Genomic DNA, 115,343 nt, shown 5'->3' with positions numbered 1-115,343 from the left:
TGCGCTGTATGCACTGTCACGTTTGTACAGCGGTATCGATTCCACCAGTCTGTCAAGATCATCATGAGTGATATAATCCTTGTTCCCGGGGGTGGTGACGGGTTCCTTTCCGAATACCAGAAAATCCAGTGGCGCATCAAGAACAGTTGCAATATTGGCAAGAGTATATATACTCATACTTTTATATCCGTGCTCAATCTCGTACACATAATGAGGAGACACTTTTATTTTCTCGGCAAGCTGTTCCTGAGTAAGATTATGAGCCTTTCGCACATTTCTTATCCGCAATCCCAAGTCAAAGATATCTATCACAATAACCTCCATCTTGCTGAAATAATATCTATCAGCTACATTTTATGCAAATAGTATCTGTCAATAACGGTATCGCCAGCCAGAAACTATCAGGTACAAAAATATGAAACTATAGCCGACAGCAACAAAAATAAAATTGTGTTACATTTATTGAAATGCATTTTTTACAGCATGGACTTTATCATATTTATCTTTTGTTTTTCCTGTGGAGACATGCCTTCGCTCAGCACATCCAGAACGATCTCGGACTCTGCTCTGCTGAAGGAGAGATCCCTTTTCTGCAGTTCTTTGTTGATCTCCATTAGCTGGGGGAGCATCTGTTCCGGTGTCATGGTTGACTGGGAGTTGGATAATCTGAGAAGAATTTCCCTTTTTAGCGGGTGCATGCTTTTAAGTCTTGGGTCATTTTGAAGATTCATGTTTAATATCCCTCCATATCATATTTTTCAAACAGGTCTTTGACGGAGCTGTATATATCCTGGGATGACTGGGATTCAGTGTTGTCGTAGTTTTCTTCGCCCTCGGTTTCAGAGGCAGTTCTGCTTTGATAGTGCCGGTACAGAGAATCCGTGGATTGCTGTGTATTCATGGCCTCCATGGTCTTCATCATATCCATGGCTTTTTTCATGCTGGCAAACTGGTCCCTGATATCGGGAAATCCACACCCGGCAAGGGATGACAGTATATCATCCTGATTGTTTATATCTTTGTGGAGTCCACAGGAGTTTACATAATTTGTATCGCGCAGGGCATTCAATATGGTCTGAAGTTCCATGATCTTTATGTACATTGCCAGAGGAGCTTTCATACGGTCATCCACAAATGGGAGAATGGCCTCCATCATGAACAGGCGATCATCTTTTATTAAGTTGTCCAGTGGATGATGGAAGTTGCCATTAAACATATGAAGCTCCGTTTCATGCAGTGATCACTTGGTAAGACAGCTATACTATATTCTATTGATTTTTAGTAAAAAAATACCAGCAGAATTGCTCCTGCTGGCCACTTTTTGCGGATATCGGACAGTCATTCTGCCCGATATCCCGTTTATAGATCGTGGTGAGTCCGCTTTTAGCAGCAGCCGCAATCATTGCCACCGCAGCCGCCGCAGCCACATCCGTTGTTATTGCCACAGCCACCGCAGCAGAATAAGAGAAGGATGATCCAGATGCAACTGTTGTCATTGCCACAACCGCCATTAAAACCGAAACCATCGCCGCCGCAGCCGCCACAGCAGAGGAGAAGGATGATGATCAGAGTGCAACTATTGCATCCGCAGGAACCTCCGCAAGAAAGTCCATTTCTGCCGCCACAGCCACAACCGCCACAGGCACACTGTGTTGCCGATAAATCACTCATGGTAAGCCTCCATTATTTTGTTCATGGTTTAACATATTCGCATAAACAGGATGTGTTACATATTTGCTCAAAAAATATTTTATTTTATGTAAGATATCTAAAATGTGTTATAAAGCCGCCATAAGACATCCAATTCGATGTTCTAAAAACAGACTTACTATGCTATAATAAGCGCAAGTACGCTGGGAGATAGCGTAGGAAGTTTGGAAGGAAAAACGATAAAAAAGGACAGGGGGAAGATAACTTGCTGTATCGTTGTGTAAATTGTGGGGGTAATGTAGTGTACGATCCTGCAAAGAAAAAGATGGTGTGCCTTAGTTGCGGGGGAAGCGACTGTCAGGAACTGGTTCCATCACAGGAGCCTGTAATATGTATAAACTGTGGTTCGCAGATACCTTACACTGAGTATCAGTCTGCGGGAAGATGTCCTTCATGTGGAACATATCTGCTCAGGGATGACAAAGTAAATTATCCGTATGGGGCTGATGTGATACTTCCATTTAAGATATCAAAGCATGAGGCTGAGGAGAAGCTGAGGAATGAATTTGGTAAAAAGCTATTTATACCGGGAACATTCCTCTCACAGAAGACGCTTGAGGCGCTTAAGGGAGTGTATGTCCCATTCTGGATGTACGATTATGATTCGGATGTGGCTTATGAGGCCATAGGAACAAAGGTCAGATCATGGACGTCTGGAGACAAGAGATATACAGAGACTTCATATTTTGATGTCGGAAGAAGACTGCATGTGAATTATGAGGGCATACCGGTTGATGCATCCATAGCCATGGAGGATGGAATCATGGATCTCATGGAGCCGTACAACTACAAAGAGCTCATGCAGCATGACAACAAGTACCTCTCGGGATTCGATGCGGAGACTTACAATATGCCGCCGAATGAGGTGGAGCCGAGGGCTCAGGCAAAGGCAGAGAAGGCAAACAGAGATTGGGTGAGAAGCACCACAACCGGATATTCATCACTTACAAATGAGAGATTCAGGAACAACAACAGACTCACGGGAACAAAGTTCGGACTCATGCCAGTGTGGGTATATGAGTACCGTTTCCAGGGCAAAAACTATAAGTTCTATGTCAACGGACAGACTGGAAAATGTGTCGGAACAGAGCCGAAGAGCATGAGTAAGGCAGTTGGACTTACCGCACTTTTGTTTGGCGCAGCATTTGTATTGCTTGATGGCTTGTCTATGTTATTGGGGGTGTTGTAAATGAATGCAGTAAAGAAATTTATCGTGGCAATGCTCGTGGTACTTGGACTTGGAATAGTGTTCTTTATAGGATACTTTGTGAAATCAAATGCCAATCTCAAGCATGACGCCAGAAATAATACAGAATGTAAGACAAATGAGAGAGTGTTTGACTATGCAGATAAGCTGTCTGATTCGGAGGAGGAGACTCTCCGCGGGGAGATAGCAGAACTGGAAGATAAAGTGGGTATGGACTTTGTTGTCGTTACCATGGATCAGTACACAGATCTGTCAGAATATGATGCCGATGCAGTTTCATATGACATAGAGTCTAACACAAAGGATATAGCAGAGAAGATCTGTGATTATTACAGATTCGGCTGGGAAGAGTGGCCTGCAGGAACATATCTTGACGGCAGGGATGCCAGCACAAGCGTAGTTATAGTTGCCAACTGGCAGGAGAACGATGGATATGTTTATCTGTGCACAGCCGGCAAGGCGAAGAAGAGAATAAGTGATTCCAAGGCGACATCCATAACGGAATACGGTGGAAAGATACTCAGATCGGATACTCTTGGAGCATTTGAGAGAATGATGTCAAGAACAGAGACGGCTATGAAGAGCAGCACAGGAGGATTAAAGTTCCTGTCACCATTTATATGCTTCCTTGTATCTCTTGGAGCAGCCATCGCATTCTGCATCGTGAATCTGTCGAAGAAAGCAGGAAAAGATACCACAACAGCTTCTACATACAGCGATGGAAATGCCAAGGAGCTTGACAGAAGAGATATATTTATACGTAAGGAAGTAACCAGCGTGACTATCCAGAGCAGCTCAGGAGGTTCTGGTGGATCAGGCGGTGGCGGTGGTCATGGCGGTGGCGGAAGCCATTTCTAAAAATCTGACCGTACGCGGGAAAGACATATTATGAAGAACAGGAAGTTTGAAAGTTATATTCTAAAAAACAGAATACCCGGGATCATTCTATCACTGATCATGGTGGGATGCATGATCATCATGGCGTGGCATTTCAGTCTGCCGGACAGGATAAGGAGCAGGACATACAGGAGCATAGCTGATATAGAGTCCAGAGCGAATCCAAACGACAGGGATGTGACGATAACCGTGGATCGGGCGGATTATATAGGATACGATTATTATGTGGATTCTGAGAGGCAGGGCAGGTACTACTACTGTCAGCAGGATGGCAGATATGCCATCCTGCTCATCAGGAGTAACGAAGATGTACTGCTGAATTATACGCTGAGAGGCAGAGTAGTCTCTGCGGATGATGTGTATACATCGATAGTTGATGGCCTTGCACAGGACATGGGGATACCATCAAAGCAGCTTGAGAGCAAGGTATATCCACTCATAATAAGTGAGGTGGATTTTCCGAGGATCTATTATAATATGATGCTGCTGGTTCTTGTGCTGACGGCTCTGTGGGCGTTATATAATATAGTCAGATGTATATACAGTGTGTGCTGTCCATGGAAGGTGTCAGGAATGCAGGTCGTATCGGGCGGAAAGGCAGACAGGAATACTGTCAGGGATATAGATGAACAGCTCAGATACAATCTCTACTATGATCAGGATGGTATAGCCATAACAGACAAATATCTGGTATATCACGGAACCTGGCATACGGATGTGGTGGAACTCAGCACCATAGAGACGTTCAAGAAGCTCAGAACATCGGCGAATATAGGGCCGGCAGACAAAAAGATATACAAACTACTCATGGTGGATGTGGACGGTGTGACATATGAGCAGGACTTCAAGACGGAGGCTGCCATAGATGAAGCATTGTCATATCTGAGAGATTCAGGGAAAAAATAAAACAGTATATGCGGTTCGTTATCAAACGGATCGCATATACTGTTTTTGTTTTGCCTATTATACTGTGCAGACTATACGTCAAGCTTGTCCTGATCGGAGAGCACTGATGGATCCTCAGATACATCTGAAAGTCCCATGTACTCATCGCCGATTACCTCTGAGGTCTCGGCGTCAGCGGCATTTGCAACGGCGCCGGTTGCCTCGGCGAGAACATCCTCAGCCTCAGCTACGGTCTCGGTTACGGCCTTTGCGGTTGTCTCATCCGGAATATCCGCTGTGGCTTCCGGGGTTACAGCATCCTCGGTTGCGGCTTCTTCGGATGTGGTTTCTTCTGCTCCGGTGGTGTCTTCGTGAAGTGTGAAATATTCACGGTCGCCATCTTCGGTGGAAGCAGCTTTTTCCTTAACCTTGTCCTTGAGCTTGTCATATGTGTCGGATACTGTATTCTTTGCTTTCTGGACTGTCTCGGAATCTTTTACTTTATTGTAGGTATCCTTGATCGTATCCTTTGCCTTCTGGACTGTCTCAGAGTCCTTTACCTTGTGGTATGTTTCAGAGTCCTTGATCTTTTTGACTGTCTCGGAGTCCTTTACTTTGTGGTAAGTATCTGTAGCTGTGGCTTTTGCCTTCTTTACAGTATCATTGTTCTCAACTGTCTGGTAAGCTTTCGTTGTCTTGATCTTGTCTTTGAATAAGTAGCAGACACTTCCTGCAGCGGCAAGAGTGAGCGCCATTTTTGTCAATTTGTTCATGATAAAAATCTCCTTCCCATAGAATATAACCTGTCCATTTATTTTAATATGTATTCGTGTCAAATGCAATAAGTGTGGTGGATTGATTCACAGGAATTAATATTTGCGAATGATATACCGTGTATGATATATTCATCTATAATGGAATGGATATATGGAGGTAAAATGGAACATGAATAATAGTGGACAGGATTACAACAAAGAAGAACAGGCGATAAAGGCACTTCAGAAGAACTATTTTCTATGTGCGGCACTCACACTGGCAGTGGGAGTTGGCATGCTCGCATTTACATCGTATAAGGTGATCGGAATAATATGCATCGTGTTGTGTGTGGTATTTGGGGTAATGGGTATCGTGCTCGTTGTCAAGCCGGACATGATAGATGTATCAGAGAACGGTGTGATGTCATATAAGAAGAAGGACAAGCCGGACAAAAAGTAAATATATTGTTTTTTATGAAAGGACGATAACATGAACGAATACAAGGACGAAAGGAACATTTTGGAGAAGGACATCAAGGCGCTTGAGGGGAAGTCTGCAACGTATTCAGGGGTTAGATTTGTGATGTTCCTTGCAGCTCTGGCAGGGCTGATAATAGGCATATATGACAACAGAGTGACAGTGCTGATCCTGGGAATAATGGCCGCTGTGGCATTTGTCGCAATGGTGTTTATCCATGGAAAGCTCAGTGAGGAGCTGGAATATAAGAAAGCCAAGTCGGAGGTGCTCAGGAGGTATATTGAGAGATTTGGCGACGGCTGGAAGAAGTTTGAGGATAACGGTGCGCAGTATCTCGGCGATGACGATCTGGTTGCAAGGGATATGGACCTTCTTGGACAGAGCTCTCTGTATCAGTTTATCTGTGTTGCGGGAACCGAGGAGGGAAAAAGGGCTCTCGCCGAGAGTATACGCGATCCGAAATACGATATAGCAGACATAGAGAAGCGCCAGGAGGCGATAAAAGAGCTCACTTCAAAGAGAGAGTTCTCGATGGATTTTGAGACCCTCGGCGTGAAGACCGGTATGGGCAAAAAGAAGAAATATACCGCGGATGAATTTGTGGCATACTGCAATGGCGATGACCATATACCTGCGGTGTTCAACATATTGAGATTTTTACTGCCGGCGATAACACTGGTGGCATTTATACTTGGAATAATGGGTGAGATAAACATAGGCTGGACGCTTGTCTCATTCTTTGTTGTGCTTTTGTTCTCCTGGCTTTTTGGCGGAGTTGCGGGTCAGGCTGTCATGCCGATGATCTCATTTGGCTATGTGATAGAGGACTATATAAGAATGTTCGAGCTGATCTCCGGGGAGAATTTCGACAGTGAACTTTTAAATGACATCAAGTCGCATCTGTCAAATGACTCTGGTGCCCTGGCGGCTATAAGAAAACTGAGGACGATAAGTGCTGCGTTCAATATCAGATACAATCCTATAGTTCATCAGATACTGTGTGGACTTATAATGTGGGACTTCCACATAGGCAGGATGATGGACAAATGGAAACAGAAGAATGGACAGAGCGTTGAGGGCTGGATAAAGGCTGTCTCTGATATGGAGGAACTCATGTCATTTGCTGTCCTTTCAAGAACGAGGGAAGTGAGCTATCCACAGGTCGGCGCAAATGCCAGAGTGCATGTCACCGCCAGGGATATGAGACATCCTCTGATAAGCCCTGATACAGTCGTGGCAAATGACGCGGACTTCAAGGGCGGTGCCACGATAATAACCGGAAGTAATATGTCTGGAAAGACGACTTTCCTCAGAACACTGGGTATAAATCTGGTGCTTGCATATGCGGGCGCTCCAGTGTGTGCGGGCTATATGGAGGCTGACAGGATGAAGATATTCACATCCATGAGGGTGACCGATGATGTCAGCAATGGAATATCAACGTTCTATGCAGAGATACTCAGGATAAAGACGATGGTTGAGTACAGAAAAGAGAACAGACCTATGCTCTGTCTTATAGATGAGATATTCAAGGGAACAAATTCTGCTGACAGAATAGTGGGAGCAACACAGGTCATCAGAAAGCTTGCTGGAGCGGGTTCAATGACACTGGTATCGACACACGATTTTGAGCTGTGTGATCTCAAGGCGGAGGACGGAACACCTGCTGCGAACTATCATTTCGAGGAATATTACGAGGGAGACCAGTTGAAATTCGACTATAAGAAGAAGGATGGCAGGTGTACCACGACAAATGCCATGGCGATACTTCACATGGCAGGACTCGACTGATGCTGAAATCTGGCATTATCTGGCATAACAGTAAAAATGCACAAAAAATGCGATTTTTTTAGTGCTATAATTTTTGGGTAATTATGCACAATGACAGTTATCAGTAATAACCAAAAACTTTGTTGAATGATTTTACCAAATATGTTATATTTGGAGTAGTGATTTGAGGGGAATAATACAAGAATATTCGTAAGCCAGACATACGAAAACAAAAGGAGGTAGACATATTATGTTACCAGCAAATATAGGACAGGCAGGGGATAACGCATTATCAATAGCGGCATCCAGTAATAAAGGAACACTTATTCGTTATCTGAATGATCAGGTTGAGGACGGATTCTATACATTGGTTATAGACAGCCTGAAGGATTCTAATTTTGATCTGTCGACCATGACAGTGGATGACGAGGTTCGTGCTCAGTGTACAAAGCTGTATGAGCTTGCAGAGTTTGTAGACTTTAATATAAAGGCGACCGGACACTATGCGATCGAAGAGTGGATAGAGCCTTTATTCAGATTTGTATATGGTGATATTGACCCTGCCGATATAGATGCGCCTGTATCAGCTACAGGTGTTTATCGTTACAGTGTATGGCTGCTGTATCTCTTACAGCTTGAGAAGATCCCAGAGTGCATGAGACTGATCGGGGATAAGATCGCTCCACTTCTCATCAACATTTCATACCAGATACTTGAGGATGATGACAGACCAAAGAACTTTGACAAGGCTCTGCTCGGATATCTGGATTTGATCAATGTGGTTATGGAGATGGATATCTCAGCCAAAGACATAGGATCTGATTCATATATCAACAACCTCGAGGTACTTTATGATTACGTCATTGAGGATGCACATGCACCTAACGATTACAAGATACAGTTATCTATCAACCTCTTCTCTATCTACATTGCGAACAAGCAGTATGAGAAGGCATTCCAGTTCTACGGACTGAACGCAGAGTACATACCTATAGATAACCTGTCAGTATACTCAAACTTCAAGGAGCTCATCAAGAATGTCACAAGCACAGAGGCAGCAAAGATCCTCAGCAGCAAGGTGGCTTCAGAGATCTCCAAGCAGGAGGTATACAACAAGAGGATCGATTCACTGCTGAATGAGACATGCGCATTTACCAAGAAGGTATATCAGGCTATCGAGAATGAGCCGGAGGTCAAGAAGGTACTTCAGACACTTGGTTCAGGAGCACAGCTCAGCGGACGTCAGAACATTCCTGAGGGAGCATATGAGTACAACAAGCTCTTCATAGAGTGCGGAATCAAGGCATATGTTAACTCTGATATAACACAGAAGTCATACGAGGAGAAGTATGAGAGTCTGGAGATCCTCTCCAAGGCACTCAACGTACTGTTTGAGGGATACAGCCTGTATGAGGTATCAAATAAGATCGAGGATCAGTACATAGAGCTCACATGGTGCTGCAACTTCCTGAACGCTAACCCTTCAATGCTGAAGGCATTCTTCAGTGTAAAGGAGAAGGTAAAGGTATTTGATGTCAGAAAGAAGTCAATTGTTGAGAAGAACAACAAGAACAGAGAGGTTTACTCAATGCTTGACAACAGACAGAAGATCCTTCTGTTCATGGCTGCTGAGGATATGGTCGTTAACGGACTCAACAGTACCAAGAAGATGGTTCTTGCATCAAGCTACGATATCAACACAGCCAAGAAGTACCTGCACGATACATATGTCAGAACAGCCCTTCCTGAGAAGTATAAGGAGGACAATGAGCAGGGTGGCGGTGGTCTCTTCGGTAAGAAGCAGCAGGCTATGCCGGCTGATCTGGTATCACTGTGTAAGGTAGCTATTGTTGAGGAGATGCTGTGCAAGTCAGAGTACCTGTACCATCAGCACACTCTCAAGGGAATAGACAAGCCATCAAACGAGGAGATGACATACTCTGTAGCATGTCTGATCAAGTGTATCAACCATATGATCAACAAGAAGAGCAAGGCTGCTGCAGCTCCTAACAAGAAGGTCATCATAACCAAGACAGGTAAGGTTATAGAGCTCAACGATGAGTCAGGACAGGCACCGGAGAAGCAGGAGTCAGGAATCATCGAGGCTATAGACAATATAGTTGTCCAGCTCAAGGATAAGAGTGAGAGCAACGTCAAGTATGTAAAGGATTACATTGAGGATCTTATGAATACACTCATGAAGTACAACTGGGATATGAATGTACAGCTTGATGAATTCTCAGGTGAGGAACTCAGAAACAAGGCCTTCCTTGTTATCAAGAAGCTCAACTATGATCTTCTCAAGTAATCTGATATTACAGGACAATTAAAAATATCAATATATTATGTGAAAAGCACCGGAACAAACTACAAGTTTGTTCCGGTGTTCTTTTTAAGGGTGGAAAAATATAGTTGTATATGCTAGAATAGGTTGGATTTAATAAAGATGTAAGATCAGGAGGATTAGAAATGGCAAAATTCATCAAGACACCGGTAAAAGGTATGTGTGATCAGCTTCCGGCTGATATGAGGCTTAGAGAGCATGTGCTTTCAATGATCAAGACAAGTTATTCCAGATTTGGATTTACACAGATAGAGACTCCTGTTATGGAACATATAGAGAATCTTACAAGCAAGCAGGGTGGTGACAATGAGAAGCTTATCTTCAAGGTGATGAAGAGAGGCGCAGACCTTGCGAGAGCCATCGATGCAGGTAAGGGAGAGCTGGCAGACAGCGGACTCAGATATGATCTGACACTTCCACTCTCAAGATATTATGCGAACAACAAGGAACAGCTTCCAAGCCCGTTCAAGGCACTCCAGATCGGACCTGTATTCCGTGCGGATCAGCCCCAGAAGGGACGATTCAGAATGTTCACCCAGTGCGATATAGATATACTTGGTGACAATACAAACCTTGCGGAGATAGAGCTTGTGGCAGCCACATCCGATATGCTCTCAAGAATATTCTCTGAGGTGGGAATAACAGATTTTACTATCCACATCAACGACAGACAGATACTTCGTGGTGCTGCGAAGAATGCGGGATTTGCAGAGGAAGACATTGCTTCCATACTCATCAGCCTTGACAAGTATGACAAGATAGGTCTGGATGGCATAAGAGCAGAGCTCACAGAGAACGGATACGACGCAGAGATGGTGGACAAGTATCTTGAGATATACCAGAACCTTGGAGATATGAGCTGCGCTGAGTTCTGTAAGGACATAGACGCTGAGTGCCTTGATCCAAAGGTTATAACCAATATGGACGAGATCATATCAAGTGCAAAGACCATGGTTGCAGATGGCGTAAAGATCGTATTTGACCCTACTCTTGTGAGAGGTATGGGATATTACACAGGACCTATTTTTGAGGTTACAATAGATGACTACAACTTCTCCATCGCCGGCGGCGGAAGATATGACAAGATGGTTGGAAACTTCTGTGGACAGGATGTTCCTGCAACAGGATTTTCAATAGGTTTTGAGAGAATAATCACCATCCTCAAGGACAAGCTTGAGAATGGATACAAGATAGATTCTGACAACGTGGCTATCCTCATTCACAAGGATGTGACACTGGACAAGAAGCTTGAGATCTTCAAGGAGGCAAAGGAACTTCGCCAGGCAGGTAAGACAGTGACTATCCAGATGATGAGAAAGAACATGAAGCAGCAGATAAACATGCTGGAGTCAGAGGGATACACAGAGTTCAAGAAGGTGTACAACGACTAACATACGTTTTGTGGATCACACAGATGTGTAACATCATGACAGAACGTATATGTTACTGAGATATTTAATAAAAGGCTGTATTCACATATCAGGCAGATATGTGAATACGGCCTTTTGTGTTGCGTTATGAATAACAGAAATTATCTTACCATGCCATGCTTTTTCCTGAAGTAGAAAATAAACGGCTTTTCAATGATCCTCTTGAGGGTGATCTGTATCTCCTCGTGGCTTGTGTCTATAGGCTTGACAAGGATAGTGTGTATGCCAAGGCTGGCACTTCCGATGATGTCAGTGTAGATCTGGTCGCCCACGGCAATCGTGTTGTCTATGTTGCAGCCTATCTCGTTCATGGCACGGATGTAGCCCTTTTTCGATGGTTTGCCGGCTTTGAATATGTAATTCACCTTCATCTTTTTGTTGAAAGCGGCAACCCTTGGCTCCTTGTTGTTGGATACCAGACATACCTTGAAGCCCATGGCCTTGAGCTGTTCCATGAGCTGGATCGCTCTGGATGTGGCCGGCTCATTATGTCTCACAAGAGTGTTGTCTATGTCGAACAGTATACCTCTGTATCCCATGTCGTAATACTTTTTGAAATCTATCTTGTATGTGGATGAATAGTATTCATCCGGCAAAAATCTGATCATAGATATCCTCCCAGTTTGTTGTCGATTCATTATACCACAGGTGGACAGACAGTTGTATAAACACTTAATAAAATAATAAAATACCATATCCCGTCACTTTTATGTTTTTAATTTGTGGCAAAACATGTATAATGAAAATGATTAAGTTCAGATATAAGTAAAAATGATGATGGGCATATCAGATATGTATGCCGGTTTGCATATTGGATTAAGAACTTATATAGAATGAGGTGTGGGATATTGCACAGGGCGTATGTTCTAAGAAAAGAAAATAATAAATATATGCTGGATGTTATCAGTTCGTATGAAGCACTGTACAGTTCTGTATTTGGGGTGCAGGCGGATACGCTGTCCTATTCACAGGATGGTATGTGCAGGCGGATGTTCGATGAACTCATAGACAAACTGAATTACAGGGAGAAGATAGTGATAGATAAGCTCTATGGCTACAGACATGACAGATGCAGTGTGCCGGAACTTGCCTGTGAGTTGGAGACCGATGAGGAAGGTGTGAACAGTCTGAAGAACAGTGCGCTGGACAGACTGAGGGATCCGGATAATTACAAATATCTGGAGAAACGGTGGTATTCAGGAACGGATATAACCAACACTGAGTACGAGCTTGATTTCAGGAGAAAGCTCAGAGCGGAGCTTCAGAGATATCTGGCCGGTCAGAAGTCAGATATTGACATTTTAAGTGCGATAATGAGGAGAAATAAGATCTCTGTACAAAGGATATACAGGAATGTGCAGGCGGCAGCTACGGATCAGGGACGGTTTGAGACCTCTATATCAGGGAAGAAGAGCATAGATGATGCTGTAAATGCGCTGAAGGCGTTCAAGATAGCTGCACGTCCTGTTGAGAGCATCAGGAAGAAAAAGTCTGTAAGGGGAAATGTAGAGACCGTGCTCATAACAAATGATGGGATTGAGCAGGCGTATAAATACAGCGGACTCAGCGATGAGGATATAGCGGAGTGCGTGTGTCATGTACTGACGGACAGTGACGAGGGACATGGCTGTATACTTGACTTCAATATGTCAGATGGACTTATGGGACTCCTGTTGCTGAAGGGCTATCTGTATCTCGACAGTCTCATGGAGGACAGAGACAGGATATTGGCGGAGCTTCAGAGTGGAGGCTTTCAGACTCAGGCGGAGGAATTTGCAAAATTTGCGGACAAGGCGGAGATATACATAGCGGATAAGACGCACACGTCCATGACGTTTATTGTTGTGCCGGAGGCTGTTGCGCTTCGAATATATGAGGATAGGCCGGTGGATTACCATGAACTGCTGTCCTGCGCAGAGGAGACGGACAGGGAGTTTGCGGTCATGCTCATAAGAAATGAGAAGAAGGAATTTGCTGACTTTTCGGGACTTACGGTCACCGATGCTGCAAAACAAAGGCTCAGCGTATTGCAGAAAGACAATGAACATGCAGATGCGGTGTGATATATATTGACTTTAGGAGGAAAAACGATGGGATTGATAGCGGTCAATATCATAGGCTTGATAATGTTCATACTGGCAATAGTGATGTTTGTGCTGGCTGACAGTATGGTGGGAATAGCTATGGGTGTTGCGATCAGTGTAGTGTGGCTGACATTCACCATAACAGCAAATGTACATATACTCAAGGGAAGACGCTCGACGGAGAAGCTCAAGGACAGTGCCAGGGGACATTTGTTTGATGCACAGATAGAGAGACTCAACAGACAGTATGAGAGCATAATGTCCAGGGAGGAATACTTCCAGGAGAATGTGGAGGAGGGCAGTGGTGTCCGCAATCTGTACGAGGATATAAAGCAGCAGGCACAGAGCAACATGGACAGTGCCATAGGCTTTATACAGACATACGATTATTACACTAGACCCCAGCCGGTATACCTCGACAATCTGTGCAGACAGGGCGACGAGCTGGTGAGAAAGTTCAATATTCTGGTGGAGAAGATGGTTGATATTGACACCAACCTGAGCTCGCTGGATATGAAATATGTGGATGATGTCATAGAGTGCATGAATGGCATGAGGCAGGATGTCCACAGTCAGGGAATGTAAAAGGAGGAAGAAATGGATAAGAGGACAAAAGGATTAGTGGTAGTCGGAGTGCTGGTGATAATTGCGATGATCGCGGTCATTATCGGAATAGTCGGCAGGAAGGTTATCAACATAGCAGGCAGTGGAAATGGAGGATCATCAAGATCGGATATGACTCTTGATGAGTTATATGCAGATCTCGATGTAAATGAAGCGACCCCTGTAAAGGGTACGGTCACTCTGGACACTCCGGATCTGTATGCGGAGCTGCCTGAGATAGACAAATATCCACTGGCAGTTGAGGGTAATGGAGACATAGATATAGAGATATTTACATCAGGTGAGAAGGCGGGAAAGGACAACGACTCATGGCTTATAGATGTTGCAAATTCCTTCAACGGTTCTGGTGTGAAGACAGCGGACGGCAAGTCGGTATCGATGAGCGTGAGATCAGTGCCATCCGGTACAGCCGCTGACTATATCATTTCTGGCAAATATCTCCCGGATCTGTACACCCCGAGCAACACCCTGTTCGGAGAGTATGCGATGTCGAACAGTGGCAGCCTTGAGCTTTACGCGGACAGGCTGGTTGGAAATACAGCGGGAATCCTTGTGAAGAAGGACAGCGGTTACACTACTGCTGCCGATGCCATAAAGGCCGTTCAGGATAACAAGATCACCATGGGATACACGAACCCACAGACAAGTGCCACAGGACTTAACCTCCTGCTCACGCTGCTTCAGGACGGAGAGGATAACTTTACAAAGTTTAACTCAAACATACCATACGTTGCATATACAACACAGCAGATGAGAGATAGTGCATCAAACGGAACACTCGATGCTATGCTGTCAGAGTATCAGGCATATATCAATGACAGCAATCTCGTGTCAATGTATGATTTCATTGCATTTGGCGTGAGACATGACAATCCTGTATACATATGTAACAAGTCGGGAAAGTCTGCATCAGAGCTTGAGGCCATACAGCTCGTTGTGGATTACTGCAAGAGTGATGATATGCAGACGATCGCGACAAAGAAGGGCTTCAATGCCAACGATGATTATACTGCGGCGGAAGAATTCTCCGGTGCACAGGTCACACAGGGACTCAAGACATACAAGAAGACAAAGGATAACGGCAAGGACATCATCGCGGTGTTTGTTGCGGACTGCAGCGGTTCCATGGACGGAGATCCTATGAACCAGCTCAAGAACAGTCTGACAAACGGTGCGCAGTATATCAATGACAACAATTATGTTGGGCTTGTCAGCTACTCAAGCTCAGTTACAGTGGAGGTTCCGATCGCCCAGTTTGACCTGAACCAGAGATCATATTTCCAGGGATCGGTCAACAATCTGATGGCTTCAGGAGGAACGGCTTCGTATGATGCCGTTGTGGTTGCGATGAAGATGATAACCGATGCAAAGGCAGAGCACCCGGATGCAAAGTGTATGCTGTTCCTTCTCAGCGATGGATATGCCAATGTGGGATATTCCATGGATGAGATAACAAGTGCGCTCAGACAGTCGAACATACCTGTATACACGATAGGTTACGGCGGAGATGCTGACACGGATGAGCTTGCAAAGCTCTCAGGAATAAATGAGGCGGCATCTATAAATGCGGACAGTGATGATATTATCTACAAGATAAAGAGCCTGTTCAATTCACAGCTTTAAAATTAATCGGTAAAATACATCATAAAAAACAGTTGCATTCCGTTGGCATATGGAATACAATATAGTCGTTTTTAAGAGACAACTGCATATGATGATAGATCTTCGGGGGTGAGTGCAATTCTCCACCGACGGTGTTAGGGAAACCTTAAGTCCGTGAGCCATGAGGCATGATCCGGTGTGATTCCGGGACCGACAGTATAGTCTGGATGAGAGAAGTATTATATATTCAGAACAGGGTATCTGATGGAAGTCCGTTGTGATGGATTTCGGTGATGGATACCTGAACAAGAGAAAACCCCGAAGTTATCTTCGGGGTTTTCTCTTGTGTTTCGAACAGATACTTCGGAGGCTTGAATGAGCAATATCCGATAGTCTGTCTGTAAAGGTATTAAGTAGGATGGTGGTCATATGGAAAAATATGATATAGATGATGGATTTGATCCGTCATATATGAGACGTGCCATAGAGCTTGCAAGGCGCGGCACTGGAGCAGTGAATCCAAATCCGCTTGTAGGTGCTGTCATAGTGAAGGATGGCAGGATCATAGGAGAGGGATATCATGTGAGATATGGAGAGCTCCACGCTGAGCGCGCAGCATTTGCCAGTCTTAAGGATCAGGCGGATGCCGAGGGCGCAGTCATGTATGTGACGCTTGAGCCGTGCTGCCATTTTGGCAAGCAGCCTCCATGTGTGGACGCGATCATAGAGCACAAGATTAGAAAGGTCTACTGTGGTTCCGATGATCCGAATGCTATGGTGGCAGGAAAAGGTTTTAAGAGACTGCGTGATGCCGGGATAGAGGTGTACACACACTGCCTCAAAGCCGAGTGCGATGCCATAAACGGCATTTTCTTTAAGTATATAGTAAATAAACAGCCGTATGTGACCATGAAATATGCCATGACCATGGACGGCAGGATCGCTACCCACACAGGGGCCAGCAAGTGGATAACCGGTGAGGCATCAAGGGCGTATGTCATGGAACTCAGAAACAGACATAAGGGTATTATGGCGGGCATAGGAACAGTGCTTGCGGATGATCCGATGCTGACATGCAGAATAGAGAAAAGCACGGACAGGGATACTGATAATGTCAGAAATCCGATCAGGATAGTTTGTGACAGCAAGCTCAGGATTCCGGAGGATTCACAGATCGTACAGACAGCCGGGGAGATAGAGACCATAGTTGCCACGACGGCAGCGGGAGCTTCAGACTCAGCAAAGTGTGAGAGACTCAAGGATAAAGGTGTAAGCATCATAGAGATTGAAGATGTGGATGGACAGGTGGATCTAAGGCAGCTCATGACGATCCTCGGCGGGAAAGGCATAGATGGAATACTGCTTGAGGGCGGCGGCGAGCTCAACTACAGCATGGTGTCTGAAGGTCTTGTGGATGAGGCATGTGTATTCATTGCCCCGAAGATATTTGGCGGCGAGGGCAAGTACAGTCCGGTATCCGGAACGGGTGTTGATGTGCCTGCGGATGCACATATGTTTGGACTTGACGAGGTCAGAAGATTTGATGAAGATGTGATGCTCAGATACAAAAAGGTTTAAGAACTTATAGAAAAGAGGTCATACATGTTCACAGGAATAGTAGAAGAGATAGGAACTATAAGAAAGATAGATAAAGGCGTAAGCTCCTGCAGCATCACGGTGCAGGCAGACAAGGTTCTCCATGGAAGCCAGGTTGGAGACAGTATAGCGGTAAACGGTGTGTGTCTTACTGCAACCGGCATATCGGGGAATATCTTTACTGCGGATGTCATGCCTGAGACTTTGAGACGAAGCGGACTTGGACAGCTTACCGGTGGCAGCAGGGTGAACCTTGAGCGTGCCATGGCGGCCGGAGGAAGATTTGGCGGACATATAGTGTCAGGACATATAGATGGAACCGGAACGATCAGAGAGCTCAAAAGGGAGGACAATGCAGTGTGGGTGACAATAGATTGTTCTCCGAAGATACTCAGATACATCATTGAGAAGGGCTCAATAGCCATAGACGGTATAAGCCTTACGGTTGCGTATGTCGATGATACATGCTTTAAGGTGTCGATCATTCCGCACACGGCGGGAGAGACGACGCTGCTGGATGGCAAGCCGGGCAAGGTGGTCAACCTTGAAAATGATGTGGTTGGAAAGTATGTTGAGAAACTGCTTATGCCATACAAAGGTGATGATACAGATGAAAAGCTTTCAAATGGAAATGCTTCAGATAGATCAGGACTTGATATGAGGTTTCTGGCAGAAAATGGATTTATGTAGACAGATATTTTAAGGAGGTAGAGTGATGAGTTTTGAATTCAACTCGATAGAGGAGATCGCTGCAGATCTTGCGGCGGGAAAGCCGGTTGTCATGCTCGACAACGAGGACAGAGAGAATGAAGGAGATGTAATCTGTGCAGCAGAATTTGCTACAACGGAGAATGTCAACTTCATGGCAAAGTGGGCGAGAGGTCTCATATGCATGCCTATGGATGCGTCATATGCGGATAAGCTGAATCTCCCACAGATGTGTATAACCAATACAGATAACCACTGCACAGCATTTTCAGTATCAGTGGATCATGTGGATACAACCACAGGAATCTCAGCCGAGGAGAGAGGCTACACAGCCAGAAAATTTGTGGATGAGAATGCAAAGCCTGATGACTTCAGAAGACCGGGACATATGTTCCCACTTCAGGCAGTTGCAGGCGGAGTCATAGAGAGAAACGGCCACACAGAGGCTACAGTTGATCTTATGAAGGTTGCAGGACTTAAGCCTTGCGGACTGTGCTGTGAGATCATGAAGGATGACGGAACCATGGCGAGAAAGGATGACCTTGTGGAATTTGCAAAGGTTCATGACCTTAAGATATCGACCATAGAGAAGCTTGTGCAGTACAGAAAAGAGCATGAAGTATTCGTTGAGTGCGTAGCCAAGGCAAAGCTTCCAACAAAGTATGGTGAGTTTACGATCTGTGGATATATCAACAAGCTGAACGGTGAACATCACGTGGCACTCACAATGGGTGATATAGCTGACGGCAAGCCTGTTCTCTGCCGTGTGCACAGCGAGTGCCTCACAGGCGATTGCTTCGGCTCACAGAAGTGTGACTGCGGACAGCAGCTCGATGCGGCCATGAAGGCCATTGCCAAGGAAGGCAGAGGCGTGCTCCTGTACATGAGACAGGAGGGCAGAGGAATCGGCCTTATCAACAAGATCAGGGCATATGCGCTTCAGGATCAGGGGCTTGACACCGTTGAGGCAAACCTCAAGCTTGGTTTCCCTGATGATGCAAGGGATTACACCATAGGAACACAGATACTTGTGGATCTCGGAATCAGACAGATCAGACTCCTCACCAACAACCCACTCAAGGTATACGGCCTTGCAGGCTACAATCTTGAGATCGTGGAGAGAGTTCCTATAGAGATAGAGCCAACCAAGTTTGACGCATTTTATCTCAAGACAAAAAAAGAGAAAATGGGTCATATGTTACACGAAGTCTAATATTTCATAAGAAGGGGCTGGGTAAGCTCCGATATAGAATAAGGAGGATAAATCAGATGAATAAGGTAGAAGGAAAGTTAGTAGCAAATGGAGCAAAGATAGGTATAGTAGCAGCGAGATTCAATGAGTTCATAGTTTCAAAGCTCGTCAGCGGTGCAGAGGATGCGCTTCTCCGTCATGATGTGAATGCAGACGACATCACAGTTGCATGGGTTCCGGGTGCATTTGAGATCCCTGTAATCGCAAAGAAGATGGCTGCAAGCGGCAAGTATGACGCTGTTATCTGTCTTGGTGCTGTTATCCGTGGTGCGACAAGCCACTATGATTATGTGTGCAACGAGGTTTCAAAGGGCGTTGCTTCAGTATCACTTGAGACAGGTGTACCTGTAATGTTCGGAGTTGTTACAACAGAGAATATCGAGCAGGCCATCGAGCGTGCAGGAACAAAGGCCGGCAACAAGGGTTATGACTGCGCTATGGGAGCTCTTGAGATGATCGACCTCATGAAGCAGTTGTAATGCAGACTGCAGAAAATGCGATATAATGAAGCATGCTGATGCATGCGCAGGTTATCAAGTGAAAATATAATGCGTACAGAAGATACAGGCACGTGTAGTTATAATACATGTGCCTGTAAATATATGACAGGATGGATATAATATATGAAAAGCACAGACAGGAAGATATTGTTCTTTGATATAGACGGAACGCTTATAACCGAGGACGGAAGGAGATACTTCCCGGACAGCGCAAGGCGTGCGCTGGCGCAGGCGAGAGCCAACGGACATCTGGTGTTCATCAACACTGGCAGGGTTTACTGTAATGTCACTGATGAGATCAAGGATGCGGGTTTTGACGGCTTTGTGTGTGGCTGCGGAACATCCATTTACTATGACGGCAAAGAGCTGTTCCACAATGATGTCAGCAGGGATGTGTGCAGGGATATAGCTTATGCATGCCGCAGATATGACATGTTTGGAATGTATGAGCACAGAGACAAGGTGTACGTGGACGGTCAGAACATGGGAAATGAACTCCTTGCAGAGATGGTCAGATACTTCCGGGCAAATGGAATATTTGTTGGGGAGGATGTGGACTCGGATGACTTTGAATTCGACAAGTTCTGCTGCTGGTTCGCGGATGACAATAAAAATGTTCCTGAGTTCCGCGAGTATGTATCACAGCATTTTGACTATATCGACAGAGGTTCAAATTTCTGCGAGATAGTTCCCAAGGGATTCAGTAAGGCGACAGGTATACAGTATCTTCTGGATTATTTTGATATTCCGCTTGAAAATGCATATGCATTTGGTGATGGCAACAATGACGCACCTATGTTATTATATTGTCCGAACAGCATAATCATGGAGAAGGGGCCGGAGGAGCTCAAAAGACAGGTTATGATGGTCACAGACGATGCGGAGAATGATGGAATATATAAGGCTATGGTGAAGCTTGGGATCATAGAGCCGATGGAATAGCTGGTTCATTTTGCCGGTCAATAATTATTAGAGTTGGAGATTTATATGGAAGAACAGGAAGAGAACAAGAAGGTGACGCTGCTCGATCAGTTGTCGATAGCGGTCAGCAGTCCGAAGAATTACAAACAACTGGTCAAGCTGAAGACGGGACGCCTTGTGTGGTTTGTGGTGATCATATCCTTTTTGCTGGCATTTATAGAGTTTGGAATAGACGCCATATTCTGGGTCGGCAAGGTCGGAGGTCTGAGAAATCTCATAACAAATAAGATCCCGGCATTCACATATCATGACAATAAGCTCGACATGGAACACGATATGCAGCTTGAGATAGGAAATGCTACTCTGTACATCAACACGGAGAATGCGTCAGTGGACCTTGACTCCATGGAAACGGATGGAGTGTACATCGCCATAGGAAGTGAGAATATAGTCATGGGAATGGTCTCAGATGGCAAGGGCTATGAGTACATGGTGACACCGCTCAAATACATGTTCCTGCCGGATGGCTTCAACAATAGCAAGCTGGCGGCACTGACACCGGTATTTTATATGTACATGGTGATCATGTTCATTTCGGTGATGGCGGCATCGGCGGGCAGACAGCTTCTCCTTGCGCTGATATTCAGTATAGCGGGCAATGGACTTGCAAGAAATCTCAACACGGGACTGTCCTACGGCAAGGTATTTACGATATGTGTCTATGCACAGACTCTGTCGGTGTTCATAATATCGGTCAACACTGCTCTTGGATATCTGTTATCATCGTTTGTTGTATGGATCATTGCACTTGTCGTGTCCATGATATTTATGAACAAAGCTATAGGAAGCTATGTGAGTGGAGATATACCGCCGGGAGATGTGTTCTGATAAGGCGGTCATTTGGTTTGAATAGGTGGAGGCATATATGGAGATAGAGAGAAAATACCTTGTACATGAGATACCTGTCGATCTGACGAAATATCAGGTGAAGCACATGGAACAGATGTATGTGTCCGTGAAGCCGGTCATAAGGATCAGGAGAACGGACGACAGACGTGTGCTCACGGTCAAATCCAAGGGACTGCTCATCAGGCAGGAATTCGAGATGGATCTGGACGAGGATGAATACAGGAATCTCAGATGTAAGGCAGACGGCAATATAATAGAGAAGGACCGGTATATAATACCGCTTTCCGATACAGACGGAACCTGTGGTGACAGTGAGGTGGACAGGAAACTGAAGATCGAGCTGGACGTGTTCGACGGGATATTTGGCGGACTCACCTATGCTGAGGTTGAATTCCCGGAGGAGAAATTTGCAAATACATTTGTGCCGCCGACTTGGTTTGGCAGGGATGTGACTGAGGACGGTATCTATCAGAACAGCGCCCTGAGCGGCATGGACAGACGTGATATAGACAGTTTTGTAAAGAGTGCGAATAAGGAGGAAAAGCGATGAAGGCAAGAGTTTTATTTGCAACAGGTTATGAAGAGGTAGAGGCTCTCACGGTGGTGGATCTCTTGAGGAGAGCCGGAGTTGAGTGCCTGATGGTGTCGGCTGACGATCAGGATACAGTGACAGGAGCGCGCGGCATGGAGGTCACGATGGATGAGAAGTTATCAGAGATCGATGACCAGTGCGATCTTGTAGTTCTTCCTGGAGGTATTCCGGGGGTTCCGAACCTCAAGGCAAATTCAAAGGTTCAGGCCATGGTCAAGGCACAGAATGACAGAGGCGGTTATGTGGCTGCTATCTGTGCGGGACCTACAGCACTTGGCGCATTTGGCGTGCTTGCGGACAAGAATGCAACATGTTATCCGGGATGTGAGGATCAGCTCATGGCGAAGCGCCACAGTACGGAGCCGGTAGTGGTGGACGGAAATGTGATCACCAGCAGAGGAGTGGGAACAGCCATAGAATTTGCACTTAAGCTGGTTGAGATACTCATAGACAGACAGACTGCGGACGATCTCGCAGAGAAGATAGTATATAAGAGATAATGAATATAAAAATATCAGTTAGGAGCCTGGTGGAATTCATCTTCCGCAGTGGCGATATAAGTGATAGCAGTAGTGGGACTCTGTCCAGAGAAGCGATGAATGCGGGTAGCAGGATTCACAGGAAGCTTCAGAAAAGGGCAGGGTCTCATTATAATTCAGAGGTGCCGCTCCGGTATACAGAGGAGCTTGGCGGACATCTGATAACTGTGGAGGGCCGGGCTGATGGAATCATAGACAGATGCGGTGGCGAACAGGAAGAGCCCGGGGATATTGACGACGGCTTTGACATGGCAGAGGGGTATGCTGTGGACTTCCATGACAGCGATGTGCTTATAGATGAGATAAAGGGCATATACAGGAACCTCGATGACATGGAGAGCCCGCAGCGCGTCCACGTGGCCCAGGCGATGTGCTATGCGTATATATATTCAAAAGAGAATAATTATAGCTGGATAGATGTAAGGATAAGTTATGTAAACCTTGACAGCGAGAAGGAGAAGTTCTTCAGGCGGAGATATTCATTTGGCTATCTGGAGAAATGGTTCAGCTCAATGATGGCGGAGCTTTGCAAATGGATTGATCTGGTGGAGAAGCATCAGCTTATGAGGAATCAGTCCATCTCGGACATGGAGTTCCCATTTGAGTACAGGAAGGGCCAGAAGGAGATGGCTCTGTATGTGTACAGGGCTATTGAGCAGGAAAAACATCTGTATGTCCAGGCACCAACTGGAATCGGAAAGACCATGGCGGCGGTGTACCCGTCCATAAAATCCATGGTTCAGGGACACGTGTCGAAAATATTCTATCTGACAGCCAAGACCATAGCCCACACTGTGTCGAGAAATGCGGTGGAGCTGCTGGAGGACAGAGGGCTAAAGCTCAAGACTGTTATACTCACGGCAAAAGAGAAGATATGTTGTCAGGAACAGGTGGATTGCAATCCTGCGGTATGTCCGTATGCCGAGAGGCATTTTGACAGGGTAAATGATGCGCTGTACGACGTGGTATTACATGAGACGGTGGTTGACAGAGATGTGGTAATACGGTACGCACAGGCTCACAGGGTGTGTCCGTTTGAGTTGAGCCTTGACGTGAGTCTGTTTGCTGACATGGTGATATGTGACTATAACTATGTCTTTGATCCGAGAGCGAGCCTCAAGAGGTTCTTTGCGGCAGAGGGCGGTAAGCCGGGAGATTATGTATTCCTTGTGGATGAGGCGCACAACCTTGTGGACAGGGCTTCGTCCATGTACAGTGCGGAGATCGTGAAGGAGGACTTTCTGGAGCTCAAGAAGCTCACAGCCCAGTATGGCGGCCGTATGGCAAGACATATAGGAAGCTGCAACAGAGAGCTGCTTACGATGAAGAAGGAGGTTCCTGAGGAGGGATACAGGGTGCTCTCGAGCATAGCACCTCTTCACCTGAAATTGCTCAGCCTCCATGAAGCAATACAGCTCTTTCTGGAGGAGCACAGGCAGATCCCGGAGAGAAAGGAAGTCCTGAACTTTTATTTTAATCTCACCTCATTTCTGAACATTGCGGAGATGATGGATGAGAATTATGTCGTGTATGACGAGATAAGGGATGACGGAAGATTTGTGGTGAGACTGTACTGCGTCAAGCCTGCAGTTAACATAAGAAACTGCTTGGACAAAGGGCTTGCCACGGTGTTTTTCTCGGCTACGATACTTCCTGTCAGATATTATATGGAGATGCTGTCGGACTGCCCGGAGGACAGGGCAATATACATCCCGTCTCCATTTTCTGCGGAGAACAGGAAGATAATGATAGCAAATGATGTCACGACCAGATACACGAACCGTAATGAGGCGATGTACAGGAACATTTACAGCTATATAGAGCGCGTGATAAGTGCGAGACCGGGCAACTATATGGTGTTCTTTCCATCGTATGCCATGCTGGAGAAGGTGCATGTGCTCACTGAAGAGCTTCCAGAGTCTCTTGGGGTGGAAGTTATAGCCCAGGAACAATACATGACGGAGAGCGATAGAGAGAGCTTTCTGAGGGCATTTGAGGAGAAGGACAATGTGCTGGCACTGTGTATCATGGGCGGAATATTCTCCGAGGGAATCGATCTGACTGGTGACAGGCTGATAGGAGCGATAATAGTCGGACCCGGTCTTCCCCAGGTGTGCACGGAGAGAAAGCTGATGATGGATTACTTCGACAGCAGAACCGCGGCGGACGAAAAAGAGGCTGCATCCGACAGGAATGGATTCAGATATGCGTACCAGTACCCGGGAATAAACAAGGTATTTCAGGCTGCCGGAAGAGTCATAAGGACGGAGACGGATCAGGGGATAATACTTCTGATAGACGAGAGATTTGCCACCAGGCGTTACACGGAGCTGTTTCCTGTGGAATGGAATGACAGCGTGATATGCAACATGCAAAATGTGGACGGGATCCTTGAACAGTTCTGGGATTATAAAAGTAAAGAGATTTAAATATACAAAAGCATAATACAGTGCTATAATGGACACCTGATGAAGCCGGAGCGGCGGTAAAGCCCGGTTGTATATATTTTATCAATATGAAAAAAGGGGATAGTGATGGTAGATATAACAGTAAAAAATATTCTGGAAGCTACAGGAGGCGTACTCCTCTGCGGAGATGAGAACACTGTTCTCACTGACATCTGTATAAACTCTAAGGAGGCCAAGGAGGGCGATCTGTTCGTGCCGATCATAGGAACAAGAACCGACGGACACAGATTTATAGAATCAGCACTTCAGACTGCAGCAGCCACACTCACATCGGAGCATGACAATGTTGTGGTGTCGGACAAGGCGTATATCAGGGTGGATGATACTGTTAAGGCATTGCAGGCCATTGGAAAGTATATAAGGAACAGATACGATATGCCTGTTGTGGCGGTTACAGGAAGCGTGGGCAAGACCACGACAAGAGAGATGATCACAGCGGCTGTCAGTGCTGGAATGAAGTGCTTCCACACAGAGGGCAATTATAATTCGGTGTACGGCGAGCCTATCACGGTGTCAAGGATGACAGACGAGTACGATGCGGCTGTTCTTGAGCTTGGAATCGGCGAGCCGGGTGAGATGGACATCCTCACTGATATAGCTCAGCCGGATATATGCGTTATAACGATCATAGGCGTTGCACATATAGAATATATGGGTTCACTGGAGAACACCCGCAAGGAGAAGCTCAGCATTATCAAGGGCATGGGCGAGAATGGAACACTGTATATCAACGGTGATGATCCTATGCTGTATGCGGTCAAGGATGAGATACCATGTAAGGTATACACATATGGTTGCGGCGAGGGCATGGACTTCAGAGCGACTAACATCCGCATGGAGGATGGATATTCTGTATACGATATGGTACATGGGGATGACGTTGTAACTGTCAAGGTAGGAGTGATGGGACTGCACAACGTGCGCAATTCATTGGTGGCCATGGCTGTGTCGCATCAGCTTGGAGTTCCATATGAGAAGTCGTCGAAGGCATTTGAGAATTTCAGAGGTCTCAGACAGAAGGTCATCAAGCTTCCTGGCAAATACACGATCATAGACGATACATACAATGCAAGCCCTGATTCCATGAAGGCCAGCACCGATGTCCTCTGTGACATGAAGTGCGAGGGCAAGAAGTATATCGTGCTCGGCGATATGCTTGAGCTCGGAGAGAAGAGCGATGAGTACCACTATGAAGTCGGAGAGTATCTCAGAGATAAGAAGATAGATGAGGTCATAGTCATCGGAGAGCATGCCCAGAAGATCAAGGAAGCTCTGGATGCCTGTGATACGAAGTATGCCAAGACTGTGTCATTCACTGACACGGAGGAGATCGCGATATACCTTATGGCGCTCATGAAGCCTGAGGATATAGTGCTTTTGAAGGGATCAAACGGAATGAAATTGAGTGAAGTGGTTAATATTCTCACGAATTAGTGTGTGTATTTGTACAAAATGACAAAAGCGGTCACGGATTTACAACGATCTGTGACCGCCTTTTTGTGTAAAGTGTTGCCATTTATTGTAAATCAATTCCCAAAACGATACAAAAGGGAGAAAAGAATTTGGTTATATTGAAAAAATATAAAAAATGGAGTAATATCAACCTAGCTTGAAAATAAATACATAAGATTACATAGATACTTTTTATTTGGGAGGAAAGAATCATGGCTACAGCAAAGAAGGCAGATGAGACAAAGAAGGTAACAAAGGCAACACCTGCAGCAGCACTTGCTAAGGTTGAGGCAGTTAAGAAAGAGGAAGCTGCAAAGAAGACAGCAGCTACAGAGACAAAGGCAGCACCTGCAAAGAAGGTAGCTCCAGTTAAGGAAGAGCCAAAGGTAGCACCTGCAAAGAAAACAGCACCAGCTAAGAAGGAAGAGACAAAGGCAGCAGCACCTGCAAAGAAGGCTCCAGCAAAGAAGGCAGCTCCAGCTAAGACAACAGAGAATGTATTTGTTGAGTTCGCTGGCGGTCAGATCGAGATGGCAACAATCGTTGCTAAGGTGAAGGAAGTTATTGGCAATAAGACAGTTAAGGAATTGAACGTATACTACCAGCCAGAAACAGGCATGGTATATTATACAGCTGATGGAGAATCAGGTTCTTACAGTCTTTAATCTATAGATGTTTGTTTTGAGACGAAGCCCGGTCGTATGATCGGGCTTCTTTTTTGTGGGATAATTACTGGAATTGGTGTTGTATACCGGCAGCCTTTTGTGGTAATATGCTGTTAGTTAGGAGAGCCTAACAAATGATTTTACAGGAGGCAGATTATATGACTATACATGAGTATGGAGACAGGAAGAATCCGCATATACTGCTTATACACGGAATGTGGATGTGTCATGAGATGATGCTTCCATATGTAGAGAAAATGCGCAGTGAGTATCATATAATTGCGCCGGATCTCACCGGGCATGGTATTGACATGGGGAGCTTTGAGGGCGCAGAGCATGAAGCTGTACAGATTGGCAAATGGCTTGCAGATCATGATATAAAGACTCTGGATCTCATGTTTTCTGCATCATTGGGCTGCGTTGTAGCCATGTATCTTGTGGCTGACAGTCCGTGGCTTACAGTGAAGTGTTCAGTGTTTGAAGGAGCTGCGCTCACGAGAATGAGGGGCGTTGAATGGATGTTCCGCGGGATGATGGGAGGCATGCAGAAGCATCCGGAGGCTGCATCAAAGATGTATGCGGCGGCAGATATTGCTTCTGACGTAATGAAAAAGCTTTCCGATTCCATGGGCAGGACAGATAAGAAAGCGCTTGCATGTATGGTGCATACCTGCAACAGCTTCAAATACGAGCAGAGTATGCTTCCTGCAGATGTGCAGAGAAGATTATTTTTTGAATTCGGCAGCAGGGATTCACACATTGTGTGCCGCAAGCTGATAAAGAAATATTATCCTGAGGCGACGATAACGGTCAGAAAGGGTTATGGCCATTGCGTATATATGTTTAAGCATCAGGAAGAGTACAGTAATATATTGAAGGACTACATGAGGAAGAACATGTAAGAAAAGGAGCATGCAGCCCGGCAGGACATAAATCGTAATTAGAGAAAGCTGTGTATGTGAATATATTAAAAAGCCTGTGATATGAACTTTGATTCATACCACAGGCTTTTTGCTTGCAGATAATACTATATATTATGAATTATTTTGTTGTCAGGAAATCTGCGTATGCTGTAGGAAGACCATGCTCTGTAGGATCAAGTCCCTTGATCTCTTCCTCCTCAGATACTCTAAGTCCCATAGTCTTCTTGATGATCAGGAATACGATGGTGATCGTAACTGCTGTCCATGCTGCAACTGCTGCAAATCCAAGTAACTGGATGAGAAGTGGATGAATGCCACCGCCGTAGAACAGACCGTTTAATGTATCATTTCCAGGAACAGTTGTTGTGGAGAAGAGACCTACAGCGATTGTTCCCCAGATACCATTTACACCATGTACGGCTACGGCACCGACAGGATCGTCAACATGTAATGCGTGGTCACAGAGCCATACTCCGAATACTACGAGAAGTCCGGCAACGATACCGATGATAGCTGCGCCGAAAGCATCGACTGTATCACAAGGAGCTGTGATGGCAACAAGACCAGCGAGTGAAGCGTTGAGACACATTGACACATCAGGCTTGCCATATTTGAGCCATGTAAATATCATACATGAAACTGTTGCAAGTGCAGGTGCGATAGTAGTAGTGAGGAAGATAGAACCTAACTGATCAACAGATGTTGCGGCTGCACCATTGAATCCGTACCAGCCGAACCACAGGATGAATACACCGAGTGCGCCGAGTGGAAGGTTATGACCAGGAAAGGTGTGAACCTTTACTACTTTGCCATTCTCATCCTTATTGAACTTTCCGATACGAGGTCCAAGTAATGCGGCACCAATCAGTGCTGAGATTCCACCTACCATATGGATGGCACATGAACCGGCAAAATCATGGAAGCCAAGTTTTACAAGCCAGCCACCTGGATTCCAGATCCAGTGAGCCTCAATAGGATATATCAGCAGTGAGATGATAGCTGAGTATACACAATATGCAGAGAACTTTGTTCTCTCTGCCATAGCTCCTGACACGATGGTTGCTGCTGTTGCACAGAACACAAGGTTGAATACGAAGCTTGACCAGTCATAGTTTTCAAAGTGAAGGAACAAATCCCATGATGGTTTTCCGATGAAACCTCCGAGTGCCCAGTCACTGCTGCCGAGCAGAAGTGATGAACCGAGGATCATGAATGAGACTGTACCGAGACAGAAATCCATGAGATTCTTCATTATAATGTTTCCGGCATTCTTGGCTCTTGTGAAACCGGCCTCAACCATTGCAAATCCGGCCTGCATCCAGAATACCAGTGCGGCTCCGACAAGGAACCATACTCCAAATACAATTGTGCTTACGTCTTCCATAATCATTCCTCCTTTTAATACATTGTAGTTGTGGAAGTGATCAGATAATAAAAAAAGATGCGTCCCGCCAGGTATGCTCCTGACAAAACACATCTTTGTGCACATTATATCTGATCGTACGTCACTGAGATATGACTGATAATAAGTATCTCAGTGCCACACCTCAATTACTAACTTGGGTTGAGTATAGTATTGAGATATGGTAAAATATTGAAAAAATCGGACATGGAACGATAAACCTTATTATATTTTGCACGGGCTTAATATAATAAAGCAAAGATACGGTAAAGATAAATAAAGTTATGCGGAGATGGCGTATGGATAGTCAGATTTTATTGAATGTTAATTTTTGCAGTGAAGTACATACTAATTTGATAGAAAAGAATGAGAAGTCTGTGTATGTGAGAGCTGGTTACAGCTTGGGTGGGCTGAGAATAGTGCCACAGGAGAATGCTGGGATATGTGTGATATGTACGGATGGACACATCAAAAGGGTGTATCCGGGTGAACTGGAGGCGGCTGTTTGCATTGAGGAGAGCTGCAGCTTCATATCTGTGGAGCAGGATCTTGGATTTGGCAGGGAGACTCTGGATACCCAAGATATGCGTCTGCTTGAAAAACTGCTGACTGCTGATCATGCATTTACAGGAAATGGTGCAGAAGATCCGATAGAGAGTGCGACAGAGGAGATCACGGAGCATATAGAGAAATGCGGATCGTTGTGGCAGAGGAATGGCATGGCTGATTCGGACATCGTGAAACAGGCGGATGTCATATATGCGGCAAAAGGGAAGATAAGCATATCAGAGCTTGCTGAGCAGATGGGATGCACCGTTAGACATGTGCATAGGAGATTTGTGGAGGAGCTGGGGGTCAGCCCCAAGAGGTTTGCCCGCATCGTGAGGATCAGGGAGACTGTGAGAAAAATGCTGGAGCATCCGGGCGGACATGGCACGGATTATATGGATGACATGGGATATTCTGACCAGGCGCATTTCCAGAGAGAGTTTAAGTGGTATACAGGGATGACTCCGGGGAGTCTGCTGAAGATACTGGGAGACAGAGCTGAACGATAAAAAACAGGCAGTGGACAAATGCCACTGCCTGCCAATTTAGAAAAAGGAATGATATTGGATACCTGTGCTTATCAGAGCGCTGTCTCTCCACGCTCGCCTGTACGGATACGAACGACATCTGCCACATCATATACGAAGATCTTACCATCACCGATCTTACCTGTGGATATTCTCTCGCAAACCTTGAAAATGATCTTGTCCGCAACATCGTCTGCTGCGATGGTCTCGATCTTTACCTTTGGAATAAGGTTTACAACATATTCGCTTCCTCTGTAAGTTGTCTTATATCCCTTCTGATTACCGTAACCCATGATGTTTGATACCATGGCACCTGTTGATTCACACTCATCAAGTATTGACTTTACATCATCAAGCTTTTCTGAACGAACTACGATTTCAAGTTTCTTCATAATTACAGTCCTCCTTTTACCCGTTGGATTTATTTTTTATGATTATAGCATAGCGAAAAATCCAATTCCATAGCACTTCGCAAATGCCGAAATTTTAAAACGATTCGAAAGATGCCAGCGGTAAAATAATACAAAAAACAGACAAATGACTTAATAATATTAAGGACAGAAGCAGGGCGGCGCTGCGTGCCAGCGGTTAATTTACAGTAATTTCATATTTGCAGGTGTTGGTAAATGTGGTATATGTGTGTTATTATATTTCTGACTGAGATTATATGTATAATCAGGAAAGGAAAATGAGATATGGCAGAGAATTATGATGATATAGATAAGAAGACACCGGATACGGTGGATGCCGATGGACATGCATCGGATGATAATGACAACGATGACGACTACGAGAAATACTGCTACCTGTGCAGTAGACCGGAGAGCGTGGCCGGCAAGCTGATACATATGCCTGGAGATATAAATATATGTGCGGACTGCATGCAGAGATCATTTGACAGCTTCAACAATTCCGGGTTTGGCAACATGCCGGGGCTTGGCAATATGCAGTTCATAGATCTGACAAATATGCCATTTGGCAATATAGATATGTCCAAGTTCAAGGCACAGAATGACGTGCCGAAGTCACAGAAGGTCAAGAAGAAGGCGCCAAAGGAAAAGAAGCAGGAGGAAGAGCTCACGCTTAAGACCATTCCGGCTCCTCATAAGATCAAGGCTATGCTGGACGAGTATGTTGTGGGACAGGAATATGCCAAGAAGGTTATATCCGTGGCTGTATACAATCATTATAAGAGGGTTCTCACAGATACCATGGATGATATAGAGATAGAGAAGTCCAACATGCTGATGGTGGGGCCTACAGGCTGTGGTAAGACATATATAGTCAAGACCATAGCAAGACTTCTCAAGGTGCCTCTTGCAATAACTGATGCGACAACTCTTACAGAGGCCGGTTATATAGGCGATGATGTTGAGAGCGTTCTGTCAAAGCTTCTCGCCGCCGCCGACAATGATGTGGAGAAGGCAGAGAGAGGAATCGTGTTCATAGATGAGATAGACAAGATCGCCAAGAAGCAGAACAGCAACAGCAGGGATGTGAGCGGTGAATCCGTACAGCAGGGACTGCTAAAGCTCCTCGAGGGTGCGGATGTTGAGGTACCTGTGGGATCGGGCAGCAAGAATGCTATGGTTCCTATGACGACCATCAATACAAGAAATATACTGTTTATATGTGGTGGAGCATTCCCTGATATAGAGGAGATCATTAAGCAGAGGATCAGCAAGCAGGCGTCCATGGGATTCAAGGCTGAACTCAAGGACAAATATGACGATGATCCGAATCTGCTGAGACAGGTTACAACCGAGGATCTCCGTGAGTTTGGCATGATACCTGAGTTCCTTGGAAGACTTCCGGTACTCTTCACACTTGATGCGTTGGACAAGGATATGTACGTGAGCATACTCAAGGAGCCTAAGAATGCGATATTAAAGCAGTATAAGAAGCTCCTTGCACTGGATGAGGTGGATCTTAGATTTGACGATTCGGCATACGAGGCGATAGCCGAGGAGGCGATCAAGAGGAAGACGGGAGCCAGAGCATTGCGTGCAATTATAGAGAAATTCATGCTGGATATCATGTACCAGATCCCAAGGGATGACACCATAGGAAGGGTGACCATCACAGGTGATTATATAAAGGGCAAGGGAAGCCCTATCATAGAACTGCGCGGAACACCGGCACTTGAGGAGGCAAGCGCAACTCAGATCTATAAGCAGGACTGAACAGATCTGTAATGACAATAATGCGATAACAGGAAAATGCTACTTGATAATATTTTATCAATATGCTAGAATATCACCGTTCATTAAGGGAGTAGTCAGCGCAGAGCTTGCGTTGTGATATCAACATAATGATTGGCAGCCATCGGTCGATGATGGCGTGAATCTGGTATTACTGTAGATGATGAGACTTTCTGGACAGCTTTTAGCTGCCCGGGAGGTCTCTTTTTATATGTGTCTGTGACTGCATCCGTCAAATCCATATCAAGGAGAAAAATTATGAGTATTGCAGAGTTATTCCTGTTGGCAGTTGGTCTTTCAATGGATGCATTTGCCGTGTCTATCTGTAAGGGGTTGTCCCTGCGCAACATCAAGGTGAAGCATATGCTTATCGCAGGTGCGTGGTTTGGAGGATTTCAGGCACTTATGCCGACGGTAGGATATGTCCTCGGAAGCTTTTTTGCAGATCTGGTAAGCAAATGGTCACACTGGATCGCATTTGTACTCCTCCTGTTCATCGGCGGAAGCATGATCAAGGAGTCGTTTGGCGGGGAAGAGGAAGTAGATGCAGATATGAGCTTTAAGGTCATGTTCCTTCTGGCGGTTGCAACCAGCATAGACGCACTGGCGGTTGGAGTGTCATTTGCATTCCTCAAGCTGTCCACTCTGTATATCATACTTGCGGTATTATTCATAGGATGTATCACATTCATATGTTCAGCGGTCGGAGTGAAGATCGGAAGTATATTCGGAACAAAGTACAAGTCAAAGGCTGAGCTTGCCGGAGGTATCATACTTATACTCATAGGAGTAAAGGTTGTTCTGGACGGACTCGGTATATTGTAACCTTAACATAAAATAAATGGACAATAGTATGGTTTATGGCATACAATGTGTAGATAGGTTATGTGAAGGGACAATATATTAAGTAAGGAGTAGATGTATGACCAGATTCAAAAAGAATATGAGAAGATTTGTCGTGGCTGCTGTTGTCGGAGCCATGGCCATGTCGATGACTGCATGTACTTCTCATATGTTTGATGAGAAGACTATCACAGGAACAATAAAGGATAATGCGGACAACTACACAAAGGTGCAGAAGGAGTTCGAGGAATATCTGCACGATGAGTATGTGGACAGTGTGACATCGGACACACTCTCGTACAACTATGAGATAAAGGATGGGGATGCCCTGGGTATTCCTGAGCCGGAGGTATCTCTGGGCGATTCGGATATGAGCGATGAGGGAATCAAAAAACGTAAGGCTGAGTTTGATGAGTCCTTTGACAAGCTCAAGTCATTTGACAGGGACGATCTCACGGAGAGCCAGCAGCTCACATATGATATACTTAATCAGTATCTGGAGACGGAGTCAGAGGGTTATCTGAACATATACCTCAGCGAGCCGTTCTCACCTATGAAGGGACTGCAGTCGAATATATCCACATATTTCACAGACTACCGTTTTGACGACAAGGGTGATGTGGAGAGATATCTCCAGGTGCTTGGAATGGTAAGGGATTATTTTGATGACAATCTAGAGTTTGAGAAGACAAAGTCCGAGAAGGGATATTTTATGAGTGATGCCGTGTGCGATAAGGTCATCGAGCAGTGCGAAGACTTCATCAAGGACAAGGACAATCACTTCATGATACAGGTGTTCAACGATAACATCGAGGCGCTGGACTTCCTGACTGCGGACGAGATAGCCGATTTTGAGGAACAGAATAAGAAGGCCGTTGCGGAAAGTCTTATACCTGCATATGAGGATGTTATAGATGTGCTGTCATCGCTCAAGGGAACCGGTAAGAACCAGGGCGGTGTGTGTGGCTATGAAGGTGGTAAAGAGTATTACGCTTACCTTTTGAAGGACGCTGCGGGAACTGATAAGACACCTGAGGAAGTGGCACAGATGCTGGATGACAACCTGTCAGATCTCATGACAGATCTGTATTCCATAGCCATGACACAGTACGATTCATATGAATATTTTGTGGAGCACTACGATGACCTCTTTGGAGACAGTGACTCAAAGGAGCCTTCAGAAATAATAGATATACTCATGAATACAGCCACCGAGAACTACCCAGACTTTGGAGAGATAAAGTATCAGGCGAAGAAGCTTGATAAGAGCCTTGAGGATATTCAGGAGAATACGCTGGCATACTATATGTCACCTGCGATCGATGACCAGGACAACAACCTTATCAGGGTAAATGGCAAACATACGGATGGTATGTGGACCACACTTGCCCATGAGGGATATCCGGGACACATGCTGCAGAATGCATACTACATGTCAACAGATCCTGAACCGGTACGTACCATATTAAGCTTCCTTGGATACAAGGAGGGCTGGGCAATGTATGCGTGCTATGATGCCATAAACTATTACACATTTGATGGGGCATCTGATTCGGACACCGTTGCAAAACTGTACAGGTTAAACGATGAGATCAATTATCTTATAAGTGGAAGGATCGATATAGGAATCAACTATGAGGGCTGGTCACTGCAGGAAGCAAAAGATTACCTGAATGAAAAGGGATTCAACGGCGATGCCGCCGACGATCTGTATACTACCATGATAGGTGATCCTGCCGTATACCAGAGTTATTCAACAGGCTTCTATGAGATGCAGGAGATCAGGGATTATGCTGAGGAACAGCTTGGATCAAAGTTTGACCTGAAGGAGTTCAATACAGTCGTTCTCGAGACAGGTCCATGCCAGTTCAATATCCTGAAGCAGCAGGTTCAGAAGTATATTGATACAAAACAATAAAATAGAATATAGCCGGTACATATAATGTACAGATGGAGACATACCGCAGCCGGAGAAATTTCCGTGCTGCGGTATTTTTGTGTAAAGATTCGGAATTTGCTGCATATACTATATAGATTGCCCCTGGAGGAATGTGCGGTGATATCAGATGCTGCTTACTCAGAGGATTATGTGGAATATATAATAGAATACAACGGAGACAGGGAAGCTCTGATGGATCTGTATCAGCCATACGGGCTCAACATAATAGACGACAGATATGCGGTGGCATATCAGCCGTTTCCGGCCGGGTATATGGAGAGTTTTTCAAGGCTTGAGTACAATCTTTTCCCAAAAGTGTACGGCCTGATGGACGATGTGGGGGCTCTTGAGGCTATAGGGGTTATCAATATCCAGCAGGAAAATATACTCGGACTCACCGGAAAGGGGATACTGCTTGGCATCGTTGATACGGGGATCGATATATTTGGCAGTTCATTTGTGCGGGATGGGGGTAAGACAAAGATACTTGCGGCGTGGGATCAGACTGTGGAGGAGGCTGACAACGCATCATACGGCTACGGCAGGGAGTATAGCACGGAGGAGATACAGGCTGCTGTGGATGAGAGACAAAGGATATTGACGGATACCACCGGGCATGGAAGCTTCTGCGCGGGAACGGCTGTGAGTGTGGCTCCGTCGGCAGACCTGGTGGTGGTGAAGTTAAAGCAGGCAAAGGAGAATCTCCGCAGCTTTTATGGTATTCCATCGGATGCAAATGCGTACAGTGAGGTTGACATAATGACAGCGATAGCATATCTGCTTGAGCAGCAGAAAAAGCTGCGCATGCCTATGAGCATACTCGTGACGCTTGGGACCAACAGTGGAAGCCATACGGGGGCGGGAGCGCTGGACAAATATATAAACAACATAGGAGATCTTCAGGGGTTTGCGGTATCTGCTGCCGGTGGCAACGAGGGGAGAGCAGGACATCATTATTCCGGGATCGTCACAGGGGCATATGATGTCGTTGAGATCGATGTGGCAGATCACAACAGCTTTACACTTGAGATATGGGGTAAGTCCACCAATACCTACTCGGTGGCCATAGAGATTCCCGGCGGGGAATTTATAGAGAGGATATCGCCGAGGTATGACAGGAGCTCGATCATCCGTCCGATATTTGGAGGTGGGATGATATATGTCGACTATTTTCTCGTAGAGGATTCTGCTGGGCAGGAGCTCATCATGCTCAGATTTATAACCCCGGCAAATGGTATATGGCGGATAAGGGTGTACGGTGTTGGAACCACGGAGCTCAGCTTTAACGCGTGGCTGCCCATAAGCAGCTTTGTATCCCCGGGGACGAGATTTGTGTCAAGTGATCCGGGAGTGACCATAACGAGCCCGGCGGTGGCGGAGACTGCGATATGCACTTGCGCATATGATCACTCAAATGGTAATCTGTATATCGACAACAGCAGAGGCTATACGGCGGACGGCAGGGTGAAACCGGATCTTCTCGCTCCCGGAGTGAATATAAGGGGAGAAGGAGCCAGCGGGGAGACGGTTATAAGAAGCGGCACCTCAGTGGCGGCTTCGTACACTGCGGGCTGCAGTGCCATCATGCTTGAGTGGTCGTATGGGAGAAAGATGATAAGGAATATAAACGGCAACCAGATAAGGGGCTACCTGATAAGGGGAGCGGTGAGACCGGGAAGTTCGGGCGGGCTTTTGGAGATCAGGCAGTATCCGAATCCCGAGTGGGGATATGGCCTGCTGAACATTTACAATACATTTGAAAGTCTCAGGAATGTGTGAGGATAAGTTATGGGAAGAACATGCAGAGAAGAGCTGGCGAGCGGCGGTACGCTAATAATAAGTGAGAATGACTTCAGGATAGAGTATTTCTTCCCGGGGCCGGATGGACGCTATGGTGGAGTGAGGGTCAATATTCCGGGAAGGAAAGTTGAGACCTATATGAGGGCATGGCAGAAGAATTATGAAAGGTACGAAGAGCTTCAGAAGGCGGCGGGGGCAAGTGTGGTGAAGAGACCGGCTGCGATGAGAGGTGAGTGCGGAATGACGATACGGACCGGTTTCATGGACGGAGTATACCTGAAGGGAAGCCACATGAGAGTGACGGAAAGGGTGCAGCTCGACATGATAATTCGGGATTATGGATACGCTCTGGACAGATGGAAGAAGTCCGGGCAAATGCCTGAAAGTAGTGATTGTTAGTCTGCGTGATACTGTGCTATAATGCATTTGTGTGGTCAGAAACGGGAGGAGTATGACATGCATTAATTCACACTATTTATAAGAACGGAGGATAATATAATATGTATATAACATGTCTTGATTTAGAGGGAGTACTGGTGCCTGAGATTTGGATCGCATTTGCGGAGGCAAGCGGAATACCTGAGCTTAAGAGAACAACAAGGGATGAGCCTGACTACGATAAGCTCATGAACTGGAGACTTGGTATACTTAAGGAGCACGGACTTGGACTCAAGGAGATACAGGAGACTATAGCAAAGATAGATCCTATCCCTGGAGCAAAGGAGTTTCTGGATGAGCTGAGATCCATAGGACAGGTGATAATCATAAGCGATACATTTTCACAGTTTGCAGGCCCTCTCATGAAGAAGCTCGGTTACCCTACAATATTCTGTAATGAGCTGATCGTTGCAGATGACGGTGAGATCACAGGCTTCAAGATGAGATGCCCACAGTCGAAGCTCACAACAGTCAAGGCTCTGCAGTCAATCGGCTACGACACTATAGCAAGCGGTGATAGCCACAACGATCTGGGAATGATCTATGCGAGCAAGGCAGGCTTCCTGTTCAAGAGCACAGATCAGATCAAGGCGGACAATCCTGATCTTGAGGCATTTGAGACATACGATGAGCTTCTTGCGGCCATCAAGAAGGCAATGGACTAGTTGGAGATACAGATATGAAGTACAAGAGTGTAGATGAGATCGAGACGCTCTCTTTCAGGGATGCGACTCTGATCAGATGCATATATTCGGAGAAGCAGGGAATCCTGGAATTTGAATTTGACGGCGCGGTAGTCAGAGAGGACAACTCTGCAAATGAGCTCTATACTGACAGATATGCCAGTGATATGCAAGTCAGATTCACTGAGCCTGAGATCGAGGCACTTCTGCTCGAGGGTCATAAGTATTACGATGCGAACGATGTCCTCCAGGAGTCAGTACCGGATAAGCCTGTGGACAGGGCGGACTATGAGGATGTGCTGAAGAGCTTTGAGGGCAAGGTTGTATTTTATTCGGGTTAGCCAAAGGAGATGCTCAAGTCTTCGGAGAATGCTGACAGAAAATGCTATCAGATGATAATAGATGTGGATGAGGAATCCTATGTTCTGAGTTTTTACTATGATAAGGTGATCGCACAGTGGGAGCACTTTATGAACAAGGTGATGAACTAGCCTGACGGTTCAGCAGGGATCAGGAAAGGAAGATGCGGCAGATGGCAAAGAGGATACACCGGTATATAGCATATATTGATGAGCTTTTAAAGAGGAATGATGTGGACTTTGCACGGGAGGCAGAGAGACATCTCACGCAGGTAGGATTTTTCATGCATGAGAGACTTATCCACCTCATAGTGCTGGTATTGTTTGCCGTATTGACGGTTGCAACATGTATAACATTTGTCGTGACGGCCAATATATCGCTGCTGATACTTGCACTTGCATTCATGGTGCTGCTTGTTCCATACATAATGCACTATCATCTTCTTGAGAACAGTGTCCAGTATATGTATGAGCAATACGACAGAATGCTCGAGAAGGCGGGCATAGATGCGTTTGTAAACAGATGATTGGTGAAAGGCGGTAAAGCATATATGTTCAATTTCGTTATGGGTATCGTGATGATCGGAATAGGCGCAATAAGTGTGGCTCATGCATTTTTTTCAAAAAATATGGCGGGCTTCATATTCTTCGGCATACTGATGATCGGATTCGGAATAGTGGAGCTGGTCAGATCCAGGGGCGTAAAGGCCAGAAAGAAGGCTGCCAGAGACAGAGAGTTTGACATGTACAATCTCATTGCGTCGGAGATGGGAGTCAAGATCAATCCGCTCACAGGAGAGATGCTGAGCTCAGACAAGAAGGGTGAAGACGAACAAGTGACTGTTACTGAAGCTGATGATGCAGCGGATGTGGCAGAATAAGAACATAGAATAAAGCGGCATGGAGGTTTTCAGATACCTCCGTGCCGCTTGTTTTTTCATGCGGGATATTTCATCTATTTATAATCAGAGAAATCATACTCTGCAAATGTCTTCCCGTGCTCATCGGATCTGTACACCTTGCCATCGCTGGAGTCGATATAGAAATCACCGACCTTGGTGTCGCCCTCTTTATTGTTGTCGTGGAGCTCGATGTGGTAGCCTGTTTTTCCACCGGAAAATTCTGTGAGATCCTTGTCACTGTTGGCAACCTCGAATCTTCCGTCACCTGCGGGAAGCTGATCCATGAACCAGTCCTGGGCATCATCGAATGAACCGAAGATGCCTGACACGGTGTTTCCCACGCCGTCAGCGACATCCTTTACACCGTCGGCCACGCCGTCAGCGACATCCTTTACAGCGTCGGCTGCTCCGCCTACAACGCCTTTGTCAGATGAGTCGGTGCTGTTTCCCTCAGAGCTGTTACCATTCTGAGGCTCAGATGTTGTCTGGGTGCTGGCTGCTGAAGATGAGCCAGTGCTTGAAGCACCGTTTGAATTGCCACAACCACAGAAGAGGATCATGGTGAGTGTCATACACGTCACAAGTAAAAAGTATTTTTTCATTGTACATGTTCTCCTTTTTTTAATATTTGCTATTTATATTCTCCGTATATCTGAGAAATATTCATGGCATAAAAAATAGACACATAATTAAAAATATAAAATAATATAATAGAAAAAATGCTATAGGCGGCGAGGATCATTTGAAAAAAATTGACAATGTGCAGGAGGTGACTGACAGATGGCAGTATATTATGCTGGCGGTTGCCATATTTCTTGCCATAATTTTCTGTTGTTATTACATAATCAGCCAGTCGAGGTGGGGCTTTTATACTGCCGGAGGGCCGGTCAGGCAGCAGGCAAATGTCCTGGGGGCGGATGAGAGCACACCATCGGAGGTGGATGGGGCAAATGATACCGGGGAGATGCAGCCGGAGAAGGACGAAACGGAGTCTGATGCGGAGCCGGAGATAACGAAGAGGGCGTATCTCACATTTGACGATGGGCCATCCGGGAACACAGTGGAGATACTGGATATCCTTGATAAATACGATGTGAAGGCAACATTTTTTGTCGTGGGGCGCGACAAGAGCTATTATGATGCCTACCGGGATATAGTGGATAGGGGACATACACTGGGGCTTCATTCGTACACCCATGATTACGATAAAATATATGGAAGCCTTGCTGATTTCTCCGAAGATATTGAGGAATTGCGAAATTTATTGTATGATGTAACAGGTGTAAATTGTGTATATTACAGATTCCCGGGCGGCAGTTCAAATACGGTATCCAGAGTGGATATGAACACCCTGATAGACTATGTGAATGCCGAGGGGCTTATATATTATGATTGGAATGCGCTGAACAATGATGCCGTGTGTGGCAGCTACACGCCGGAGCAGCTTGTCGACAATATCATGAAGGATGCACTGCAGCACGACGATGTGGTCATATTGATGCATGATCTTGAGTCGAGGCACACCACGGTGGAATCACTGCCGATGCTCATTGAAAGACTCCGGGATGATGGGTATGAGCTGCTGCCTATAGATGAGAATGCACCACTTATCAGGCACAGATGAGAAGGGACGGATATATGCCATGACTTATGAAGAGGCAAGAAGTTATATAGAATATACGGACACCATGGGAAGCGTTCTGGGGCTTGACAGTATAAAGGAGCTGCTGAGAAGGCTGGGCGATCCGCAGGACGCAGTCCCGGTTATACATATAGCAGGAACAAATGGCAAAGGTTCGATATGCGCATTTCTGGACGAGATACTTGAGAGTGCAGGATACAGTGTGGGAAGATATATATCTCCTACGATATTTACATATCTTGAGAGATTTCAGATAGATAAGGAATATATGTCTGAGGAGGATTTTGCCATATATCTTGAGACGGTGAAAGATGCAGCGGATGACATGGTGTCGGACGGCTGGGGAAGGCCCACATCGTTTGAGACGGAGACAGCGGTGGCGTTCTGTTATTTCTGCGACAAAAAGGTCGATTTCCTGTTGCTTGAGACCGGAATGGGAGGCCTGGAGGATGCCACAAATGTGTGTAGCCACCCGGTCTGTACGATAATAGCAAGTATAAGCATGGATCACATGCATTTCCTCGGGAATACCCTGAGGGATATATACAGACAGAAGCTTGGAATATTGAAAAAGAACTGCCCATGTGTGGCGTACCCGCTTGCCTCAGAGCTTGAGGATATGTGGGATATGGCATGTGAGCAGAATAATATATCGGACTTGGCGGTACTTATCAGGGAGAAGGATATAGAGATATGCAGAGAGTCAGTAGGTGGAAGTGAATATATATATGACGGACAGAGATACGAACTTCAGGTTCCGGGCATATATCAGATATATAACAGTGCCACAGCGGCTGCGACCGCACATGTTCTCATGAGGCTTGGATATGAGCTGACTGAGGATGACATAAGGAGAGGACTTAAAGCGACGTTCTGGAAGGGAAGATTCCAGAAGCTTATGGACAAACCTCTCGTGTATGTGGATGGCGCACACAATCCGGGAGGCTGGAGAGCACTTAGACAGAACATAGATGAGTATTTTGCCGGAAGAGACCTCATATATATATGTGGGGTGTTCAAGGACAAAGACTATGAGCAGATGCTCAGGATCATGATGCCGGGGGCTTCTGCGTTCATAGCAGTTGAGCCGGATAACCCGAGAGCACTTTCAAGGCATGAGCTGAAAAGGCTGGCAGGGACATATATAGATGAAGTCTATGAGCAGGAAGATGTGGACGATGCTGTGAGGCTGACGATGACGCTGGCTGATGACAGGCAGGATCCGGTGGTGATGGTATTTGGCTCGCTGTCATTTATTGGGCCGATCATAGACCGTGCGGAACATGGAGGATATATAGAAAGCTGATGCAGACAGAGATGGACAGAGTGGACAGGATCATATACAACGATGAATACAGACGTCTCATGGAGACTGTGCGGAACAAGGAGACCGACAGGATATTCTGCCGGCATGGACTTGAGCACTGCCTGGATGTTGCCAGGATAGCGTATATAATGAATATCGAACAGGGATATGCGATAGACAGGGAGATCATATATGCCGCGGCACTTCTTCACGATGTGGGACGGGCAGATCCTGATGACACCGGCAGGAAGCATCATGAGCTGAGTGTTGAGTATGCGGGCAGGATACTGGAGCAGTGCGGATTTTCCACGCAGGAGAATGAGCAGATATGTGATGCCATAGGCTCACACAATACAGACGGTGCTGAGCGGGAAGGACTGGCATATGTGTTGTATAATGCGGATAAGCTGTCTCGAAACTGTTTTGACTGCAAGGCATCAGACCAGTGTTACTGGCTGGAGAGTGCACGCAATACAGGGATAAAATATTAAGGGAAGTACCAAGGGCTCGCACGTCATGTGCGGATATTTTATATCTGGAGGATAAAAGGATGATAATAGGAAACAAGACATTTGAGAGTGGAAAAGAACCTTATGTGATGGGGATACTGAATGTGACCCCGGATTCATTTTCGGATGGAGGACAGCATAACACCATGGACACAGCTCTGTTTACCACAGAGAAGATGATAGCTGAGGGGGCTGTGATAATAGATGTTGGCGGTGAGTCCACAAGACCTGGATATACAAAGATATCGGATGAGGAGGAGATAGAGAGGACCGCACCGATCATAGAGGCGATAAAGAGAGATTTCGACGTGGCAGTATCACTCGACACATACAAGTCTGCGGTGGCTGAGGCGGGTATACATGCAGGTGCAGATCTCATAAACGATATATGGGGACTGAAGTACGATGAGAAGATGGCGGCTGTCATAGCGAAGTACGACAAGGCGTGCTGTCTTATGCACAACAGGGAGAACACAGATTACACAGACTATCTGGCTGATGTTGTATCAGATCTGGATGAGTCGGTTAACATGGCTCTGGCAGCAGGCATAGACAGGGACAAGATCATGGTGGATCCGGGAATAGGATTTGCAAAGGATCTGCATCAGAATCTGCTCCTCATGAACAATCTGGAGCTGCTCCACAAATGGGATCTCCCGATACTCCTCGGAACGTCGAGAAAGTCGATGATAGGACTTACACTTGATCTTCCGGTGACCGAGCGCGAGGAGGGAACAGTTGCCACATCAGTGCTTGGGCTTGTGAAGGGCTGCGATTTCTTCAGAGTACACGATGTGAAGAGTAACTACAGAGCACTCAAGATGACGCATGCGATGCTGAGTGCCAGATAACATATAGCGGAGGTGCGGTATGGACAGTATCAATATAAAAGGACTTGAGGTATTTGCACATCACGGAGTGTACAGGGAGGAGAATGTCCTTGGACAGAAGTTCGTGGTGGACGTATCCATGCAGGTGTCGACCCAGGAGGCCGGCAGAAGTGATGATATAAGAAAATCTGTGAACTATGGCAGCGTGTGCGATGGCATACAGAAGGTCATGAAGAACAGAAATTATAAATTGATAGAGACTGTGGCTGAGGAGATAGCAGACATGATACTTCTCACTTACGATGATGTGAGAGGGGTAAATGTGACGGTGAAGAAGCCGTGGGCTCCGGTCATGGTACATGTAGATACAGTGTCCGTGTCCATAAGCAGAAAAAAGCACACAGCATATCTTGGACTTGGGTCAAATATCGGCGACAGGGAATCATATCTGGACATGGCCATAGATGAGCTGAACAAGGATAAATACACCAAGGTGACAAGAGTATCAGATTTTATAGAGACCGAGCCGTATGGCGGCGTTGAGCAGGACGATTTCCTGAACGGCTGTCTGGAGATAGAGACGCTCAGGACTCCTGAGGAACTGCTGAGACTGGTGAATGGAATAGAGAAAGCGGCGGGAAGAGAGAGGCTGATCCACTGGGGACCGAGAACTCTGGATATCGATATCCTGCTTTATGATGATGTCGTGTATGACAGTGAGGATCTTCACATACCACACGTGGAGATGCACAAGAGAGAGTTTGTACTTGAACCATTGTCCACGATAGCGGGATACAAGAGGCACCCGCTGCTTGGCAAGACAATATCCGAGCTTCGTGCCGGGCTGGACAAACAGTGACAAAATTGACACTTCAAGTGGAAGGATAGATAGAATGAATACATTGGAAGAGATAAACAGTCTGGAGGAGCAGATACAGCAGCTTATCACCAGAAAGAATGAGCTTATCGACAGAGCGTGTGTTGAGGGCAGAGATGTTGCGCTGGCACATATAAGCTCTGATGTGGTGAGCGGGTTTGTGCCCGTGGATCATCTGAAGGTCGATAAAGACACGGTGGTTGTATACCAGGGTGTTCCGGGGGCTTACAGTCATCAGGCTATGCATGACTATTTTGGCAAGGATATAAAGAATGTAAATGTTGCAAAATTTGAGGATGTCATAGAGACGGTGAAGAGAGGCAAGGCTGATTACGGAGTCCTGCCCATAGAGAATTCCTCTGCCGGATTTGTGAGTGGTATATATGATATGGTTGGTAGCAGCGGCCTGACCATCGTGGGCGGAGACGAGGTCAAGGTAGCACATATGCTCATGGGAGTTCCGGGCTCAAAGCTTTCTGATATACAGACTGTATATTCCCATCCGCAAGGGCTTCTGCAGTGCAGTGAATTCCTAAACAGAGCCGGATACGCACAGTGCCCGGTTGCGAACACTGCAGTGGGTGCGGTGAAGGTCAGGGATGAAGGTGATATTACCCAGGCTGCCATAGCGAGCGCTCTTGCCGCAGATATATACGGACTTGAGATACTCAAGGACGATATAGTCAACAATGAGAACAACACAACGAGATTTATCATACTGTCAAAGAAAAAGGAGTATGTGAAGAGTGCGGGAAATATATCCGTATGCTTTGCACTGCCACATGAGAGTGGAACCCTTTACAGTATACTTGGACATATAAAACATAACGGGCTCAATATGACAAGCATTGAGTCGAGGCCTCTCAGGGGAAGAAAATGGGAATATTCATTCTTCATAACTCTTGAGGGAAGTCTCATGGATCCGGCGACGATAGATGCGCTGGACCATATAAATAAGGATTCTATGGATTTCAAGATAATTGGAACATACTGATAAGTAACATGAAAGGTGGGGTAGATATGGCAAGTAAGGTATTTGCAGCCATCGATGTAGGTTCTAACGAGCTGTCAATGAAGGTGTATGAGATAACTCCCAAAAAAGGGGCGAGGGAGATCGATTACGTCAACAGCACAGTTGAGCTCGGAAGTGATACCTACAACAGTGGCAGGATAACCGAGGATTCCATAATGAAGGTATGTGAGATCCTCAACAAATTCCGCAGGAAGATGAGGGAATACGATGTGCGTGAATACAAGGCGTATGCATCGTCCGCTGTGCGTGAGGCGGAGAATTCAGTCATGGTCCTTGAGAGGATAAAGCAGCACACAGGCATCGACGTCTCAGTGCTCAGCAACTCGGAGCAGAGATTCATGAACTACAAGGCGTATGCGGCAAAGTCGAAGTTTGAGGATGCCGACACGAAGAACAGGGCGCTTCTGGACATAGGAGCGGGAAGTCTTCAGATATCTATATTTGACAAGCAGAATCTGATCCAGACACAGAACCTTCCTATAGGAGCCGTGAGAATAAGGGATTATCTGGCAAAATACGGCGCAGACACGGTGGCTCTGGAGAATATCATGGAGGAGTTCGTATCGAACTTCATAGAGGAGTTCAGGAACCTCTTTATAAACGATAAGGACATCAAGAGCATAATAGCTATAGGAGACGGAATCGCAAATCTGAAGAAGGTCGGACCGGAGCTGAATATCACAGACAAGATCACAAGAGATCAGTTCCGCGTGCTTTATCACAAGGTAGTTGAGACCACCCCGGAGGTCCTTTCAGAAAAATACGGTGTGCCATACGAGAGGGCGACACTGATGCTTCCGATGGCGATCATTTACCAGTCATTCCTCGACAACTCAAGGGCGGAGGATATCATCACGCCGGATGTTACGTTCTGTGACGGAATAGTTGCCGATTATATGGATAAGAACGGAACGCTTCTGCTGAATAAGAATTTCGACGAGGATATCATTGCATCGGCAAACAGCATAGCCAAGAAGTATAAGGTCAACAGGAAGCACACACAGAATGTGACGCAGAACGCACTGGATATATTTGATTCCTTCAAGAGCGTCCACGGACTCGGAAGGAGAGAGAGACTGCAGCTCCAGATCGCAGCCATGCTCCACAGCTGTGGCAAATTTGTAAATATGAACGAGGGCACCATGATGTCCTATCACATAATCATGTCCACGGAGATACTTGGACTGTCCCACAAGGAGAGGGAGGAGATTGCAAATATTGTGAAGTTCAACGAGTATTATCTCCCTTCACAGACAAAGGCACAGGTATCGCTGATGACTGCGGATTACATGAAGGTCGCCAAGCTGGCATCCATACTGAGACTTGCGGATGTCCTTGACAAGAGCCACAGGCAGAAGATAAGTGATATGAAGTTCAGCTTCAAGGACTACGTGCTCACGATGACGGTAGATACACTGAATGACATTACGCTTGAGGCAGGGGTGTTCAAGACCAAGACTGAACTGTTCAGAAAGGTCTTTGGAGTGAAGCCTGTGTTAAAACAGAAAAGGGGGTTGTAAAGGATGGCAGATAAGAATCCGATATTTTATAACAGAGAGCTCAGTTGGCTTGAATTTGACAAGAGATGTCTGTCCGAGGCAAAGGACAGGACCATTCCTCTGTTTGAGAGAATAAAGTTCCTGAGTATAACGGCATCCAATCTGGATGAGTTCTTCATGGTAAGAATAGCATCACTCACGGATATGGTGCATGCCGGATACACCAAGAAGGATATAGCCGGAATGACGGCGCGGGAGCAGCTTGACGCACTCCATGCCAGCACCAAAGAGTTCATGAAGAACCAGTATCAGACACTGAACAGATCCCTCATCCCTCAGCTTGCCCAGAACGGATTGAAGCTTGTGAGACACCATGAGGATCTCACTCCAAAGCAGGCAAAGTACGTGGACAAATACTTTGAGAAGGATGTATACCCGGTACTCACACCTATGGCGGTGGACTCGTCCAGACCATTCCCGCTGGTGCGCAATAAATCACTGAATATAGGTGCACTCATATACGATAAGAAAAAGGACGTGACGGATATAGCGACCGTTCAGGTTCCATCTGTACTTCCAAGGATCGTGAGACTTCCTTCTGAGGAGAAGGGCGTTACCGAGATAATTCTTCTGGAGGAGGTTATCGAGAAGAACCTTGACAAGCTGTTCCTGAACTACGACATAGTGTGTGCATATCCATACCGTATCATGAGAAATGCAGACTTCTCCATAGATGAGGAGGAGACCGCAGATCTGCTGAAGGAGATCGAGAAGCAGCTCAAGCAGAGACAGTGGGGCGAGGTCATAAGACTTGAGGTGGACGAGGCCATGGACAAGAAGCTCCTTAAGGAGCTCAAGAAGCATCTCGGAGTCGATGACGAGGTCGTATACAAGATCAACGGACCTCTTGATCTCACATTCCTCATGAAGGTGAACGGCATAGATGGTTTTGACCATTTGAAGTATCCTAAGTACAAACCGCAGCCTGTACCTGGAATGGGCGATTACAGCCATATATTTGACAGGATAAAGAAGGGAGACATCCTTCTGTTCCATCCATATTATGAGTTCACTCCAGTCATAGAGTTCATAAAACAGGCGGCAAATGATCCTGATGTCCTGGCGATCAAGCAGACACTTTACCGTGTCAGCGGCAATTCACCTATCATCGCGGCACTTGCACAGGCTGCCGAAAATGGCAAGCAGGTAACTGTTCTCGTCGAGCTCAAGGCAAGATTTGACGAGGAGAACAATATAGCGTGGGCCAAGAAGCTGGAGCAGGCGGGCTGTCATGTTATCTATGGCCTTGTGGGTCTTAAGACACATTCCAAGATCGCACTGGTTGTCAGACGCGAGGAGGACGGAATCAGAAGATATGTGCATCTGGGAACAGGAAATTACAATGATCAGACCGCAAAGCTTTACACTGACATGGGACTTCTCACCTGCAGCGATGCCATAGGAGAGGACGCGACGGCGGTGTTCAACATGCTGTCAGGATATTCAGAGCCGAAGAAGTGGAACAAGCTTGCAGTTGCCCCGATCTGGCTGAAGGACAAATTCCTCATGCTGATAGGCCGTGAGGCAGAGAATGCGAGACAGGGCAAAAAGGCAAGGATAGTTGCCAAGATGAATAGTCTCTGTGATCCGGTGATCATGAATGCGCTCTACGATGCCTCAAAGGCAGGCGTAAAGATCGAACTCATCGTCAGGGGAATATGCTGTATCAAGGCAGGAGTTCCGGGACTTTCAGATAATATATCAGTAAGATCCATAGTTGGAAATTATCTTGAGCACTCGAGAATATTCTATTTCTATAATGACGGATTTGAGGATATATACATGGGAAGTGCGGACTGGATGCCTAGAAATCTGGACAAGCGAGTTGAGATAACGTTCCCTGTAGAGGATCCGGAGCTTAAGAAGAAGATAAAGAATATCCTTAAGATACAGCTTGAGGATACACTCAAGGCTCACATCATGCAGCCTGACGGCTCATATGCGAAGCAGGATCTCAGGGGCAAGGCAAAGCTTGATTCACAGATGTATTTTGTGAAGCTTGCGCAGGAGAGTCAGAAGCCGGTGAAGGAAGAGGACAATGACAGGGTGTTCATCCCGGTTGAATCCCACGGCGATAATGAGTGATATAAAGGCAGCACAGAGGCATATCGACAAAAGAAAAATAACAGTTGACACACGGCTGGCGATGTGGTATTCTACCATTGCTGTGTGAAACAGTGAACATAGAAGCAGAGTATCCACTCTCACCTCAGCATGGTCTGACATGACTCGGGTTAATATTTAGCTTAGAAGATTTACAGGGTTTTCCTGAGTTTGAATATGCTTTGTATTAAGAAAGTGGATAGATGGTTCTATCCACTTTTCTTATGTCAGAGAATTGAATTTTAAAAGTGTGGAGGTAGAGAGTCATTAGCGATTTAATGATCAACGAACAGATTAGAGACAGAGAGGTACGACTCATCGGAGAGGATGGTCAGCTTGTTGGAATAATGTCATCCAGGGATGCATACAAGATGGCCCAGGATGCAGGACTTGATCTTGTGAAGATAGCACCTAAGGCACAGCCACCGGTGTGCAAGATAGTTGACTATGGTAAGTATCGTTATGAGCAGGCCAGAAAAGAGAAAGAGGCCAAGAAGAAGCAGAAGACCATGGAAGTCAAGGAAGTCAGACTTTCACCGAACATCGATGCGAATGACCTTAATACCAAGATCAATCAGGCAAGAAAGTTCCTTGAGCATGGCGATAAGGTTAAGGTTACACTGCGATTCAGGGGAAGAGAGCTTGCGCATGTAGAGCAGTCAAAGGTTATTCTTGACAACTTTGCTGAGAAGCTTGCAGAGATAGCAGTTATCGATAAGCCTGCTAAGTTTGAAGGAAGAAGCATGATAATGTTTTTAACACAAAAGCGTTAAATTATTATAGACATATAATTCAAGGAGGAAGTAAGTAAAATGGCTAAATTAAAGACAAAAAGAGCAGCAGCTAAGCGTTTCAAGAAAACAGCTAACGGCGGTTTAAAGAGATCTAAAGCTTATAAGAGTCATATCTTAACAAAGAAGACCACTAAGAGAAAGAGAAATCTTAGAAAGGCTACAATGACAGACGCAACAAACGAGAAGGTAATGAAGAAGATATTACCTTATATCTAATAGATCAGGAGGAAGAAAACCAATGGCAAGAGTTAAAGGCGGAATGAACGCAAAGCAGAAGCACAATAAGGTATTAAAGCTTGCAAAGGGCTACAGAGGAGCAAGAAGCAAGCAGTATAGAGTAGCAAAGCAGTCAGTTATGAGAGCACTTACATCTTCATACGCTGGCAGAAAGCAGAGAAAGAGACAGTTCAGACAGCTCTGGATCGCTCGTATCAACGCAGCAGCAAGAATGAACGATATCTCATACAGCAAGCTTATGCATGGTCTTAAGCTGGCAGGTGTTGACATCAACAGAAAGATGCTCTCAGAGATGGCTATCAGCGATGCTGAGGGATTTGCAAAGCTTGTTGAGGTTGCAAAGGCACAGTTATCATAATATAGAATATAGAATCTTCTATATATAAGTAAAAAGAACCGGATGTGGTATAAACTTACACATCCGGTTCTTTTGTTGCGCGAAAAGGTTTTATAATTCGGAGGCGTATGCTATAATTATAGAGGTTAAGGGGATGACCAATGAGAGTAAAGACACAGAGTAGGAGGCACATATGTTCGTAGAGAGAATAACAAAGGATCAGATGAAGATGTTTCTTGAGACTTTTGCTTGCTGTAGTGAGCAGAAGAACCTCGTTATGAGACTTAACTATGCAGGAAAGGAACCGTATCTGGATGTGACCAGGTTCAGCAATGGTCTGGTATATACTGATTCATATTATGATTTTGACAGTACATACTGCAGTAATCTTTGGAATAAGTTTCTGTATACACAGTTCACACATGAGTATTACACAGCGTTCAAGGAGTACCTTATGAAGGATGTGGACAGAAAGCTCACTAATATGATAAAAATCTGAAAAAAGTTGTTGACTTTGTATTCGATAGATGGTATTATCTTATTCGTTGGTGACGAGCACAGAAGTCGACATCACATAAATATGCGGGAGTGCTGGAATTGGCAGACAGGCTAGACTAAGGATCTAGTGCTGGAAACGGCGTGTGGGTTCAAGTCCCATCTCCCGCATTTTTATTTTGAAAGTCCTATGGAATTTCGGATGTGAGAGAATGGGCGGTTATCAATTACATATAGAATATGCGGGAGTGCTGGAATTGGCAGACAGGCTAGACTAAGGATCTAGTGCTGGAAACGGCGTGTGGGTTCAAGTCCCATCTCCCGCATTTTTTATTTCGAGAGAAAGCTTAAAACATAAGCTTTCTCTTTTTTTTTAACTAATATTAACTCCCGGGAGATTTCCTTGATATATGGGCTGACAGGGGGTAGAATCAAATATATTCATAAAAACAGGAGGAATATAGCGTGTCAAAAGCGATATTCAATAAGAAGGTTCTGGCGGCAGCGATTGCCGGTCTGATGTCCGTGTCGCTGGTTGGCTGCGGAGGCAGTACCGGTGGACAGACAGGAAGTTCCAGAATAAATATAGAGCCGTATAGCAAGGTGGAATTCAATACGGATCAGGTTAAGAGCGGAGATATCCAGTCCTCATTGACATTGGAGCTCAAGCCTGATGGTTACAGCAGCAAAGATTATTCGATACAGCAGTCTGACTACAAGGTTCAGGAGGTCAAGGTAAAAGAGGGCGATAAGGTGGCCAAAGGCGATGTGATGATCCAGTTTGAGGCCAAGGATATCCAGAAGACCATAGATCAGTATACGGATCAGAAGGAGCGGGATCAGCTTCTTATAGACCATTACAACAGGCTGGCGAGCATAGACAGCAGCCAGGATTACTCCAGTGACATATCCGCGGCGAAGGAGGATATGGATCTGGCGGATACATACATCAAAGAGCAGAACGAGAGAATGAAGGACTATCAGGTCATTGCAGACAAGGACGGAACAGTGACTTATGTCAACTCAGATCTGCAGTATGGATATGTCACAGCGGGTGATACGCTCATAACGGTGGATTCGGGTTCGTCTGATTATGTATCAGAGACTGCGGATTCATACGAATTCAAGGAGGGGCAGACCTACGATGCTGATTTTCAGGAGGCAACATTTACACTGAAGCTCACGAAGTGTGAGAAGTATACAAGCTCTGCCACCGGAGAGGAGATGCAGAAACTTACATTTCAGCCTGTCAGTGATATGACCGGAGTGACCGAAGCGGATACCCTCAAGATGGTCATAGATAAGCCGGTTGTAAAGAACGTTGTATATGTGAATAAAAAGGCTGTGTTTGACGGCTCGGATGAGAAGAAGTATGTGTACACTGTAAATGAGGACGGATACAGGAATGCGGTAGAAGTTACCGTTGGAGATACGGTGGATGATTATACAGTTATCAAATCAGGACTGAAGGCCGGAGAGCAGGTGGTGATAAATTGATGAGACAGAATATTATGCATAAAGGCAGCACACGGACAAAAAAGAATATGACCGCCAGAATAGCATGCCTTGTAATGTCATTTGTCATGGCAGGAGGAATGGCGGGCTGTGGCAAGGAGAACAGCGAGAAGGTTCCTGAGCTCGTTGAACCTGTAAGTACAAACGAGGCATATAGACCGGTTACATATGGAGATATAGGCAAAAAGGTCATCAAGACCGGAACGATAGTCCCAACTGACTATTGTTATTACTATGACACATCTGTGACTCTGTCAAAGGTGTATGTGAATGTGGGCGATGAGGTCAAGAAGGACACGGTTCTTGCAGAGACCGACAGCAATGCATCCACAGCATCGGGAGACGATGGCAGTGGTACAGATTCAGGCTCAATAGTGGATGATTCTTCAACATCGATGGATGGGGATGACAGCTCGGGAGCTGATTCCCAGGATGTGAAGAAGTATTCACATGAGATCAAGCAGAAGATATATGAGCAGAATCAGGCTGAGCTGGACTGGAAGATAAAGGCGTGCGAAGAGATCGGTGATTCAAAGGGCGCTGCAGAGGCCAGAACAGAAAAAGCCATAAATGAGGAGAACAACAGGTACGATAATCTTTTATATGAGTATGAGCAGAAAAAGCTCACACAGCAGGACGAGGATGAGGACAAGGTCAAGCAGAGCGGAACGCTCAAGGCAGACCGTCCGGGCACGGTAACATACGCCAAGAAGATAAGCGGCAGTGAGAATACTGTCGGCGGCGGTGAGAACGTGGTCGTGGTTTCAGATTACAGTGATCCATATATAGAGATAACCGGTGAGAGCTTCAAGAAGAATACATACAGCATGTATAAGAACATGTACACTGTGATAAATGGAAAGCAGTATGACATAGTGCCATACAACTACACCAATCAGGAGATAGCTGTGGCACAGAGCAAGTCAAGTCTTCCATACACAAGATTTAAGCTCAAGGGTGTGAAGGATGCAGATAAGATCCTCAGCGTGGGCAACACGGTGTCACTGTATTTCAGTACATCCGATGCAAAGGACGTACTCACAGTGGGAAATGATTCCATATACGAGGAGAACAACCAGAAATTTGTATATGTCAAGACAGATTCCAGTGAGAAGGAGCGCAGGGATATAGAGACCGGTGCCAGCGACAATAACTACACAGAGGTAGTCAGCGGACTCAGGGAAGGCGATCTTGTCTACTACGCTTCAGATGCGGTCATGCCTAGTGATTACACAGAATACACGGTGGCACTCGATTCATATACGAAGACAGCAACGGTGAAGAGCGATTCGTTCTCGGTGGAGGACCTCAACAGTGTCAGCTACACTGCACCATGCGATGGACGCTTCACGTCACTCAACGTCAAGAAGGGCCAGAAGGTTAAGAAGGGGGATGTGCTGTTTGTCATTGACAGTGGCGGCGGAACAGCGGCGGTCAAGGATATAGATAACCAGATCAGCGAGGAGAACCAGACTTACAGTTCGGATCTCAAGGATTTTGATGATCAGATAAATGAGCTTACAAATGAGATCACGAGATACCAGAAGGGTAAGGTGGCAACGCCGACGGATGCAGAGAACACTCTCTACATGGCGGAGCAGCTCGTGTGTCAGAGAAATGTTGTTACATACAACAAGGATCTTAGGATATATACACACAATGCAACCATTAAGAGCTTAAACGCACAGAGAGAAAAGCTCAACAAGAACAATGATGGAAGCGGAAAGATAACTGTCTACGCTGACCAGGCGGGAACAGTCCTCTCGGTTGGCGCGAAGACTGATGTGGCTGTCAAGGAAGGTGCAAATGTACTCACAGTCGGAAGCAACGACAATGTGATCCTGGCGATATCCATATCAGAGGGAAAACTTGCTGTAAACCAGAAGGTTTCAATATCAAATAAGAACAACAGCGGTAAAAAGATAAGCGGAGTGTGTGTCGGAAGCACCGGAGACAGCTCCAAGTCATATATCAGTACTGATTCAGAGGGCGGGGTTCACGTAACCAAGTGTTCAGGCAGTGATGAACTGAAGTATTATATAAAGGTTGATGATGCAAGCTTTTACAAGAAGCCGAAGTCATATCAGGTCAGCTACCCGACAAAGTCCTATGAGAACGTAGTCATGATACCTAACAACATGATCTATCATGAGACGAGCAAGAACAATTCAAATGAGTATGACTATGTATGGCTCATCAAGGATGATGAGATCATAAAGCAGTATGTCACTCTCGGCGAGGCAGACAAGACCAAGACGGTTATACTGTCAGGTCTTTCAGAGGGCGATGTCATAGCTAAGGAATCAGGAGCAACATCCACCGGTGGCTCATCGAGTTCATCAGATGGTTCCGATAATTCAAAGTCAGGCGCAGACAGCCAGTCGGATGGCGGATCGGATTCATCTGGCGGAGATGCGACAACAGCAGAGTAGCAGAGAGGAGATATAATGTTTAAATTTTTATCACATAAATTATTGAACAAGAAGTGGTTAAATGCATGTCTCCTGCTTGGAATCATATTGCTGGTGGCTGTTGCATCGTGCAACCCAATGTTCAAAAACGGAGCGCTGGATATGCTCATGTCGTCCAAGTTTGACGCGGCGATGGTAGAGCAGAACAAGTATCCGGCAACTATCGGCAGATCAGGCTCATGCGCGGTAGACGATTATGCCGATGCCGATGCAGTGCTTGGCAGGATCGGCAAATATGAGGACATGTGGAACTACTACATGGAGATAGATGCTCTGCAGAAGCAGACCAGCCTGTCACTTCAGGCGGGTTACACCCAGAGCAACCTGAATCACAGGACCAGCTTCAACATGACATATATGCCACAGATAGAGGATCATGTGAACATAACATATGGGACGTCACTCGAGGATGCCAAGACAGAGGATGGTGTGTATCCTTGTATCATCTCACAGAGAAACCTTGACAAATACGGCCTTGTCGTTGGAGAGGTATTCAGCATAGATACCGGACTCAGCGATGCCGTTGACTCACAGGGCAATCCTATGAAGTATCAGATCGTAGGTGTATTTGAGGAGAAGGATTACTCAGACAGCTTCTGGTATGACCAGCTTGCAGATCTCGACAGCGAGGTATATGTGAAGAAGGATGACTTCAACGACATGATAGGCAAGTACGGCTTCCTCACAATATACTACGTGGATCACGTCATGCTTGACTACTCACAGATAACACACAAGAATGCCATGGACACGCTGTATTATCTCCAGTCATTTGAGAAGTCAGATAAATATTTTGAGCAGAATTTCAGCAGTGTGCTCATAGATTATAAAGGCGATGCAAGAACCATCGGTATAATCATATGGGTTCTGGAGCTCCCAATACTGGTTCTGCTTCTGGCATTCATTTACATGGTATCAAGTCAGATACTTGAGATGGAGGATGGAGAGATCGCCATGCTCAAGAGCCGTGGTACCAGCACGAAGCAGGTTCTCGGAATATACCTTGGACAGTCGGCGATACTGTCGGCGATAGCCATAGTGATAGGAATCCCTATAGGATATCTTCTGTGTAAGCTTGCGGCAAGCACGGATTCGTTCCTGCAGTTTGGATTTAAGGATACACATTTCTATGGAGTAGATCCGTGGATGATAGTATACAGTCTGGCTGCCGCTGTTATAGCTATATTATTTGTGACACTTCCGGTGTTCAAATACGCCAAGAACTCCATAGTAGAGCAGAAGAGCAGAACAGGAAAGGTAAATTACAAGCCATTCTGGGAGAAGTTCTTTGTGGACGTCATCCTTGTGGCACTTTCAATATACCTCCTGTACAATTACAACAAGCAGAAATCGACGATAGCACTCGATATACTTGCGGGTTCAAGACCTGATCCGGTCATCTTCCTGAACTCCTCACTCTTTATATTTGCAGTGGGACTTCTGGTGCTCAGACTCATCAAATACCTGATAAGACTGATATACAGGATCGGAAGAAAGAGATGGTCACCGGCTGTGTACGCATCATTCCTGCAGATCACACGTACGGTCAAGAAGCAGGGATTCATATCAGTGTTCCTTGTAATGACAATAGCCATGGGTATGTTCAACTCGAACATGGCAAGAACCATAAATAAGAACAAGACACAGCGAATAGATTACAATCTGGGAACGGATCTTGTGGTACAGGAGCAGTGGACCAGAGGAACATACATAGACAAAGACAAGAAGACCCACTGGTATTACACAGAGCAGGATTTTGAGAGATTTACAAAGCTCGAGGACAGCCTGTGCGACAAGGTGACAAGAGTCATATACGACGACAATACCGTCATAAAAGCGGGCGGCGAGGAGTTGGCGGGCAGCGTACTCATGGGTATCAACACCAAGGAGTTCGGTGAGACGGCCAGACTGCAGAGCGGACTCAACAAGGAGCACTGGTACAATTACCTGAATGATCTTGCAACAGTGTCGAATGGAGTCATCATTTCATCAAACCTTGCAAAGAAGTACAATATAAAGGTTGGAGATTCCATAAACTATGCGAGATACAGTCCTATTGCAAGCAAGGAGAAGGAGGAGATCGCATCTCCTAGCGGAACGGTATGTGCCATAGTGGATGCATTCCCAGGATTCCAACAGTATGTGTATGAGAAGGATTCCGAGGGAGAGATGCAGGAGGTGGAGAGATACCTCGTAGTTGCCAACTATGCATATGTTGTTGGTGCATTCAGTCAGACACCATACCAGGTATGGATGCATCTCAAGGATGGTGTGGACTACAAGGATGTACTTCAGGCACTCAGTGATGAGGATGTCAATATAGTGCAGTATGAGAGTGTGGATAAGGATGTGTCAGAGATGCAGGAGTCACCTCTGGTGCTCATAACAAATGGTCTGTTCTCACTGTCATTTATCATAGCGATCATACTTTGTACGGTGGGATTCCTGATATACTGGATAACATCCATCAAACAGAGAGAACTTCTGTTTGGTATCTACAGAGCTATGGGTATGAGCATGCGTGAAATCAACAAGATGCTCATAAATGAGCAGATATTCAGCTCGGTACTTGCCAGTCTGGCGGGATACGGAGTTGGTGCTGCGGCTACGGCGCTTTTCGTCAAGCTGGTTGCCGTGGTTTATCTGCCGGAATCACACAACATAGCGATATCGATAGCTGTGGATCCTTACGACATCATAAAGCTCACAGCGGTTGTTGTATTTATGTTTGTTGTATGTTTCGTAGTCATAAGAACTATATTGAAGAAGATGAATATAACACAGGCATTAAAGCTGGGGGAGGATTAATCTATGGATGAAATTATGATAGAGGCACATGGAATCAAACGCTGTTTCAGACTTGGAAGCGGAGAAGATTTCTATGCACTCAAGGGAATAGATATAACAGTCCCGGCTGGAAAGCTCACTATACTCAAAGGTCGTTCAGGATCGGGTAAGACGACACTGCTCAATATCCTGAGCGCGCTGGATGAGCCTACTGAGGGCGAAGTGATAGTCGGCGGCCACGTGTACAGCGAGATGAACGAGAAGGAAAAGGAGAAGCTGAGAAGATACAATATAGGATTTGTATTCCAGTCGGTTGCCCTGATCCCGATTATGAGTGCATATGAGAACGTCGATTTCGGACTCAGACTTGCGGAATATGAGGGCAACAGGGATGCCCGTATAAAAGAAGTGCTCGATCTGGTGGGTCTGTCATCCAGAATGACGCATTTTCCGAATCAGATGTCAGGTGGTGAGCAGCAGAGAGTTGCCATAGCCAGAGCGGTGGCTCATAAGCCAAAGGTAATATTTGCTGATGAGCCTACAGGAGCCCTTGATACGGCTTCGGGACTTGCGGTGATGAAGCTGTTCCAGGAGCTGGTGTACAAGGAAGGAATAACGATAGTCATGACGACACATGATCCGAAGCTTATGGAGCTCGGTGATGTAGTATATGAGATAGAGGATGGTGAGATAGTTGAGCGATAAGCATTTATTCAGAAAAAAGAAGAACGATGCTGTGGAGCCTGAAACTATAGCACCGGATGTGGAGACACAGGACATGGAGAACACGGATGGCCAGGAGGCGCAGGAGTTCGTGTACGGCATGGATCTTCAGGAAGACGAGGGCACTGACAGCGGGAAAGCCGTGGAAGCAGATCCTGAGGCTGGCACAGATAAAGAATCCGGCGGGGAGCGCCTTGGCTCGGAGGAGAATATCATAGAGTGTGACAGCCTTGTCAAGATATACAAGACTGACGATGTGGAGGTCATGGCTCTTCAGGGGCTGGAGCTCAACATCAAATACGGCGAGCTCATGGCGGTCATCGGAAAGTCGGGATCAGGAAAGTCCACACTCCTCAATATGATCGGAGGACTTGAGAGACCTACGGCCGGAAAGCTGTATGTCGACGGCAAGGATCTGTTTGCGATGACGGATAAGGAGCTTGTGGAGTACAGAAAGCACACTGTAGGATTTGTGTGGCAGAAAAACTCCAGAAACCTTTTGCCATATATGACAGCCATAGAGAATGTTCAGGTACCTATGTACTTCGACAAGAGCAACAAGGAAGACAAGTATGCAAGAGCCCATGATCTGCTCTGCAGAGTGGGACTTGAGGACAAGATAAATTCATATCCATCTCAGATGTCAGGTGGTGAGCAGCAGAGAGTTGCCATAGCCATAGCCCTGGCAAATAATCCGAAGATACTTCTTGCGGATGAGCCGACGGGAGCCGTGGACAGCAAGACATCCAACATGATACAGGATCTGTTCAGAAAGCTGAACGAAGAGCTCGGGATAACGATAATCATAGTTACACATGATATAAGTCTTGCAAATAAGGTGGGACGTGTGGTTATGATTGCGGACGGCAAGATTAGCACAGAGAAGATCATGAAGGAATCTTACAAGGACAGAATGAACGAGCTGACGACAGATGGCTTCTCATCTGATGATTCACATGAGGAGTTCTCGATACTCGATAAGGCAAATCGTGTACAGATAAGCCCTGATATGCTGGCTGCTGCCGGAATCGACAGCAATAAGGTCAAGGTTCAGGTTGTTGACGGCAAGGTCATCATCACAAAAGAGTGATAGCAGATGGTGTTGTGTCAGCGGGAAAAATATATTATAATTACTTCAATTAAGTAAGGAAAGGTTGGTATTTTATATGAGAAAAGCGGGTTACAAAAAAGCGGCGGCGCTGCTTTTGGTGACATCACTTGTGGCAGGAACTGCGCTCACAGGATGTGGCAAGAAGAAGGTGGATTACAACATGGGAGACGACGAGAACGGCGGTGGCGGCGGTAAGCTGGCATCAAGACTCGACGTACCGGAGTCATACAATGGCAAGCTTGAGGGTATCAATGCAGATACAGGTCTCACAGATGTATCCATAAATGCCACAGAGATAGAGGTGCCTGACACAGATAAGATGTCAGTGCTTTACTATGAGCGTAACAATGTAGACAATGACTATAAGAAGCGTGTGTGCGAGAATATATTTGACGTGAGCGCCGGTGTATATGTATATAACTGGGATAAGCCATACAAGGAGGATGTACAGAGAGAGATAGATTCACTTCAGGCTATGATGGATCAGGCAACATCGGATGATGACAAGAGCTATTATGAGGATTACATGAAGACCCTCAAGGATCAGCTCAAGACAGCGTCTGATACGAGAGAGGGTGCCGGAGATTACAGTGGAGACACATTCGTCGGATCTGTAGGGGACAACGAGTTCATTGTAACATTCTATGGAAGTGGCGATGACATGTCCACAGGCGGTGGATTCTCACTGGATTACTATCCATCGGATCAGCTTATACAGTACAGACCTAAGGATGGCGCAACAAGTGTATACTGCTACAGCAGTGAATATTCTGACGAGGAGGCTTCCGCAAACACAGCTTCTATCAGTGCGGCAGATGCTGAGCAGAAGGGAACAGATTTCCTTGCATCATGTGGAATCTCAGATGTCATAGAAACAAGTAATTTTGATCTGCTGTGGGATTACAGCGATGCATCAAACAGCACAGTTGCCGCAGAGAAGAATGGTTACATGGTAACATATAAGCGTTCTGTGGACGGTGTGGCTCCATATACACCTAATGTATACGGCCTTGACACACTCGCAACAAGTGATGAAACGTGGTATGACACCATGGATGAGACATTCCAGCTCGGCATTGATGACAATGGACTTATCTCAGCATATTGCCTTGATTCCTTCAGGGCAACAGGAGACAAGAAGGACAATGTTGATCTTATAAGCTGGGATGATGCACTCAAGAAGCTTCCGGAGGCTGTAAATAAGTATTACACAGACAACAAGACACAGTACAGCACCATTGAGTTCAACGATGTAAGACTTACATACTACAAGCTCAAGGATGGAGATAAGTACACATACAGCCCTGTATGGGTATTTGCACAGTGCGACAAGATGGAGGATGGAAGCCTCGATAAGGATTATCCAATACAGCTCATCATGTTAGATGCTACCACAGGAGATATGATAGATCTTAAGGATGTCCTGAACCAGCAGACATATGATTCATCTGTAGTTGATTCTGTTATTGACAGTGATTCAGATTTTGATATAAGTGACGACAGCCTCATTGATGAGACTGATATAACTGATACTGACGATGCAGACAGCAGTGATGAGTCAAGCGCAGATGCGATTGATATCGGAGATGCTGATATCGACATGGGCGATCAGGATACAACAGAGTAAATAAAACTCAGACATATAGGTTAAAGGAGAAAAACCCTCATAGACTGATAAAGTGGTATAAATATTGGTCTATGAGGATTTTTTATTGTTGACACATACCCCTAGGGGGTATATAATCCGTGGATGAAAAGAGAATTTAACAGCCGTAATGTGCAGATAATAAACAGATGGCATATATGCAGCGTCATTTGAAATGTGAACAGAAATGGCTGATGTACAAGGGATGTGTCAAGTTTTCTATGAAAACTTGACATGTAGCTCCAGCCATTTGCCGAAGGCAAATTTTGCATGGCTGGAGTTCAATAAGGCTGGAGGAAAGATATATGGAAGAACAGAAGAAATGCTGCTGTCATCATGGCGGAGAGATAAGCGATGTGGAAGCCAGGGTGAGGACAAGGACAGACGAGGAGTATAAGAAGCTTCTCAACAGACTGAACAGGATAGAGGGGCAGATAAGAGGCGTGAAGAGTATGCTGGAAAATGATGCATATTGCACAGACATCGTGCTCCAAGTGTCGGCGATCAATGCGGCACTCAACAGCTTCAACAGACAGCTCCTTGCCGAACATATCAGGACCTGTGTTGCAGACGATATAAGAAATGGCAAGGATGATACTATAGAGGATCTGGTAAATACGGTTACCAGACTTATGAAATAGATATGTCAGTTATTGGCAAGTGCAGTTACGAACTGACTGATGCTTGATAAAGGAAGGTGAAATATATGGACAAGTACAATGTGACAGGAATGACATGCAGTGCATGCAGTGCAAGAGTCGAGAAGGCCGTATCCAATGTTGAGGGAGTTACCTCGTGTCAGGTGAATCTCCTGACCAACTCCATGATGGTGGATGGAACAGCCGACAGCGGAACTATAGTGGCTGCAGTTGAGAAGGCAGGATACGGTGCGAGTCTGGCGGGTGGAAGATCCGCTGGTGGAAATACTTCACATTCAGGTGGGAAGAGCAGCGGTTCCGGTGAGAGTGAGGCGGACAAAGAATTTGGAAAAATGAAGAAGAGACTGGTGGCAGCAGTTATAATTCTTATTCCCCTCATGTATATATCAATGGGACATATGATGTGGAACTGGCCGCTGCCAAGCTTCTTTGACGGCAATCATGTGGCGATGGGACTCACGCAGATGCTGCTAACCATAATTGTGATGGTGATAAATCAGAGATTCTTTGTGAGTGGATTTAAGGGAGCTATACACGGCTCGCCTAATATGGATACACTTGTTGCCATGGGCTCAGGTGCCTCATTCATATACAGCGTGTACGTGCTCTATGCCATGACAGCGGCGCAGACAGCAGGTGACGGTGAGCGTGTCATGACGCTCATGCATGATTTTTATTTTGAATCTGCGGCCATGATACTGGCGCTTATAACAGTCGGCAAGACGCTTGAAGCATATTCAAAGGGAAGAACCACGGACGCACTCAAAGGTCTGATGGATCTTGCCCCGAAGACAGCCGTTCTCATCAGGGATGGTGAGGAGGTCACCGTGGATATAGACGAAGTTGCGGTTGGAGATATATTTGCCGTTAGACCGGGTGAGAGCGTCCCTGTGGACGGAGTAGTCCTTGAGGGGGATTCCGCTGTGGACGAGTCAGCTCTCTCGGGTGAGAGTATACCTGTGGATAAAACTGCAGGAAGCCGTGTGTCTGCGGCGACGATCAACCAGTCGGGTTATCTGAAATGTCGTGCTACACAGGTAGGTGCGGATACCGCACTGTCCAAGATAATAGATATGGTAAGTGATGCGGCGGCTACCAAAGCTCCAATAGCAAAGCTTGCTGATAAGGTTTCGGGAGTGTTTGTACCTGTTGTCATACTGATAGCATTTATCACGATGATAGTGTGGATAATAGTGGGTAAGGATGCCGGTTATGTGCTGGCGAGAGGAATATCGGTACTTGTTATAAGCTGCCCATGTGCACTTGGACTTGCCACACCTGTTGCGATCATGGTGGGAAATGGAATAGGTGCCAAGCATGGAATATTGTTCAAGACGGCGACCGCCCTTGAGGAGACAGGAAAGAGCAGCATAGTGGTCATGGACAAGACCGGAACGATCACAAAGGGAGAGCCTGTAGTGACGGATATACTGGCAGCCGAGAATGTCAGTGGTGACGAGCTGATGCAGAAGGCTGCGGCTCTGGAGAAGCTGTCAGAGCATCCTCTGGCAAGAGCTGTGGTTGGATACTACAGTGAGAATTACCAGACAGGTGATGCACAGAAGGATAAAAATTATGAGGTATCCGATTTCAAGGCTGTTGCGGGCAACGGTCTGATGGGAAGTTTGAACGGCAGAAAGATCATCGGCGGAAATATGGATTATATAAAGGGATATGCAGATGTACCTGAGACGATGAAGGACAGTGCGGAGAAGGTATCACAGCAGGGAAAGACACCTATGTTCTTTGCCGAGGAGGCTGACGGAGATTACAGAGTCCTTGGAATAATAGCCGTGGCGGATACTGTGAAGGAGGACAGCGCTGAGGCCATAAGCCAGCTTCAGTCAATGGGACTTTCAGTAGTTATGTTAACCGGTGATAATGAGAGAACCGCAAAAGCCATAGGAGAGCAGGTCGGCGTGGACAGAGTAATAGCGGGCGTGCGTCCGGACGGCAAGGAGAGCGTTGTGCGCGATCTCATGCAGAAGGGGCATGTGATCATGGTTGGTGATGGAATAAATGATGCCCCTGCACTCACAAGGGCAAATATAGGAATAGCCATAGGTGCAGGCACGGATATAGCCATAGATGCTGCGGATGTTGTTCTCATGAAGAGTGAGCTCACAGATGTTCCGGCGGCCATAAGACTCAGCAGGGCAACAGTTAAGAACATAAAAGAGAATCTTTTCTGGGCATTTATATATAATATAATTGGAATACCACTTGCCGCCGGCGTGTGGATCCCGATATTTGGCTGGACGCTCAATCCTATGTTCGGAGCGTTTGCCATGAGCCTGTCAAGTTTTTGTGTTGTTACAAATGCGCTGAGGTTGAATTTGACAGACATTTATGATAAAAATAAAAGATATAGAATCAAGGAGGACAAAGTTATGACAAAGACAATGAAGATCGAAGGTATGATGTGTGGACATTGTGAAGCCAGAGTCAAGAAGAGTCTTGAGGCCCTTGACCAGGTGCAGGAGGCTGTAGTCAGCCATGAGACAGGAACAGCGGTTGTCACTCTCAAGGCAGACGTTGATGACAGCGTGCTCAAGAAGACAGTAGAGGATCAGGATTATAAGGTGACATCAATTCAGTAAAGGCAGGAAATATATGAAGAAGATACTGAACAGATTGCTAAGCAGAATGGTAATAACGTGCTTTCTTGTGGTCGTCCAGTTGGCGATCATGATACTGGGGGTTGTTTTTCTTCAGGACAGATATATCTATATATCGGGTGCTCTCAAGCTGCTCAGCGTAATAGTTGTAATGTATCTTATAACAAAGGATACTAACCCTATGGTAAAGATGGCATGGATGGTGCCGATACTCATATTCCCGGTGCTGGGAGGTCTCATGTATGTGCTCTATGGACATGTGCTGATACCTAAAAAACTCAGGAAGAATTTTCTGAGGGTTCTCCAGCAGGAGGTATATGAGAACGTCAAGGGTGACAATTGGGTTCCGGCGGAGGAGTTAAAGTCGGAGCCTACATACAGGATATGTAATTATATGGAGAATGTGGCTGAGGCGCCTCTGTATAAGCACACCAGTGTGAAATATTATGCCATAGGCGATGATGTGATGGAGGATCTCATCAGAGACCTTGAGAGCGCGGAGAAGTATATATTCATGGAATATTTCATCGTGGACAAGGGATATATGTGGGATACCATACTGGAGATACTGAAGCGCAAGGCTGCAGAGGGACTTGATGTCAGGTTCATGTATGATGACATCGGATCTGTGTTCAATGTGCCGAAGTATTACTGGAAGGAACTTGAATCCTACGGTATCAAATGTATGGCGTTCAATCAGGTGGTTCCATTCTTTGCCACTATCTTCAATAACAGGGATCACAGGAAGATCACTGTTATTGATGGCAAGATAGCTCACACCGGCGGTTACAACATGGCTGACGAGTATATCAACAAGATAGAGAAGTATGGCAAATGGAAGGACAGTGGAGTGAGACTTGAGGGCGAGGGCGCCTGGAGCTTCACTGTTATGTTCCTTCAGATGTGGAACAGCTTCAGATATTCAGAGGGAAGCTACAACAACTATAGACCGGCGGAAATCGACTATAGTGGCGTAAGTGACGGATATGTTCAGCCGTACAAGTCCAGTCCTCTGAGCGGAGAGAATGTGGGTGAGAATCTGTACATGCAGATGATAAATGATGCAGAGGAGTACATTTATATATTTACCCCATATCTTATCGTGTGTAACGAGCTCATGATGGCACTGAAGCTGGCAGCCAAGAGGGGCGTGGATGTGCGTATTGTTACGCCGGCCATCCCGGACAAGAAATATATATACAAGATGACCCAGTTCAGCTACAAGGAGCTGCTTCTGGCGGGTGTGAAGATATATCAGTACACGCCTGGATTTATACATTCAAAGACTTTGCTCATGGATGGCAAGCTTGCATCTGTGGGATCCATCAATCTGGATAACAGGAGCTTCTATCACCACTTTGAGTGTGGAACTCTCCTGTATGACTGCAAGGCCATAGAAGATGTGAAGAAGGATATGATGGATACATTTGCCGAGTCGGAGGAGATAGATATTCCGTGGTGCAGAAATAACATAAGCAGGGTGAATATACTTGGTGCGATACTCAGATTATTGTCACCGCTTTTATAAAAGGAGTATAGCCGTATGGGCAGAAAAGACAACATTGCAGGAGACGGCAGGCGGGAACTTCAGAACGGAATAACCACATTATTTCTTATATATATGGGGGCTGCATATCCCCTGATAATGCATGACAAATATTTTGATATAACAGTAACCAAGTACAGGGCGTTCTATATTGCGCTGTGCATATATGCGGTGCTCATGGTGCTGGCGGTGCTGGTGGATGTGCTGGGACGGAATGTCAGCACAGGGCATGGGTCGCAGAGCTCAGGCGGGAATGTGGATGCTTCAGCAGGGGCGGCACATGGCAGCAGGTTTATTGGACGCCTGAGACATTTTATGGATATGCATAATATCATGGCCATGGATATATTCATGGCAGGATTTGTTCTGGCAAATGTTATGGCATTCTTTATGTCAGGGAATAAAGCAGCAGCATATACAGGCGAGGAGGGCAGAAGGTGCGGACTTCAGTTCGTGCTGCTGACCTTTTTCCTGTATGTGTGTATGGCGAGATATTGCAGGATAAGGCGGTATGTGGTGGTCATATTCATGCTTGCGGGCTCATTTGTGGGAATTGTCGGCATATGCCAGTTCATGGGATATGATTTCCTTGGACTCAGGGACGGACTGATGCAGAGCATTAGAAATGTATACATATCCACATTTGGAAATATCGACATATTTGCAAGCTTCCTGTGCGTGCTGGTTCCGGTGGCAGCCGGGGCGTATATCAGCTCGGCGGGAAAAGAGAGCATACTGATAAGGATAACAGCAGTTATCGCAGTGCTCACGGGAACGGGTGCGGTGATCATATCCAATGCAAACCTTGCATACGCAGGTGTGGGCGGTGCCATGATAGCTGCGTGGATATGGGCGTCATACCGTGGAAGGATAAGAGAATTTGCGGATGTGTGCTTGGTCATGGTGTGCGGAGTCCTGGCGATCAGTATTATGCTGGGACAGACAGACGGCGGATATTCGGAGCTTGACGGACTGAGCTGCTTTGTGAGTGACAGTCGGGTGGTGTGGATAGTGTCCGTGGTCGTTCTCGTTGTATGGGCGGCCATAAGGCTGGCTTCAAAGTGGACTGTAAAGTTCCGCGGAAAGGCAGCACTTGCTGTATCGGTCGGCGCATCGCTTGCAGGCATCGTGGCTGCAGTGATATATGCGGTGCACAACCACATGGGTATATTTTCATTTGAGGATTCCTGGGGGAATTACAGGGGGTTCGTGTGGAGAAGACTCATGGAGGCGTACAGGGATTTCAGTGTTCCACAGAAGCTGTTCGGTTATGGAAATGAATCGGTGAAGTCGATCATGACTGACAGATACTACGACGATATGATGAATGCGGTGGGTGTTATATATGATAATGCTCACAATGAGTATCTGCAGTATCTGATAACCACAGGAATATTCGGTGCAGTGAGTTACGTAGGACTGCTGGTTACCACAGGTGGTGCTCTTGTGAGAACTGCGGTATCAGGAGCTGTGATGAATGAGAATGAAAACGCAAGCGGACAATCTGCAGGAAAAAGATCGAAGGAGAAGAAGACATCGAGAGATTCAAGAACTGTAAGAGGTTCAAAGACAGGGACTGGCTTGGAGTGCCTGCTGGGATATGCTGAGGATGAGGGCGGTATGATAGCTGTGCTGTTCGGGATAATCGGGTATGCCGTTCAGGCATTTGTCAATCTGAACCAGTCACTTACAACGCCATACATATTCCTGCTCATAGCAATGGCAGGAGGTCTGTGCCGGAGATATATATGCCAATTTGCAGATGGCGGCAGAAAATGACGTGTGAAGGATGATTTATAAGAAAATAATACAGGGAATTGTGTGTATATACTTGCCACAGTGCATAGCAAAATGTTATAATATTTGCCTGTGTGGTGCTAGTGAACCGCACATTGAATAAATAAATACAGGAGGTCTAGAGGGACATGCAGATTTATGACGAGCTTGTAGCCAGAGGGCTTATAGCGCAGACAACAGATGAAGATGAAATTAGAGATTTGGTAAATAATGGTAAGGCAGTATTCTATATTGGCTTTGATCCGACTGCTGACAGCCTGCATGTAGGCCACTTCATGGCGCTCTGTCTGATGAAGAGACTTCAGATGGCAGGCAATAAGCCTATCGCGCTGATAGGTGGAGGTACAGCCATGATCGGTGATCCATCAGGCCGTACAGATATGAGACAGATGATGACAAAGGAGACTATCCAGCACAACGTTGACTGCTTCAAGAAGCAGATGAGCAAGTTCATAGACTTCTCAGAGGACAAGGCGCTTCTCGTCAACAACGCAGACTGGCTTCTCGACCTGAACTATGTAGATGTTCTCCGCGATGTTGGAGCATGCTTCTCAGTAAACAACATGCTCCGCGCAGAGTGCTACAAGCAGCGTATGGAGAAGGGGCTCAGTTTCCTTGAGTTCAACTACATGATCATGCAGAGCTACGATTTCTACGCACTGTACCAGAAGTACGGCTGCAACATGCAGTTCGGCGGTGATGACCAGTGGAGCAACATGCTTGGTGGTACAGAGCTCATCAGAAGAAAGCTTGGCAAGGATGCATACGCCATGACCATCACACTTCTCCTCAACTCAGAGGGCAAGAAGATGGGTAAGACACAGAAGGGTGCTGTATGGCTTGATCCTAACAAGACATCACCATTTGAGTTCTACCAGTACTGGAGAAATGTGGCAGATGCAGATGTTCTGAAGTGCATCCGTATGCTCACATTCCTTCCACTTGAGGAGATAGATAAGATGGATAGCTGGGAGGGCAGCCAGCTCAACCAGGCAAAGGAGATCCTTGCATATGAGCTTACAAAGCTTGTACACGGCGAGGAGGAGGCTGTGAAGGCTCAGGAGAGTGCAAGAGCACTGTTCTCCAAGGGTGTTGCAGCAGACATGCCATCAGTAACACTTGCAGCAGACGATTTCAAGGACGGCGCTATTGACATTGTGTCAGTCCTCGTCAAGTCAGGTCTTGTTACATCACGTAACGAGGGCAGACGTGCCGTAGAGCAGGGCGGTGTTGCTGTGGACGGCGAGAAGATCGCAGATGTCCAGATTACAATTCCAGAGGAGAAGTTCGACGGAGAGGGCGTTGTTGTGAGACGTGGTAAGAAGAACTTCAGGAAGGTTAGTAAGTAAGAGACGTTGACGCTTTGAGCGATATCAAGGCGAATGGCCAGTGGTTATTCAAAAAGGGAAGCGATGAGCTTCCCTTTTTTATAACTTCTGTTATTATATATGATAATAGTGAAGGAGTCAGAAATATTAAATATATGGAACAATATAACGAGAACAAAATCAGAGATAATTATCATAAGCTGACCAAACTTCTTATCTCCCGCCACCTAACCATAACCACCATGGAATCCGCCACCTCGGGGCAGATTGCATCCCTCATCACAGACACGGAAGGTTCATCTGCTGTGCTTAAGGGGGCATTTGTCACCTACTGCAATGAGGCAAAGATCATGCAGGGAGTTCCGGCGGAGATCATAGACAAGTACACAGTCTACTCAAAGGAAACTGCAGGTGCCATGGCGAAGGCGTGCAGGAAGGCATATAATGCGAATATAGGGATCGGCGTGACTGGAACAATGGGCAATGTTGATCCGGCGAATCCTAACGTTTCAGTTCCGGGACAGGTATACTTTGCCATAGACATAGATGGCGATGTGGAAGCTTATTATGTGGAGATTCCGGTTCAGCCGACAAGGCTTGCGTACAAGCTTGCTGTGGCGGAGGAGATTTATGAGGAACTTGTGAAGAGATTGGCATAATACTGAATTATTTGAAGGTTTCATTTGTCAAATATAGCGGTTATAATGATGGTGTATACAATCCAAATGCGTTGGTAAGTCTAATGCTTGAGGGTGATTTTCAGAGCTACTGGTCTGGAACGGCATCATACAGTGCCATAGGACCTCTTATAAATATGGATTTTGATGGGTTAAGGACTGCAAATAAAGACGATGTTCTTACTTATCTAATCCATCTGGCTTATCAGAGGAAGAGTAATTCTGCATTTGTGCCAAATGAGGAGATAAGGCAGGAACTTATAAGGTCGCAGTGTATACGGTGACCTTATTTAACTTTATTAAGCCTTTTTAAACCTTTTAAAAAAGGATGATTTACAGGTAGAAAAACTGATATATGGAGGCGGAGAAAGATGAAAAAATACGATCAGAAGATTCTAAAAACGGCAATACCGGCATTTGTGATATCAGCTATATGTTATGCGGCAATGTGGGGAATAATGACGAGAACGGAGAATACATTTTTGGCTGGATACATAGGCGGCGGAGGTGCAGTCAGCCAGATAAGGAACATTCTTATATGTATTCTTGTAGGGGCGATACTTTTTGTTTTGCCACTTGAGAAGATATGTGATAAGACATATGGCGCAGTGCGTTATTGTGGATCGCTTTTTACAGAAAAAAAGAAATTTAGAGATGCGGCGGCATTGTTTGTGCTTACGCTTCTGTATGCCGTTATCTGCTGGGCAAGTGTGACGTTTTCAATACATACCGACAGTGGACTCGATGATGGAGGACATTGGGGATTATTCGGTTCGGGAAGTGACGAAATATATGCTGTAGTGATAACGATACTCGCTTTTGTGGTTATGGTAAAGGGAATTGACCTTGTAAAGAAAAGTTGGAGTGGAGTTTTGTTCTGGTTTCTTATCGAACTTGCAAATGTTGTGAGTGTAAAACTTGTGACGGCCAAAGATGATCTCACATTTGCTATCGTATGCGCAGAAACGATTATGTTTATTGTATACATGGCTGTTCAGCACAGGTTGAATATTGTGACTTGTCTGTTATCACTGCTTTGTGGAGCTATACTTATATTTGCCGGATGTGATGATGTATTTACCAGTAAGAATAAGATTTCAGGTTCTTCGATTATGGATGCACTGGATCAGGCTGGAAGTATGCCAGACAGGATTTTTGGAGCAAGATATAATATTACGATAATTGAACATCAGGCTGGAATTGGTTTGTGTATATTGTGGTTCATATTGCTTGTGATTTTGTCAATTGCTGTCATTCTGTCTGCAGCAAAGCTTATGAAGGTATCTGCCAGACGTGGAACGTTTGTGCTTGGAATATATATGATAGAAGCATTTCTGATCATATATGCTAAATTGGCGGAACTGGGATTTATCAAGCCGGCAGTGACACTTTTGCTGCATATGAACGAGGTGGTTCCGGTTATGATATTGGGATTTAGAATGTTTTTTGTAGAAGATGGCAGCCGATAATGTTGAATTTGAAAATTCTAAGTGAAAGTTGATTTATATGTATAAATACGTACAATGGAACAGTAGAAAATGGAGAGAAATATAAAAATAGAGATAGCAACGAAACAAAGAAAAATAAAAAAATTAAAAATTATTTCTGTTATTGTGTATATGGGAGTTTTGATCATTCCTTTGGGATTCAGAATATTTAACAGAACAGATTATGAAAATACATATATATTAGGATTTTTTGCTGTTGCCTGTTTACCATGTGGATATTTGATAGGCAAGTATGCAGAAAATAAAAATAAAGAACTCAAAGAATTAATTGGGTGCGATATTGTAAAAGAGATATTAACCGAGCGGGTGCAGATAATAGATTATATACCAAATGGACATATAAACGAAACTTTTGTAAAAGACTGTAGTATACTCCCAAATTTTAATGTAATAAGTGGTTCAGATTATATAAATGGTATTTATAGAAATCTTAATTTTACTTTTTGTGATCTTGAGCTTTTGTCAGAGTATAGAGATATTAATCCAGATTCAAATTACTCTTTAGATACTGTGACTGAGTTTAAAGGGACTCTTATTACAATGAATATCCGGCAAAATATACAAGGATTTGTAGTGCTTAAGGAAAAAATGAGGTCAAATTGGGGAGAAAATAAAGGGTATTTTAACAAATCACTTAGTAGAAATGATTCAAAAAATACGTTAAGAACTGGAAATGAAATATTTGATAGTAGGTTTGATGTAGTAGCGTCAGATGATAAATTAGCATTCGCTATATTAACCCCAGCGGTTATTAATGCAATAATGAAAATGGAGGGGGAGGTAAACATCCAATTTTCTAACAATATGATAGTTATTGCATTGAATAATGGTAAGAATTTTTTTGAACTGGGTGATATTAACAAAGATGAAAATAAAATTGAAAACCATAGGCAAAAGTTCAGGGATGATTTATCTTATATATTAAGAATCCTTGATTATATGATTGAGGGGTGTTATTTCTTATTTTGATTTATAGGATTGGAATGTTAGTGAGATTGGCTTGATCTTGTTGATAGTTTTAAGATTCATGGATAGGCATCGATGGGCAAATCCAATTTTATGGTAAACCGTTTTTAGTTTTGTGTAAACATTAAAAGAAAAGGAGACGTGTGATAATTAACTTCCTAATTATCATACAAGGATATATGAATAAACAAGCAATTACTTATAAAAATGATGAAGATATGCTAGAAGCAATAAAAACAAAACAGCGGAATATTACTATTATTAAAATCCCCATGTATTTATCTATGGTCGGCTTGGTACTTCCTTTTGTGGGTGCAGTATTAAACATATATGATACAAAGATTCTTACTGTCCTTAGAGTGACTGCTGTTGCGTGTATACTGATTGGATTTTTACTTGCTATGTTGTGTAACAAAAAGATGAACGATCTTAGGGAGTTTATAGGGTATAATATTGTAGTGGGAATTCTTATGGAACAAATGCAGGTTATTGACTACATGCCGAGCAGATATGTAAGTGAATCATTTTTAAATAGTTGCGGTTTTCTTCCTGCTTATAATAGAGTATCTGGGTCAGATTATATTCATGGGATATATAGAAATACAGAATTTACGTACAGCAATCTCGTTTTAAAAACAGAAGACCAGGACTATACTGCAGGTGAGAATAATATGAGAACTACAATCACGGAGTTTTCGGGGCAATTTATAACAGTATCTTTAAACAAGACTGTAAATGGAATTGTACAGATAGAAGAAAAAAGTAGTTCAAGAAAAGAAGATAGGGATAAAAAGTCTTTACTTATTGGTGGATTTGATGTTAATGCGTCTGATGAGGCTATTGCATATTCTATATTAACTCCCCAGTTTATCTCAGGACTAAAGAAAATGGGAAGAAATACAAGTATCCAGATTTCAGGAAATATGGCTGTGATTGCCCGTAATAATAAGAAGAATTTGTTTGAACAAAAAAGACAAGTTAAAGATATTAATGATGTAGAATCATTCAGACAGGAGTTTAGAAAAGAGCTGTCTGATATTTTGACAGTTATTGATATAGTAATAGATAGTTTATAGGATAAAAAACATGGACGAAAGCAAAAACTAACTAGAACCGCAATAATATCATTCGTCATAGTTACGCTATGCTATACCATCATGTGGTTTATGATGAGGAGTGCAGAGAAAAAATCTTTGATGACTATTGGCAAGAAGGCGCGGCATGAGGCTGCTGTTTTGCTCTATACAATATTGGCTGAGCCCGGACTGATTGCACCGTCAGAGACTGGTATGCTCTTGTATATCAATACATACCGACAGTGGATTTGATGATGGAGGGCATTGGGGATCGTTCGGTTCGGGAAGTGACGAAATATATGCTGTGGTGATAACGATACTCGCTTTTGTGGTTATGGTAAAGTGAATTGACCTTGTAAAGAAAAGTTGGAGTGGAGTTTTGTTCTGATTTCTTATCGAACTTGCAAATGTTGTGAGTGTAAAATTTGTGACAGCCAAAGATGATCTCACATTTGCTATTGTATGTGCAGAAACGATTATGTTTATTGTATACATGGCTGTTCAGCAAAGGTTGAATATTGTGACTTGTCTGTTATCACTGCATTAATGAAAAAGCCAGCCACAATGAGAAAGCCAATGCAAATATATAAAACTGAGCGATAGAAAGATTGTCAAAGGAAGGGAAAATGTTATATCTCATATCTGACATCCACGGCGATGTCAAATCATTCAAAAAAATACTGGATAAGATAAATTTCGATCAGACAGAAGACCGCATGATAGTCATGGGAGACATATTCGACTGGAACGATGAGGGAATCCCTCTTCTTGAGTTTATGTCTGACTATCTTGTGGATGGTTCCATGCAGCTCATAAAGGGGAATCATGAGCTGTTTGCCCAGATGTACATAGATGGAAGCATGTCGGAGCGCCAGTGGATCATATTCGGCGGTGGTGGAACTGTAAGATACATCAAAAAGCTCAATGTGGATGATCAGATGAAGCTGCACGGGTATCTTGCACATCTGCCACATTGTATTGAGATCGAGTCGCCGAAGTATGGAAATTGTGTAGTCACACATTCGGGTATACATTGCGGATCGTATATAAGGAATGTGGATAGGTCGATCAATATCACGGAGTCCATAAAGAATGCTGTGAAAAGAGATGAATACAGATTTCTCATTTCACCTGATATACACAATGTTCCATTTGCGGACAAGAAGGCTTTTGACAGGTATGTGTTCTGTGGACATGTGACCACCAGCAGGCTTAATGAAGACCATTCTTACAACGTTTACAAGACGCCATACTATATGGATCTCGACTGTGGAAATGGTGAGAGATACAGGGGCGGAAAGCTGGCGTGTTACTGTGTGGACGATGACAGCATTTTTTATATTTGAAATTTTTTTTAATTAGGGGTTGATTTTTGAAAGAATATAGAGTATTTTATAGTCAACAATTAGATGATACGAAATGGACAAAGGTGTTCTCAAGAAGGAGGACACCTTTCTCTTTTTTTGAGGATACGTTAAGGATTCATTTTAATCAGGAAAAGGAGTAGTAATTATGATGAACAAAATTTCAGCCGTATTTGGCTCACACGTATTCTCAGATCAGGTCATGAGAGAGAGACTTCCAAAAGCAGTTTACAAGTCACTCAAGGCGACTATTGACAAGGGCGAGCCTCTCGATACATCAATCGCAGATTCAGTTGCAGCAGCCATGAAGGAATGGGCAATGGAGCTTGGTGCAACACATTATACACATTGGTTCCAGCCACTTACAGAGACAACAGCAGAGAAGCACGACTCATTCGTAAGCACAGTCGGTGATGGCGGTGTTATCCTCCAGTTCACAGGCAAGGAGCTCATTAAGTCAGAGCCGGATGCTTCATCATTCCCTTCAGGCGGTCTTCGTGAGACATGTGCTGCAAGAGGATATACAGCATGGGATTGTACATCACCAGCATTTGTAAAGACAACAGATGAGGGAACATGTATCCTCTGTATCCCGGCAGCATTCACATCATATACAGGAGAGTCACTTGACTACAAGACACCTCTTCTCCGGTCAATGGATGCCATCAGCAAGGAAGCCCTTAAGGCTCTTGCAATGTTCGGCAACACAACAGCCAAGAAGGTTACTTCATCAGTTGGTCCTGAGCAGGAGTACTTCCTGATAGATAAGAAGAAATTTGCAAAGAGAACAGATCTTAAGCTCTGCGGACGTACACTTTTCGGAGCAATGCCTCCAAAGGGACAGGAGCTTGATGATCAGTATTTCGCAGCGATCAAGGATAAGATCGCATCATACATGACAGAGTTGAACGAGGAGCTGTGGAAATACGGCATCCTTGCAAAGACACAGCACAATGAGGTTGCACCTGCACAGCATGAGCTTGCACCAATCTTCTCAACAACCAACATCGCCACAGATCAGAACCATCTGGTTATGGCAACCATGAAGAAGATCGCTGCAAAGCATGACCTTGAGTGTGTACTCCATGAGAAGCCATTTGCCGGTGTAAATGGTTCAGGTAAGCACAACAACTGGTCGATCTCAACAGACGAGGGCGAGAACCTCATCGATCCAGGCAAGCATCCTGAGACAAATCTTCAGTTCCAGTTCTTCCTGGCAGCAGTCCTGGCAGCAGTAGATAACAACGCTGAGCTTCTGAGACTTTCCGCTTCATCAGCAGGAAATGATCACAGACTTGGAGCTAACGAGGCACCTCCAGCAATCATCTCAGCATTCCTTGGAGAGCAGCTCCAGTCGATCGTTGAGCAGATCATCGAGAAGGGTGAGGCTACAGAGTCCCCAAAGGGCAAGACATATGTATCAGGTGCATCAACACTTCCTACATTTACAATGGATGCCACAGATAGAAACAGAACATCACCATTTGCATTCACAGGTAACAAGTTCGAGTTCAGAATGGTTGGTTCAACACAGTCCATCGCATTCCCAATGATGGTACTTAATACAATAGTTGCAGATCAGATCAAGAAGATGACAGATGAACTTGAGGGCGCTGACGATTTCGAGACAGCCTGCAAGGCACTCATCAGAAGAGAACTCACAGCACATCAGAGAATAATCTTCAATGGCAATGGTTACTCAGATGAGTGGGTTGAGGAGGCAGCAAAGCGTGGTCTTCCAAATATTAAGTGCATGGTTGATGCTGTTCCTTATCTTGCAGCAGATAAGAGCGTTAAGATCTTCGAGAACCTTGGAGTTATGGATAAGGCAGAGCTTGAGGCGAGAGCTGATGTAATGCTTGAGAACTATGCAAAGAAGATCAACATCGAGGCACTCACTATGATAGAGATGTCTAATGAGGAGATCATTCCTGCAGTTATGGAATATCAGGCAGAGCTTGCAAAGGGTGCAGCTGAGATCAAGGCTCTTGGAATTGATCCTACAGTTCAGGTATCACTTTTGAACACCATCTCAGAGAAGCTCACAGAGCTCAAGAGCGCTACAGTAGCCCTTGAGGAGCTGGTTGCAAAGGCAGCAGATTACGAGGGAGATACAGAGGCTTGGGCTAAGTACTTCCACAACACAGTATTTGCAGCATTTGACACAGTGAGAAAGCCAGCTGATGAGCTTGAGAAGGAACTTCCAAAGACAGCTTGGCCATTCCCAACATACGAGCAGCTGTTATTCGAGCAGTAAAACATAGATTGAGTTTGCTAATCCTACTAAATTCTATATAAAATAGCTTAGAGGCATCCTGTCTGCGTATGTCGCAGGTGGGGTGCTTTTGCGCGTTAAAATCCCGTCAAGCGCGCACATGCGGGAGCTTGCTCGCGGCATGTAGCGCATTTGACGGGATGACGCGACATGAACACGAAGACCGACAGGCCGGAGTGTGAATGCCGCGCAGAATTGCAGGAGCACGAAGTGCGGAGCAATTCTGGAATAACGCGCAATGCGTGTAGAGAAGCGCGCACATGCGAGAGCTTGCCCCTTACTTCAAATTCTGCTATTATATACAGATGTGTTGTGATGTATTTTTGCACCGGCCACGGCATAAACAGGATCATGTGTGTGGCGGATGCTGAAAGAATAGGAGCATAATTTGAAGAATTTATATATAGCAGAGAAGCCCAGCGTGGCGAGGCAGTTTGCCGACGTGCTGGGGGTGAAGGGCAATGCGGGAAATGGTTACCTGGAGTCGGATACAGCGGTTGTCACATGGTGTGTCGGACATCTGGTCACCATGAGCTACCCGGAGGTCTACGATCCGAATCTTAAGAAGTGGAGCCTTTCAACTATTCCATTTATTCCAACTGAATACAAATATGAAGTTCTTCCTGACACAAAGAAACAGTTCAATATCGTTGCGGGATTGCTTACCCGCGATGACATAGGCTGTATCTATGTGGCAACGGATTCAGGACGAGAGGGAGAATACATATACAGGCTTGTGGATTCCATGGCTCACGTAACCGGCAAGGAGAAACGCCGTGTGTGGATCGATTCACAGACCGAGGAGGAGATCCTCAGGGGAATCCGTGAGGCGGAGCCACTCTCAGAGTACGACAGTCTCAGCGACGCAGCGTACCTTAGGGCCCAGGAGGACTACCTTATGGGTATCAACTTTTCAAGGGCGCTGTCGCTGAAGTTTTCAAATGTAGTCCAGAGGTATCTCGGCATGGACAGATGTGTCATAGCCGTGGGCCGTGTCATGACCTGTGTCCTCGGTATAATAGTGAAGAGAGAGCGTGAGATCAGGGAGTTTGTAAAGACTCCGTTCTACAGACTCGTTGCAAATGTGGGCGAGGAAGGACAGACATTTGATGCAGAATGGAAGGCAGTGAAGGGCACAAAGTATTTCGAGTCGCCTCTTCTGTATAAGGAGAATGGATTTAAAGAGAGACCCGCAGCGGAGCAGCTTCTGGCGGAGCTGAAGGCAGGGGAGCCCGAGGCTGTGGTCCAGGCTGTGGAGCGCAAGAAAGAGAAGAAACAGCCTCCGATGCTGTACAATCTGGCGGAGCTTCAGAATGACTGTTCATCACTTTTCAAGATCAGTCCGTCCGATACCCTCAAGATAGTCCAGGAGCTCTACGAGAAGAAGCTGGTAACCTATCCGAGAACAGATGCCAGAGTGCTGTCAACGGCCGTGGCAAAGGAGATAGGACGGAACATATCGGGACTTAAGAATTTCCAGCCTGTGGCAGAATTTGCACAGGGGGCCATGGAGAGCGGCACATATAAGGGAATCGCAAAGACGAAATATGTGAACGATAAGCAGATCACCGACCACTACGCCATCATACCTACCGGACAGGGCTTTGGAGCACTTAGAAGTCTGGCACCTACAGCTCTCAAGGTATATGAGATCATATGCAGGAGATTCCTCAGCATATTTTACCCTGCTGCAGAGTACCAGAAGATTGCAATGACACTCTCCAAGAATGGAGAGAAGCTATTTGCCAACTTCAAATATTTGATAAACGATGGTTACCTCAAGGTGGCTGCCAACAGCTTTTCCAAGAAGAAGGATGATGTGAAGTACAGCCCTGAATTCATAGCAAGGCTTGCGAAAATAAAGAAAGGTGACAAGCTGAGCGTCCAGGGAATCGACATAAAGGAGGGCGAGACATCCCCGCCTAAGAGATACAACTCAGGATCACTGATCCTGACCATGGAGAATGCAGGACAGTTCATAGAGGATGAGGCACTCAGAGAGCAGATCAAGGGTGCCGGAATCGGAACAAGTGCCACAAGAGACGGGATCATCACCAAGCTGGAGAAGAACAAATATATATCACTGAACAAGAAGACTCAGATAGTGACTCCAACATTTCTTGGAGAGATAATATACGACATAGTGTATTATTCCATCAATGGTCTGTTGAGAGCAGACCTGACAGCGAGTTGGGAGAAGGGTCTTGAAGGTGTCGCTGAAGGTCAGATATCCAAGCAGGAATACACGGACAAGATGACCACATTTGTCACCAAATACACAAACCTTGTGAAGCAGATACAGAACCAGAATGGAATAACCGGTGTATTCGACAAAACGAAGGTGTTCTACGCCAAGGGCGGAGGTGCCCAGAAGAAGGATGCCAAGGCTCCCGCCAGAACAAGCTCAAGGTCTGAGAAGAATGCAGATACTCAGTGATTGAACATATGTATACAAAGGTGTATAACATAGTATGTATTATATGTGTATGTGATAGAAAAGGAGACTATTATTATGGAAGATATACAGTCAGTTGTAACAATAAAGGAGCTCTACAGCCTGGATCAGACCATGGCAAAGCCACTTCTTGAGAAGCTTACCTATCCATGGGAGGCACTTCCACTCATCAAGGATTTCGTGCTTGAGCTTGGAAAGAGCCTGGATAAAGATGAATACAAAGAGGTGGACGAGAATGTGTGGATCCATAAGAGCTGTAAGGTGTATGGAACAGCGACCATCCTTGGACCGACCATCATAGGTGCAGGCACAGAGGTCCGCCCGGGGGCATTCATCAGAGGAAGCGTACTGGTTGGAGAGAACTGTGTTATAGGTAATTCCACAGAGCTTAAGAATGTCATCATATTCAACAATGTTCAGGTCCCTCATTACAACTATGTTGGAGATTCAGTTCTCGGTTTCAAGTCACATATGGGGGCTGGAAGCATCACATCCAATGTGAAGTCGGACAAGACTCTGGTTCACGTTAAGGGAAAGGTGAATGGACAGAACTTTGACATAGCAACAGGACTTAAGAAGTTTGGCGCAATGCTCGGAGATAATGTTGAGGTTGGCTGCAACAGCGTCCTCAATCCTGGAACAGTTATAGGAAGATTCAGCAACATCTATCCTGTATCAAGAGTCAGGGGATATGTGCCTGGAGGCAGCATTTTCAAGGATAAGGACAACATAGTTGCAAAGCAGTAACGAACGGATAAAACGGTGAGATAAATAAAGGACATATGACAGTATATAATGCAAAATATATACGGTCATATGTCCTTTTGTTTTGGCGGAAAGCACCGTGACAGCTAGTTGATCACGGCATCCTTCAGGGCGTTTCGTATGGAATCTATGATAAGTCTGGTAGTGTATGTGCTGTCTCCGGAAGGTGTTATATCGTCCACGGAAGATATGTAGTGAAGCTGAGTATTGATATCCTCGAGTGCCGTTTCAAGAAGTGGGTACATGGTGGTCACAGTCTCATCCACCTGTTTGAATGACACATCTGTGATGTAGTCCTCATCCACAGTGACCATGACGGACAGAGTGTTTTCTCCCAGAACAAGGGAAGATGAGTATGTCCCCGGTGTGTAATGTATCTCGTCGAGCTTAGGAGACGGATCAGTCTGGGCTGAGGTTGCGATGCTCCTGGCTGAACCACTGGTGTCATCCGAATCTTTGCCGCGGAACATGGTGATAAGTATAATGACAAATACGATCACAAGTGCCAGCAGTATGGCGGTGTATATGAGTTCTTTTGATTTTAATACGATAAGTTTAGTTGATGACATTATTTGCTCTCCCTGTTTTTTATATATTTTATTCACAAGAGAGCGATTTTATGAGAAAATTATTAGCAGATGAAAAAACAGCATAGATAACAGTATATTGAGGTGTAAGGAGAATACAGATGGCAATACAGTTTGTACTGGGACCCGCCGGTTCAGGAAAAACAGAATATGTGATAAAGAAGCTGATAGAGGAGTCGATGGCTCACGGAGACCTGAATTATTTGTACGTGGTTCCAGAGCAGTTCTCCATGGAGGCGCAGAGGGATATAGTGACCATGCATCCGAGACATGGAACAATGAACATAGATGCCATAGGCTTCAACAGACTTGCGTACCGAGTATTCGATGAGCTGTCAGTGAATCCGGGAAGGGTTCTGGAGGACTTTGGCAAGAGCATGCTTATCAAGAAGATCCTTATGGAGTCACAGGACGAGCTCCTTGTGTATGGAAGCTATATCAACAAGATGGGCTTTATAGATGAGATGAAATCCATGATGTCTGAGCTGTTCCAGTATGCGGTTGACAGGGATTCGATAGACGCAGTCATGGACAAGCTGGATAAGGACAGTCTGGTATACAGAAAAATGCATGACATCAGGCTTATATATAAGAGATTTGAGGAGTACAACAGGGATGGCAGCTATATAGTTGCGGAGCAGCTCATTGAATTGCTGGCTGAATGCGTGGACAGGTCGGATATGCTGGCACACAGCCATCTGTATCTTGACGGATTCACAGGATTTACACCGGTACAGATGGATCTTATCAGGAAGCTCATGACACGCGTTGAGAGCATGATATTTGTATTTACGATAGATGCGTCGCAGATAGGCTTCACAAAGCCGAAGGAGTACGAGCTGTTCAGACTCACCAAGGAGACTGTGCAGGCGCTTGTGAGAATGGCGGGTGATGAGCAGGTGGACATACTGGATAATGTCGTTATGTGTCAGGATCGCAGACCGTACAGATTCGAGAAAAGCAAGGAGCTTGCCGGACTTGAGGCCAATCTGTTCAGATACCCCCATGGCAGAGTCACAGGCGATGACGGAGACATACATGTGGTCGCTGTGGACAGGGCGGCAGACGAGGCTGAGTATATAGCGGGAAGAATACGAGAGCTTGTCAGGGACAAGGGATACCGTTATAAGGATATAGCCGTGGTTGCGGGTGATCTGCAGGATGTGGCAAGGTATTACCGTCAGGCGATGGAGGAATACGATATCCCTGTGTTCATAGATGCAAATATATCTCTTAAGGGAGATCCGTGCTCAGACACCATAAGGGCTTTCCTCGGTGTAATGACGGACAACTTCTCATTTGACAGCGTGTTCAGGCTGTTAAAGTCAGGAATGACCGGTGTGGATCAGGACGACATTGAGAGGATGGAGAACTATGTGCTTCTCAGGAATCTCAGGGGTTACAGGAGCTGGACGAAGGAGATAACCGATGACAGGAATCCTGACTATGCGGCAGACATGGAGTCTATAAGAGCCCAGATCATGGAGCTTTTCCCGGACAAATGTATCGATGTGTGGAAGCCGGCAAGCCCTGGCTCCAAGAACACAGTGAGAACATATACGGAATCTCTTTACAGCTTCCTTGCGCAGCTTGATGTGTGCGGTAAGCTTGAGGCTCATAAGAAAGTGCTGTATGAGCAGGAGAGATGGGATGAGGGAGATGCATACGGAAGGATATTTGACAAGGTTGTTGCCCTGTTTGAGAAGATGGAGGCTATAATCGGCGATGAGAAGCTTACCGTAAAAGAATATGCGGGAATCCTGGATGCAGGCATAGCGGATATGGAGATCGGTATAGTGCCTCCGACTATAGACCGCGTGGTGGTCGGCGATATGACGAGATCAAGGCTCAACCATATAAAGGTGCTGTTCATGGCGGGAGTGAACGAAGGCATAATTCCGAAACCGGCCAAGAAGGGCAGGATACTTTCCGGTGCAGACCGCCAGAGCCTTGAGGACTACGGTATAGAGCTGGCTCCATCAGATAAGACAAATGCGTACATAGAACAGTTCTATATATACACCACGCTCACCAAGGCGTCGGATATGATCTATGTGCTGTGCCGAAAGATCGGAGAGGATCTCAAGTCCATGAAGCCGTCATACCTGATAGACAGGATAAAGAATATATTCCCGGATATACGGACGGAGGAGTATGATGTGGACGGTCAGATGCCGGAGACTGCGGCGGGAGCGCTCAGATACATCATCAGACATTCTGATGACGCTGAGGCCGGGGAGACGCTGGACGCTGTCAGAAAACTGCTTTCGAAGATGGGATATGGCAGACAGCTCAGATCGATTAACTTCGGGCAGAATTATGTTAACTCGTCAAAAAATCTGTCTCCAGATACTGTACGCCTTATATATGGAGAGAATCTGGTGGAGAGTGTGTCCAAGCTTGAGCGGTATGCTGAGTGCCAGTTCAAGTATTTCCTGACATACGGACTTTCGCTCAGAGAGAGGGAGACATACAGGATAGGCGCTGCAAATGTTGGTAATATACTTCACAGCACCATGGAGAAGATATTCTCATTTGTCAGGATGTTCAGGGACAACGACTGGGTACATCTGGACGAGGCGGAGTTGGAACAGAAGGCGGTGGAATTTGCAAATGAATCTGCGGAGGATGAAGCCGGGCCGTACTTTGAGGATTCTTCAAGAGCGGCATACATGAAAAAGCTTCTGGCGGATGTTGCGTCGAGGACAGCCAGGACGCTCCGCACATTTATCAGATGTGGGGAGATGGACCCGGAGAATTTTGAGCGGCGGTTCAACACATCGGAAAATGCAGACAACATAGACAGATATATATTCAATCTTCCAAATGGACTCACGATGAGCCTCAAGGGAGTTATAGACAGAATAGATGAATTTACGGATGACAGGGATGCTTATTTCAAGATCATAGATTACAAGTCATCTGATAAGAAGCTGGATATAGACAAGGTGCTCGGAGGACTCCAGATGCAGCTCGTGACATACGGCGCCATAGCCTGCGAGCTTGAAAAACGCAGGATGGCACAGCTTGGAAGATCTGGTGGTATACATGTGGGTGGACTTCTGTATTATACCTTTGACAATCCGGCATGTGACGTGACGGCAATGGGAGATAAGATCAGATACACCGATGACGGCATGGGATTTGCGGCCGATGACGAGGTGTTCGGGGGAGTGCTTGTGGACACCTTCGAGAAGAAGATACTTGAGGAGTCCAGATATTCAGGCCTGTACAATGGAGATAACAGGGCACTGAAGGTCATGGACAACAGCTCAGCGACACTCAAGAACGGACAGAGCCTTGAGGAGACTCTTATAACAGATCTCATGGAGGCGAACCGCAGGAACATAGAGAGGCTTGCCGGCAGTATAGCCGAGGGAAGCATCGAGATAAATCCGGTCAATGAGGGCAAGGCAAATGCGTGCAAATACTGCGATTTTAAGGGCATATGTGCATTTGACAGCAAGTATTCAGGCAATTCATACTCCAGGATCTATAGGGTCGAGGCGGAAAATTACAACCGCAAAGCTGAGGATATAAAGAATATCAGGACTGACTACAAGAAGGTCAGGGGGGATATGGAGAAGGCTGTTAAGGCATGTGACAGCGCCAAGAAAAAGTACGATGATGCACAGAAGAAGGTCGATGACCGCGGCGATAAGGCAACACAGAAGATGAGGGATACTCTCGAGAGCACCGGCAAGAAGCTTGCGGAGGAGAGGGCGCATCTTGAGGAGCTGAGGGAACTGTCTGAACAGATAGCGAAGAGAGCTGCAAAGTTTGATATAGAGATAAGTGAGGAATGATGGCATGGGAAAAGATATGAAGACTGACAATGGAATAAAGTGGACAGACCAGCAGGCACATGTCATCGACACAAGACAGGGCAATCTTCTTGTGTCTGCAGCGGCGGGCTCAGGTAAGACTGCGGTTCTCGTGGAGCGCATCATAGAGATGGTGGCCGGAAGGAATTCGCAAGGTGACAGAATAGAGGGTAGCGAGCCTGTGTCTGTGGATGAGCTCCTTGTGGTTACATTTACAAATGCGGCAGCGGCCCAGATGAAGGAGAAGATAGGACAGGCACTGCAGAAAAAGATAGATGAGATGATGGCGCAGGGAGACTATGACGAGCACCTTATAAAGCAGATGACGTTGATCAACCACGCTGACATCTGCACCATAGACAGCTTTTGTCTTAGGATAGTGAAGGAATACTTTGCGAGGGTGGAGCTCGACTGTGCATTTGGCATAGCGGACGACACGGAGATGAAGATCATAAAGCACGACGTGATGGATCAGGTCATGGAGATGTGCTATGAGGATGAATCGGTCGTGCCCGGTTTCGACAGGCTGATAAGGACATTTGCGAGAAATGAGAGCGACAGTGCCGTGCCGGATATAGTTGAGAGGATAATAAAGGTTATATCCAGCTATCCGGAGCCGAAGAAATGGCTTGCGCAGGCGGCGGATGCCATGAAATTTGCCGTGGACACATCATCCACTGAGGGGGAGAAAAGAAGAGCTGTCATGGAACTTCCGATGGTCAGAACATTTGCGGACAGGGTGTACATGATGCTCAGAACTGCGGATGATATGGTCAGGGAGTGCAAGAAATATGCAACTGAGGCATATGGCCTTGAGGCGTACGGCCTCCGTGTGGACAAGGATGCTGAGCTGATAACACACATGCTCAGAAGCTGTGGCGGGGAAGACGACCTGCACGTTGATCTGTTTGAACTCAGGGATATATACAGAACGTCGTTAAGACCGGAGGGACTCAAGATGGAGAAGGATGCCCAGGGCCGGAGTATATGCTATGCATTTGACAGATTTGTGAACCCGGGCGGTGGAGCTGACCCGGAGAAGAAGGAATTTGTCAAATCAAGGCGGGATGTGTATAAGTCGATCATAGACGACATAGTTTCGGTCGTCCTGGATGTGGATGACATTATGAGGCAGGCAGCCATGACTGAGCCAGTGATATCATCACTTTTGAAGCTCACTGGGCTTTACATGGATGAACTCATGAAGGTCAAGATGGACAAGAATATGTTCGAGTTCCACGACATAGAGGAGTTCGCGTTCAGGATACTTTGCGATGGAATAGAGGATGGCAGGGCTGTCCCTTCAGAGATTGGAAAGGAAGTCTCAAGGCGCTACAGGGAGATACTTATAGATGAGTATCAGGACAGTAACTTTCTGCAGGAATACATTCTGGCAAGTGTGTCGGGACACGGTGAGGATATCCACAACACATTCATGGTCGGCGATGTTAAGCAGAGCATATACAGATTCAGAATGGCGAGACCGGATCTGTTCATAGAGAAGTATGACAGCTACCGCAGGCTGGGTGATGCTGACATAGCGGACCCGGACATAGATGGCAACAGCATACTGCTGACCAGAAACTTCCGAAGTGAGATAAATGTGTTAAAGACGGTGAACTCAATATTTGCCCAGCTCATGAGGCGAGAGATAGGAGACATAGAGTACGATGAGGGCGCAAAGCTCAATTCCAGATTTGCCATAAGTGACGGAGAAGGGATGACGGAGCCGGATGACGTGGATCATGGCTCTGTATCAGAGTTCATACTCATAGACAACAATATGAGAGAAGCGGATGTATCTGAGGAGTATGGCAATCCTGAGGTTGAGGCGAATTATATCGCCGGTAAGATATGTGATATTGTTGACGGAAGTGAACCTCTGTATGTTGGAAGTGGTGCTGACAGGAGACCTGTCAGATATAAGGATATCGTCATACTGCTTAGAAGTGTGTCCACAGCATCCACCATATTTGACAGGGTATTTCAGGAGAAGGGCATACCTCTGTATATTGAGAGTGAGAGTGGCTACTTTGATGCTGCTGAGATACGGACACTGGTCAGCATGCTCTCCATAGTTGATAACAGCTACGTGGATTACGACCTGGCTGCTGTCTTAAGGTCGCCACTGGTGGGCCTTGATGAGGAGGAGCTTGCGGTTATAGTGGGTGAATACCGCAGCAGATACGAGAAGAACGGCACGGACTGGAACGCCAGACTTTATGACAAGGTCATAGATTATATGGACACCCATGTGGGCGAGAAAAAACACGCTGTGGACAGACTGTGGGAATTCCTTCACATGCTTGACTATCTCAAGAAGAATAAAAATTATATGTCCATAAGCGACATAATAAGATACGTGCTGGACACCACCGGATTTTACTGGTTTGTCGGTGCCAGACCGATGGGAAGAAGACGCCAGGCGAATATCGACATGCTCATCAAGAAGGCGGATGATTTCGAGGAGAACAGCAAGGGCGTGTTCAACTTCATCCGATATGTTGATGAGCTCAAGACAAATGATCTGGATTTTGCAGAGGCTGATGTGGTCAGTGAGAATGAGGACGTCGTCCGAGTCATGACCATGCACAAGAGCAAGGGACTGGAGTTCCCTGTTGTATTTGTGTCTGGGCTCGGCAAGGAGTTTAATCTGATGGACACCAGATCAAATGTGCTTGTCCACCAGGATCATTATCTGGCGTGCGACCAGGTCGACCTCAGAACAAGAGCCAGAAGAATGACATTTTTCAAGCGGATAATGAGTAAGAATATCGTTGCGGAGACCTATGCCGAGGAGATGAGAGTCCTGTATGTGGCGTTAACCAGGGCAAAGGAAAAGTTGTACATGACCGGGTGCGTGAAGGATGCAGATAAATTCAAGGCAGCCTGTGATATGTATATAATCGGAGACAGGATGAATTATGCATCTATCATGAAAGCAAATGGCTATGCCGCCTGGATATATACCGCGCTCAGATATGTGGGAGAGTGCGATCATGTGAAGAGCATCGAGGTGGAGGCCTACAGCTTTATGTCTCCTGAGACTGATCAGGATGAAGCAGAAAATATGACAGTGGAAGCCTCTGAAGCGAAGCTCGACAAAGAACTGTATGACCATGTGAAGAACGGACTGGAATTCAGGTATGGCTACAGACATTCGGGGCTTAAGAGCAAGATGTCCATAACCGAGATAAAAAGACTTCAGGCGCACGGTGAGGATGCCATTACACCGGATATCCTAACCAGCAGGGAGTACAGTGCCAGAAGTGAGGTCCCAATCCCAGCATTCATGAGTGAGGAGAGGATAGTCCATGGAAATGAGATAGGAAACATTTATCACAAGATCATGGAGCTTGCAGACTTCTCAGGGAAAACTGTTGCGGATGCGGAGAAGGATGTCGACAGAGTGTTTGAGCTTGGGTTATTTGATGAGGTGTACAGAGAGCGGATAAGACCAAAGAAGATATATAAGATGATACACAGTGAGATAGGACAGCGCATGGCGGCTGCGGACAAGTCGGACAGACTGTACCGTGAGAGACAGTTCTACATGATGATGGAGCCCGGAGAAATAATGAGCTCACTTAAGGACTGCGGAGACGAGACGATAGTTGTACAGGGAATCATAGATGCCTACTTCGAGGAGGATGGCGGCATAGTTCTTCTGGATTACAAGACAGACAGCGTGAAGGATGCGTCGGAGCTGGTTAAGAGATACCATGTCCAGCTCGACAAATACGCCGATGTGCTTGAACAGCTCACCGGCATGAAGGTTAAGGAGAAGGTCATATATTCATTCAGTCTTGATACAACGGTAAACTTGTAAACCGTACGCTGAATTGATATAATAAGACCGGGTATGCAAAAACGATATAGTGATGAAAGGACATGCGCATGATAATAGCGGAGAATCTTAAGAAGGTGTATGGCGGAGACATTGTATCAGTTGATGATCTCAGTTTCCATATACACAAGGGTGAGATAGTAGGATTTGTTGGACAGAATGGTGCGGGTAAGACAACTACCATCAAGATGCTGACAGGTATACTTATGCCGACGGAGGGCAGAGTAAAGATAAATGGTTTCGATATGAGAGAAAAGCCGATGGAGGCCAAGCAGTCCATGGGTTATATAGCCGACAATCCTGATATATTTCTCAGACTTACGGGACTTGAGTATGTCAATTTCATCGCTGATATATATGGAGTATCGACCACCGAGAGAAAGCAGAGGATAGAGCAGATGGCTGAACGCTTTGGTATGGAGGACAGCCTGAACAGACAGATGGTCAGCTATTCCCACGGTATGCGCCAGAAGATGATGGTCATAGCTGCGCTTGTGCACAATCCACCTGTATGGATACTCGACGAGCCTATGACGGGACTTGATCCGAATGCGGCATATGAGCTCAAGAAGATGATGCGTGAACATGCCGACGCAGGAAACTGTGTATTCTTTTCAACACATGTTCTCGAGGTTGCAGAGAAGCTCTGCGACAAGATAATCATGATAAGAAAGGGAAAGGATATATACCAGGGAACTCTGGATGAGCTTGAGACACAGCACAGGAACAAATCTCTTGAAGAGATATTTGTGGAGATGACGCATGAAGAATTTTAGGATATTGCTCAGTATGATAAGCAGGAATAATGATATGGAGATGCCGGAGCACGGGGACAAGGCAAAGGCATATAAGGTCATGGGAATCATCGCCATGTGCTGTATCATGATCCCGTGCTGTATCGTTGTGGGATTTATAGTTTACATAATGACTGCCGCACTCATGGAGGCGGGAGGCTGTACAGAGGGACTCAACCTCGTTATCCAGCTCATGTCGGTGTTCGGCGTTATATTCAGTATAATGGTCATATTCAATCTGCTTTATTTTTCATCTGATCTTGATCATTTACTGCCGCTGCCTGTGAAACCGGCAGAGCTTGTGGCCGCCAAGTTTACACACGCATATTTTGCCGAGAGCGTCATGGAGTTTATGGTTCTCTTCTGTGGATTTATCGGTTACTTTGTAGCCGCAGAGATAAAGCCGGTATCCGTGATAACCTCATTACTTGGCGTATTTTTACTTCCGGTTCTGCCGCTGGTGTACTGTGGTATATTTGCACTGATAGTCATGGCGTTTTTCAGCAGACTCAAACTGCTCAGAAATGTGGACTTCATGGTGGGACTTGCGGTTGTAGTGTTTGCAGGCCTTTTCATATGGTCATTTGCACAGATGGACTCTGTGAATATAAATAATTACATAGACAGCCTTAAAAATGGTGACAATATATTCATAAAGGTAATGAACAATATATTTTTCACGGTTCCGCTGTTCCTGAAGGCATTGGGCAGTAACAGCATCGTGTATATGTTGCTCTTTGTGCTTGTGAACGCTGGCTGTGTGGCACTTCTGTTTTTCCTTGGAAATCTGCTGTACCTCAGGGGCGTATACCTTGTGTCATCCACCGGAAGGTCAGGACGCCGCCAGAAGGAAGTTGTCGGGCTGCAGGACTTTGCCATAAAGACACCGTTCAGATCATATATGGCAAAGGAGATAAAGACACTGGTGAGGACTCCGGCATACAGGAAGTATTGCGTTGTGGTCAACCTGATATGGCCGATACTCGTTGTGGCATTGTTCAATATACCTGCAACTGCGGATTCGATCAGGGCATTCAGAGACACATTTGGAAGAGGGCTTTTCCTGGCTGACATGGTCATGCTGGTTGCGGTCATCGCCTTGGCATTCTTTGCAACAGCGATGAACAGTATCGCATCCACGGCGTTCACCAGAGAGGGAAGCCATATATCATTTATAAAGCACATCCCGATGACATATGATCTCCAGATCCGCGCAAAGGTCTGGGTTAGCATGCTGTTCAGCGGAGTGACGATCGCGGTTACCACGGTTATCCTCTGTATATATATGGAGTGTAGTGTTATAGACAGTGTGTATTATGTTGTGCTGGGAATCCTCGGCTCGGGCATTTGCACATACACAGGTGTGCTTCTCGATTCAACACATCCGAAGCTTGACTGGGAGGATGAATACGGTGCGCTCAGAGGCAATCTGAATGCATTCTTTAATATGGCTATTGCAATTGTTATAGCAATTGTTTTGTGTGTGGCAGGATATCTTGTTTTCAAGTTTACAATGATCCCGTCATATGCAGTATATATTATTTTCTTTATAATAATGGGAGCTATACTCGTTATCCTGCGCAGTATTACTATGCGCAGGAGTGCGTGGAATATAGACACTGATGTGTACAGTTATTAACAGGAGGCAATGAAAATGGCACAGAAAAATGCGTGGAACAAATACAAGAAGGATGAGATAAAGGAGCTGGAGAGCCTGTGTAAGGACTACAGGGAATTCCTTGACAATGGCAAGACAGAGAGAGAATGCGTTAAAGAGATCGTCAGACAGGCAGAGGATCACGGCTACAGAGATCTGAAGAAGATCATTAAGAACAAGGAGAGCCTTGCAGCTGGAGATAAAGTGTATGCCGTGTGGATGAACAAGACGGTCGCCATGTTCAATATAGGAAAGAAGAAGCTTGAGAAGGGCATGAACATACTCGGTGCACACATTGATTCCCCTCGAATGGATGTGAAGCAGAATCCGCTTTATGAGAAGGGCGGATTTGCATATCTCGACACTCACTATTACGGCGGAATCAAGAAGTATCAGTGGGTAACACTCCCACTTGCCATACACGGTGTTGTTGCAAAGACAAATGGTGACGTTATGACAGTGAACATAGGAGAGGACAAGAATGATCCGGTATTCTGTGTTACAGATCTTCTCATACATCTCTCTCAGGAGCAGCTCAAGAAGAGAGCGGATTCAGTGATAGAGGGAGAGCAGCTTGACATACTGTTTGCAAGCAGACCGCTTGAGGGCAAGGAGAAGGAGGCTGTAAAGGAAGCTGTACTTGCGCTACTTGAGAAGAAGTACGATATGAAGGAGGAGGATTTCCTATCAGCAGAGCTCGAGATCGTTCCTGCAGGAAAGGCAAGGAACTGCGGTATAGACGAGAGTATGATCATGGCATATGGCCAGGACGACAGAGTGTGTGCATACACATCCCTTGTCGCCATGCTTGAGGCTGACAATCCGGAGAAGACGACCTGCTGTCTGCTCACTGACAAGGAGGAGATAGGAAGTGTTGGAGCAACAGGAATGCAGTCACACTTCTTCGAGAATACTGTAGCTGAGATCATGAACGCCATGGGTGGCTTCTCAGAGATCTCACTCAGAAGATGTCTTGCATCGTCAAGGATGCTGTCATCGGATGTATCTGCGGGCTTTGATCCTACATTTGAGTCAGCATTTGACAAGAAGAATGCGGCTATCTTCGGTGAGGGAATGGTATTTAACAAGTTCACAGGATCAAGAGGAAAGTCAGGATCAAATGACGCAAATGCAGAATACATGGCGGCTATAAGAAAGATCATGGATGATGCGGAGATCACATACCAGACAGCCGAGCTCGGCAAGGTAGATGTCGGTGGCGGCGGAACCATCGCATATATACTTTCACTGTATGGTATGGAGGTAATAGACTGTGGCGTGGCTGTACTCAACATGCATGCACCATGGGAAGTGACATCTAAGGCAGATATATATGAGACCAAGAAAGGATATGTTGCATTCCTCAAAGAGGCGTAGGAGCGGACATATCTTCGGAGGAAAAAATGAGAGATCATCAAAAGAAACTTATCATATACGTGATAATACTTGCCGTGGCGACAGTGATGTGGCCACGGCTTAGTGTGTTTGCAGATGAGGATTTTACATCAAATTATAACCAGAGGACATTCTCCGATACCGATGGGTTTGACAGTGGAGAGGCAAATTGTGTGTGCCAGTCTGTGAGTGGATACATATGGATAGGTACGGACAACGGACTTTACAGGTATGACGGAAGTGAATTTACACTGTTCTCACTGGACGGTGACGAGGATGCCACGAAATATTCGATCAACTGCATTTATCTCACAAGTGATGAGAAGCTGTATGTTGGAACGGACAACTATGGACTCTACATGTATGATAACGGAACCTTTCAGAGAGTTTCCGAGATGTACAATCTGGGTGTGTCAACCATCAACGCCATGTACGAGGACGATAACAAGAATCTGTGGATAGCGGCCTCGTCGGGAATATTTCGTCTGTCATCTGACGGTGCGGAAGCTCTGGCTGATGATGTCGTGTCAGGACTCAGCGTGGGAAATATATCAGGACATGGGGACTATGTGTATGCAATAGCCAATAATGATATTTTGATAACCGTTGATCCTGAAAGACATGTCTCCATAACCAACAAGTCAGAGTACAGGGTCGACGATATAAACTCACTGTATGTTGACGAGAATGGCAACAGATATTATGGATCCGCCGGATACAGCATCCTTAAGATAGGAACAGACGGCAAGAATGAGATCATCAACACGGGCAGCCTTCACGGAATCAACAAGATATATTCGGATGGCGACAACATCTGGGCGCTTGCCGATGACGGTGTTGGATATATCTCATCAAAGGGTAATGTGACAGCCATCGGGGGACTGAGCTTTAACGAGTCGATGAGCGATATGATCATAGACTTTGAGGGCAATTACTGGTTTACGTCATACAGAAAAGGTATTCTTCAGTTGGAGAGGAGCAAGTTCCAGAATGTCACCATGAAGTACGGCATAGACAGCTCCATCGTGAACTGTGTGACGAGCTACAATGGCAACACGTTTATAGGAACTGATGAAGGTCTGTATATCGTAGATTCAAATGGCAAGCTTGTGATGAGTGCGGACAATGAGCTCGTATCAAAGCTCAGCGGTATAAGTATACGAGATCTGTATGTGGATTCGGACGATCATCTGTGGATAGCTACATATAAGATATATGGTGTAATAAAGGTGGGCCGAAACTGGCAGTACAAGAGCTACAGCCGTGGAGAGTCATCACTCATAAGCAATGCCGTGAACTGTATAACTGAGATAAAGCCGGGAACGGTGGCGGTTGGAACAGAGAACGGTATATCTGTGATAGAGGGCGATGATGTCGTAAAGAGCATATCGAGACTGGATGGACTTGATAACCCTGACATAATCAGCCTGTACGCAGACGAGACCGGCGAGCTGTATGCCGGTTCCAACGGCGCTGGCGTGTTTATAGTTGACACGGATTATACTGTCGGCAAGATGAAGCTGGATGATACCCAGAAGATGAGCGTTGTGTCAAGTATGGTCCGCGGAAGTAGCGGTTTGTGGATAGGAACGGACAACGGTCTGTATTATCAGGAGGGAACCATCAGACAGGTCACCACCGTGGATAACACCAACAGTATATACGATCTCATAATGGACGATCAGGGATACCTGTGGATGTTTGGTTCCAGAGGTTTATACAGATATTATGAGAAGGATATACTGAGCAATGCATCACCTGAATATATAAGCTTTACGAAGAACGACGGAATAATATCCAACATAACAGAGAAATCAACCAACTATGTGTCAAAGACAGGCGTTGTGTATGTGTGCTGCGATGAAGGTCTGTGCAGGATAAATCTCAATTCAGAGTATGTGAACGAGGTAGCTCCTAGGGTTCGTATTGCCTCCATAGAGGTGGATGGAACTGAGCCTCAGTTCTCAGATCTGGACGGACAGATAGATGTGCCGAAGAACACCAACAGAATAACTATCAAGTTCTCAGTCCTTAGTTATGTAAACCGTGCTGACATATCAGTGGAGTATTACCTTGAGGGCTTTGAGAGCGAGAAGAGAACGCTCACGGGAACTGACAAGATGGAGGTCGAGTACACCAATCTTGAGGGAGGTACTTACCGTTTTATGTTAACTGCAAAAAATGCGGACGGCGTGGAGTGTGAACAGCCGCTTACATTTGTCATAGACAAGGAACTTGGTTTTTTCGAGACGAATCTGGCAAAGATGCTCCTTGTGATATTTATAGTTCTTCTTATCTTAGTGGGAATAGCTGTTGCGAGAAGTATCTTCAAGCTTCTCAGAAGACAGAACGAGCAGGTGGAAGAGCTCAGCAAGAAGAGTGAGGAGGCGGAGAAGTCCAATCAGGCAAAGAATGATTATGTAAACTATCTTAATCATGAGATAAGGACTCCACTCAATAACATAATCGCCATCTCAGAGCTTGCCATGAGAAACTGTCAGGATACCCAGAGTGATGAGTATGCACAGTACGGTGCCATGTATGCTGCGGGAAGAGAGATACTCGATATGTCCGATGGAATATCGAAGCTTTCAAACCTCAAGGACGACATCATAGAGCCGGAGTACAAGCAGTATTTTGCCTCGGATCTCATAGATGAGCTCTCCGACGAATTCAAGTCCATGGTGAACAGTGATCTCATCGATCTCAAGGTCAGCATTGAGGACAAGATACCGAACGGACTCATAGGAGATATGACGGCGGTGAGAGAGATTCTTGAGAACATATTTGCATGGTCCGCAAATACTACAAAAGAGGGCTATATAAGCATAGACATTGACTGGCGTATAGCCAGAAGAGCTGACGAGGATGTAGATGAGGCGGAGGCCGAGGATTACACAGTCAGTGAATTCTCGGAGCTCATAGAGGAACCGGAGACTGAGATATCCCGAATATTTGACAGGGATCACGATGAGATATATCTGGACTTCAAGATATCGGATACAGGACTTGGAGTTAAGGAAGAGAGACTTGGAACATTGTTTGAGCTGGATGATTCCTATGAGAGATCAGATATAGGAATGTTCAGAGTCAGTCTTGGCCTTGCCATAGCCAAGGAGCTTGTGCGTATGCTGGATGGAAGCATCAGCGCAGAGAGCATATATGGCGCAGGAACGACCATACGCTTCAGCATCAAGCAGTCAGTGTTTGATTATAGTTATGTCAACTACAATGAGAGAAAGCGCAAGGAGATGGCGAGAAGAAATGCCAATTCACATCTGTGGCTGCCGGATGCCCGCATACTTATAGTGGACGACTCAGAGCTTGCATTACAGGTGGAGAAGACCATATTTGATACATATGGTCTGGCGTGCGACACAGCCACATCGGGATTTGATGCACTTGATAAGGTCATGGTGGAGAATTACGATATGGTATTTATCGACACCGTTATGCCTGTCATGGATGGACTGGATACCGTCAGGGAGATGAGAAATCTTGACGGTGAGGAGTACAAGAAGATGCCTATCATTGCGCTGTCCGCCAACACGGTCGAGACATCCAGAGAGGAGATACTCACATCGGGCTTCAACGATGTCATAGTTAAGCCGATAGAGCTCGATCAGGCAGAATCCATGCTGAGGACTTATATATCGGAGGACAAGATAAAGGAGAGAGACACAGAGCTTTCCCAGTCCGATGATGACATCAACTATATGGAGGATGCAGTCCTGCTTGGAAGATTTGTGTCCGTGGAAGATTCCGTCAAAGCCATGGGTGGAAGCTTCAGAACCTTTAACACATTTGTCAGAAATTACAGGGATGAGTACCGGGAAGAGGTACAGCAGCTCAGAAAATATATAGACGACGATGTGAGAAAGTACAAAAATATAATCCATGACATCAAGAGCAGCAGTGCAAATATCGGGGCTTACGGAATCGAGCGCAAGGCGGCCAACCTGGAGTCTGCGATAAATATCGGAAACCAGCAGTATGCCCGCGATAATACCCGCGATTTTATAGCTATGATGAACGACTTCTTCAAGCAGATAGACAAGTACATGTCAAAGATAAATCATGGGGAGGAGCCTGCTGAGAAGGAAGTCCGGGATGGAATAAACAAGAGCAAGCTCAAGGAGCTCAGGGCATTCTTGAGAGCGGGGGACCGCGAACCTGTGGAGGGCCTTATACGTGATATTGACAGGTACTCCTACGGAGATATAGACACAGAGTTCTTCACTGCACTTAAGGAGTATGTGGGAACCGGAGATTACCAGACCTCCAGTGAGATGATAGACCAGTATCTCAACAGTATCTAACATTATATAAAGTGCGCAGGCAAAATAAGCCTGCGCTGCAATATAAATAAACAAGAAAAGAGGAAATGAAAAATGAGAGTAGCAATTATCATGGGATCAACAAGTGATCTGCCAAAGGTTGAGCCGGCAGTATCAATTCTTAAGAATTACGGTGTGGAGGTCGATGTGAGATGCCTTTCAGCACACAGAGCACACGCAGGACTTTCAGAATTCATCGAGGAAGCTAACAATAACGGAACAGAGGTCATAATCGCGGCTGCAGGAATGGCGGCAGCACTCCCTGGAGTTGTGGCATCACAGACAGTTCTCCCTGTTATTGGAGTACCTCTCTCAGGCGCAACTCTTGATGGAATGGATGCACTTCTTTCTATCGTTCAGATGCCTTCAGGAATCCCTGTTGCAACAGTTGCGATAAACGGAAGCAAGAATGCTGCATATCTTGCCCTTCAGATAATCGGTGTCAACAACGAGGCAGTCAGATTAAAGCTTCAGGATGAGCGTAGAGACATGGAAAAGGCTGCCATGAAAGCTAACGAAGAAGTAATAGAAAAGTTTAAGTACTAACTTTACAATTAAAAAGTGGAATGTTAGTATGTTGGATGGATGGTATTCGAAAGAAGCTGTACCTGAATCATGCTTCCACAGGAAGCGCATACACGGATACTGACAACAGATTTAAGCAGGTGATTGTATGAGGATTGGATTTATTGGAGCTGGAAAAGTCGGATTCACATTTGGCAGGTATATCGCAGAGAAGAGAGAGCTTGTCAGAGAGAAAACGGATGGAGCATTGTGCCTGGATGTTGGTGGATATTTTAGCGCCAGCAGACAGAGTGCGGAGCTTGCAGCAGAGTTTACCGAGACCTGTGTGTACGACAGCCTGGAGCAGCTGTGTGAGTATAGTGAAATTATTTTTCTCACTGTTCCTGACGGACAGATAGGAGAGGTGTGGAAGAGTATAAAGGATCTTGACATTCGTGGCAGGATCATTTGTCACGCCAGTGGGGCGATGACATCAGATATTTTCTCAGGTATAACAGAGGCGGGAGCCTTTGGTTATTCGATTCATCCTATGTATGCAATAAGTTCAAAGTACGAATCCTATAAAGAACTGGACAATTCATTTTTTACAGTTGAGGGAGATGACAGACATGTCGATAAGGTATGTTCTGTCATAAGAGCCCTCGGCAATAGCTGTGTGCGCATTGATGGTACCGACAAGGTGAAGTATCACGGCGCTGCGGTGTTTGCAAGCAATCTGGTAACAGGGCTGCTGGCGGTTTCACAGGAGCTTCTGACACAGTGCGGCTTCTCGGCGGAGGAGGCACAGAGGGCTATAGTGCCTTTGTTCCTCGGCAATGCGAAAGCTGCGGCTGACAGGGGACCGGTTGACAGCCTGACAGGGCCTGTTGAGAGATGCGATACAGAAACTGTGAGAAAGCATCTGAATGCATTGAGCGGAGATGAACGGAGCGCATATGCTGCGGTGTCCAGATGTCTTGTGCCGGTGGCAGAGAGAAAGCACCCGGACAGAGATTATAGCGGTTTGATACGTCTACTGAACGGAATAGGAGAATTTAATTATGAAGAACACGACGGCAACACTCAGGCAGATGAAGGGAACGGACAAGAAGATATCCATGATCACAGCGTATGATTACACCATGGCGAAGATCGTGGATGAGTCAGGAGTCAACACTATTCTTGTTGGAGATTCCCTGGGCAACACTATCCTCGGATATGAGGACACGATCTCTGTAACTGTTGATGATATGATACATCACAGTGCAGCGGTGGCAAGGGGCGCAAAGAATGCTCTTGTTATCACAGATATGCCATTTATGTCCTATCAGACAAGCGTGTATGACGCGGTTGTCAATGCCGGAAGGATCATGAAGGAAGGACGTGCCGGAGCGGTGAAGCTTGAGGGCGGTCAGGACATGTGTCCGCAGATAAGCGCCATAGTCAAGGCGAGCATACCTGTATGTGCACATCTTGGACTCACACCACAGTCCATCAACGCATTTGGCGGATTCAAGGTGCAGGGCAAGACAGAGGCTGCAGCCAAGAAGCTCATAGAGGATGCAAAGGCTGTTGAGGAGGCAGGCGCATTCATGCTCGTAATGGAGTGCGTACCGGAGAAGCTTGCGAAGATAGTCACAGAGACAGTAAGCATCCCTACCATAGGAATAGGCGCAGGCCGTTACTGCGATGGACAGGTGCTTGTAAATCAGGATATGTTTGGCATGTATTCAGACTTTGTTCCAAAGTTCGTAAAGCAGTTTGCAAATGTGGGCGATGTTATGAGAGGTGCGGTTAAGGCTTATATCGATGAGATAAATGCCGGAACATTCCCGGGCCCTGAGCACACATACAAGATAGACGATGAAGTAATAGAGAAGTTATACTAAAGGAGAAAATGATCATGGTAATTTTAAAGAAGATAGATGAGGTAAGAGCGCAGGTTAAAGAGTGGAAGAAGCAGGGGCTTACAGTTGGTCTTGTTCCTACAATGGGTTATCTTCACGAGGGACATCAGAGTCTTATCAAGAAGTCAGTGGAGCAGAACGACAGAACAGTTGTAAGCGTATTTGTAAATCCTATACAGTTTGGACCAAACGAGGATCTTGAGAGCTATCCAAGAGATCTTGAGGCTGATGCAAAGCTCTGTGAGAGCACAGGTGCAGACATCATATTCAATCCGGAGCCTGAGGAGATGTACGCAGACGGCTTCGTGTCATTCATCAATATGACAGGACTTCCAAATGCACTCTGCGGACTTACACGTCCAATACATTTCAAGGGTGTATGTACAGTTGTAGGAAAGCTCTTCAATATAGTTACACCTGACAGAGCATACTTTGGACAGAAGGATGCCCAGCAGCTTGCCATCATCATGAGAATGGTCAAGGATCTGAACTTTGATATAGAGATAGTCGGCTGTCCAATCATAAGAGAGGCGGACGGACTGGCAAAGAGCTCAAGAAACATCTACCTCACACCAGAGGAGAGAAAGGCTGCAGTAGTTCTCAGCAAGGCCGTAAAGCTTGGTCAGGACATGATAGCTGACGGAGAGAGAGACGCAGCGAAGATCGTTGGTGAGATGAAGAAGCTCATCTCTGCTGAACCGCTTGCAACTATCGACTATGTAGAGATGGTCAACATGGATACCATGCAGTCCATAGAGAAGGCAGAAGGACATGTACTCTGTGCAATGGCAGTCAAGTTCGGCAAGGCGAGACTGATTGACAACTTTATAGCTGAGTTATAGAATACAGCCTTTGAAGAAAGGATAAAATACACAGTATGTTAAAAGGAAAGACAGTAGTTCTCGGAGTCACAGGAAGCATTGCGGCATATAAGATAGCCAATCTGGCAAGTATGCTGGTGAAAAAGCATGCGGATGTGCATGTCATCATGACGGAGAACGCAACAAACTTTATCAATCCGATCACATTTGAGACGCTCACAGGCAACAAATGCCTGGTCGATACATTTGACAGGAATTTCCAGTTCAACGTGGAGCACGTAGCACTGGCAAAGAGGGCGGATGTGTTCATGGTGGCACCTGCGTCGGCCAATATAATCGGCAAGATAGCGGGGGGAATAGCAGACGATATGCTCAGCACAACGATCATGCCGGCAAAATGTCCTAAGATCATAGCACCGGCCATGAATACCGGAATGATAGAGAATCCTATAGTACAGGACAATATAAAGAAGCTTGAGTCATATGGATATAAGATAGTGGAATCCGCAACTGGATACCTTGCATGTGGAGACACAGGCAAGGGCAAGCTCCCTGATGCGGAGGTTCTTCAGGATTATATCCTTAAGGCCATAGCGAAAGAAAAGGATATGGCCGGGGTGAGACTTCTGGTTACGGCAGGCCCTACCCGTGAGGCCATAGACCCGGTCAGATATATAACGAATCACTCCACAGGCAAGATGGGATATGCCATTGCCAGACAGGCCATGCTCAGAGGGGCGGACGTCACCCTGGTCACAGGCAAGGTGGAGATAGAACCGCCGAGATTTGTCAATGTGGTTGACATAACATCGGCTCAGGATATGTACGAGGCTGTCATGGACAGAAGTACAGAGCAGGACGTGATCATCAAGGCTGCTGCGGTGGCTGATTACAGGCCTGCAGAGGTGGCAGAACACAAGATCAAGAAGGCTGACGGAGACATGAGCATCAAGCTTTCGAGAACGAAGGATATTCTGCTTGCACTTGGAAATCAGAGAATTGAAAAGGGGATACAGGATCAGATCATCTGCGGATTCTCCATGGAGACGAGGGATCTCATAGAGAATTCAAGGAAGAAGATAGATTCAAAGCATATAGATCTTATTGCGGCAAATAATTTAAAGGTCGCAGGGGCGGGATTTGGTGTTGACACCAATGTTCTCACTCTCATTACAAGGGACAGTATCAGTGAACTTCCGATGATGTCAAAGGAAGAGTGTGCAGACATGCTTCTTGACAGAATAATGGAGATGCGTAAAGCTGCAGACCTGTCCTGACAGGAGTAATATTTTGAAGCAGATAGATAGAAAAAAACTCAGGGCTGTGTGCTCTGCGTTGTTTGTGCTTTATATAATCTGTATCGTTTACTTTCTTATTTTCAGCGATATGTTTGGCAGAGGGGGATATGATGAACGCAGATACAATCTTCACCCTCTGCAGGAAATACAGCGATTTATCACATACGGTGATCAGATGTCGCCAATGAGTGTATTTCTGAATCTCTATGGCAATATAATCGCATTTATACCGTTTGGTATGCTGCTCAGATGGGCGAGAAATAAGAACACGACATTTGTACAGGCTCTGCTGTACTCTCTGGGATTTACACTTGCCATAGAGACGGTGCAGTACATAACCAAACTGGGTGTGTTCGACATCGATGACATCATCATGAATACGCTTGGTGGAGTCATAGGATATTGTATATATTACGTTACAGCAAAACTTATCAGGAGATATCATGCAAAGAAGTAAGGAATTCAAAGTTTCGACACCGGGTCTGCCGACGGACACCATAATTGGATACTTTCTGGGCGGATTTGGCGGAGTGTTTGTGGTCATATCCATCATAAAATCCATACTCACCCAGGGAAAGGTACAGAGGGTGTACGGAGTCCTCATGGTCAGCGCGATGCTGATGGCATTTACAGGCCTGGTATTCTCGGCCATAGGCTACAGGGCGGACAACGGAGGTATAACAAACAAGAAGATGGCGATCATACTTAATGTTATAGTTCTTGGAGCGTCTGTTATATTTTTATTGATGGGATTATAGAAAGGGCATGCGATGAATTATTATAAGAATCTTACAGAAGAATATGATGATATAGAAGAGCGCTATGAGCTTATCATGGAACGTGTGAGACAGATAATCCATGAATCACTGGTAAAGGAGCCGTACAGAGATTATTTCAGTCATGTTGCCGGATTTATAGCTAGAATAGGAGATGTTCTGGAACTGGTAAAAAATGATGCACTGCCAGACAGGAGCCTTGATCAGCTTCAGGCGATGAACCATGGGCTGTACAATGACATACTGGGAGACAACTACAATAGAAGCTATGCAAATTACAGATATATCATGGGTGAGTTTTCAAAGGATTACACCCGTGACAAAGAGGAGATAAAGCGCATCGCCCAGCTTCTGGGATTTGTGTACAACGAGATAAGAGGAATGACAGTGTACGCATTTGAGGGCAGAGTGGTTGACATAACTTTGTTTGCGGAGCTGTTTGTCCAGATATATTTCATGTTTCAGGATGATTTTTCCGTGAAGGATCTGGAATCCGCTGTGTATTATTTTGAGAACGATTATGCCGAGTTTTGGATCACGTACAGGATAAGAGAGCAGCTTGACCCTGATCTCACATTTGCGACGGATATCATTATGAACAGCGATTTGGGCGATGTCACGTATCTGTACAGATATGGAGAGTATGTTGGAAAAAATGAGATCGACACGGCGATTTTCATGAGTACCCTGCCGGATTCAGAGATAGAGGCCATGGCAAGAACATTCACCGAGGGCTACAGACTGGGATTCGAGGCTGCCGGAATAGATCTCTCGAAGAAGAAAACTGTAAATATCCGATATTTCCTTGGACAGGAGAGGATGATAAGAGGCGCGATACTGCAGTTTGAGCAGATGGGTCTGAGGCCGATATGCTACCGATATGCGGCAAACAGGATCAACAGGAGACTTATACACAGGATAGGTTATTCGTCAAGCGTTCCTAACAGACAGCTCGAGTACGATCACAGGATGGATGAGGCACTCTTCATGGACAAGAAGCTCATGGAGAGAAAGCTGGAGGTGCTCAGACAGGCATACAAGAATATGGCCTATGAGGCTTCAGTATATGCGGGCCCTGCGGTGGTCGAGGTGTTCGGCGAGAACCCGTTTGAGCCGGAGAACAGTGAACTGAATCCTGTGCTCGACAAGAAACAGCAGGAGGCTGTGATCTCATACCGCACAATGAGTTCACAGATCGTAAATGAATATATAGCCCAGGATCAGTGCAGCTTCACTATAATAGCATACCCTGTGCCGGAGATCGGAGATAGATACAGAGATATATTCAGGGATACTGTCAGGATCAACACACTGGATAATGATCTGTTCAGGGCGATCCATCAGAGTATGATAGATGAGCTTGATAAGGCTGAACACGTGAGGGTTGTCGGTCAGGGAGCAAATGTGACTGATATGACCGTTATGATGCACGAGATGACAGATCCATCGAAGGAGACCAACTTTGAGAACTGCGTAGCCGATGTGAATATACCTGTTGGAGAGGTGTTCACTTCACCGAAGCTCACCGGAACCCACGGAATATTAAACGTAAGTGAAGTATTCCTGGACGGCCTGAAATATGTGAATCTCAAGCTTATATTTGAGGATGGAAAAATAGCGGACTATACATGTGACAACTATCCGGATACGGAGAAGAACAAGGCGTATATAAAGGAGAATCTTCTGGGCGGAAGGGATACACTTCCTATAGGAGAGTTTGCAATAGGAACAAATACGACAGCATACGTCATGGCAAACAAATATGACATAGTGTATAAACTGCCTATCCTCATAGTTGAGAAGATGGGGCCGCATTTTGCTGTGGGAGATACATGCTATAGCTGGAGTGAGGAAAATGTGCTCCACAATCCTGATGGCAAGGAGATCGTGGCAAAGGACAATGAGTGTTCTATTCTGAGAAAAACAGATGTGTCAAAGGCGTATTTCAACTGCCATACAGACATAACAATACCTTACGATGAGATAGGAGGAATATATTCCGTTCATCCGGATGGAACTGAAGTTCCGATCATCGAGAAGGGCAGATTTGTCCTGCCGGGAACAGAGAAGCTCAATGAAGCGCTGGATCATGCAAAGTAGACCTATAGGACAAAAAGAGACAGATATCTATTTCAGTCGAAATAAATATCTGTCTCTCTTTATGTATATATCTCTGTTCTGGTACTGAAGATTACTTCAGTATGGACATTCTCTTGTATCTCTTGTTTGAGTAAAGTGCCGTGTCTGCCTGTGAGAGTAGATCCTCGATGGTCTGTTCTCCATCACAGACAAATTCAGTAACACCAACGCTCATCTCTATGAAGTATGGCTTGCCACAGGTTGCGTTCAGCTCGGCTGAGAAATCCTTGATCTTGCGCTGCACTTCGGTGACGTAATCGGAGTCGTCTATAAATGCAAAGCATACGAACTCATCGCCGCCTATTCTACCGATGACATCATGTGGACCAAAGCTCTGGGACAGGATGTTCGCGATGTTCTTGAGGGCGAAGTCACCGTCCTTGTGTCCAAATTTGTCATTTACAACTTTCAGTGAATCCATATCAGCGAAGAGAAGTATGGCCTTCATTCCACAGTTTGACGGAATGTTGATATAGTATTCAACCCGCTCCATAAATCCACGTCTGTTATATATACCCGTCAGCTCATCTGATGTCGACAGGTGGTTCAGAAGCTCGTTCTTCTCGTGAATCTCGTTCAGAGACATCCTGAGCTGTTCCTGCGTGATGTTCTGCTCACGGAGCAGCGACATATATTTCAGTGCTGCACCAAGCTGTAGGCTGGTGGAATATATGGAACTGAAGTGAGCCACATCTGTGTTGCATATGAACACTCCGTGGTGATCCTCGTTTGTAAATATAGGAACTATGACGGATGTAAAACGCTTGTCATAGTATGTATATTCGTTGTCAAAAATCTCTACAGAAGGAACCCTTCTGGACTCTCCGAAAAGCACCTGACAATTGTTCGGGTTGAAGAAAGCCTGAAGGAAGACTGACTTTGGAACAATCCAGCTTCCCGTGTCTGTGATGCGCACAGGATCGTCGTAGGTGTAGATGTAAGCTCCTTCGTAATTCAGCCCCTGAAGCTTGTGGAGGATGGATGTGTATGTCTTGCCAAGATCCTCGCCGTATGTCAGGGTGTCACGGGTTATGTATATTGATGACCAGCCCATCATCTTGTTCTCGTATATCGTGTTGTAAAGCTGATTCGAGATGAAGAGTGATATGGTGTTGGTTATGGTCGTGTTAAGTCTGTTGAACTGGAGACTCTTGGCTGCAGACAATTTACAGCTTGAGAAGATGGAAGCCAGTTCACGGAACATGTATGCTGTTTTCTGGACAGAATAAAAATCGGTCAGGTCAGATTCAAGAATACATTTGAGTTCGTCGATGATCTTGTTCTGTGGATACTCCGTATCAATGTCGCTCTTGATCACGGATACTATATCAATGAGTATCCTGTTGTATGCGGACATGACCTTGGAGGCAAAGAAAGAATCTGCGATCTCTCCGAAGAGTCGTCCGTCGAGAATATCGATGATGTCCGGTATGTCAAGATCCAGTAAATGTCTGCCGGCATCTATCAGGTCACTCTCTGTGCACAGGTGACAGCAACAGGACAGTCTGTTTATAAGTCTGGAATCCAGAGTCTCGGATTTCATGTTGCCGGTCTGGGCAAGTCTCACCGCCGCATACACTGCACGGAAACCGAGTTCACAGGAATTGATATTGACTGTGGTGAGGGGGGGATCCATGTTGACGGAAGATGGTGAATCGTCAAAACCGATGACCGACATGGTTTCTCCTATGCGTATTCCTCTGGACTTGAGTTCTGCATAACCGCCTATTGCCATGCGATCATTTGCAAATACGATGGCATCGGCATCCGGGTTGACATCCAGAAGCTGTGCAGTCTCCTCCTGACAGTATTCTGCGAAGTCGCCGTGTATTATCATGCGGTCCTCAACGCTGAGTCCGTTCTCAGAGAGAACCTCTCTGTATATCTTGAGCCTGAGATTGCTGTCGGTGTTGTCATCCTTGCCGGCAACAAAGCATATATGCTTTCTCTTGTGTTCTTTTATGAGATGTTCTATGGCATCCCTCATTCCTCTTGAATTGTCTGTTCTGATGCATGGATATCCCGGAAGCTTCTCCTCCAGTGTGAGGATAGGTATTCCATCAAAATGGGAAAGGAAAGAATTCATGTCCTTCTCCGATAACAGAGATGATATAGCTCCGACGGAGATGATAAGTGCGTCCAGACACTCAGGATGTGCATAGTAGAAAATCGAATTATACTGGTAATCATACAGTTGATTGGCAGGATCATAAAAGGAGGCATTCAGAAACATGCCCGGAAATACGATGAGATTGCAGTCAAGTTCCTTTGCTGCGTATTCAGCTCCTTTGCAAACCTCTGTTGCGTAATCGTTATCAATATGACACGTAAAAATACCGATGTTCAATCTGTTGTTGGTCATGCGGGTGCTCCTTTAGTAACTGCTTTTGCTGTAGTATAATCGACTGTTATATATTGCGGATAGCTATAATCACAATATATTGTGATTATACCACACGTTCACCACATTATCAATTTGTAATCATCTCAATCTTTACAAAGTATTCGATATAATCTATAATTTATTGGAATATTTGAAAAGGTGCCGGTGCGCCTTGTACAAAACAGATAACAGGAGGATAAGAAATTGGATTACAAGAATGCCGGAGTAGATATTGAAGCTGGATACAAGTCTGTGGAGCTTATGAAGAAGCATATCAAGACAACCATGAGACCCGAGGTACTTGGCGGAATTGGTGGATTCGCAGGAGCTTTCAGTCTCGCTAAGATCAAGAATATGGAAGAGCCTATACTTCTGTCAGGAACAGATGGATGTGGAACAAAGGTTCAGCTCGCTTATATTATGGATAAGCATGACACCATCGGAATCGACGCAGTGGCAATGTGTGTGAATGATATCGCATGCTCTGGTGGAGAGCCACTTTTCTTCCTTGACTATATAGCATGTGGCAAGAACTATCCTGAGAAGATTGCAACTATAGTAAGCGGCGTTGCAGAGGGATGCAACCAGTCAGGAGCTGCCCTCGTAGGTGGTGAGACAGCAGAACATCCGGGACTTATGCCTGAGGATGAGTACGACCTTGCAGGATTTGCAGTAGGTGTTGTTGAGAAGAAGGATCTTATTACAGGAGAGAGCATTAAGCCTGGAGATACACTTATAGGTATCGCTTCAAGTGGAGTGCACAGCAACGGTTTCTCACTTGTAAGAAAGGTTTTCGAGATGACAAAGGAATCTCTTGATACATATTACGACGAGCTTGGCAAGACACTCGGTGAGGCACTTATTGAGCCTACAAGAATCTATGTAAAGGCTCTCAAGTCAGTGAAGGATGCAGGCATTACGATCAAGGGATGTAGTCACATCACAGGTGGTGGATTCTATGAGAATATCCCAAGAATGCTTCCAGACGGAGTTCGTGCTCAGGTTAAGAAGGATTCATATGAGGTACCGGCTATATTCAAGCTTCTCGCAAAGAAAGGCGATATAGATGAGCATATGATGTACAACACATACAACATGGGAGTTGGTATGTGTCTTGCTATAGACCCTGCAGACGCAGATAAGACTATTGCAGCTATAGAAGCTGCCGGCGACAAGGCATTTGTTCTCGGTACAGTTGTAGCTGGTGAAAAGGGAGTAGACTTATGCTAAAGGTTGCAGTTCTGGTATCAGGCGGCGGAACCAATCTTCAGGCCATCATAGATGCCATAGATAATAAAGTCATAACAGATACGGAGATAGTTGCGGTCATAAGCAACAATAAGAATGCATTTGCTCTTGAGAGGGCGAAGAAGGTGGGAATAGCAGCGGAGGTCGTAAGCCCTAAGGATTACGCGGACAGAGCTCGATTCAACGAGGCACTCCTCGCAAAGCTTCAGGAGACCGGAGCGGATCTTATAGTTCTCGCAGGATATCTTGTGGTCATACCTGAGATAGTGATAGATGCATATCCGAATAAGATAGTCAACATACACCCATCACTCATACCGGCATTCTGCGGAACAGGCTACTATGGACTTAAAGTCCATGAGGCAGCCCTTGCAAGAGGTGTCAAGGTAGTGGGAGCTACGGTCCATTTTGTAGATAAAGGCACTGACACAGGTCCGATCATCATGCAGAAGGCAGTTGCAGTACAGAATGGTGATACACCGAAAGCTCTGCAGCAGCGTGTGATGGAACAGGCTGAGTGGAAGCTTCTGCCTGCGGTTATAGACAAGATCGCCCATGGCAAAGTACATGTTGAAGATGGAATTGCAGTTGTAGAAGATTAGGAGGAATATCCATGAAAGTATTGGTAGTAGGAAGCGGCGGAAGAGAGCATGCTATAGTTACAAGTATTTCAAAGAGTGATAAAGTATCCAAGATATATTGTGCACCTGGCAACGCAGGTATCGCAGCACTTGCAGAGTGCGTTGATATAGGTGTGATGGATTTTGACAAGCTGGTTGCATTTGCAAAGGATAAGGCAGTCGATCTGGTTGTTGTTGCGCCGGATGATCCGCTTGTTGCAGGTGCGGTCGATGCATTTGAGACAGCCGGTATCAGAGCATTCGGACCTCGTGCAAATGCAGCAATCATAGAGGGCTCAAAGGCGTTCTCCAAGGATCTCATGAAGAAGTATGGCATACCTACAGCGGCTTATGAGAACTTTACAGATGCCGATTCAGCGCTCAAGTACCTTGAGACAGCCACATTCCCTATAGTTTTAAAGGCTGACGGACTTGCACTCGGTAAGGGTGTTCTCATATGTAATGACCTTGAGGAGGCAAAGGCAGGCGTCAAGGAGATCATGCTTGACAAGCACTTTGGTTCAGCCGGAAATACCATGGTAATAGAGGAGTTCATGACAGGACGTGAGGTATCAGTCCTTTGCTTCTGTGATGGAACAACGATCAAGCCTATGACTTCAGCACAGGATCACAAGAGAGCAAAGGATGGAGATCAGGGACTCAACACAGGCGGAATGGGAACATTCTCCCCAAGTCCTTTCTATACAAAAGAGATAGACGAGTATTGCATGGAGAACATCTACAAGCCAACCATGGCTGCCATGAAGGCAGAGGGCAGAGAGTTCAAGGGAGTTCTGTTCTGCGGACTCATGATGACACCAAATGGTGTTAAGGTTCTCGAGTACAATGCAAGATTTGGCGATCCTGAGGCTCAGGTAGTTCTTCCTCGTATGAAGAATGATATTATCGATGTCATGGAGGCATGTATCGACGGAACACTTGATAAAGTTGATCTTCAGTTTGAGGACAATGCGGCAGTGTGCGTAGTTCTTGCATCAGACGGATACCCTGTATCATATGAGAAGGGCTATCCTATACATGGACTTGAGAAGTTTGACGGCAAGGATGACTACTTTGTATTCCATGCCGGCACAAAGTTTGACGGTGATCAGATCGTGACAAATGGCGGCCGTGTACTCGGTGTTACAGCAAAGGGCAAGGATCTTTTCGAGGCTCGTGCGAATGCATATGCTGCGACAGAGTGGATCACATTTGACAACAAGTACATGAGACATGATATAGGTAAGGCTATAGACGAGCAGTAATCTATAGATATATATTTACGGAAGAGGTTTTGAGAGAATTTGTCTCAAAACCTCTTTTGTATTCCTGTAATATATATGCTATAATGAAGCACGCTGATGCGTGCGTAGGTCATCGCGCTTACGCACGACGACATATGCTATAATGAAGCGCATAAAATCCTAGATTATTTAGATTTGAGGTGGACTGAATGAAATTACCGTACAGCAAAGAATCTGACATAGTTATAAAAGAGGCAAACAGGGTGGCGAGGAAGCTTGGACAGAATTTTGTCGGAAGCGAGCATTTTATCGTTGCACTGGCATCTGTAGCAGATACAACAGCGTACAGTATTCTGAACGAGAATGGTCTGGATATAGTTAAGATCATAGATGCGTTGAAGTATACATTGGAACCCGGTGGAGTAGTCACAGGGGAGAGAGACAAATATACGATGAGCGCAAGAAGGATTCTCGATGACTCACAGTATGAGGCGAGAAGACTCAATTCCCAGGAGGTGGGAACAGAGCATATCCTTCTGGCACTTATAAAGGAGACAGACTGTGTAGCTGTAAAGCTTATGGCATCAGAGAATGTAAATATCCAAAAGGTGTACACAGACATACTTCTGGCCTGTGGAAGCGATGCGAATACGGCAAAGAGAGAATATGCAGCACTGAAAAAGTCGAGAAATAAGAGCAAGACATCCACACCTACACTGGATCAGTATTCCAGAGATCTGACACAGGAAGCACGGATGGGCAATATGGATCCGGTCATCGGACGTACAAAAGAGATAGAGAGAGTCATGCAGATACTCAGCAGACGAATGAAGAACAATCCATGTATGGTCGGAGAGCCGGGTGTTGGAAAGACTGCTGTTGTGGAGGGCATAGCATATCTCATAGCCCACGATGAAGTGCCGGATACTGTAAAGGGTAAAAGGCTCCTTTCACTTGACCTTTCAAGCATGGTTGCCGGTTCCAAGTACAGAGGAGAGTTTGAGGACAGGATAAAGAAGGTTATCGGAGAGGTCATATCGGATGGCAATATCATATTGTTTGTGGATGAGCTTCACACACTCATAGGGGCAGGCGGTGCCGAGGGTGCAATAGATGCGTCCAATATACTGAAGCCGTCCCTGTCACGCGGGGAGATCCAGATGATAGGTGCTACGACTCTGAACGAATATCGGAAGTATATAGAGAAGGATGCGGCCCTTGAGAGAAGATTCCAGCCGGTGTACGTGGATGAGCCTACAAGGGATGAGGCAGTGGAGATACTCAAGGGACTCAGACCATGCTATGAGCAGCATCACAATGTCGATATAAGCGATGATGCGGTTGAAGCTGCGGTGGATCTGTCCATCAGATATATAACAGACAGATTCCTGCCGGACAAAGCCATAGATCTTATGGATGAGGCATGCTCCAGAAAGAGGCTCGGATTCTCATCGGACAGACATAATTATGAGAAGAAAAAGGCTGTGGAGGCTGAGCTTACAACGCTCAACGACGATCTGGAGAAGGCACTCATGGCTGGCAATATAGAGGCGGCGGCAGAGGTGAGCGCGAGACAGAAGGAGATTGCAAAGAAGAATGCAAGAAAGCAGTCTTCCAGCCGGAGAAATATCACAGTTCAGGAGAACGATATTGCGGATGTTGTGTCCGTGTGGACCAAGATCCCTGTGAGCAAGCTCACGGAGAAGGAGTCAAAGAAGCTTGAACGCCTTGAGAGTGAACTTCACAAGAGGGTAGTTGGCCAGGAGGAGGCTGTTACAGCCGTATCACGTGCTATCAAGAGAAGCAGAGTCGGACTTAAGGATCCGAAGAGACCGATGGGATCATTTCTGTTCCTCGGACCTACAGGTGTCGGTAAGACAGAGCTTTCCAAGGCTCTTGCAGATATAGTATTTGGAAGTGAGGATGCCCTGATAAGAGTTGACATGTCGGAGTACATGGAGAAGCACAGCGTGTCCAAGATGATAGGTTCACCTCCGGGTTATGTAGGCTTTGAGGAGGGCGGACAGCTCAGCGAGAAGGTCAGGACCAATCCGTATTCTGTTGTGCTGTTTGACGAGATAGAGAAGGCTCACAGCGATGTGTTCAACATTCTCCTTCAGGTACTTGATGACGGACATATAACGGATTCCCAGGGAAGAAAGGTGGATTTCAAGAACACCATCATAATCATGACCTCCAATACAGGGGCACAGGGTATAGTTGACCCTAAGCAGCTTGGATTTGTCACGGTAAGCGATGAGACAAAGGAACATGAGAAGATGAAGAGCAATGTAATGGATGAGCTCAAGAGAACCTTCAAGCCGGAGTTTTTGAACAGAATAGACGACATAATCGTGTTCCATGCCCTGAGCGAGGCAAATGTAAAGGATATAACCGGACTTATGTTAAAGGAACTTAAGAACCGTGTCCAGACACAGATGGATATTGAGCTTAAGTTCACCGACCATGCAAAGAAATATATCTTTGGAAAAGGCTATGACAAGAAGTATGGAGCAAGACCACTCAAAAGGGCTATTCAGACATATGTGGAGGATGTGCTTGCGGAGGCGATGCTTAGAGGTGATGTCAAAAAAGGTGATACAGTCACAGTGTCAACGAAGAAAAAGAAGGAAGCCGACGGAAAAACCACTGAGAAAATATCACTTACAGCGAAACAAAAGACAGAGGAATGATGTCGGATTAGATATTTGTGATGTGAGCATGATATACAGTAGTGCCAAGTGCGGAAAAATAGCAGTAGAAATTAATATGAAATATTGGTGAAAATGCATAATTTTGTAGAAAAAAAGGATGCATTACTGTATAATGAAAATCACTAACGGATAGTATACAGAGATTATTGATATATATCAGGATATTATTGCGATAGAGTTCAGATCATACAAAAACAACAGGAGGATAAGATCAATGTCAGTAGTAAATGAATTGATAAATGCACAGGGGGAGTCATTGGAATTCGGTAATTATGAGCTTGGAGCAAAGACCAAGAAGGACGGTTTTGAGTTCCAGGGAGATATCTACAAGATAAAGACTTTCAACGAGATCACAAAGCTTGAGAAGAACGGAATGTTCGTATATGAGTCAGTACCGGGAACAGCAGTACATGGTTTCAAGGCTGATGAGAACGATGTTACATTTGTAGTTGAGGGACCAGAGAATGCGTCCATCACACTTGAGCTTGAGCCTGAGACAGAGTACAAGGTTCACGTAGACGATGTATATGTCGGCAAGAACAAGACCAACCTCGGTGGCAAGATGAGCATAAGCGTAGATCTTGAAGAGGGCAGACCAGTCAAGGTTGATGTTAAGAGAGCATTTGACTAATATAGCATACACAGGAGATATTTATGGCAAAAGGAAAACAGGTGTTTTTTTGCCAGGAATGTGGATTCGAATCGACAAAATGGATGGGGCAGTGCCCCGGCTGTAAAGCGTGGAATTCATTTTGCGAGGAGAAAGTGACAGTAGGCGCCAAGAGCCAGTCCGGTAGAAGGGCTGTCGTGGCGCCTACAAGCATTTTGGAGGTGGAGACCACCGACGAGACGCGTTTTACCACAGGAATAGGCGAATTAAACAGAGTATTAGGCGGCGGGATAGTGAGCGGATCCCTTGTGCTGGTGGGAGGAGATCCGGGTATAGGTAAATCCACCATATTGCTGCAGATGTGCAGGAATATGTCAGAGATGGGACAGAAGATACTTTATGTGTCAGGTGAGGAGTCCCTTTCACAGATAAAGATGAGGGCAGAGCGTATCGGAAATTTTACAAAGGATATGCTGCTTCTCTGTGTCAACAATCTCGAGGATGTGGAGGAGTATGTCAAGAAGGACACTCCAAAGGTCATTGTTATAGATTCCATACAGACCATAGTTACGGATGACGTGGAGTCTGCACCGGGAAGTGTATCCCAGGTAAAGGAAGTTACAGCCAGACTCATGAGGATGGCGAAGCAGACAGGGATCGCCATATTCATAGTAGGACATGTTACCAAAGAGGGAACCGTGGCAGGCCCAAGAACCCTTGAACATATGGTAGATACAGTTCTCTATTTCGAGGGCGAGCGTAATGCCGGGTTTAGAGTCCTTCGTGCAGTAAAGAACAGATTTGGCTCGACAAATGAGATCGGTGTATTTGAGATGAAGGGAACCGGACTTGCAGAGGTGAAGAATCCGTCACAGCTTATGCTGGATGGAAGACCTGATGACACATCCGGGTCTGTAGTAGTATGTACAATGGAAGGAACAAGACCGATATTGCTTGAGATCCAGGCTCTGGTGTGCCAGTCAAGCTTCAATTTGCCAAGAAGAACAAGTGTGGGACTCGACTACAACAGGGTAAATCTCTTGCTTGCTGTCCTTGAGAAGAGAGGCGGCATAGTTATGGCGGGCTGTGATGCATATGTGAATATAGCCGGAGGTATGCGCCTTGATGATCCGTCGGCAGATCTGGGAATAGTATTTGCTCTTGTATCAAGCTTCAAGAACCGTGCCATACCTTCTGATATGGTCATGTTCGGAGAGATGGGACTTTCAGGCGAAGTGCGTGGAGTGTCAGGTGCTGAGCAGAGAGTACGCGAGGCCGCAAAGATGGGATTTAAGACCTGTATCATACCGAGATCCAATCTGGACAATGTGAAGAAGATGAAAGACCTTGGAGACATGAAGGTGGTAGGTGTCGCAAATATACAGCAGGCACTGGAGTATATATAGAAGAAAATATTCAATCATATAAAGCACGATAATAGCGGTGAGCATGGCCACAGTATCATTTGGTATTGTGGCCAAAATTATTTCGTGTAAAATTCAATAAAAGTGCTTGACTTTGCCAAATGATGGTGGTATCTTATAAAAGCTGTCGCGTGAGACGGTGTCAGAAACATCTATAAAGCATCAGATTTTGACATTTATTCGTTATATAATCACCCGGTTATGATACGAAATCAGTTCATAAGAGCTGACGAAATGACTTGAAAAAAGATG

94 protein-coding genes, 2 tRNA genes, 2 pseudogenes and 1 riboswitch (1 of these 99 running past the window's edge) are annotated in these 115,343 nt (G+C 45.6%); of the genes and pseudogenes, 87 read left to right on the top strand and 11 right to left on the bottom strand.

The annotated features are described in order from the left end of the window. The 4 genes from DW025_RS11570 to DW025_RS11555 form a co-directional block, all read right to left on the bottom strand. Positions 1-312, bottom strand: partial view of a helix-turn-helix domain-containing protein gene (locus DW025_RS11570; protein ID WP_165854785.1) — the 5' portion only. Its footprint begins 30 nt before the window's first position; only the first 312 of its 342 coding nucleotides appear in the window; it begins with the start codon at positions 310-312; the stop codon falls past the left edge of the window. A gap of 164 nt (positions 313-476) precedes the next feature. Beyond that, entirely contained in the window at positions 477-731 is a 255-nt protein-coding gene (locus DW025_RS11565) for a hypothetical protein (protein WP_117549296.1), read from the bottom strand. A 2-nt stretch (positions 732-733) separates the two neighbouring features. Beyond that, entirely contained in the window at positions 734-1,216 is a 483-nt protein-coding gene (locus DW025_RS11560; protein WP_015533924.1) for a hypothetical protein, read from the bottom strand. Positions 1,217-1,383: 167 nt separating this feature from the next. Then, positions 1,384-1,671, bottom strand: a complete 288-nt coding sequence (locus DW025_RS11555; RefSeq protein ID WP_117549292.1) for a chorion class high-cysteine HCB protein 13 — start codon at positions 1,669-1,671, stop codon at positions 1,384-1,386. Between the two features lie 280 nt (positions 1,672-1,951). Here DW025_RS11555 and DW025_RS11550 point away from each other — a divergent pair, with 280 nt between their 5' ends. The 3 genes from DW025_RS11550 to DW025_RS11540 are packed head-to-tail and all read left to right on the top strand — an operon-like array spanning position 1,952 to position 4,720. Further along, positions 1,952-2,899, top strand: a complete 948-nt coding sequence (locus DW025_RS11550; RefSeq protein ID WP_199688733.1) for a hypothetical protein — start codon at positions 1,952-1,954, stop codon at positions 2,897-2,899. Beyond that, positions 2,900-3,775, top strand: coding sequence for a TPM domain-containing protein (locus DW025_RS11545; RefSeq protein ID WP_117875037.1), 876 nt, complete (start codon positions 2,900-2,902; stop codon positions 3,773-3,775). It abuts the gene before it with no gap. 30 nt (positions 3,776-3,805) lie between these two features. Further along, positions 3,806-4,720 carry a hypothetical protein gene (locus tag DW025_RS11540; RefSeq protein WP_120000013.1) on the top strand — a complete coding sequence of 305 codons (915 nt, stop codon included), beginning with the start codon at positions 3,806-3,808 and terminating at the stop codon, positions 4,718-4,720. Between the two features lie 71 nt (positions 4,721-4,791). Here the strand turns inward: DW025_RS11540 and DW025_RS11535 are convergent, their stop codons facing one another. Further along, positions 4,792-5,472: a hypothetical protein gene (locus DW025_RS11535; protein WP_117549285.1), complete on the bottom strand. Its 681-nt coding sequence runs from the start codon at positions 5,470-5,472 to the stop codon at positions 4,792-4,794. A 172-nt stretch (positions 5,473-5,644) separates the two neighbouring features. Between DW025_RS11535 and DW025_RS11530 the strand changes: the two genes are divergently transcribed. From DW025_RS11530 to hisS, 4 genes are all read left to right on the top strand, one after another. Next, a complete protein-coding gene (locus DW025_RS11530; protein ID WP_117549283.1) occupies positions 5,645-5,914 on the top strand; it encodes a hypothetical protein in 270 nt (89 codons plus the stop codon). Between the two features lie 30 nt (positions 5,915-5,944). After that, positions 5,945-7,723 carry a MutS-related protein gene (locus DW025_RS11525; RefSeq protein WP_120000011.1) on the top strand — a complete coding sequence of 593 codons (1,779 nt, stop codon included), beginning with the start codon at positions 5,945-5,947 and terminating at the stop codon, positions 7,721-7,723. Positions 7,724-7,952: 229 nt separating this feature from the next. After that, entirely contained in the window at positions 7,953-10,010 is a 2,058-nt protein-coding gene (locus tag DW025_RS11520) for a hypothetical protein (protein WP_117549279.1), read from the top strand. A gap of 161 nt (positions 10,011-10,171) precedes the next feature. Next, a complete protein-coding gene (gene hisS / locus DW025_RS11515) occupies positions 10,172-11,437 on the top strand; it encodes a histidine--tRNA ligase (protein ID WP_117549277.1) in 1,266 nt (421 codons plus the stop codon). A 140-nt stretch (positions 11,438-11,577) separates the two neighbouring features. Here hisS and DW025_RS11510 read toward each other — a convergent pair whose 3' ends face one another. Next, the gene (locus tag DW025_RS11510; RefSeq protein ID WP_015533916.1) at positions 11,578-12,084 is read right to left on the bottom strand and encodes a YqeG family HAD IIIA-type phosphatase; all 507 of its coding nucleotides are present in this window, start codon (positions 12,082-12,084) and stop codon (positions 11,578-11,580) included. Between the two features lie 282 nt (positions 12,085-12,366). Here DW025_RS11510 and DW025_RS11505 point away from each other — a divergent pair, with 282 nt between their 5' ends. From DW025_RS11505 to DW025_RS11435, 15 genes are all read left to right on the top strand, one after another. After that, positions 12,367-13,539, top strand: a complete 1,173-nt coding sequence (locus tag DW025_RS11505) for a hypothetical protein (RefSeq protein WP_120000069.1) — start codon at positions 12,367-12,369, stop codon at positions 13,537-13,539. Between the two features lie 27 nt (positions 13,540-13,566). Then, on the top strand, positions 13,567-14,145 hold the full coding sequence (locus tag DW025_RS11500) for a hypothetical protein (RefSeq protein WP_120000009.1): 579 nt from the start codon (positions 13,567-13,569) through the stop codon (positions 14,143-14,145). A gap of 12 nt (positions 14,146-14,157) precedes the next feature. After that, a complete protein-coding gene (locus DW025_RS11495) occupies positions 14,158-15,807 on the top strand; it encodes a vWA domain-containing protein (protein ID WP_117549273.1) in 1,650 nt (549 codons plus the stop codon). A gap of 94 nt (positions 15,808-15,901) precedes the next feature. Beyond that, positions 15,902-16,029: riboswitch (FMN riboswitch) on the top strand. Between the two features lie 186 nt (positions 16,030-16,215). Continuing rightward, on the top strand, positions 16,216-17,364 hold the full coding sequence (gene ribD / locus DW025_RS11490) for a bifunctional diaminohydroxyphosphoribosylaminopyrimidine deaminase/5-amino-6-(5-phosphoribosylamino)uracil reductase RibD (RefSeq protein ID WP_120000007.1): 1,149 nt from the start codon (positions 16,216-16,218) through the stop codon (positions 17,362-17,364). A gap of 24 nt (positions 17,365-17,388) precedes the next feature. Beyond that, positions 17,389-18,072, top strand: coding sequence for a riboflavin synthase (locus DW025_RS11485; protein WP_120000005.1), 684 nt, complete (start codon positions 17,389-17,391; stop codon positions 18,070-18,072). Positions 18,073-18,097: 25 nt separating this feature from the next. Further along, a complete protein-coding gene (locus tag DW025_RS11480) occupies positions 18,098-19,303 on the top strand; it encodes a bifunctional 3,4-dihydroxy-2-butanone-4-phosphate synthase/GTP cyclohydrolase II (RefSeq protein WP_117549269.1) in 1,206 nt (401 codons plus the stop codon). A gap of 56 nt (positions 19,304-19,359) precedes the next feature. Next, positions 19,360-19,821, top strand: a complete 462-nt coding sequence (ribH, locus tag DW025_RS11475) for a 6,7-dimethyl-8-ribityllumazine synthase (RefSeq protein WP_015533909.1) — start codon at positions 19,360-19,362, stop codon at positions 19,819-19,821. 144 nt (positions 19,822-19,965) lie between these two features. Continuing rightward, positions 19,966-20,784, top strand: coding sequence for a Cof-type HAD-IIB family hydrolase (locus DW025_RS11470; protein ID WP_055273331.1), 819 nt, complete (start codon positions 19,966-19,968; stop codon positions 20,782-20,784). Positions 20,785-20,829: 45 nt separating this feature from the next. After that, on the top strand, positions 20,830-21,651 hold the full coding sequence (locus tag DW025_RS11465) for a DUF1189 domain-containing protein (protein ID WP_120000004.1): 822 nt from the start codon (positions 20,830-20,832) through the stop codon (positions 21,649-21,651). A gap of 37 nt (positions 21,652-21,688) precedes the next feature. Next, a complete protein-coding gene (locus DW025_RS11460) occupies positions 21,689-22,222 on the top strand; it encodes a CYTH domain-containing protein (RefSeq protein ID WP_117549263.1) in 534 nt (177 codons plus the stop codon). Next, positions 22,219-22,764, top strand: coding sequence for a DJ-1 family glyoxalase III (locus tag DW025_RS11455; protein ID WP_117549261.1), 546 nt, complete (start codon positions 22,219-22,221; stop codon positions 22,762-22,764). Before DW025_RS11460 ends, DW025_RS11455 begins: the two co-directional genes overlap by 4 nt. Continuing rightward, positions 22,764-25,232 carry an ATP-dependent DNA helicase gene (locus tag DW025_RS11450; protein ID WP_120000002.1) on the top strand — a complete coding sequence of 823 codons (2,469 nt, stop codon included), beginning with the start codon at positions 22,764-22,766 and terminating at the stop codon, positions 25,230-25,232. The genes DW025_RS11455 and DW025_RS11450 overlap by 1 nt, the downstream gene beginning before the upstream one ends. Before the next feature lie 105 nt (positions 25,233-25,337). After that, positions 25,338-26,705 (top strand): UDP-N-acetylmuramoyl-tripeptide--D-alanyl-D-alanine ligase, encoded by a 1,368-nt coding sequence (locus tag DW025_RS11445; RefSeq protein WP_120000000.1) that lies wholly within the window; start codon positions 25,338-25,340, stop codon positions 26,703-26,705. 230 nt (positions 26,706-26,935) lie between these two features. Beyond that, a complete protein-coding gene (locus DW025_RS11440; protein ID WP_119999998.1) occupies positions 26,936-27,388 on the top strand; it encodes a DUF6465 family protein in 453 nt (150 codons plus the stop codon). 134 nt (positions 27,389-27,522) lie between these two features. Next, positions 27,523-28,290, top strand: coding sequence for an alpha/beta hydrolase (locus tag DW025_RS11435; protein WP_119999996.1), 768 nt, complete (start codon positions 27,523-27,525; stop codon positions 28,288-28,290). Between the two features lie 154 nt (positions 28,291-28,444). Here DW025_RS11435 and DW025_RS11430 read toward each other — a convergent pair. Beyond that, positions 28,445-29,701, bottom strand: a pseudogene (locus DW025_RS11430) (ammonium transporter); the annotation flags it as partial. Between the two features lie 311 nt (positions 29,702-30,012). On the opposite strand from DW025_RS11430, the gene DW025_RS11425 reads away from it, so the two are divergent. Continuing rightward, the gene (locus DW025_RS11425; RefSeq protein ID WP_165854784.1) at positions 30,013-30,771 is read left to right on the top strand and encodes a helix-turn-helix transcriptional regulator; all 759 of its coding nucleotides are present in this window, start codon (positions 30,013-30,015) and stop codon (positions 30,769-30,771) included. Positions 30,772-30,842: 71 nt separating this feature from the next. Here the strand turns inward: DW025_RS11425 and DW025_RS11420 are convergent, their stop codons facing one another. After that, positions 30,843-31,181 (bottom strand): P-II family nitrogen regulator, encoded by a 339-nt coding sequence (locus DW025_RS11420; RefSeq protein WP_015533899.1) that lies wholly within the window; start codon positions 31,179-31,181, stop codon positions 30,843-30,845. A gap of 303 nt (positions 31,182-31,484) precedes the next feature. Here DW025_RS11420 and clpX point away from each other — a divergent pair, with 303 nt between their 5' ends. The 10 genes from clpX (at position 31,485) to DW025_RS11375 (ending at position 39,933) form a co-directional block, all read left to right on the top strand. Next, positions 31,485-32,972 (top strand): ATP-dependent Clp protease ATP-binding subunit ClpX, encoded by a 1,488-nt coding sequence (clpX, locus tag DW025_RS11415; RefSeq protein ID WP_119999993.1) that lies wholly within the window; start codon positions 31,485-31,487, stop codon positions 32,970-32,972. 276 nt (positions 32,973-33,248) lie between these two features. Then, positions 33,249-33,815, top strand: coding sequence for a manganese efflux pump MntP (locus tag DW025_RS11410; protein ID WP_117549249.1), 567 nt, complete (start codon positions 33,249-33,251; stop codon positions 33,813-33,815). 97 nt (positions 33,816-33,912) lie between these two features. Continuing rightward, entirely contained in the window at positions 33,913-35,751 is a 1,839-nt protein-coding gene (locus DW025_RS11405) for a DUF885 domain-containing protein (RefSeq protein WP_117549247.1), read from the top strand. 138 nt (positions 35,752-35,889) lie between these two features. After that, positions 35,890-37,551 (top strand): S8 family peptidase, encoded by a 1,662-nt coding sequence (locus DW025_RS11400; protein WP_117549245.1) that lies wholly within the window; start codon positions 35,890-35,892, stop codon positions 37,549-37,551. Positions 37,552-37,560: 9 nt separating this feature from the next. Next, entirely contained in the window at positions 37,561-37,971 is a 411-nt protein-coding gene (locus tag DW025_RS11395; RefSeq protein ID WP_015533895.1) for a hypothetical protein, read from the top strand. A 101-nt stretch (positions 37,972-38,072) separates the two neighbouring features. Further along, positions 38,073-38,675 carry a bifunctional phosphoserine phosphatase/homoserine phosphotransferase ThrH gene (gene thrH, locus DW025_RS11390; protein WP_015533894.1) on the top strand — a complete coding sequence of 201 codons (603 nt, stop codon included), beginning with the start codon at positions 38,073-38,075 and terminating at the stop codon, positions 38,673-38,675. Between the two features lie 14 nt (positions 38,676-38,689). Further along, the gene (locus DW025_RS11385; protein ID WP_243104981.1) at positions 38,690-39,034 is read left to right on the top strand and encodes a hypothetical protein; all 345 of its coding nucleotides are present in this window, start codon (positions 38,690-38,692) and stop codon (positions 39,032-39,034) included. A gap of 9 nt (positions 39,035-39,043) precedes the next feature. Then, positions 39,044-39,184: a hypothetical protein gene (locus DW025_RS15210; RefSeq protein WP_243104980.1), complete on the top strand. Its 141-nt coding sequence runs from the start codon at positions 39,044-39,046 to the stop codon at positions 39,182-39,184. 41 nt (positions 39,185-39,225) lie between these two features. Next, positions 39,226-39,579, top strand: coding sequence for a hypothetical protein (locus tag DW025_RS11380; protein ID WP_119999990.1), 354 nt, complete (start codon positions 39,226-39,228; stop codon positions 39,577-39,579). 24 nt (positions 39,580-39,603) lie between these two features. Next, a complete protein-coding gene (locus DW025_RS11375) occupies positions 39,604-39,933 on the top strand; it encodes a hypothetical protein (protein ID WP_055273341.1) in 330 nt (109 codons plus the stop codon). Between the two features lie 74 nt (positions 39,934-40,007). Here DW025_RS11375 and DW025_RS11370 read toward each other — a convergent pair whose 3' ends face one another. After that, positions 40,008-40,556, bottom strand: coding sequence for a hypothetical protein (locus DW025_RS11370; protein WP_119999988.1), 549 nt, complete (start codon positions 40,554-40,556; stop codon positions 40,008-40,010). A gap of 140 nt (positions 40,557-40,696) precedes the next feature. Here DW025_RS11370 and DW025_RS11365 point away from each other — a divergent pair, with 140 nt between their 5' ends. From DW025_RS11365 to DW025_RS11195, 34 genes and pseudogenes are all read left to right on the top strand, one after another. Then, positions 40,697-41,578, top strand: a complete 882-nt coding sequence (locus DW025_RS11365; protein ID WP_238051350.1) for a polysaccharide deacetylase family protein — start codon at positions 40,697-40,699, stop codon at positions 41,576-41,578. 19 nt (positions 41,579-41,597) lie between these two features. Continuing rightward, on the top strand, positions 41,598-42,902 hold the full coding sequence (locus DW025_RS11360; protein ID WP_243104979.1) for a bifunctional folylpolyglutamate synthase/dihydrofolate synthase: 1,305 nt from the start codon (positions 41,598-41,600) through the stop codon (positions 42,900-42,902). Further along, positions 42,902-43,393: an HD domain-containing protein gene (locus DW025_RS11355; RefSeq protein ID WP_015533888.1), complete on the top strand. Its 492-nt coding sequence runs from the start codon at positions 42,902-42,904 to the stop codon at positions 43,391-43,393. The genes DW025_RS11360 and DW025_RS11355 overlap by 1 nt, the downstream gene beginning before the upstream one ends. A gap of 59 nt (positions 43,394-43,452) precedes the next feature. Further along, complete coding sequence (gene folP / locus DW025_RS11350) at positions 43,453-44,262, top strand: dihydropteroate synthase (protein ID WP_015533887.1); 810 nt, start codon at positions 43,453-43,455, stop codon at positions 44,260-44,262. Between the two features lie 19 nt (positions 44,263-44,281). Further along, entirely contained in the window at positions 44,282-45,100 is an 819-nt protein-coding gene (gene folK, locus DW025_RS11345) for a 2-amino-4-hydroxy-6-hydroxymethyldihydropteridine diphosphokinase (RefSeq protein ID WP_117875001.1), read from the top strand. Continuing rightward, positions 45,054-46,112 (top strand): prephenate dehydratase, encoded by a 1,059-nt coding sequence (locus DW025_RS11340; RefSeq protein WP_243104978.1) that lies wholly within the window; start codon positions 45,054-45,056, stop codon positions 46,110-46,112. Before folK ends, DW025_RS11340 begins: the two co-directional genes overlap by 47 nt. Positions 46,113-46,138: 26 nt before the next feature. Continuing rightward, complete coding sequence (locus DW025_RS11335; protein WP_015533884.1) at positions 46,139-47,671, top strand: Ppx/GppA phosphatase family protein; 1,533 nt, start codon at positions 46,139-46,141, stop codon at positions 47,669-47,671. 3 nt (positions 47,672-47,674) lie between these two features. Further along, positions 47,675-49,795 (top strand): RNA degradosome polyphosphate kinase, encoded by a 2,121-nt coding sequence (locus tag DW025_RS11330; RefSeq protein ID WP_015533883.1) that lies wholly within the window; start codon positions 47,675-47,677, stop codon positions 49,793-49,795. 296 nt (positions 49,796-50,091) lie between these two features. After that, entirely contained in the window at positions 50,092-50,586 is a 495-nt protein-coding gene (gene infC, locus DW025_RS11325) for a translation initiation factor IF-3 (RefSeq protein ID WP_015533882.1), read from the top strand. A gap of 39 nt (positions 50,587-50,625) precedes the next feature. Beyond that, positions 50,626-50,823, top strand: coding sequence for a 50S ribosomal protein L35 (gene rpmI / locus DW025_RS11320; protein ID WP_004849138.1), 198 nt, complete (start codon positions 50,626-50,628; stop codon positions 50,821-50,823). 22 nt (positions 50,824-50,845) lie between these two features. Further along, positions 50,846-51,202 (top strand): 50S ribosomal protein L20, encoded by a 357-nt coding sequence (gene rplT, locus DW025_RS11315; RefSeq protein WP_004849136.1) that lies wholly within the window; start codon positions 50,846-50,848, stop codon positions 51,200-51,202. Between the two features lie 172 nt (positions 51,203-51,374). Next, a complete protein-coding gene (locus tag DW025_RS11310) occupies positions 51,375-51,680 on the top strand; it encodes a hypothetical protein (RefSeq protein ID WP_015533881.1) in 306 nt (101 codons plus the stop codon). An 83-nt stretch (positions 51,681-51,763) separates the two neighbouring features. Beyond that, positions 51,764-51,847: transfer RNA gene (locus DW025_RS11305), tRNA-Leu, on the top strand. Positions 51,848-51,918: 71 nt separating this feature from the next. After that, positions 51,919-52,002, top strand: a tRNA-Leu gene (locus tag DW025_RS11300). 139 nt (positions 52,003-52,141) lie between these two features. Beyond that, a complete protein-coding gene (locus DW025_RS11295; protein WP_118758303.1) occupies positions 52,142-53,173 on the top strand; it encodes an efflux RND transporter periplasmic adaptor subunit in 1,032 nt (343 codons plus the stop codon). Beyond that, complete coding sequence (locus tag DW025_RS11290; protein ID WP_119999983.1) at positions 53,173-55,623, top strand: biotin/lipoyl-binding protein; 2,451 nt, start codon at positions 53,173-53,175, stop codon at positions 55,621-55,623. The genes DW025_RS11295 and DW025_RS11290 overlap by 1 nt, the downstream gene beginning before the upstream one ends. Before the next feature lie 15 nt (positions 55,624-55,638). Continuing rightward, on the top strand, positions 55,639-58,470 hold the full coding sequence (locus tag DW025_RS11285; RefSeq protein WP_119999981.1) for an ABC transporter permease: 2,832 nt from the start codon (positions 55,639-55,641) through the stop codon (positions 58,468-58,470). Positions 58,471-58,473: 3 nt separating this feature from the next. Then, on the top strand, positions 58,474-59,154 hold the full coding sequence (locus DW025_RS11280; protein WP_015533878.1) for an ABC transporter ATP-binding protein: 681 nt from the start codon (positions 58,474-58,476) through the stop codon (positions 59,152-59,154). Beyond that, the gene (locus DW025_RS11275; protein ID WP_330416385.1) at positions 59,144-60,262 is read left to right on the top strand and encodes an ABC transporter ATP-binding protein; all 1,119 of its coding nucleotides are present in this window, start codon (positions 59,144-59,146) and stop codon (positions 60,260-60,262) included. Before DW025_RS11280 ends, DW025_RS11275 begins: the two co-directional genes overlap by 11 nt. 76 nt (positions 60,263-60,338) lie before the next feature. Then, positions 60,339-61,910 (top strand): hypothetical protein, encoded by a 1,572-nt coding sequence (locus tag DW025_RS11270; protein ID WP_119999979.1) that lies wholly within the window; start codon positions 60,339-60,341, stop codon positions 61,908-61,910. 323 nt (positions 61,911-62,233) lie between these two features. After that, the gene (locus DW025_RS11265; protein ID WP_022216248.1) at positions 62,234-62,569 is read left to right on the top strand and encodes a metal-sensing transcriptional repressor; all 336 of its coding nucleotides are present in this window, start codon (positions 62,234-62,236) and stop codon (positions 62,567-62,569) included. A gap of 65 nt (positions 62,570-62,634) precedes the next feature. Then, positions 62,635-65,187 (top strand): heavy metal translocating P-type ATPase, encoded by a 2,553-nt coding sequence (locus DW025_RS11260; protein ID WP_119999977.1) that lies wholly within the window; start codon positions 62,635-62,637, stop codon positions 65,185-65,187. 13 nt (positions 65,188-65,200) lie between these two features. Beyond that, a complete protein-coding gene (gene cls, locus DW025_RS11255; protein WP_119999975.1) occupies positions 65,201-66,733 on the top strand; it encodes a cardiolipin synthase in 1,533 nt (510 codons plus the stop codon). Positions 66,734-66,748: 15 nt separating this feature from the next. Next, the gene (locus tag DW025_RS11250; protein WP_119999973.1) at positions 66,749-68,530 is read left to right on the top strand and encodes an O-antigen ligase family protein; all 1,782 of its coding nucleotides are present in this window, start codon (positions 66,749-66,751) and stop codon (positions 68,528-68,530) included. 146 nt (positions 68,531-68,676) lie between these two features. Beyond that, complete coding sequence (gene tyrS / locus DW025_RS11245; RefSeq protein ID WP_119999972.1) at positions 68,677-69,897, top strand: tyrosine--tRNA ligase; 1,221 nt, start codon at positions 68,677-68,679, stop codon at positions 69,895-69,897. Between the two features lie 14 nt (positions 69,898-69,911). Continuing rightward, the gene (locus DW025_RS11240) at positions 69,912-70,535 is read left to right on the top strand and encodes a CinA family protein (protein ID WP_243104977.1); all 624 of its coding nucleotides are present in this window, start codon (positions 69,912-69,914) and stop codon (positions 70,533-70,535) included. A gap of 32 nt (positions 70,536-70,567) precedes the next feature. Beyond that, positions 70,568-70,816, top strand: a pseudogene (locus DW025_RS11235) (AAA family ATPase); the annotation flags it as partial. Positions 70,817-70,924: 108 nt separating this feature from the next. Then, a complete protein-coding gene (locus tag DW025_RS11230) occupies positions 70,925-72,022 on the top strand; it encodes a hypothetical protein (protein WP_119999970.1) in 1,098 nt (365 codons plus the stop codon). A gap of 69 nt (positions 72,023-72,091) precedes the next feature. Further along, entirely contained in the window at positions 72,092-73,030 is a 939-nt protein-coding gene (locus tag DW025_RS11225) for a DUF3137 domain-containing protein (RefSeq protein WP_119999969.1), read from the top strand. A gap of 176 nt (positions 73,031-73,206) precedes the next feature. Continuing rightward, positions 73,207-74,103 carry a DUF3137 domain-containing protein gene (locus DW025_RS11220; protein ID WP_133302887.1) on the top strand — a complete coding sequence of 299 codons (897 nt, stop codon included), beginning with the start codon at positions 73,207-73,209 and terminating at the stop codon, positions 74,101-74,103. A 626-nt stretch (positions 74,104-74,729) separates the two neighbouring features. After that, positions 74,730-75,449: a metallophosphoesterase gene (locus DW025_RS11215; protein WP_119999965.1), complete on the top strand. Its 720-nt coding sequence runs from the start codon at positions 74,730-74,732 to the stop codon at positions 75,447-75,449. 166 nt (positions 75,450-75,615) lie between these two features. Further along, complete coding sequence (locus DW025_RS11210) at positions 75,616-77,724, top strand: glutamine synthetase III family protein (RefSeq protein WP_117549155.1); 2,109 nt, start codon at positions 75,616-75,618, stop codon at positions 77,722-77,724. Between the two features lie 406 nt (positions 77,725-78,130). Next, complete coding sequence (locus DW025_RS11200; RefSeq protein ID WP_119999961.1) at positions 78,131-80,179, top strand: DNA topoisomerase; 2,049 nt, start codon at positions 78,131-78,133, stop codon at positions 80,177-80,179. 75 nt (positions 80,180-80,254) lie between these two features. After that, a complete protein-coding gene (locus DW025_RS11195; RefSeq protein ID WP_118018422.1) occupies positions 80,255-80,944 on the top strand; it encodes a UDP-N-acetylglucosamine pyrophosphorylase in 690 nt (229 codons plus the stop codon). A gap of 104 nt (positions 80,945-81,048) precedes the next feature. Here the strand turns inward: DW025_RS11195 and DW025_RS11190 are convergent, their stop codons facing one another. Beyond that, the gene (locus DW025_RS11190; RefSeq protein WP_055146811.1) at positions 81,049-81,531 is read right to left on the bottom strand and encodes a hypothetical protein; all 483 of its coding nucleotides are present in this window, start codon (positions 81,529-81,531) and stop codon (positions 81,049-81,051) included. Positions 81,532-81,650: 119 nt separating this feature from the next. On the opposite strand from DW025_RS11190, the gene DW025_RS11185 reads away from it, so the two are divergent. The 14 genes from DW025_RS11185 to DW025_RS11120 all read left to right on the top strand — a co-directional run bounded on the left by DW025_RS11185 (position 81,651) and on the right by DW025_RS11120 (position 104,809). Beyond that, positions 81,651-85,355: a PD-(D/E)XK nuclease family protein gene (locus tag DW025_RS11185; RefSeq protein WP_119999959.1), complete on the top strand. Its 3,705-nt coding sequence runs from the start codon at positions 81,651-81,653 to the stop codon at positions 85,353-85,355. 4 nt (positions 85,356-85,359) lie between these two features. After that, complete coding sequence (gene addA / locus DW025_RS11180) at positions 85,360-89,202, top strand: helicase-exonuclease AddAB subunit AddA (RefSeq protein ID WP_119999957.1); 3,843 nt, start codon at positions 85,360-85,362, stop codon at positions 89,200-89,202. A 68-nt stretch (positions 89,203-89,270) separates the two neighbouring features. Further along, on the top strand, positions 89,271-89,996 hold the full coding sequence (locus tag DW025_RS11175; RefSeq protein ID WP_022216895.1) for an ABC transporter ATP-binding protein: 726 nt from the start codon (positions 89,271-89,273) through the stop codon (positions 89,994-89,996). Continuing rightward, positions 89,983-91,653: a hypothetical protein gene (locus DW025_RS11170; protein WP_119999955.1), complete on the top strand. Its 1,671-nt coding sequence runs from the start codon at positions 89,983-89,985 to the stop codon at positions 91,651-91,653. The genes DW025_RS11175 and DW025_RS11170 overlap by 14 nt, the downstream gene beginning before the upstream one ends. 15 nt (positions 91,654-91,668) lie before the next feature. Next, positions 91,669-93,048: an aminopeptidase gene (locus tag DW025_RS11165; RefSeq protein ID WP_119999954.1), complete on the top strand. Its 1,380-nt coding sequence runs from the start codon at positions 91,669-91,671 to the stop codon at positions 93,046-93,048. A gap of 26 nt (positions 93,049-93,074) precedes the next feature. Further along, entirely contained in the window at positions 93,075-97,385 is a 4,311-nt protein-coding gene (locus tag DW025_RS11160) for a hybrid sensor histidine kinase/response regulator (RefSeq protein ID WP_119999952.1), read from the top strand. A 72-nt stretch (positions 97,386-97,457) separates the two neighbouring features. Then, positions 97,458-97,949, top strand: a complete 492-nt coding sequence (purE, locus tag DW025_RS11155; RefSeq protein WP_015535082.1) for a 5-(carboxyamino)imidazole ribonucleotide mutase — start codon at positions 97,458-97,460, stop codon at positions 97,947-97,949. A gap of 127 nt (positions 97,950-98,076) precedes the next feature. Next, positions 98,077-99,042, top strand: a complete 966-nt coding sequence (locus DW025_RS11150; protein ID WP_119999950.1) for a Rossmann-like and DUF2520 domain-containing protein — start codon at positions 98,077-98,079, stop codon at positions 99,040-99,042. Further along, complete coding sequence (gene panB, locus DW025_RS11145) at positions 98,969-99,796, top strand: 3-methyl-2-oxobutanoate hydroxymethyltransferase (protein WP_015535079.1); 828 nt, start codon at positions 98,969-98,971, stop codon at positions 99,794-99,796. The genes DW025_RS11150 and panB overlap by 74 nt, the downstream gene beginning before the upstream one ends. 14 nt (positions 99,797-99,810) lie before the next feature. Next, positions 99,811-100,656, top strand: a complete 846-nt coding sequence (gene panC, locus DW025_RS11140) for a pantoate--beta-alanine ligase (protein ID WP_015535078.1) — start codon at positions 99,811-99,813, stop codon at positions 100,654-100,656. A gap of 35 nt (positions 100,657-100,691) precedes the next feature. Then, entirely contained in the window at positions 100,692-101,912 is a 1,221-nt protein-coding gene (coaBC, locus tag DW025_RS11135) for a bifunctional phosphopantothenoylcysteine decarboxylase/phosphopantothenate--cysteine ligase CoaBC (protein ID WP_119999948.1), read from the top strand. Positions 101,913-101,925: 13 nt separating this feature from the next. Beyond that, positions 101,926-102,390, top strand: coding sequence for a VanZ family protein (locus DW025_RS11130; RefSeq protein WP_119999946.1), 465 nt, complete (start codon positions 101,926-101,928; stop codon positions 102,388-102,390). Further along, on the top strand, positions 102,377-102,691 hold the full coding sequence (locus tag DW025_RS11125) for a hypothetical protein (RefSeq protein WP_015535076.1): 315 nt from the start codon (positions 102,377-102,379) through the stop codon (positions 102,689-102,691). The genes DW025_RS11130 and DW025_RS11125 overlap by 14 nt, the downstream gene beginning before the upstream one ends. A gap of 12 nt (positions 102,692-102,703) precedes the next feature. Next, entirely contained in the window at positions 102,704-104,809 is a 2,106-nt protein-coding gene (locus DW025_RS11120; protein WP_119999944.1) for an aminopeptidase, read from the top strand. 91 nt (positions 104,810-104,900) lie between these two features. Here DW025_RS11120 and DW025_RS11115 read toward each other — a convergent pair whose 3' ends face one another. Next, the gene (locus DW025_RS11115; RefSeq protein ID WP_118018433.1) at positions 104,901-107,210 is read right to left on the bottom strand and encodes a diguanylate cyclase; all 2,310 of its coding nucleotides are present in this window, start codon (positions 107,208-107,210) and stop codon (positions 104,901-104,903) included. A 225-nt stretch (positions 107,211-107,435) separates the two neighbouring features. Between DW025_RS11115 and purM the strand changes: the two genes are divergently transcribed. The 6 genes from purM to radA all read left to right on the top strand — a co-directional run bounded on the left by purM (position 107,436) and on the right by radA (position 115,073). After that, positions 107,436-108,461, top strand: a complete 1,026-nt coding sequence (gene purM, locus DW025_RS11110; RefSeq protein ID WP_119999942.1) for a phosphoribosylformylglycinamidine cyclo-ligase — start codon at positions 107,436-107,438, stop codon at positions 108,459-108,461. Next, positions 108,455-109,081, top strand: a complete 627-nt coding sequence (gene purN, locus DW025_RS11105; RefSeq protein WP_022216883.1) for a phosphoribosylglycinamide formyltransferase — start codon at positions 108,455-108,457, stop codon at positions 109,079-109,081. Before purM ends, purN begins: the two co-directional genes overlap by 7 nt. 11 nt (positions 109,082-109,092) lie before the next feature. Further along, positions 109,093-110,364, top strand: a complete 1,272-nt coding sequence (gene purD / locus DW025_RS11100) for a phosphoribosylamine--glycine ligase (protein ID WP_119999940.1) — start codon at positions 109,093-109,095, stop codon at positions 110,362-110,364. A gap of 188 nt (positions 110,365-110,552) precedes the next feature. Further along, complete coding sequence (locus DW025_RS11095; protein ID WP_118758335.1) at positions 110,553-113,036, top strand: ATP-dependent Clp protease ATP-binding subunit; 2,484 nt, start codon at positions 110,553-110,555, stop codon at positions 113,034-113,036. A 235-nt stretch (positions 113,037-113,271) separates the two neighbouring features. Continuing rightward, the gene (locus tag DW025_RS11090; RefSeq protein ID WP_022216880.1) at positions 113,272-113,688 is read left to right on the top strand and encodes a hypothetical protein; all 417 of its coding nucleotides are present in this window, start codon (positions 113,272-113,274) and stop codon (positions 113,686-113,688) included. Positions 113,689-113,711: 23 nt separating this feature from the next. After that, a complete protein-coding gene (gene radA, locus DW025_RS11085) occupies positions 113,712-115,073 on the top strand; it encodes a DNA repair protein RadA (RefSeq protein ID WP_022216879.1) in 1,362 nt (453 codons plus the stop codon). Positions 115,074-115,343 lie beyond the last annotated feature (270 nt).

Source organism: Coprococcus sp. AF38-1, from assembly GCF_003603945.1.
GTDB lineage: Bacteria > Bacillota > Clostridia > Lachnospirales > Lachnospiraceae > Coprococcus > Coprococcus aceti.
Note: the sequence above shows the minus strand (reverse complement) of the source record. Positions and strands in the feature narration are given on the sequence as shown.

Bases quoted from the DNA above. Each gene is read 5' to 3' on its own strand.
- DW025_RS11385 (WP_243104981.1), top strand. From the start codon at position 38,690: ATGAAGTACAAGAGTGTAGATGAGATCGAGACGCTCTCTTTCAGGGAT.
- DW025_RS11225 (WP_119999969.1), top strand. From the start codon at position 72,092: ATGGAGAGAAATATAAAAATAGAGATAGCAACGAAACAAAGAAAAATA.
- DW025_RS11310 (WP_015533881.1), top strand. From the start codon at position 51,375: ATGTTCGTAGAGAGAATAACAAAGGATCAGATGAAGATGTTTCTTGAG.
- DW025_RS11355 (WP_015533888.1), top strand. From the start codon at position 42,902: ATGCAGACAGAGATGGACAGAGTGGACAGGATCATATACAACGATGAA.
- DW025_RS11120 (WP_119999944.1), top strand. From the start codon at position 102,704: ATGAATTATTATAAGAATCTTACAGAAGAATATGATGATATAGAAGAG.
- DW025_RS11545 (WP_117875037.1), top strand. From the start codon at position 2,900: ATGAATGCAGTAAAGAAATTTATCGTGGCAATGCTCGTGGTACTTGGA.
- DW025_RS11360 (WP_243104979.1), top strand. From the start codon at position 41,598: ATGACTTATGAAGAGGCAAGAAGTTATATAGAATATACGGACACCATG.
- DW025_RS11565 (WP_117549296.1), bottom strand. From the start codon at position 731: ATGAATCTTCAAAATGACCCAAGACTTAAAAGCATGCACCCGCTAAAA.
- DW025_RS11195 (WP_118018422.1), top strand. From the start codon at position 80,255: ATGGAAGATATACAGTCAGTTGTAACAATAAAGGAGCTCTACAGCCTG.
- DW025_RS11440 (WP_119999998.1), top strand. From the start codon at position 26,936: ATGGCTACAGCAAAGAAGGCAGATGAGACAAAGAAGGTAACAAAGGCA.
- DW025_RS11520 (WP_117549279.1), top strand. From the start codon at position 7,953: ATGTTACCAGCAAATATAGGACAGGCAGGGGATAACGCATTATCAATA.
- DW025_RS11215 (WP_119999965.1), top strand. From the start codon at position 74,730: ATGTTATATCTCATATCTGACATCCACGGCGATGTCAAATCATTCAAA.
- DW025_RS11150 (WP_119999950.1), top strand. From the start codon at position 98,077: ATGAGGATTGGATTTATTGGAGCTGGAAAAGTCGGATTCACATTTGGC.
- DW025_RS11290 (WP_119999983.1), top strand. From the start codon at position 53,173: ATGAGACAGAATATTATGCATAAAGGCAGCACACGGACAAAAAAGAAT.
- DW025_RS11395 (WP_015533895.1), top strand. From the start codon at position 37,561: ATGGGAAGAACATGCAGAGAAGAGCTGGCGAGCGGCGGTACGCTAATA.
- DW025_RS11560 (WP_015533924.1), bottom strand. From the start codon at position 1,216: ATGTTTAATGGCAACTTCCATCATCCACTGGACAACTTAATAAAAGAT.
- rplT (WP_004849136.1), top strand. From the start codon at position 50,846: ATGGCAAGAGTTAAAGGCGGAATGAACGCAAAGCAGAAGCACAATAAG.
- DW025_RS11170 (WP_119999955.1), top strand. From the start codon at position 89,983: ATGAAGAATTTTAGGATATTGCTCAGTATGATAAGCAGGAATAATGAT.
- coaBC (WP_119999948.1), top strand. From the start codon at position 100,692: ATGTTAAAAGGAAAGACAGTAGTTCTCGGAGTCACAGGAAGCATTGCG.
- DW025_RS11425 (WP_165854784.1), top strand. From the start codon at position 30,013: ATGGATAGTCAGATTTTATTGAATGTTAATTTTTGCAGTGAAGTACAT.
- ribD (WP_120000007.1), top strand. From the start codon at position 16,216: ATGGAAAAATATGATATAGATGATGGATTTGATCCGTCATATATGAGA.
- panB (WP_015535079.1), top strand. From the start codon at position 98,969: ATGAAGAACACGACGGCAACACTCAGGCAGATGAAGGGAACGGACAAG.
- DW025_RS11420 (WP_015533899.1), bottom strand. From the start codon at position 31,181: ATGAAGAAACTTGAAATCGTAGTTCGTTCAGAAAAGCTTGATGATGTA.
- DW025_RS11485 (WP_120000005.1), top strand. From the start codon at position 17,389: ATGTTCACAGGAATAGTAGAAGAGATAGGAACTATAAGAAAGATAGAT.
- DW025_RS11090 (WP_022216880.1), top strand. From the start codon at position 113,272: ATGTCAGTAGTAAATGAATTGATAAATGCACAGGGGGAGTCATTGGAA.
- DW025_RS11465 (WP_120000004.1), top strand. From the start codon at position 20,830: ATGGAAGAACAGGAAGAGAACAAGAAGGTGACGCTGCTCGATCAGTTG.
- DW025_RS11260 (WP_119999977.1), top strand. From the start codon at position 62,635: ATGGACAAGTACAATGTGACAGGAATGACATGCAGTGCATGCAGTGCA.
- DW025_RS11470 (WP_055273331.1), top strand. From the start codon at position 19,966: ATGAAAAGCACAGACAGGAAGATATTGTTCTTTGATATAGACGGAACG.
- DW025_RS11220 (WP_133302887.1), top strand. From the start codon at position 73,207: ATGAATAAACAAGCAATTACTTATAAAAATGATGAAGATATGCTAGAA.
- DW025_RS11510 (WP_015533916.1), bottom strand. From the start codon at position 12,084: ATGATCAGATTTTTGCCGGATGAATACTATTCATCCACATACAAGATA.
- DW025_RS11555 (WP_117549292.1), bottom strand. From the start codon at position 1,671: ATGAGTGATTTATCGGCAACACAGTGTGCCTGTGGCGGTTGTGGCTGT.
- DW025_RS11445 (WP_120000000.1), top strand. From the start codon at position 25,338: ATGGTAGATATAACAGTAAAAAATATTCTGGAAGCTACAGGAGGCGTA.
- DW025_RS11410 (WP_117549249.1), top strand. From the start codon at position 33,249: ATGAGTATTGCAGAGTTATTCCTGTTGGCAGTTGGTCTTTCAATGGAT.
- folP (WP_015533887.1), top strand. From the start codon at position 43,453: ATGATAATAGGAAACAAGACATTTGAGAGTGGAAAAGAACCTTATGTG.
- DW025_RS11540 (WP_120000013.1), top strand. From the start codon at position 3,806: ATGAAGAACAGGAAGTTTGAAAGTTATATTCTAAAAAACAGAATACCC.
- DW025_RS11190 (WP_055146811.1), bottom strand. From the start codon at position 81,531: ATGTCATCAACTAAACTTATCGTATTAAAATCAAAAGAACTCATATAC.
- rpmI (WP_004849138.1), top strand. From the start codon at position 50,626: ATGGCTAAATTAAAGACAAAAAGAGCAGCAGCTAAGCGTTTCAAGAAA.
- purE (WP_015535082.1), top strand. From the start codon at position 97,458: ATGAGAGTAGCAATTATCATGGGATCAACAAGTGATCTGCCAAAGGTT.
- DW025_RS11450 (WP_120000002.1), top strand. From the start codon at position 22,764: ATGAATATAAAAATATCAGTTAGGAGCCTGGTGGAATTCATCTTCCGC.
- DW025_RS11230 (WP_119999970.1), top strand. From the start codon at position 70,925: ATGAAAAAATACGATCAGAAGATTCTAAAAACGGCAATACCGGCATTT.
- panC (WP_015535078.1), top strand. From the start codon at position 99,811: ATGGTAATTTTAAAGAAGATAGATGAGGTAAGAGCGCAGGTTAAAGAG.
- addA (WP_119999957.1), top strand. From the start codon at position 85,360: ATGGGAAAAGATATGAAGACTGACAATGGAATAAAGTGGACAGACCAG.
- clpX (WP_119999993.1), top strand. From the start codon at position 31,485: ATGGCAGAGAATTATGATGATATAGATAAGAAGACACCGGATACGGTG.
- cls (WP_119999975.1), top strand. From the start codon at position 65,201: ATGAAGAAGATACTGAACAGATTGCTAAGCAGAATGGTAATAACGTGC.
- purD (WP_119999940.1), top strand. From the start codon at position 109,093: ATGAAAGTATTGGTAGTAGGAAGCGGCGGAAGAGAGCATGCTATAGTT.
- DW025_RS11435 (WP_119999996.1), top strand. From the start codon at position 27,523: ATGATTTTACAGGAGGCAGATTATATGACTATACATGAGTATGGAGAC.
- thrH (WP_015533894.1), top strand. From the start codon at position 38,073: ATGTATATAACATGTCTTGATTTAGAGGGAGTACTGGTGCCTGAGATT.
- DW025_RS11370 (WP_119999988.1), bottom strand. From the start codon at position 40,556: ATGAAAAAATACTTTTTACTTGTGACGTGTATGACACTCACCATGATC.
- radA (WP_022216879.1), top strand. From the start codon at position 113,712: ATGGCAAAAGGAAAACAGGTGTTTTTTTGCCAGGAATGTGGATTCGAA.
- DW025_RS11335 (WP_015533884.1), top strand. From the start codon at position 46,139: ATGGCAAGTAAGGTATTTGCAGCCATCGATGTAGGTTCTAACGAGCTG.
- DW025_RS11380 (WP_119999990.1), top strand. From the start codon at position 39,226: ATGGCAAAGAGGATACACCGGTATATAGCATATATTGATGAGCTTTTA.
- DW025_RS11160 (WP_119999952.1), top strand. From the start codon at position 93,075: ATGAGAGATCATCAAAAGAAACTTATCATATACGTGATAATACTTGCC.
- DW025_RS11095 (WP_118758335.1), top strand. From the start codon at position 110,553: ATGAAATTACCGTACAGCAAAGAATCTGACATAGTTATAAAAGAGGCA.
- DW025_RS11265 (WP_022216248.1), top strand. From the start codon at position 62,234: ATGGAAGAACAGAAGAAATGCTGCTGTCATCATGGCGGAGAGATAAGC.
- DW025_RS11375 (WP_055273341.1), top strand. From the start codon at position 39,604: ATGTTCAATTTCGTTATGGGTATCGTGATGATCGGAATAGGCGCAATA.
- purN (WP_022216883.1), top strand. From the start codon at position 108,455: ATGCTAAAGGTTGCAGTTCTGGTATCAGGCGGCGGAACCAATCTTCAG.
- DW025_RS11125 (WP_015535076.1), top strand. From the start codon at position 102,377: ATGCAAAGAAGTAAGGAATTCAAAGTTTCGACACCGGGTCTGCCGACG.
- DW025_RS11480 (WP_117549269.1), top strand. From the start codon at position 18,098: ATGAGTTTTGAATTCAACTCGATAGAGGAGATCGCTGCAGATCTTGCG.
- tyrS (WP_119999972.1), top strand. From the start codon at position 68,677: ATGCAGATTTATGACGAGCTTGTAGCCAGAGGGCTTATAGCGCAGACA.
- DW025_RS11210 (WP_117549155.1), top strand. From the start codon at position 75,616: ATGATGAACAAAATTTCAGCCGTATTTGGCTCACACGTATTCTCAGAT.
- DW025_RS11270 (WP_119999979.1), top strand. From the start codon at position 60,339: ATGAGAAAAGCGGGTTACAAAAAAGCGGCGGCGCTGCTTTTGGTGACA.
- DW025_RS11285 (WP_119999981.1), top strand. From the start codon at position 55,639: ATGTTTAAATTTTTATCACATAAATTATTGAACAAGAAGTGGTTAAAT.
- DW025_RS11405 (WP_117549247.1), top strand. From the start codon at position 33,913: ATGACCAGATTCAAAAAGAATATGAGAAGATTTGTCGTGGCTGCTGTT.
- DW025_RS11280 (WP_015533878.1), top strand. From the start codon at position 58,474: ATGGATGAAATTATGATAGAGGCACATGGAATCAAACGCTGTTTCAGA.
- DW025_RS11185 (WP_119999959.1), top strand. From the start codon at position 81,651: ATGGCAATACAGTTTGTACTGGGACCCGCCGGTTCAGGAAAAACAGAA.
- DW025_RS11115 (WP_118018433.1), bottom strand. From the start codon at position 107,210: ATGACCAACAACAGATTGAACATCGGTATTTTTACGTGTCATATTGAT.
- DW025_RS11500 (WP_120000009.1), top strand. From the start codon at position 13,567: ATGGGATTGATAGCGGTCAATATCATAGGCTTGATAATGTTCATACTG.
- DW025_RS11330 (WP_015533883.1), top strand. From the start codon at position 47,675: ATGGCAGATAAGAATCCGATATTTTATAACAGAGAGCTCAGTTGGCTT.
- ribH (WP_015533909.1), top strand. From the start codon at position 19,360: ATGAATAAGGTAGAAGGAAAGTTAGTAGCAAATGGAGCAAAGATAGGT.
- folK (WP_117875001.1), top strand. From the start codon at position 44,282: ATGGACAGTATCAATATAAAAGGACTTGAGGTATTTGCACATCACGGA.
- DW025_RS11525 (WP_120000011.1), top strand. From the start codon at position 5,945: ATGAACGAATACAAGGACGAAAGGAACATTTTGGAGAAGGACATCAAG.
- DW025_RS11250 (WP_119999973.1), top strand. From the start codon at position 66,749: ATGGGCAGAAAAGACAACATTGCAGGAGACGGCAGGCGGGAACTTCAG.
- infC (WP_015533882.1), top strand. From the start codon at position 50,092: ATGATCAACGAACAGATTAGAGACAGAGAGGTACGACTCATCGGAGAG.
- DW025_RS11530 (WP_117549283.1), top strand. From the start codon at position 5,645: ATGAATAATAGTGGACAGGATTACAACAAAGAAGAACAGGCGATAAAG.
- DW025_RS11535 (WP_117549285.1), bottom strand. From the start codon at position 5,472: ATGAACAAATTGACAAAAATGGCGCTCACTCTTGCCGCTGCAGGAAGT.
- DW025_RS15210 (WP_243104980.1), top strand. From the start codon at position 39,044: ATGCTCAAGTCTTCGGAGAATGCTGACAGAAAATGCTATCAGATGATA.
- DW025_RS11455 (WP_117549261.1), top strand. From the start codon at position 22,219: ATGAAGGCAAGAGTTTTATTTGCAACAGGTTATGAAGAGGTAGAGGCT.
- DW025_RS11460 (WP_117549263.1), top strand. From the start codon at position 21,689: ATGGAGATAGAGAGAAAATACCTTGTACATGAGATACCTGTCGATCTG.
- hisS (WP_117549277.1), top strand. From the start codon at position 10,172: ATGGCAAAATTCATCAAGACACCGGTAAAAGGTATGTGTGATCAGCTT.
- DW025_RS11495 (WP_117549273.1), top strand. From the start codon at position 14,158: ATGGATAAGAGGACAAAAGGATTAGTGGTAGTCGGAGTGCTGGTGATA.
- DW025_RS11175 (WP_022216895.1), top strand. From the start codon at position 89,271: ATGATAATAGCGGAGAATCTTAAGAAGGTGTATGGCGGAGACATTGTA.
- DW025_RS11165 (WP_119999954.1), top strand. From the start codon at position 91,669: ATGGCACAGAAAAATGCGTGGAACAAATACAAGAAGGATGAGATAAAG.
- DW025_RS11505 (WP_120000069.1), top strand. From the start codon at position 12,367: ATGCTGGATGTTATCAGTTCGTATGAAGCACTGTACAGTTCTGTATTT.